Origin of the sequence: Sneathiella aquimaris, assembly GCF_026409565.1 — a bacterium.
Taxonomy (GTDB): domain Bacteria; phylum Pseudomonadota; class Alphaproteobacteria; order Sneathiellales; family Sneathiellaceae; genus Sneathiella; species Sneathiella aquimaris.
In genome coordinates, this window is record NZ_CP112881.1 from 2,487,501 (window position 1) to 2,602,843 (window position 115,343).

Annotated in this window: 110 protein-coding genes (2 of these 110 cut by a window edge); 37 read left to right on the top strand and 73 right to left on the bottom strand. The window is 47.7% G+C overall.

All coding sequences use genetic code 11. The annotated features are described in order from the left end of the window. The 10 genes from OIR97_RS11690 to OIR97_RS11735 form a co-directional block, all read right to left on the bottom strand. On the bottom strand, positions 1–48 hold the beginning of the coding sequence (locus tag OIR97_RS11690; RefSeq protein ID WP_169545894.1) for an acyl-CoA dehydrogenase family protein. 1,110 nt of this gene lie to the left of the window's left edge; only the first 48 of its 1,158 coding nucleotides appear in the window; it begins with the start codon at positions 46–48; the stop codon falls past the left edge of the window. 10 nt (positions 49–58) lie between these two features. After that, positions 59–727, bottom strand: a complete 669-nt coding sequence (locus tag OIR97_RS11695) for a nitroreductase (protein WP_169545895.1) — start codon at positions 725–727, stop codon at positions 59–61. Between the two features lie 55 nt (positions 728–782). Then, entirely contained in the window at positions 783–1,640 is an 858-nt protein-coding gene (locus OIR97_RS11700; protein ID WP_169545896.1) for a MaoC/PaaZ C-terminal domain-containing protein, read from the bottom strand. 18 nt (positions 1,641–1,658) lie between these two features. Continuing rightward, a complete protein-coding gene (locus OIR97_RS11705) occupies positions 1,659–2,579 on the bottom strand; it encodes an SDR family oxidoreductase (RefSeq protein WP_219821753.1) in 921 nt (306 codons plus the stop codon). 209 nt (positions 2,580–2,788) lie between these two features. Beyond that, entirely contained in the window at positions 2,789–3,733 is a 945-nt protein-coding gene (locus OIR97_RS11710) for a 2-hydroxyacid dehydrogenase (protein WP_169545897.1), read from the bottom strand. Between the two features lie 51 nt (positions 3,734–3,784). Beyond that, entirely contained in the window at positions 3,785–4,198 is a 414-nt protein-coding gene (locus OIR97_RS11715) for a VOC family protein (RefSeq protein ID WP_169546183.1), read from the bottom strand. A gap of 118 nt (positions 4,199–4,316) precedes the next feature. Further along, the gene (locus OIR97_RS11720) at positions 4,317–5,633 is read right to left on the bottom strand and encodes a malonyl-CoA decarboxylase (protein ID WP_169545898.1); all 1,317 of its coding nucleotides are present in this window, start codon (positions 5,631–5,633) and stop codon (positions 4,317–4,319) included. Then, positions 5,634–6,947, bottom strand: coding sequence for a TRAP transporter large permease (locus OIR97_RS11725; protein ID WP_169545899.1), 1,314 nt, complete (start codon positions 6,945–6,947; stop codon positions 5,634–5,636). It abuts the gene before it with no gap. Beyond that, entirely contained in the window at positions 6,947–7,450 is a 504-nt protein-coding gene (locus OIR97_RS11730) for a TRAP transporter small permease subunit (RefSeq protein ID WP_169545900.1), read from the bottom strand. The genes OIR97_RS11725 and OIR97_RS11730 overlap by 1 nt, the downstream gene beginning before the upstream one ends. 79 nt (positions 7,451–7,529) lie before the next feature. Continuing rightward, a complete protein-coding gene (locus OIR97_RS11735) occupies positions 7,530–8,531 on the bottom strand; it encodes a TRAP transporter substrate-binding protein (RefSeq protein WP_169545901.1) in 1,002 nt (333 codons plus the stop codon). 181 nt (positions 8,532–8,712) lie between these two features. On the opposite strand from OIR97_RS11735, the gene OIR97_RS11740 reads away from it, so the two are divergent. Both OIR97_RS11740 and OIR97_RS11745 read left to right on the top strand, forming a co-directional pair. Beyond that, the gene (locus OIR97_RS11740; RefSeq protein WP_219821754.1) at positions 8,713–9,381 is read left to right on the top strand and encodes a GntR family transcriptional regulator; all 669 of its coding nucleotides are present in this window, start codon (positions 8,713–8,715) and stop codon (positions 9,379–9,381) included. 23 nt (positions 9,382–9,404) lie between these two features. After that, positions 9,405–10,910 carry a malonate--CoA ligase gene (locus tag OIR97_RS11745; protein WP_169545903.1) on the top strand — a complete coding sequence of 502 codons (1,506 nt, stop codon included), beginning with the start codon at positions 9,405–9,407 and terminating at the stop codon, positions 10,908–10,910. On the opposite strand, the gene OIR97_RS11750 is transcribed toward OIR97_RS11745, so the two are convergent. After that, positions 10,907–11,491 (bottom strand): DUF2867 domain-containing protein, encoded by a 585-nt coding sequence (locus OIR97_RS11750; protein WP_169545904.1) that lies wholly within the window; start codon positions 11,489–11,491, stop codon positions 10,907–10,909. The genes OIR97_RS11745 and OIR97_RS11750 overlap by 4 nt on opposite strands. A 65-nt stretch (positions 11,492–11,556) precedes the next feature. On the opposite strand from OIR97_RS11750, the gene OIR97_RS11755 reads away from it, so the two are divergent. Further along, the gene (locus OIR97_RS11755; RefSeq protein WP_169545905.1) at positions 11,557–11,976 is read left to right on the top strand and encodes a MarR family winged helix-turn-helix transcriptional regulator; all 420 of its coding nucleotides are present in this window, start codon (positions 11,557–11,559) and stop codon (positions 11,974–11,976) included. A 48-nt stretch (positions 11,977–12,024) separates the two neighbouring features. After that, entirely contained in the window at positions 12,025–13,317 is a 1,293-nt protein-coding gene (locus tag OIR97_RS11760) for a 4Fe-4S binding protein (RefSeq protein ID WP_169545906.1), read from the top strand. Between the two features lie 10 nt (positions 13,318–13,327). On the opposite strand, the gene OIR97_RS11765 is transcribed toward OIR97_RS11760, so the two are convergent. The 3 genes from OIR97_RS11765 to OIR97_RS11775 all read right to left on the bottom strand — a co-directional run bounded on the left by OIR97_RS11765 (position 13,328) and on the right by OIR97_RS11775 (position 16,332). Further along, complete coding sequence (locus tag OIR97_RS11765) at positions 13,328–13,963, bottom strand: CGNR zinc finger domain-containing protein (RefSeq protein WP_169545907.1); 636 nt, start codon at positions 13,961–13,963, stop codon at positions 13,328–13,330. A gap of 288 nt (positions 13,964–14,251) precedes the next feature. Continuing rightward, positions 14,252–15,148, bottom strand: coding sequence for a 5'-nucleotidase, lipoprotein e(P4) family (locus OIR97_RS11770; protein WP_169545908.1), 897 nt, complete (start codon positions 15,146–15,148; stop codon positions 14,252–14,254). A gap of 155 nt (positions 15,149–15,303) precedes the next feature. Further along, positions 15,304–16,332, bottom strand: a complete 1,029-nt coding sequence (locus OIR97_RS11775) for a YeiH family protein (RefSeq protein WP_169545909.1) — start codon at positions 16,330–16,332, stop codon at positions 15,304–15,306. Positions 16,333–16,577: 245 nt separating this feature from the next. Between OIR97_RS11775 and OIR97_RS11780 the strand changes: the two genes are divergently transcribed. Next, positions 16,578–18,785 carry a PAS domain S-box protein gene (locus tag OIR97_RS11780; protein WP_169545910.1) on the top strand — a complete coding sequence of 736 codons (2,208 nt, stop codon included), beginning with the start codon at positions 16,578–16,580 and terminating at the stop codon, positions 18,783–18,785. Positions 18,786–18,791: 6 nt separating this feature from the next. Here the strand turns inward: OIR97_RS11780 and OIR97_RS11785 are convergent, their stop codons facing one another. Continuing rightward, on the bottom strand, positions 18,792–19,826 hold the full coding sequence (locus OIR97_RS11785; protein ID WP_267177717.1) for a glutathione S-transferase family protein: 1,035 nt from the start codon (positions 19,824–19,826) through the stop codon (positions 18,792–18,794). 114 nt (positions 19,827–19,940) lie between these two features. On the opposite strand from OIR97_RS11785, the gene OIR97_RS11790 reads away from it, so the two are divergent. Further along, complete coding sequence (locus tag OIR97_RS11790; protein ID WP_169545912.1) at positions 19,941–21,023, top strand: M14 family metallopeptidase; 1,083 nt, start codon at positions 19,941–19,943, stop codon at positions 21,021–21,023. An 85-nt stretch (positions 21,024–21,108) separates the two neighbouring features. Here the strand turns inward: OIR97_RS11790 and OIR97_RS11795 are convergent, their stop codons facing one another. The 12 genes from OIR97_RS11795 to tdh all read right to left on the bottom strand — a co-directional run bounded on the left by OIR97_RS11795 (position 21,109) and on the right by tdh (position 37,701). Continuing rightward, positions 21,109–22,836 (bottom strand): ABC transporter ATP-binding protein, encoded by a 1,728-nt coding sequence (locus tag OIR97_RS11795; RefSeq protein WP_169545913.1) that lies wholly within the window; start codon positions 22,834–22,836, stop codon positions 21,109–21,111. A 12-nt stretch (positions 22,837–22,848) separates the two neighbouring features. Beyond that, complete coding sequence (locus tag OIR97_RS11800) at positions 22,849–23,778, bottom strand: ABC transporter permease (RefSeq protein ID WP_169545914.1); 930 nt, start codon at positions 23,776–23,778, stop codon at positions 22,849–22,851. 5 nt (positions 23,779–23,783) lie between these two features. Next, complete coding sequence (locus OIR97_RS11805; protein ID WP_169545915.1) at positions 23,784–24,755, bottom strand: ABC transporter permease; 972 nt, start codon at positions 24,753–24,755, stop codon at positions 23,784–23,786. A 73-nt stretch (positions 24,756–24,828) separates the two neighbouring features. Next, complete coding sequence (locus tag OIR97_RS11810; protein ID WP_169545916.1) at positions 24,829–26,424, bottom strand: ABC transporter substrate-binding protein; 1,596 nt, start codon at positions 26,422–26,424, stop codon at positions 24,829–24,831. Between the two features lie 144 nt (positions 26,425–26,568). After that, complete coding sequence (gene argE, locus OIR97_RS11815; protein ID WP_169545917.1) at positions 26,569–27,735, bottom strand: acetylornithine deacetylase; 1,167 nt, start codon at positions 27,733–27,735, stop codon at positions 26,569–26,571. 139 nt (positions 27,736–27,874) lie between these two features. After that, complete coding sequence (locus OIR97_RS11820; RefSeq protein ID WP_169545918.1) at positions 27,875–28,777, bottom strand: DMT family transporter; 903 nt, start codon at positions 28,775–28,777, stop codon at positions 27,875–27,877. 117 nt (positions 28,778–28,894) lie between these two features. Further along, positions 28,895–30,361 (bottom strand): betaine-aldehyde dehydrogenase, encoded by a 1,467-nt coding sequence (gene betB, locus OIR97_RS11825; RefSeq protein ID WP_181017952.1) that lies wholly within the window; start codon positions 30,359–30,361, stop codon positions 28,895–28,897. Positions 30,362–30,535: 174 nt separating this feature from the next. Next, complete coding sequence (locus OIR97_RS11830) at positions 30,536–31,969, bottom strand: SpoVR family protein (protein ID WP_169545920.1); 1,434 nt, start codon at positions 31,967–31,969, stop codon at positions 30,536–30,538. Between the two features lie 15 nt (positions 31,970–31,984). After that, the gene (locus OIR97_RS11835) at positions 31,985–33,223 is read right to left on the bottom strand and encodes a YeaH/YhbH family protein (protein WP_169545921.1); all 1,239 of its coding nucleotides are present in this window, start codon (positions 33,221–33,223) and stop codon (positions 31,985–31,987) included. Between the two features lie 10 nt (positions 33,224–33,233). Beyond that, positions 33,234–35,168, bottom strand: coding sequence for a serine protein kinase (locus tag OIR97_RS11840; protein WP_169545922.1), 1,935 nt, complete (start codon positions 35,166–35,168; stop codon positions 33,234–33,236). A gap of 303 nt (positions 35,169–35,471) precedes the next feature. Beyond that, on the bottom strand, positions 35,472–36,647 hold the full coding sequence (locus OIR97_RS11845) for a glycine C-acetyltransferase (RefSeq protein WP_169545923.1): 1,176 nt from the start codon (positions 36,645–36,647) through the stop codon (positions 35,472–35,474). A gap of 1 nt (position 36,648) precedes the next feature. Then, entirely contained in the window at positions 36,649–37,701 is a 1,053-nt protein-coding gene (gene tdh / locus OIR97_RS11850; protein WP_169545924.1) for an L-threonine 3-dehydrogenase, read from the bottom strand. Between the two features lie 104 nt (positions 37,702–37,805). On the opposite strand from tdh, the gene OIR97_RS11855 reads away from it, so the two are divergent. Beyond that, complete coding sequence (locus OIR97_RS11855) at positions 37,806–38,363, top strand: helix-turn-helix domain-containing protein (protein WP_219821755.1); 558 nt, start codon at positions 37,806–37,808, stop codon at positions 38,361–38,363. A 6-nt stretch (positions 38,364–38,369) separates the two neighbouring features. Here the strand turns inward: OIR97_RS11855 and OIR97_RS11860 are convergent, their stop codons facing one another. The 4 genes from OIR97_RS11860 to OIR97_RS11875 all read right to left on the bottom strand — a co-directional run bounded on the left by OIR97_RS11860 (position 38,370) and on the right by OIR97_RS11875 (position 43,429). Beyond that, positions 38,370–39,656: a glycerate kinase type-2 family protein gene (locus OIR97_RS11860; protein WP_169545926.1), complete on the bottom strand. Its 1,287-nt coding sequence runs from the start codon at positions 39,654–39,656 to the stop codon at positions 38,370–38,372. Then, entirely contained in the window at positions 39,640–40,032 is a 393-nt protein-coding gene (locus OIR97_RS11865; protein WP_169545927.1) for a GFA family protein, read from the bottom strand. Before OIR97_RS11865 ends, OIR97_RS11860 begins: the two co-directional genes overlap by 17 nt. Before the next feature lie 16 nt (positions 40,033–40,048). Further along, positions 40,049–42,085 carry a molybdopterin-dependent oxidoreductase gene (locus OIR97_RS11870; RefSeq protein ID WP_169545928.1) on the bottom strand — a complete coding sequence of 679 codons (2,037 nt, stop codon included), beginning with the start codon at positions 42,083–42,085 and terminating at the stop codon, positions 40,049–40,051. 90 nt (positions 42,086–42,175) lie between these two features. Continuing rightward, the gene (locus OIR97_RS11875; RefSeq protein WP_169545929.1) at positions 42,176–43,429 is read right to left on the bottom strand and encodes an NAD(P)/FAD-dependent oxidoreductase; all 1,254 of its coding nucleotides are present in this window, start codon (positions 43,427–43,429) and stop codon (positions 42,176–42,178) included. A 102-nt stretch (positions 43,430–43,531) separates the two neighbouring features. Between OIR97_RS11875 and OIR97_RS11880 the strand changes: the two genes are divergently transcribed. The 3 genes from OIR97_RS11880 to OIR97_RS11890 all read left to right on the top strand — a co-directional run bounded on the left by OIR97_RS11880 (position 43,532) and on the right by OIR97_RS11890 (position 46,550). Further along, a complete protein-coding gene (locus OIR97_RS11880) occupies positions 43,532–44,326 on the top strand; it encodes an AraC family transcriptional regulator (RefSeq protein WP_169545930.1) in 795 nt (264 codons plus the stop codon). Positions 44,327–44,367: 41 nt separating this feature from the next. Then, positions 44,368–45,972: a GMC family oxidoreductase gene (locus OIR97_RS11885; RefSeq protein ID WP_169545931.1), complete on the top strand. Its 1,605-nt coding sequence runs from the start codon at positions 44,368–44,370 to the stop codon at positions 45,970–45,972. Positions 45,973–46,100: 128 nt separating this feature from the next. Then, positions 46,101–46,550 (top strand): potassium channel family protein, encoded by a 450-nt coding sequence (locus tag OIR97_RS11890; RefSeq protein WP_219821756.1) that lies wholly within the window; start codon positions 46,101–46,103, stop codon positions 46,548–46,550. A gap of 52 nt (positions 46,551–46,602) precedes the next feature. On the opposite strand, the gene OIR97_RS11895 is transcribed toward OIR97_RS11890, so the two are convergent. Both OIR97_RS11895 and OIR97_RS11900 read right to left on the bottom strand, forming a co-directional pair. Continuing rightward, positions 46,603–47,427 (bottom strand): mechanosensitive ion channel family protein, encoded by an 825-nt coding sequence (locus tag OIR97_RS11895; protein ID WP_219821757.1) that lies wholly within the window; start codon positions 47,425–47,427, stop codon positions 46,603–46,605. Positions 47,428–47,525: 98 nt separating this feature from the next. Further along, complete coding sequence (locus tag OIR97_RS11900) at positions 47,526–49,085, bottom strand: SulP family inorganic anion transporter (RefSeq protein ID WP_343052846.1); 1,560 nt, start codon at positions 49,083–49,085, stop codon at positions 47,526–47,528. 500 nt (positions 49,086–49,585) lie between these two features. Between OIR97_RS11900 and OIR97_RS11905 the strand changes: the two genes are divergently transcribed. Both OIR97_RS11905 and OIR97_RS11910 read left to right on the top strand, forming a co-directional pair. After that, the gene (locus tag OIR97_RS11905; RefSeq protein ID WP_169545932.1) at positions 49,586–50,914 is read left to right on the top strand and encodes a DEAD/DEAH box helicase; all 1,329 of its coding nucleotides are present in this window, start codon (positions 49,586–49,588) and stop codon (positions 50,912–50,914) included. Positions 50,915–51,004: 90 nt separating this feature from the next. After that, the gene (locus OIR97_RS11910; RefSeq protein WP_169545933.1) at positions 51,005–51,433 is read left to right on the top strand and encodes a hypothetical protein; all 429 of its coding nucleotides are present in this window, start codon (positions 51,005–51,007) and stop codon (positions 51,431–51,433) included. Here the strand turns inward: OIR97_RS11910 and OIR97_RS11915 are convergent. Then, positions 51,415–52,125 (bottom strand): RNA polymerase sigma factor, encoded by a 711-nt coding sequence (locus OIR97_RS11915; protein WP_169545934.1) that lies wholly within the window; start codon positions 52,123–52,125, stop codon positions 51,415–51,417. The two genes, OIR97_RS11910 and OIR97_RS11915, sit on opposite strands and share 19 nt — an antisense overlap. A 265-nt stretch (positions 52,126–52,390) precedes the next feature. On the opposite strand from OIR97_RS11915, the gene OIR97_RS11920 reads away from it, so the two are divergent. Both OIR97_RS11920 and OIR97_RS11925 read left to right on the top strand, forming a co-directional pair. Then, positions 52,391–52,792, top strand: a complete 402-nt coding sequence (locus tag OIR97_RS11920) for a RebB family R body protein (protein WP_169545935.1) — start codon at positions 52,391–52,393, stop codon at positions 52,790–52,792. Positions 52,793–52,852: 60 nt separating this feature from the next. Beyond that, positions 52,853–53,311, top strand: coding sequence for a RebB family R body protein (locus OIR97_RS11925; RefSeq protein ID WP_219821758.1), 459 nt, complete (start codon positions 52,853–52,855; stop codon positions 53,309–53,311). 6 nt (positions 53,312–53,317) lie between these two features. Here the strand turns inward: OIR97_RS11925 and map are convergent, their stop codons facing one another. After that, positions 53,318–54,055, bottom strand: coding sequence for a type I methionyl aminopeptidase (map, locus tag OIR97_RS11930; protein WP_169545936.1), 738 nt, complete (start codon positions 54,053–54,055; stop codon positions 53,318–53,320). A 213-nt stretch (positions 54,056–54,268) separates the two neighbouring features. On the opposite strand from map, the gene OIR97_RS11935 reads away from it, so the two are divergent. The 7 genes from OIR97_RS11935 to recQ all read left to right on the top strand — a co-directional run bounded on the left by OIR97_RS11935 (position 54,269) and on the right by recQ (position 58,385). Beyond that, positions 54,269–54,616 carry a RebB family R body protein gene (locus tag OIR97_RS11935; RefSeq protein WP_169545937.1) on the top strand — a complete coding sequence of 116 codons (348 nt, stop codon included), beginning with the start codon at positions 54,269–54,271 and terminating at the stop codon, positions 54,614–54,616. A 51-nt stretch (positions 54,617–54,667) separates the two neighbouring features. Then, positions 54,668–54,988 carry a RebB family R body protein gene (locus OIR97_RS11940; protein WP_169545938.1) on the top strand — a complete coding sequence of 107 codons (321 nt, stop codon included), beginning with the start codon at positions 54,668–54,670 and terminating at the stop codon, positions 54,986–54,988. 44 nt (positions 54,989–55,032) lie between these two features. Continuing rightward, positions 55,033–55,389, top strand: a complete 357-nt coding sequence (locus OIR97_RS11945) for a RebB family R body protein (protein WP_169545939.1) — start codon at positions 55,033–55,035, stop codon at positions 55,387–55,389. A 115-nt stretch (positions 55,390–55,504) separates the two neighbouring features. Continuing rightward, positions 55,505–55,822 (top strand): RebB family R body protein, encoded by a 318-nt coding sequence (locus tag OIR97_RS11950; protein WP_169545940.1) that lies wholly within the window; start codon positions 55,505–55,507, stop codon positions 55,820–55,822. Positions 55,823–55,876: 54 nt separating this feature from the next. Then, a complete protein-coding gene (locus OIR97_RS11955) occupies positions 55,877–56,203 on the top strand; it encodes a RebB family R body protein (RefSeq protein WP_169545941.1) in 327 nt (108 codons plus the stop codon). Between the two features lie 75 nt (positions 56,204–56,278). After that, the gene (locus OIR97_RS11960; protein ID WP_169545942.1) at positions 56,279–56,545 is read left to right on the top strand and encodes a transposase; all 267 of its coding nucleotides are present in this window, start codon (positions 56,279–56,281) and stop codon (positions 56,543–56,545) included. Positions 56,546–56,594: 49 nt separating this feature from the next. Then, on the top strand, positions 56,595–58,385 hold the full coding sequence (recQ, locus tag OIR97_RS11965; RefSeq protein WP_169545943.1) for a DNA helicase RecQ: 1,791 nt from the start codon (positions 56,595–56,597) through the stop codon (positions 58,383–58,385). Positions 58,386–58,440: 55 nt separating this feature from the next. On the opposite strand, the gene OIR97_RS11970 is transcribed toward recQ, so the two are convergent. Both OIR97_RS11970 and OIR97_RS11975 read right to left on the bottom strand, forming a co-directional pair. Then, positions 58,441–59,241, bottom strand: a complete 801-nt coding sequence (locus tag OIR97_RS11970; protein WP_267177719.1) for a methyl-accepting chemotaxis protein — start codon at positions 59,239–59,241, stop codon at positions 58,441–58,443. Between the two features lie 134 nt (positions 59,242–59,375). After that, entirely contained in the window at positions 59,376–60,050 is a 675-nt protein-coding gene (locus OIR97_RS11975; protein ID WP_169545944.1) for a TetR/AcrR family transcriptional regulator, read from the bottom strand. Between the two features lie 149 nt (positions 60,051–60,199). On the opposite strand from OIR97_RS11975, the gene OIR97_RS11980 reads away from it, so the two are divergent. Continuing rightward, positions 60,200–60,658 (top strand): (2Fe-2S)-binding protein, encoded by a 459-nt coding sequence (locus OIR97_RS11980; RefSeq protein WP_169545945.1) that lies wholly within the window; start codon positions 60,200–60,202, stop codon positions 60,656–60,658. A gap of 3 nt (positions 60,659–60,661) precedes the next feature. Further along, on the top strand, positions 60,662–62,923 hold the full coding sequence (locus OIR97_RS11985; RefSeq protein ID WP_169545946.1) for a xanthine dehydrogenase family protein molybdopterin-binding subunit: 2,262 nt from the start codon (positions 60,662–60,664) through the stop codon (positions 62,921–62,923). Positions 62,924–62,948: 25 nt separating this feature from the next. Here OIR97_RS11985 and OIR97_RS11990 read toward each other — a convergent pair whose 3' ends face one another. Together OIR97_RS11990 and OIR97_RS11995 are read right to left on the bottom strand one after the other, a co-directional pair. Continuing rightward, positions 62,949–65,561 carry an ATP-binding protein gene (locus OIR97_RS11990; protein ID WP_169545947.1) on the bottom strand — a complete coding sequence of 871 codons (2,613 nt, stop codon included), beginning with the start codon at positions 65,559–65,561 and terminating at the stop codon, positions 62,949–62,951. After that, the gene (locus tag OIR97_RS11995; RefSeq protein ID WP_169545948.1) at positions 65,539–66,660 is read right to left on the bottom strand and encodes a substrate-binding domain-containing protein; all 1,122 of its coding nucleotides are present in this window, start codon (positions 66,658–66,660) and stop codon (positions 65,539–65,541) included. The genes OIR97_RS11990 and OIR97_RS11995 overlap by 23 nt, the downstream gene beginning before the upstream one ends. Before the next feature lie 209 nt (positions 66,661–66,869). Here OIR97_RS11995 and OIR97_RS12000 point away from each other — a divergent pair, with 209 nt between their 5' ends. Both OIR97_RS12000 and OIR97_RS12005 read left to right on the top strand, forming a co-directional pair. After that, positions 66,870–67,997, top strand: coding sequence for a CaiB/BaiF CoA transferase family protein (locus OIR97_RS12000; protein WP_169545949.1), 1,128 nt, complete (start codon positions 66,870–66,872; stop codon positions 67,995–67,997). Continuing rightward, positions 67,994–69,457, top strand: coding sequence for a DHA2 family efflux MFS transporter permease subunit (locus OIR97_RS12005; RefSeq protein ID WP_169545950.1), 1,464 nt, complete (start codon positions 67,994–67,996; stop codon positions 69,455–69,457). Before OIR97_RS12000 ends, OIR97_RS12005 begins: the two co-directional genes overlap by 4 nt. A 51-nt stretch (positions 69,458–69,508) precedes the next feature. Here OIR97_RS12005 and OIR97_RS12010 read toward each other — a convergent pair whose 3' ends face one another. The 3 genes from OIR97_RS12010 to OIR97_RS12020 are packed head-to-tail and all read right to left on the bottom strand — an operon-like array spanning position 69,509 to position 74,526. Then, entirely contained in the window at positions 69,509–71,587 is a 2,079-nt protein-coding gene (locus OIR97_RS12010) for a 3-hydroxyacyl-CoA dehydrogenase NAD-binding domain-containing protein (protein WP_169545951.1), read from the bottom strand. A gap of 41 nt (positions 71,588–71,628) precedes the next feature. Then, positions 71,629–72,663: an NADP-dependent oxidoreductase gene (locus tag OIR97_RS12015; protein ID WP_181017953.1), complete on the bottom strand. Its 1,035-nt coding sequence runs from the start codon at positions 72,661–72,663 to the stop codon at positions 71,629–71,631. Between the two features lie 12 nt (positions 72,664–72,675). Then, complete coding sequence (locus OIR97_RS12020) at positions 72,676–74,526, bottom strand: AMP-binding protein (protein WP_169545952.1); 1,851 nt, start codon at positions 74,524–74,526, stop codon at positions 72,676–72,678. Positions 74,527–74,659: 133 nt separating this feature from the next. On the opposite strand from OIR97_RS12020, the gene OIR97_RS12025 reads away from it, so the two are divergent. After that, positions 74,660–75,292, top strand: a complete 633-nt coding sequence (locus OIR97_RS12025) for a TetR/AcrR family transcriptional regulator (RefSeq protein ID WP_169545953.1) — start codon at positions 74,660–74,662, stop codon at positions 75,290–75,292. On the opposite strand, the gene htpX is transcribed toward OIR97_RS12025, so the two are convergent. Beyond that, a complete protein-coding gene (htpX, locus tag OIR97_RS12030) occupies positions 75,289–76,263 on the bottom strand; it encodes a zinc metalloprotease HtpX (RefSeq protein WP_169545954.1) in 975 nt (324 codons plus the stop codon). The two genes, OIR97_RS12025 and htpX, sit on opposite strands and share 4 nt — an antisense overlap. A gap of 345 nt (positions 76,264–76,608) precedes the next feature. After that, complete coding sequence (gene alaS / locus OIR97_RS12035; RefSeq protein ID WP_169545955.1) at positions 76,609–79,257, bottom strand: alanine--tRNA ligase; 2,649 nt, start codon at positions 79,255–79,257, stop codon at positions 76,609–76,611. A gap of 245 nt (positions 79,258–79,502) precedes the next feature. On the opposite strand from alaS, the gene OIR97_RS12040 reads away from it, so the two are divergent. The 4 genes from OIR97_RS12040 to OIR97_RS12055 all read left to right on the top strand — a co-directional run bounded on the left by OIR97_RS12040 (position 79,503) and on the right by OIR97_RS12055 (position 84,100). Further along, entirely contained in the window at positions 79,503–80,441 is a 939-nt protein-coding gene (locus OIR97_RS12040; protein WP_407696681.1) for an AAA family ATPase, read from the top strand. Then, positions 80,441–81,907: a VWA domain-containing protein gene (locus OIR97_RS12045; RefSeq protein WP_267177721.1), complete on the top strand. Its 1,467-nt coding sequence runs from the start codon at positions 80,441–80,443 to the stop codon at positions 81,905–81,907. The genes OIR97_RS12040 and OIR97_RS12045 overlap by 1 nt, the downstream gene beginning before the upstream one ends. 443 nt (positions 81,908–82,350) lie before the next feature. Beyond that, positions 82,351–83,178: a sulfite exporter TauE/SafE family protein gene (locus OIR97_RS12050; RefSeq protein ID WP_169545956.1), complete on the top strand. Its 828-nt coding sequence runs from the start codon at positions 82,351–82,353 to the stop codon at positions 83,176–83,178. Between the two features lie 25 nt (positions 83,179–83,203). Continuing rightward, on the top strand, positions 83,204–84,100 hold the full coding sequence (locus OIR97_RS12055; RefSeq protein WP_169545957.1) for a DUF1853 family protein: 897 nt from the start codon (positions 83,204–83,206) through the stop codon (positions 84,098–84,100). A 49-nt stretch (positions 84,101–84,149) separates the two neighbouring features. Here OIR97_RS12055 and OIR97_RS12060 read toward each other — a convergent pair whose 3' ends face one another. Both OIR97_RS12060 and OIR97_RS12065 read right to left on the bottom strand, forming a co-directional pair. Next, entirely contained in the window at positions 84,150–84,500 is a 351-nt protein-coding gene (locus OIR97_RS12060) for an antibiotic biosynthesis monooxygenase family protein (protein ID WP_169545958.1), read from the bottom strand. 2 nt (positions 84,501–84,502) lie between these two features. Further along, positions 84,503–84,826 carry an NIPSNAP family protein gene (locus OIR97_RS12065; protein WP_169545959.1) on the bottom strand — a complete coding sequence of 108 codons (324 nt, stop codon included), beginning with the start codon at positions 84,824–84,826 and terminating at the stop codon, positions 84,503–84,505. A 155-nt stretch (positions 84,827–84,981) separates the two neighbouring features. Between OIR97_RS12065 and OIR97_RS12070 the strand changes: the two genes are divergently transcribed. After that, on the top strand, positions 84,982–85,665 hold the full coding sequence (locus tag OIR97_RS12070; protein ID WP_169545960.1) for an ArsR/SmtB family transcription factor: 684 nt from the start codon (positions 84,982–84,984) through the stop codon (positions 85,663–85,665). On the opposite strand, the gene OIR97_RS12075 is transcribed toward OIR97_RS12070, so the two are convergent. From OIR97_RS12075 to OIR97_RS12135, 13 genes are read right to left on the bottom strand one after another with little or no spacing between them, the layout of a single operon-like run. Continuing rightward, a complete protein-coding gene (locus OIR97_RS12075) occupies positions 85,662–86,981 on the bottom strand; it encodes a TadE/TadG family type IV pilus assembly protein (RefSeq protein WP_169545961.1) in 1,320 nt (439 codons plus the stop codon). The two genes, OIR97_RS12070 and OIR97_RS12075, sit on opposite strands and share 4 nt — an antisense overlap. Before the next feature lie 6 nt (positions 86,982–86,987). After that, a complete protein-coding gene (locus OIR97_RS12080) occupies positions 86,988–87,536 on the bottom strand; it encodes a TadE/TadG family type IV pilus assembly protein (RefSeq protein WP_169545962.1) in 549 nt (182 codons plus the stop codon). Beyond that, on the bottom strand, positions 87,533–87,991 hold the full coding sequence (locus OIR97_RS12085; RefSeq protein ID WP_169545963.1) for a TadE/TadG family type IV pilus assembly protein: 459 nt from the start codon (positions 87,989–87,991) through the stop codon (positions 87,533–87,535). Before OIR97_RS12085 ends, OIR97_RS12080 begins: the two co-directional genes overlap by 4 nt. Then, positions 87,988–88,791, bottom strand: coding sequence for a tetratricopeptide repeat protein (locus OIR97_RS12090; protein ID WP_169545964.1), 804 nt, complete (start codon positions 88,789–88,791; stop codon positions 87,988–87,990). The genes OIR97_RS12085 and OIR97_RS12090 overlap by 4 nt, the downstream gene beginning before the upstream one ends. Beyond that, complete coding sequence (locus OIR97_RS12095; protein ID WP_169545965.1) at positions 88,791–89,795, bottom strand: type II secretion system F family protein; 1,005 nt, start codon at positions 89,793–89,795, stop codon at positions 88,791–88,793. Before OIR97_RS12095 ends, OIR97_RS12090 begins: the two co-directional genes overlap by 1 nt. Further along, entirely contained in the window at positions 89,792–90,667 is an 876-nt protein-coding gene (locus OIR97_RS12100) for a type II secretion system F family protein (protein WP_169545966.1), read from the bottom strand. Before OIR97_RS12100 ends, OIR97_RS12095 begins: the two co-directional genes overlap by 4 nt. Positions 90,668–90,702: 35 nt before the next feature. Next, positions 90,703–92,088 (bottom strand): CpaF family protein, encoded by a 1,386-nt coding sequence (locus tag OIR97_RS12105; protein ID WP_169545967.1) that lies wholly within the window; start codon positions 92,086–92,088, stop codon positions 90,703–90,705. Then, entirely contained in the window at positions 92,069–93,301 is a 1,233-nt protein-coding gene (locus tag OIR97_RS12110; protein WP_169545968.1) for an AAA family ATPase, read from the bottom strand. Before OIR97_RS12110 ends, OIR97_RS12105 begins: the two co-directional genes overlap by 20 nt. Then, positions 93,298–93,924 carry a hypothetical protein gene (locus OIR97_RS12115; RefSeq protein WP_169545969.1) on the bottom strand — a complete coding sequence of 209 codons (627 nt, stop codon included), beginning with the start codon at positions 93,922–93,924 and terminating at the stop codon, positions 93,298–93,300. The genes OIR97_RS12110 and OIR97_RS12115 overlap by 4 nt, the downstream gene beginning before the upstream one ends. Before the next feature lie 19 nt (positions 93,925–93,943). Next, entirely contained in the window at positions 93,944–95,311 is a 1,368-nt protein-coding gene (locus OIR97_RS12120) for a type II and III secretion system protein family protein (RefSeq protein ID WP_169545970.1), read from the bottom strand. Beyond that, positions 95,308–96,150, bottom strand: coding sequence for an RcpC/CpaB family pilus assembly protein (locus OIR97_RS12125; protein ID WP_169545971.1), 843 nt, complete (start codon positions 96,148–96,150; stop codon positions 95,308–95,310). The genes OIR97_RS12120 and OIR97_RS12125 overlap by 4 nt, the downstream gene beginning before the upstream one ends. A 6-nt stretch (positions 96,151–96,156) precedes the next feature. Further along, a complete protein-coding gene (locus OIR97_RS12130) occupies positions 96,157–96,678 on the bottom strand; it encodes an A24 family peptidase (protein ID WP_169545972.1) in 522 nt (173 codons plus the stop codon). 22 nt (positions 96,679–96,700) lie between these two features. Next, the gene (locus OIR97_RS12135) at positions 96,701–96,889 is read right to left on the bottom strand and encodes a Flp family type IVb pilin (RefSeq protein WP_181017954.1); all 189 of its coding nucleotides are present in this window, start codon (positions 96,887–96,889) and stop codon (positions 96,701–96,703) included. Positions 96,890–97,475: 586 nt separating this feature from the next. On the opposite strand from OIR97_RS12135, the gene OIR97_RS12140 reads away from it, so the two are divergent. Continuing rightward, positions 97,476–98,705 (top strand): glycosyltransferase family protein, encoded by a 1,230-nt coding sequence (locus tag OIR97_RS12140; protein WP_169545973.1) that lies wholly within the window; start codon positions 97,476–97,478, stop codon positions 98,703–98,705. Positions 98,706–98,707: 2 nt separating this feature from the next. Here the strand turns inward: OIR97_RS12140 and OIR97_RS12145 are convergent, their stop codons facing one another. Next, a complete protein-coding gene (locus OIR97_RS12145) occupies positions 98,708–99,643 on the bottom strand; it encodes a glucosaminidase domain-containing protein (protein WP_169545974.1) in 936 nt (311 codons plus the stop codon). A 120-nt stretch (positions 99,644–99,763) separates the two neighbouring features. Here OIR97_RS12145 and OIR97_RS12150 point away from each other — a divergent pair, with 120 nt between their 5' ends. Then, a complete protein-coding gene (locus OIR97_RS12150; RefSeq protein WP_169545975.1) occupies positions 99,764–100,102 on the top strand; it encodes a hypothetical protein in 339 nt (112 codons plus the stop codon). Between the two features lie 5 nt (positions 100,103–100,107). Here OIR97_RS12150 and OIR97_RS12155 read toward each other — a convergent pair whose 3' ends face one another. The 6 genes from OIR97_RS12155 to paaA form a co-directional block, all read right to left on the bottom strand. Continuing rightward, positions 100,108–101,772 carry a glycosyltransferase family 4 protein gene (locus OIR97_RS12155; RefSeq protein ID WP_169545976.1) on the bottom strand — a complete coding sequence of 555 codons (1,665 nt, stop codon included), beginning with the start codon at positions 101,770–101,772 and terminating at the stop codon, positions 100,108–100,110. A gap of 108 nt (positions 101,773–101,880) precedes the next feature. After that, on the bottom strand, positions 101,881–102,960 hold the full coding sequence (gene paaE / locus OIR97_RS12160; protein WP_169545977.1) for a 1,2-phenylacetyl-CoA epoxidase subunit PaaE: 1,080 nt from the start codon (positions 102,958–102,960) through the stop codon (positions 101,881–101,883). Positions 102,961–102,969: 9 nt separating this feature from the next. Further along, complete coding sequence (paaD, locus tag OIR97_RS12165) at positions 102,970–103,464, bottom strand: 1,2-phenylacetyl-CoA epoxidase subunit PaaD (RefSeq protein WP_169545978.1); 495 nt, start codon at positions 103,462–103,464, stop codon at positions 102,970–102,972. 7 nt (positions 103,465–103,471) lie between these two features. Further along, a complete protein-coding gene (gene paaC, locus OIR97_RS12170) occupies positions 103,472–104,230 on the bottom strand; it encodes a 1,2-phenylacetyl-CoA epoxidase subunit PaaC (RefSeq protein WP_169545979.1) in 759 nt (252 codons plus the stop codon). 25 nt (positions 104,231–104,255) lie between these two features. Beyond that, complete coding sequence (paaB, locus tag OIR97_RS12175; RefSeq protein ID WP_169545980.1) at positions 104,256–104,555, bottom strand: 1,2-phenylacetyl-CoA epoxidase subunit PaaB; 300 nt, start codon at positions 104,553–104,555, stop codon at positions 104,256–104,258. A gap of 14 nt (positions 104,556–104,569) precedes the next feature. Beyond that, positions 104,570–105,529, bottom strand: a complete 960-nt coding sequence (gene paaA / locus OIR97_RS12180; RefSeq protein ID WP_169545981.1) for a 1,2-phenylacetyl-CoA epoxidase subunit PaaA — start codon at positions 105,527–105,529, stop codon at positions 104,570–104,572. A gap of 168 nt (positions 105,530–105,697) precedes the next feature. On the opposite strand from paaA, the gene can reads away from it, so the two are divergent. Further along, positions 105,698–106,339 carry a carbonate dehydratase gene (gene can / locus OIR97_RS12185; protein ID WP_267177722.1) on the top strand — a complete coding sequence of 214 codons (642 nt, stop codon included), beginning with the start codon at positions 105,698–105,700 and terminating at the stop codon, positions 106,337–106,339. Between the two features lie 29 nt (positions 106,340–106,368). Here the strand turns inward: can and OIR97_RS12190 are convergent, their stop codons facing one another. Then, positions 106,369–107,124 (bottom strand): FadR/GntR family transcriptional regulator, encoded by a 756-nt coding sequence (locus OIR97_RS12190; RefSeq protein WP_169545982.1) that lies wholly within the window; start codon positions 107,122–107,124, stop codon positions 106,369–106,371. Positions 107,125–107,363: 239 nt separating this feature from the next. On the opposite strand from OIR97_RS12190, the gene OIR97_RS12195 reads away from it, so the two are divergent. Then, positions 107,364–108,476 (top strand): S-(hydroxymethyl)glutathione dehydrogenase/class III alcohol dehydrogenase, encoded by a 1,113-nt coding sequence (locus OIR97_RS12195; RefSeq protein WP_169545983.1) that lies wholly within the window; start codon positions 107,364–107,366, stop codon positions 108,474–108,476. 3 nt (positions 108,477–108,479) lie between these two features. After that, on the top strand, positions 108,480–109,319 hold the full coding sequence (fghA, locus tag OIR97_RS12200) for an S-formylglutathione hydrolase (protein ID WP_169545984.1): 840 nt from the start codon (positions 108,480–108,482) through the stop codon (positions 109,317–109,319). Here the strand turns inward: fghA and OIR97_RS12205 are convergent. Genes OIR97_RS12205 through OIR97_RS12225 form a run of 5 tightly spaced genes read right to left on the bottom strand, consistent with a single transcriptional unit; the run spans position 109,314 to position 114,419 of the window. Then, positions 109,314–110,216 (bottom strand): ribokinase, encoded by a 903-nt coding sequence (locus OIR97_RS12205; RefSeq protein WP_169545985.1) that lies wholly within the window; start codon positions 110,214–110,216, stop codon positions 109,314–109,316. The genes fghA and OIR97_RS12205 overlap by 6 nt on opposite strands. 58 nt (positions 110,217–110,274) lie before the next feature. Further along, on the bottom strand, positions 110,275–111,117 hold the full coding sequence (locus OIR97_RS12210) for an ABC transporter permease (protein WP_169545986.1): 843 nt from the start codon (positions 111,115–111,117) through the stop codon (positions 110,275–110,277). Continuing rightward, positions 111,114–112,001, bottom strand: a complete 888-nt coding sequence (locus tag OIR97_RS12215; RefSeq protein ID WP_169545987.1) for an ABC transporter permease — start codon at positions 111,999–112,001, stop codon at positions 111,114–111,116. The genes OIR97_RS12210 and OIR97_RS12215 overlap by 4 nt, the downstream gene beginning before the upstream one ends. A gap of 9 nt (positions 112,002–112,010) precedes the next feature. After that, the gene (locus OIR97_RS12220) at positions 112,011–113,351 is read right to left on the bottom strand and encodes an ABC transporter substrate-binding protein (protein WP_169545988.1); all 1,341 of its coding nucleotides are present in this window, start codon (positions 113,349–113,351) and stop codon (positions 112,011–112,013) included. Positions 113,352–113,366: 15 nt separating this feature from the next. Beyond that, positions 113,367–114,419 (bottom strand): ABC transporter ATP-binding protein, encoded by a 1,053-nt coding sequence (locus tag OIR97_RS12225; RefSeq protein WP_169545989.1) that lies wholly within the window; start codon positions 114,417–114,419, stop codon positions 113,367–113,369. A gap of 201 nt (positions 114,420–114,620) precedes the next feature. Here OIR97_RS12225 and OIR97_RS12230 point away from each other — a divergent pair, with 201 nt between their 5' ends. Continuing rightward, the gene (locus OIR97_RS12230; RefSeq protein WP_169545990.1) at positions 114,621–115,034 is read left to right on the top strand and encodes a PaaI family thioesterase; all 414 of its coding nucleotides are present in this window, start codon (positions 114,621–114,623) and stop codon (positions 115,032–115,034) included. 186 nt (positions 115,035–115,220) lie between these two features. Here the strand turns inward: OIR97_RS12230 and phnY are convergent, their stop codons facing one another. Next, positions 115,221–115,343: the 3' end of a phosphonoacetaldehyde dehydrogenase gene (gene phnY / locus OIR97_RS12235; protein WP_169545991.1), read on the bottom strand. It continues 1,314 nt past the right edge of the window; the window shows 123 of its 1,437 coding nt (coding positions 1,315–1,437); its start codon lies beyond the right edge, outside the window; the stop codon is at positions 115,221–115,223.

Here is a 115,343-nt window from a genome sequence, read left to right on the forward strand (position 1 = left end):
CTGCTTCACAGTCTGCCGGATCTGAACCAGAATCTCATTTTCCATCATAATGGTGTCCTTAAAACCCACGCATGGTTACAAACTCATCCAACCCCGCCCGTTCGGAATGCAGCTTATTGATAACAGCGTCTTCATCTTCATATCCCAGAGCCAGACCACAGAATAAAATCTCATGATCTGCCAGCCCCAGATACTCAGACACTGTTTTGGGCCAGCGAGCCCAAGCTTCCTGCGGGCAGGTATGCAGACCTTTTTCTCTGGCAAGCAGCATCAAAGACTGCATAAACATCCCTACATCCGCATACTGCCCGATCTCCATCTGACGATCGAGAACAAAGAACATGCCAACAGGTGCCCCAAAGAAACTGAAATTTTTGGCCAGTTGTCGCAACTTGCCCGGCGTATCTTCACGCGGCACACCGATCAGTTCATACAGCTGTTGTCCGACAATCCGGCGTCGGGTTTTGTAGGGGTCCTTTAAATCAGGCGGATAAACGTTATATTCAGGCTCTTCCTGTACACCCGCCATCAGCTTCTTATTTACATCCGCGACAAATTCTTTTAGCGGCTCCCCCGTCAGGACGTGGACGGTCCAGGGTTGAAGGTTGCCTCCAGAAGGAGAACGCTTGGATATTTCCAACAGTTCTCTTACGGTGGCTTCGTCTACCGGTTTGTCAGAAAACTGCCGCACCGTCTTGCGGCTCAAAATGGCATCTGAGACTTTCAAAGAAAATTCCTACTCTAATATGAAGGCCCCGACCCGCTTGGGTCAGGGCAAATCGTTAGCCAATTGTAGCATGCCCGTTATTGAGTACGACAATATCCCGCTCTTTCACGCGACATCGGAAAGAAACGTCCGATCCATCTTTCCAAATCTCCGTTACAATTGTTTCGCCCGGATAAACCGGCGCAGTAAATCGCAACCGCATGGATTTGAACCGCGCAGGATCGTATGTGCAGGCATCCTTCAAAACGGCATGTCCTGCGGCTCCAAGTGTGGCAAGTCCATGCAAAATGGGTGCCTTGAAGCCAGCCGCTGCTGCAACTCTGGGGTCTGCATGCAATGGGTTAAAGTCGCCACTCAACCGATAGATCAATGCGGCCTGAGGCAAGGTTGGCAGCTCGACTATTGAATCGCAATCCCGATCAGGAAGTTTGTGCGGAAGCGGTGCGCCTTCTGTTGGCCCGCCAAAACCACCATCGCCCCGGGCGAAAGTCGTAGAGGTAAGTGTCGCCAGCAAATCACCGCTGGCTTTCTCATAAACTTTACGCTCTGAGAAAATCAGCGCTCCGCGTCCTTCACCTTTATCGATGATTTCGGTGATACGCGTCTCTCCCACCACGTTTCCAGCAGCAGGCAAGGTTTTATGGATCTCAATTCCCTGCTCGCCATGCAACACTTTCACCCAGTCCACGCCAAATTCCGGCTTTTTCAGGAAAAATCCCGGATAGGCCAGCACCACTGCCATTGAAGGGAGCGCCAACTGGTCTTCTTCGTAGGTAAACCGTAACTGATCCATATCCAAAGGATCGGCAGACACACCAACCCCCAGGGCATATAGAATACTGTCTTTCGATGTATAGTTTTGCTCAATCGGATCAAATTTCCAATTAATCAACTTTTCATAATCGATTGCCATGATTGTGACCCTTCCCGATTAAACCGGATCCCAGCAGAAAACATCTCCAGACCGCTCCAACGGAACAAGTGACGATTTGATGGCTGGTCCAACGCGGGCAGCAACCGTTTCAGGTGTCCAGCCATCCGAATTGTGCAGATTACGGATAGGCCGAGGCTGGCTCATCAAGCAAATTTCATTATTTCGAACCACAAAAATCTGACCCGTAACATCTGCTGCCTGCTCACTGAGCAGATAAACTGCCATCGGAGCAATTTTTTCAGGGGTCATAGCCTGAATTTTCTTAACCCGTTCTCTTTCAGCATCTGTTCCTTGCGGAATTGTGCCGATCAAACGAGACCACGCAAACGGAGAAATACAATTGGATCTGACATTAAAACGGGACATATCCAATGCAATGGATCGGGACAAACCTGCAATCCCCAATTTGGCGGCCGCATAGTTGGCTTGTCCAAAGTTACCGATCAAACCGGATGTCGATGTCATATGGACGAATGACCCGCTTTGCTGTTCACGGAAATAAGGGGCAGCGGCCCGACTGACGTTGAAACTTCCCTTCAAATGCACCGCTATAACAGCGTCAAACTCTTCTTCGCTCATTTTATGAAAGATGACATCGCGCAGAATACCGGCATTATTGACCACACAATCAATCCCGCCAAAGTTGCTCCGCGCGTCTTCAATCATTTGTGCGGCATCGTCTGAATTGGCAACGTTACCGAAATTGGCAACCGCTTCCCCGCCCGCATCCGAAATCGTTTTGACCACTTCCATGGCCGGGATCTGATCACCGCCTTCGCCAGTTTCCGTTCCGCCAAAATCATTCACGACAACCTTTGCGCCGTGTTCCGCCGCCATAATGGCAATACCGCGACCAATACCACGGCCCGCCCCAGTAACAACGACAACTTTACCTTCAAGCATTTTTTGTTCAGACATGTTGCTTCCATTTCTTATTGTTTATTAATTGCCCGCATCTCGGGTCAGCGGTGCCAGTATAGACATAGAAATGTATGGTCGGCAAAAGCAAATGGGCCTTCTTCGAAAATTTAATAAGCTAGCGTACTAATTTCGTCACCTGTTGGTGGGGCATACTGATTATTTTTAGAATTTACGTCCCCCGAACCGGATCAAAGAGGAATCAGCGGTCAATATCCCCGCTTTTTATTGACGACAGGCGGCAAGACACCGGATTGACGATAGGTCTGGATATTTTCGGCAACGATTGTACTGGCCGTATCAATATCAGTGGGCGCCGAAATATGAGGAAGAACAGTCACTTTCTCGTGCCCCCACCACTCACTTTCAGGGGGAAGCGGTTCCTGCTCAAAAACATCGAGAACCGCGTGTGAGATATACTGTTTATCCAGAGCGGTCAGGAGATCCGCATTTTTGACCACCGCACCACGTCCGAAGTTTATAAACCCTTTCCCCTTGGCCCCACATGCGAAAAAACGCCCATCCAGAAGTCCTGTCGTTTCGTTTGTTAATGGAAGAAGACACACCAGAATATCCGATCTTTCTGCAAGGGCGTATAAACCATCGGGCCCCGAATAACACTGAACGCCATCCATGTCTTTTTGGCTCCTGCTCCATCCTGCGACCCGGAAGCCAAAATCACCCAAAATCTTTGCCGATGCCTGCCCCAACGCGCCAAGGCCGATAATGCCAACCGTTTTGTCCGCGGCTTTTATATAAGGAAGTTCAACCCATTCCCGTTGCTTCTGGAATTTTGCGTAAGACGGCATATCCCTGTGCAGATACAGGGTCCAAGCAAGAACAGCCTCAGCCATCGTGCGCCCAAGTTCGGGATCGACCAGCCGGACAATATCAAAAGGACGGTCCCCTAAATCAGCCAGCAGGCGTTCTACCCCCGCCCAGACACTATGGACCCATTTCAGATTGGGGAGCATTGCTACCTCTTCCGGCTTGGGATTGGCAACAATAGCAATTTCCACCGCCTCCTTTTGCTGATCCGTCAGCGCCGCAAACGGGACAATAACCTCTCCCGGGAGCTTCTCGGCCAGCGTTTTGATCCAGTCCTGCTCTTCTTCTTTAGAACACTGACTGACGAAAGGAATAGTTTTCATCATACCATCAACCTGATTTTGGGCGTTATGAACGTCAAAAGGCGTTCACTTCATTTAGGCGGCGAACACGCCGTCAAAATCTTTAAAGCCTTTGACTTCGATCGGATTTCCGGAGGGGTCTCTGAAAAACATTGTCCACTGTTCTCCCGGCTCGCCCGCAAATCTCACCGACGGCTCCAGAACAAATGTCAGATTTTTCTGCTTGAGTCGATCGGCCAAATCCTGCCATTCCGAGAGGGGCAAAACGAGCCCCAAATGAGGCATCGGCACCAGATGCTCGCCGACCTTGCCGGTATTTCGGGTCGCGAAAGGTTCACCAATATGCAACGACAATTGATGGCCATAAAAACTGAAATCAACCCATGTTTCCGTGCTGCGCCCCTCTTTGCAGCCCAAAAAGTCAGTGTAAAAATTTCGGGCTTCGTCTAGGTCCCGCACATTGTAGGCTAGGTGAAACAGGGATTTCATCGAGAACTCTCCAGAAACAATCGGATATCCCGTTACTATAGAAACCAATGGCGGTCCGTCAATCACCTGACACCATTTCTGTTGTTCTGTCAGGTGACCCACGGGTTAGACAGACGTATCAGCCGACTTTGGCCAACGATTGAATGGCAGACGATGCCACCACTTTTTTCTCGTTTATATACGCTTCGTGGTTCTTTTCTATATCTTTCAGGCTGTAATAATAATTGACCAGTAACCCGGCAGATTGCTTGAGACCGTTTGTCGAAACATCGCCAAGCCAGTTAATACGTTCCAACCGGGCCCCATTACCCAAATGAAACCGTGAAACCGGATCAAGCGGTCTTTCTCTTGATTTCTCATGCATCAAATAATGCGCAACCAACTGTTCCATTGGCTCTTTGATTTTATTGGCAACGGCCTCATCCTGATACCATTTCTTATCAAGAAGTGCTTTTTTCACCTCTTTGACTTTATCTTCAGACAAAGAACCAATCTGACCTTCGGTTTTTGCAAACCACTTCATAAAGCCCGGTATTGGAGAGAGGGTTGAAAAATGCTTGAGGTTCGGGAGCTGCAAAGACAATTCTGCCACGACCTGCTTGATCAGAAAATTACCAAAACTGATCCCCTTCAGGCCATCCTGACAATTACTGATCGAGTAGAAGATCGCAGTATCTGCTTTTTGAGCATCCAGGCGGCCGTCCTCCAGCGACAATAAGGGCTGAACAGCGGAAGCCAGTCCCTTAACCAAGGCCACTTCTACAAAAATCAAGGGCTCATCGGGCAACGCGGGATGAAAAAAGGCAAAGCAACGACGATCCTGATCCAAGCGGCGGCGCAAATCGTCCCAGCCTTCTATTTCGTGAACCGCCTCATATTCAATCAGCTTTTCAAGAACAACCGCGGGCGTTCGCCAGTTGATTTCAGCCAACTCAAGGAAACCGCGATTAAACCAACTGGACAATAAATGTTTGATATCCTGATCGACACCGATCAGGTCAGGATGTTCGCGCAATTTGGACACCAGAAATTTTCTGATGTCGATGATGGCTGCGGTGCCGCCCGGCGCAAAATTGATACGCCGCATCAATTCTTGACGCGGCGCTTCCAAAACAGACGCCAGCTTGCGCCTGTTCTCTTCACTTTTGTCCGTCTGATAAAGTGAAACCGCATCATCTACCTTTGTAGCATCGGCACTCACTTCTTCAGCTAGAAAATAAAGAAAATCGAGCTTTTCCTGATCTTCTAATTCTCCCCACAAGTCGACAACTTCACGGGCAAGTGCCATTCCAGACGCTTCGCCGCGCTGCGTTAGCAAATCCCGGCACACTCCGGCAATGGAATGACTTCTCGATTTGCCAGCCCCGCGATCCAGAAGATCCCGGCCAGCATCAGCAATGGAATTAAAAAGGTTGGATACAAAAGTTTGTCTCATCTAGCGATTTCCCATAACTTCGTTTGGTAGCCAAGTGGCTATTTCCGGAAACACACACAAAATAACAATACCGACAATCATACAGATCATAAAAGGCAACGCGCCTTTCAAGATTGTCGGCAGTGAAATTTCAGGCGCTATGCCATTTATCACATACAGGTTCAATCCAACGGGTGGCGTAATCAGCCCGATCTCCATATTTATCGTCAAAATGACGGCAAACCAGTATGGATCAAAACCGGCATTAACAATTATGGGTAACAATATTGGCGCTGTCATGACAATGACCGCGACAGGAGGCAGAAAAAAGCCCGCGACCAGAAGAAAGAGGTTGATCATCAACATCAACACCCAGCGATTAACGTCCAGTGCGGCAATATATTCAGCAACGGACTGCGTCACAAAAAGACTCGAAAGCGTATAGGCGAACAAAGCCGAAGACCCGATAATCATCAGGATCATCACACTTTCGCGCGTTGAATCGCTGACAATCGCCCAAATTTTCTTTGGCTGGATAATTTTATAGATCACCGCAACCAGAATGAGGCAGAATAAAGCCCCAACGCCCGCTGCTTCCGATGGCGTCGCAACCCCACCATAAAGGACAAACAAAATTCCGATAATGATTGCCAGAAAAGGTAATACTCTGGGTAGGATTTCAAATTTCTCGCGCCAGGAAAAAGCCCCGATTTTTTCAGTAAAATCGAACCCCCGACGCCACGCATAATATAGAGACCACATCATAAACAGGGTCGTCAACAGCAGTCCCGGAAACACGCCGGCCAGAAACAGGCGTCCGATAGATGTTTCCGTGGAGATTCCGTAGACAATCATCGTAACAGAGGGCGGAATTAAGATCCCCAGCGTCCCGCCGGCAGCAATCGATCCCGTTGCCAGACTGTCAGGGTATCCCCGCTTCTGCATTTCCGGAATACCCATTTTACCGATCGCGGCACATGTTGCTGGAGAAGAGCCACTGAGGGCCGCAAAAACCGAGCAGGCTCCGATGTTTGAAATAATCAGTCCCCCGGGAACACGGGTCAACCAGCGATCCAACGCCTCGAACAGGTCTTTTCCCGCAGGGGACGACGCAACGGCCGCGCCCATCACAATAAACATGGGAATAGAGACCAGCGAAAATTCTCCAATACCGGCAAAAAACGTCTCGGCGACAACTGAAAGGCTATCCACACCTTCAAAAAATACCAAAAAAGCAATAGACACCAGACCCAGTCCAAAGGCGACGGGCATTCCCGTGGCAAGCAGAAGGATGACAACAACGGCGGCGAGCACACCAATCAAAAGCGGTTCCATCAGTTTGCTCTCCGCTCTATCTGAAGATCAAACGCGGTCACCAGTATTTCTGATATATATTGAACACACAGCAAAAACATTCCGCAAAACATCGGCAGGTAAGCAATCCATAACGGCAATTCCCAGACCGTATCCGTGACCCATCCCCCTTCGAAAGCCTCTTTTAACAGCTCATATGACTGCCAAGCCAAAACGACACAAAAGGTCATTGCCAGCAGGGACGCAATTAACGCCATCGCTTTCCGAGGGCCAGATGGTAAATAGTGCGGCAGTAAATCGACATTGACGTGACCTTTGACGAAAAGCACGTATGGACTGCCAACGAATGTCGCAGCTACAATCGAATAAGTAACAAATTCTGTCTGCCACACAGTTGAAGCGTTTAGGAAATATCGCATTATAACCATTTGACAAACAACGATAATTGCTGCGCCAACTAGAATGGCTGCAAAAATCCCAAATAAGCGGGACAAAGAATTGATCAGTGTAATAAATTGCGTCATGAGAGGCCCAAAATTCGAATAAGAAAGAAAAAGCTTCCGGCCTGAAAGACACAGAACCGGAAGCTTCCGACAGGTTTTCTTATTTTACAGCGAGAGCTTTTTTAATAAGCATATCGCCGCCCTTAACCTTTTCAGCGAAGGTTTTATAGGATGTTTCGTTCGCAATATCCCGCCATGCTTTCGCTTGCTCTGACGTCATTTCAACGACCTCAACACCTGCATCCTTGTAGGCTTTGACAAGTTTGTCATCGAGGCCCTTTGCCGCATCAAAAAAGAAGTCTTCTGCTTTTTGACCGGCGGCCATAAGCGCAGCCTGCTGGTCTTTATTTAACTTGTCGAAGCTTTTCTTCGACATCAACAATGGCTCATACATAAACCAAAGGGCATTGGCACCCGGCGCAGTCAAACATTTTGCCTGTTCGTAAATACGATAGGACACAAAACTGCCGGAACTTGTATTTGCCGCATCGAGAACGCCGGTTTGCAACGCGTTATAAATTTCAGAACTTGGCATGGACGCAATCGACGCACCAGCACCAACCAACATCTGTTCAAATGCCTTACCCGCGGCGCGCGTAACCTGACCTTTCATTGTTTCCGGACCCAGAATGCACTGCTTTTTGGACGCAAAACCACCTGCGAGCCACGCATCTGCCAACACAACAACACCAGCATCATTAATGATCTTTTTGATATCGTCCATAAATGGAGAACTATTAAGACGCTTCGCGTGGTCATGGTTTTTGACCAGACCGGGCATTAGAGTAGAATCAAATTCCGGATGACGTCCGGCCGCATAGGCGAGCGGAAAAGCAGAGATATCAAGCTGCCCCTTAACCATAGCGCCCCATTGCTCTTTGGGCTTGTACAGGCTTTTTCCCGGATACACTTTAACATCGATCCCGACATTCGCCTTTCCCACTTCGCGGGCGATAATCTGAACCATTTCATCACGCACATCCCCTTTTCCGCCGGGCCATTGGTGCGATGCTTTCAGGGTCTTGGCTTCTGCCAGCCCCGATACTGCTCCGGTAACACCAACAACGACAGCAAGTGCTGTGCTCATCAATAATTTTTTCATCGTTTCTCTCCCTGTTTTGCGCTCTCTTTATTTATTTGACCGCTTTTTACGCAGCGTTCGAGCGGATCTGAACCTACGTTTGGGTGAATTGTATGGCAGATTATTTAAATTGTATACAATAAATCATTTTACGCACACATGAAAGCTGGTAAAGTGAAAAGACAGAATGCAGGAGGCAAGTTTGAAACTATCTCGCGCAAGCGAACTCGTACCTATACTCGAGCAGGAAATAGTCACCGGTGAATTGAAACCGGGAATGAGATTGGATGAAACCCTGCTCGCTGATCGCTTTGGTGTTTCCAGAACCCCTGTGAGGGAAGCCCTGACGCGCCTGGCAGCAGCGGGACTGGTTGAAATCAGGCCGCGACGCGGGGCCGTTGTCGCGACCATCACCTTGCGCGACTTGATGAATATGTTTGAGGTTATGGCCAATCTTGAAGGCGTCTGTGCACGACTGGCGGCCCGGCGTATCACACCAGAAGAGAAAATTGAACTGAAAGACGCCCAAATCGCCTGTGCAGCGTTAAGCGAGACAGATCAGTTTGATGAATATTACAGGCTAAATCTGCGGTTGCATGAACTCATCTATAAAGCCAGCCATAACGAATATCTTGAAAAACAGACAATGGAATTGCGGGCCCGTTTATCACCTCACCGACGGTTACAGGTAAGAATACCCGGGCGTATCCGTTCCTCCTCTGATGAACATGGAGAACTGGTTCGCGCAATTCTGGATGGCGAGGATGCCTTGGCTGAAAAGTTGACCCGCGATCACGTTACCATTCAGGGCGAACGGTTTACTGACTTCCTCTCCACCCTTCCCCCTCATTACGTCCAGGCCACAGCCTGATCATTAAAAAGACAAAGAACGATATGCAAAATAATAACCTCTACGCTCTATTTGAAAGCCACTTCAAAAAAGATCTCTCGAAAACAGCGTTTGAGTCTCCAGATGGCAAAAGCTGGAGCTTTAATGACGTGATCAAAACAAGTGCGCAACTTGCAAACCTCCTTGCCCAAACCGGTGCCAAACCCGGGGACCGGGTTGCCGTACAGGTTACTAAATCGGTTGAAGCTGTGCTTTTGTATCTTGCGTGTCTGCGTTCGGGCTTGGTCTACCTTCCCTTAAACACGGCCTACAAATCAGCCGAAGTTGATTATTTTCTGACAGATGCCCGCCCGGTTGTTCTGGTTTGTGATCCGGCTGATAAAGAAGCCTTATCTCCGATTGCTGACAAAGCAAATGTCACGTCTATTTTCACGTTGGATGAAAATGGAGATGGGCAATTAATGGCCGATGCAGCCCCCCTTTCAACAGACTTCCCAACGGTTGAACGGGCGAAAGACGATCTCGCGGCAATATTATATACCTCCGGCACAACGGGGCGATCGAAAGGTGCTATGCTGACCCATAACAACCTCTCAAGCAACGCCCAAACACTCAGCAAGGCTTGGGCGTTCAACGAAACTGACATTCTGCTTCACGCCTTGCCTATATTTCATGTGCATGGCCTATTTGTTGCCCTTCACTGCGCCTTTTTAAATGCAAATAAGGTTATCTTCCTGTCCAAATTCGACGCGGAACAGGTCATTAAACATCTTCCGAACGCCACCGTCTTCATGGGGGTCCCCACCTTTTACGTCCGTCTCCTTGCAAATGATGCGTTCAACAAGGACGTCTGCCAGAACATGCGCCTGTTTACAGCGGGCTCCGCACCACTCCTAGAAGAGACCTTCAACACATTCACGCAACGAACCGGGCATGTGATTTTGGAACGTTATGGTATGTCAGAAGCAGGCATGATCACGTCAAATCCGTATGATGGCGAAAGAATAGCGGGCTCGGTTGGCTTTCCGTTGGATAACGACGTTCGTGTGGCGGATGAAGAAGGCAATATTCTGCCGGACGGTGAGATCGGAATTTTGGAAATAAAAGGCCCCAACGTATTCAAAGGGTATTGGCAAATGCCCGAAAAAACAGCGGCTGAGTTCCGGCCTGATGGATATTTCATCACTGGGGACATGTGCCGTAAAGACGAAAACGGGTATTACAGAATTGTCGGTCGGTCAAAAGACCTGATAATTTCGGGTGGCTATAATGTTTACCCCAAAGAAATTGAAAGTTATCTCGACGATATGCCCGGCATATTGGAAAGCGCCGTTGTGGGACGCCCCCATCCGGACTTTGGCGAAGCAGTCGTCGCTTTCGTTATTAAAGACGGATCTTCCGAGGTTACACCGACAACAGTTATCGACTATATTCGTGACAAGCTTGCAAATTTCAAGGTTCCCAAAGACGTCTTCATTCTGGACGAGCTGCCGCGAAACACCATGGGGAAAGTACAGAAAAATGAACTGCGGAAACTGGCCGCTGGCTAATCGCGTTTTCGCAAGCGTTTAAACATTCTCCCGACAATAAAACGATGAAAGGGAGCGATGACAAACATGTAGGCATCGCCCAATTTCTCTTTTGTTTTGACCACGGATGTAAAATATGCCCGGCGCCCATCAGCAGTATCAATCAGCATCGAAAATGACGCGTCGAGATGGCGGTCGTTGGTCGTAAAAACAACTTCATTTTGATCCAGATAGGCGATCTCAAAGAAACCGACGTAATCCCCGACCTTATAGCGGCTTTCATCCTGCTTAATCTTTGTATTGCCCGAATCCGTTCTAAGGCCGAATAAACGTACCACGGTATTGCGGACAGTCATCAACCCCCGCACCCAGATCGGCATTGGATGCATGACACTTATAAAAAGCCCCACTGGCCCTCGTTTGTCGGTTTCCGGCAAGACTTCACAAAAACAGTCTCGATAGGTTGAAGATGCATACCGATCCTTAAGGACACTCTGTTCGGGAAACGAATAAACACGCGCCATTTTATCGGCCCTCCAGCCACATTCCTCTTCAAATCCTCCCGCACTATACCCCACATTTGTTGTCCCTTCATGCGGCATATTGTCAATGCCTCTTGAAACCTGGCCCAATTAGTTGTATATACACCAAACAAAAGGAGAGATTGATGTCCGTAAAGAGTGAAGCTGAAAATATTTCACACCAATGTTTTGCCGTCCGGCTTAGAAAACTGAACCGTATGGTCAGCCGACTTTATGATGACAGCTTTCGCCCTTACGGTATTACGATTGCCCAGTTTAATCTCTTGGTTGCTGTCGCAACAGAGCGGGTTACCAGCCCCAGCCAAATGGTTCAGGTGTTATCACTGGAAAAATCAACGGTAAGCAGAAATATTGAAAAAATGATCCAAAAAGGTTGGCTCAAACGCACTCCCTGCACAGATAAACGGTCCCATCTTCTAATGCTGACAAAAGCCGGCAGCCAATTGCTATCCGACGTTACACCGGCTTGGAGAAAAGCCCAAAAAGAGGCCAACGAAGCCCTTGGCAATATGTCTGCTATCCTTACAAATGTCCCGCTCCTCTAATTTTTTTTCAATTTAGTTGTATATACATCAAAATAAAAGAGAGTTATAATGAACAAAGTCGTAAAACTGGAAACCGAAAAAACACTTGATCAGGAGTGGCTCAGAACTCTCTGTCTGGATGCTGGCGTTGATGATGTGGGCTTTGTTGAAATTTCCCGCGCAGGACTGGATGATCAACGCGCAGACATCCTGACCGCCTTCCCCAAAACCAAAACCCTTATTTCATTCGTTATCAAAATGACGAGAGAAAATATTAGAACCCCGAAAAGGTCTGCTTCCAATATCGAGTTTCACAGCACCGGCGATGATATTCTTCATACGGCGCGAAAAATTGTAAAAGAGTTGGACAAATATGGTGTTCGGGGGCTTTATCCAGCAATGGGTTTTCCCATGGAAATGGATGATTATCCGGGCAAGACGTGGATCGTTTCCCATAAACCCGTCGCCATTGAGGCGGGCCTTGGACAGATGGGGATCCACCGAAACATCATTCACCCGAAATTCGGTAACTTTGTACTTTTAGGAACCATTTTGATTGATGCAACGGTTGAACGTTATGCCGAGCAGATTGACTATAACCCGTGCATGGAATGCAAACTGTGCGTTGCCGCCTGCCCCGTTGGTGCCATTGGTGCGGATGGATATTTCGATTTTGCAGCCTGCTTCAATCACAACTATTATGAATTTATGGGCGGCTTTACAGCCTATACTGAGCAAATCGCCGATTCCAAAGACGCGAAGGACTTGCGAAGCAAAGTCACGGATTCTGAAAGCGCCTCCTGGTGGCAAAGCCTCTCTTTTGGCGCAAATTACAAGGCTGCCTATTGTCTGGCTGTGTGCCCGGCTGGCGATGACGTCATCAGCCCTTATCTTGAGAGTAAATCAGGCTTTAAGAAAGAAATTCTAAAGCCACTGGTGGACAAACAGGAAAATGTATATGTCGTTCCGGGAACCGATGCGCACACTCATCTGCGCAAGCGATTTAAACATAAAACGCCACGGTTAATGAAATCCCATTTGCGACCAACGTCAGTTGCTGGCTTTCTGCGCTCCATGCCGCTTGTGTTTAATCGCCACAAATCACAGGGGTTAAACCTTACCTATCATTTCATGTTTACAGGCCAGGAAAAAATAGAAGCAACCGTTATCATTAAAGACAAGACAGTCACGGTCCAGGAGGGGTTGAACGGAAAGGCTGATTTCTCTTTAAAAGCCGATAGCGCCGCATGGCTCAGCTTTTTAAGAAAAGACAAAGCCCTGCCGATTTTGCTTCTGACACGAAAAATAAAGCCAATAGGTCCACTTAAATATCTAAAAGCCTTTAGTCGCTGTTTCCGATGAGAAACGGGCTTTAGGTTTCCTGCCGCTTCAGATAGGCATTTACTTTGGCCCTGTTTCCGCATGTAGACATTGAACACCATCGGCGCCGGCCGTTCCTGGACTGGTTAACGAAGAACAGGTCACAGGAATCGCTGGCACACTGCCGAACTTTTTCCAGTTGATCGGAAACGATGAACTCGGCAATGTCTTTAAAAATGGGATATAAAAGCTGTTCTGGCCCCTGTTCTGACAGTTGCGCAGTCAAAACATACCCATCCACAGATGGTTCAAGCGTCAGATGGGTTTTAAAGTTGAGCAAATGATCATTCAACTCTGCAATAAATGAGGGGTCAATGGGCCAGCCGTTGGACGCCTGCCCTAGCATCGCAAGAAAGCGGGCCCTCATGTGACGGAGCGTATTCATTGTTTCTGCACAACGGTCCGGATTTTGAAAAAGATACATATGATAACTGGAGGCTTCTTCTTCGTGCAGATGGCCCATGGATTTCAGAAATGTCAGAAGCTCCTCAAGCTTTTCAAGGCCGTCCCCGTCCTTGCCAAACCGACGGGAGGAATTCGCAAAATCCACTGCGGTCCGTCCTCCGACAGTGTAAAATCCTTCTGCATTTACAACCCCGGCCTTAGCAAGAGCATTTAACTTGGCCACTTTTATCTCCGTCTCAAACCCGTTAGTATTGATCATCAAAATCAGCATGCGCCGAATCAATTGCCGCAATCTGCAATAAATAATCTGTTTCGACTACTGTTAAATTCAGCATTATTCCAGTTTATTTTCCATTAACCGGTTCATTAATCAAAATATGGTCAATTTAATTATACTGTGACAACTCTTTATGGCGAAAGTAAGCCATCTCAAGCTTTTGAATTTGCTACAAAAAGAAAAAACCCCTGACCTTTAATGTCAGGGGTTTTCGGTCTTCAAATAAAGGCAGGCTTACATCTTTGGTTCCCAATATTTCATGGCATCCATTTTCATCTGACGTTTTTCTTCTGCGGTAGCGCGCCATTTATACTGAATGGCAGCCCCTTCCCAAGAGCCATACATTGGATTGGCAATGGTTATCCATTTGCTGCTCCAGTTATCCATGTATTTGGCAAAGGTGGCATCGCGATCAGCCAGCGTCGCGCCTTTTTCGGCGTCCACAAAATCACCAAGATTGTCACCAAGAAGTAATAGAACCCGATAGTCTTTGGCAACATGGGCACGGCGGGTACTTTTTGCACTTCCCCACTCTTCTTTTTCATTCCGGAGTAAAACTGTATCGATCTTTTCGTTCACAGGATAACCAAGGGCTTTCAGATTTTTCACTGTCCCCTCTTCTCCCGGAGCCTTCCTGTTCGACACATAGAAAATCTCGACGCCCTTTGAATGGGCATAATCGATAAATTTCTTAGAGCCAGGAATAGGCTTCGAAATGGCAGCATCCACGTATGGACCCCAGGTTTTCGAGCTATAATTTTTACCTGCTTTGATCAACCAGGCTTCATACTCTGAATTGTCGAGCACCGTTTCATCGACATCGAGAATAACTGCCGGTGGTTTGTTTTCATATCCCTCGCCTTGCTCAAGAGCCGCGGTCCAGGTTTTGTCAGCCAAAGCCCGGTCCAGCATGATTTCTGCCAGCTTGTAGGCTGCGACGGCAGTCGCGTTAAATTCAACGGAAGTCTGTGTCCAGACTGTCGCGTTCATCAAATCATTAGCAGGTACTCCCATGGCCGCGTTCGCCATATCCTTCGCTGGTACTTTATGAGAATCTGCGTTCGCAAAAGTAGCAACAGACGCCATCGTCAGCACTAAGGCTGAACTCCTTAAAAGTGCACCCAATGTCATAGTTAGTCTCCCTATCTTCTTTGGCTGTTTTCTGGTGTCCGCATATTCTTTTCGTCAAACACCCGTCTTTTATTTCGTCAGAAATATGCGAGATATACAACCTTTAAATTCATCTGCCCAAAACACGAAGAGCGTTTTATGAACCTTTGCTTAGGTCAGGAAAACTGAACCAACGCGAAAATGAACAGGGCAATGAAAATTGTCTCGGAAATGACAAGAATGACAATCGGCCATCCGACTTTGGCAATTTCCCGCAAAGAGGTTTTCATCCCCAAACCGGCGATTGCGGTTACCAGACAGGCACTGGACAAAGTTTTCAGGCCATCCGTGACGGTGGGCGGAATCAAATTAAAACTATTAAAGACCACAAACACAACGAACCCCACCAAAAATATAGGAGGCAGCAGACCCGCTTTGCTCATTGTTTTTTCGGATCGGTTTTTTTGCGCGAAAAGAAGACTGAAGATCAAAACGACAGGGACCAGGGTCGCCACTCGAAGAAGCTTCACAATTGTACTGACATCCCCTGTTTCGGTCGAAACACTGTATCCGGCCCCAACAACCTGCGCTACATCATGAATGGTGCCGCCTAAAAACACGCCAGCCTCGACACTGTCGAGCCCCGCTTTTTGGGCGATCAACGGATACAGCACCATTGCAATCGTGCTTAGTGTTGTAACGGCAACAACGGTCACAATTGTATTATTTTCTGAATATTTGTTTTTCGGCATCACGGCTGATAACGCCAGTGCGGCAGAGGCACCACAAATAGCCACGGCCCCACCGGAGAGCAAACCCTGGGTTTTTTTCAATCCAAGAATTTGAGCCATGCCCCATCCAAAGATTATTGTTGCAGCAATGGCCAGAATAACGCCAATGATCGTGTATTCACCTAATCCAACAATCTGATCGAAGGTAATTCGCGCGCCCAAAAGGGCAACCCCGAGACGGAGTATGGATTTAGAGGCAACCTCAATCCCGCGAACGCAGACCCCTTCTTCGGACAGAAAATGAAACGCCATTCCCAAAAGGAGCGCAAAAAGCATGACGGGGCCGCCATAATGGTCGTTTAAAAAAGACGCCGCCATTCCAATTGTGATGCATACCAGAACGCCAGGAAAAGCGTCCTTACTCCAGGAAACGGCTTCGTTTACAGCCCCTTTTTTCACAAGCTGGGATTTCATGCGCCCACACCCCTCCCTGATTTCATTTGTACTGCTATAACTTCTGCGGTCTTAACATAGCTATTGGCTAGGGCCAATTTATTTGATTGGACGCCGCGCATTTAAACATTTATCTAATATTAAGATATGAAAACAATATTGGCATTTGAACAACTACTCAATAAGGATTAGTATTCAAAACAAGAACACTTGATTAAGTTATTCAAATCATAAATGTAAAACTCTTTGATTATAGGTTTTTTCGGATGACGGTTGCAAAGAAGCTCATACTCTCGATCGTCGGTTTCAGCTTAATTGTCACTTTGTTGAGTACTGGTGTCCAACTCTATGTCGACTACCTGAACAATATTGAGGAAATCAATGCCGATTTTGAGGATATTCAGGAAACCCGCCTCCCTAATCTAACTCACAACGTCTGGGTTTTAGACGAAGAACAAATCATTTTGCATCTAAAAAGTCTGGTCAACACTGACAATATAGAGTTCGCCACAATATCAGATGATGGCACTGCCCGCTGGAATGATGGTGTTGTTCGCTCTGAACGAACCATAAAAAAATCCTTCCCACTTGTTTTGGAAAATAATGGCCAATCCTTTAATCTGGGAACCCTGACGGTTGTTGCGGGCCTAAATCAGGTTTTCGCAAATCTACAAAGCCGCGCTGTCGTTATTCTGGGCAGCAATGCGGTCGTGATTTTTTTGTTTGCCAGTTTTCTGTTGATTATCTTTCAGTATCAGATTTCCCGGCATCTTCTGACTTTGTCAAATTTTGCTCAAAATTTGAAATTTGACGCCAATCAGCCAGCACTGAAACTACAACGAAAAAACAACCCGGAAAACCCGGATGAACTGGACGATGTTGTCTCCGCCCTGAACCTTATGCAGCGCAACATTGAAAAGTCCTACCTCGCCCTGCGAGAAAGTGAAGAATATAACCGCATGCTGTTCGAAAAGTCTCCGATTGGTCTGGCGCTAAAGCACACGAACGGAGAATTTGTGGACGTCAATCCGGCCTTCGCGCGTATCTTAGGATATAGCAGTGAAGAGCTGACAAAAATGAGCCTTTGGGACGTTACACCCAAAGACTTTTATGAACAGGAAAGCCTTCAAATCCACCTTTTGGAACGAAACAAAAGACTGCACCCCTTTGAAAAAGAAGTTATCCATAAAGATGGCAGTCTCATCCCTGTTCAGGTTTGGTACTTTTATCTGGAAAGGCATTCACAGAAATACATCGCCGCGACTATGGAAGATATTTCTGAACGTAAAAAATCTGAACTCGCCCTTGCAAAAAGTGAAGAACAGCTCAGGCAATCAGAAAAAATGCGAGCCGTTGGTGAACTCACGGGTGGGGTCGCCCATGACTTTAACAACCTTCTCGCAGTTGTCCTGGGCAATGCTGAACTTCTTGAAGAAAAGCTTCCCGATGATGCGGATGAACAATCCTATTTGCGCACGTTGATGTCGGCCGCCGCGCGCGGAGCAGAACTCACCAGACGGTTATTGGCGTTTTCCAGAAAGCAGATGCTTAATCCGACCGTCACCGACATCCCGGCACTGGTGGACAATATGGCAGGCATGCTCAAACGTGTTTTGGGCGAAAATATTCTTGTTGAAACCCAGTATGATAACGACTTGTGGAAGTGTAAAGTTGACCAAGGGCAACTTGAGAACGCTATCCTTAACCTGGCAATTAATTCTAGAGATTCCCTGCAACATGTCAAAGGTAGAGCCGGCCGTCTAACAATTGTTATTTCGAACACATTGGTGGATGAGTTTACCTTTGAAAAAGAACATGACGTTGCCCCTGGCGAATATCTCCTAATTTCTGTGTCTGATAATGGACAAGGTATGCCACGGGACATTCTTGACCGTGTGTTCGAGCCATTTTTCACGACGAAACCTGTTGGCGAAGGCACCGGTTTGGGCTTAAGTATGATTTATGGTTTCGTAAAACAATCGGGTGGCCATGTTTCTATCTATAGTGAAGAGAATATAGGGACGAGCGTCAAACTATTTCTACCCCGAGCGAACGAAGATATTGTGGAGAAGATAGACGAAATGGAAGAACAGCAACCACAAACCGGAAATGAAACAATTCTTGTCCTTGAGGACGATCCTGACGTTCGAGAACTGACAGTCCTGCAACTAAAAAGCTTGGGATACAATGTCAAGCAAGCCCATGACGGACATTCCGCTTTGGAAGTAATCAATTCTGAAAGCAAAATTGACCTTCTTCTTTCAGATGTCGTTCTTCCCGGTGGGTTGCGCGGACCCGAAGTCGCGCAAAAAGCTCGGGAAATTAAACCAAATCTGAGCGTTCTCTTTATGTCCGGATATACTCAAAACGCGCTGGACGCCCACCCCGAAATCGGAGAGTCATCACTTCTGCTGAACAAACCATTTCGCAAAAGAGAATTGGCTGAAAAAATCAGAGAAGCGATCGAGATCTGATCAGGCCTACCAACTCTCCGCCACAATAAAAGCCAGACAATCGGTTTCCAGAAGGATTTGTTCCAACCGCGAACGCTGTTCAAGTCTGGCAAACTTTCCTTTCAACGCGTGCAATGATCGCGCCGTATATTTCATTGGGTCCTGTGTGAAGCGACTCCCCTTTAAGGTGACCGAGAAGCTGTGTTCTTCTGCTTTCAGGGCCTGTGCATTTGCTGTCGCCCACGGCAGGTATAATTCTCTAACCTGAGAGACAATAAACGGTTGCAACGTGGATTGGAGGCGCTCCCACGGCTCCAACTCTCCCTCCGCTTTGGGGTCCAACATACGATTTATCCAGTCAAGTATGTTAGGGAATGCCGTCATTATTTCTAAAGTGGTCGGTTGCTGTGTACAGCCATACAGCTGGCAGAACAGGCCAAAATCTGCCAGCGTTGGATGTCCTCCCAGAACAAATGCCCGGCCATCCAGATGCTTTTCCAACAAGAGCAGCGCCTCTTTCAGCGAGCGTTCGATCAGGTCTTTGTTCTGTTCTGAAGATCCGACAAAACTTAATCGTGGTACCATTCTTTTTCGCAACTGATCTGCCAGCTTTTGCCGGTCTTCTTCCACGGCGTTCGGCGCAATATTGTCAGCCAGTCCCTTTGAGACTGCAATCTGATCTTCATCCCGCCACCAGCGATAATGGAACATCGGCTTGTTGCCCCATTCATCTGCATATTCTTCAAGCATTGACGAAATAAACGCCATTTCAGGCGAGTCTGGAATAATCGGTTTGTCGGGATGTCTTTCTTCCAGTTTTTCAATTATTGGCGTACTGTCTTGCAGCACTGTACCATCGGGACATTGCACGAGCGGGATTAATGGCAGCTTTGCCAAAGCCTGAAATTCATCAAAATTATCCTGTGTTCGTGGACGCCATTCATGATCAATGTTCTTATAGCGAAGATAGGATCTTACCTTCACTGAAAAAGGCGAATACTCGGATCCATAGATGATGTATTTATCCTGTTGCATTTGTTTTTCCTTGTTTTTTTCAGGCATCCCCATTTTCCAATAGCTTATTAGAATAGTTTTCGGTCTGAAAGTGCAAATTTAATGCAGGATATCGGATTGTTTGATATAAACCGAAAACACCAATTAAAGGAGCCGCCAAGAATGCCAGTATCCGATTATTTTTCAGCGACCTACACCCAAGCTCGCCAAGCATTTATCGATGCCTGCAATGCACGTGGACTTGAAGTCACAAGCCATCTGAATGACCAAGCGAAAGGTGCTGAAGGAGAGGATCTTTACATGGATGTTGCCCGGTTTGGTAGTCCGTCCGCTTCGAAAATACTGTTTTTAAGTTGCGCAACCCATGGCGGCGAAGGATTTTGTGGTTCGGGTATTCAAGTCGGCCTCCTGCAAGAAGGATTTTTTGCAGACCTTCCAGAGGACACCGCTGTTGTCCTGATACATGCCATCAATCCGTATGGGTTTTCACATGTCCGCCGCGTAAATGAACATAATATTGACCTGAACAGGAATTTCCGGGATTACTCCAAGCCCCTGCCGGATAATCAGGCCTACAAAGCCGTGCATGATATGGTTCTGCCACTGGATTGGGATGGACCTGCCCGTGCAAATTCAGAAAAGGCCATTGAGGCCTATATAGCTGAAAACGATCTGTTTACTTATCAGTCTGCTGTTTCCGGCGGTCAGCATGTGAATGAACAAGGCATTTTCTACGGCGGAAAGGCCGCTGCCTGGAGCAATGTTACCCTTCGTTCTGTGGTGAGTGAGCACGCAAAACAATGTGAACATGTTGCTATCATTGATTTTCACACGGGCCTCGGACCAAACGGGTATGGTGAACTGATTTATATTGGCGACCCAAGTGGGATTGATCGGGCAAAGACCTGGTATGATAACGAAATCACTTCCCCTGCGGATGGATCCTCAAGTTCCGCAATTGTCGAAGGAACCATCGACATAGGGTATGCGCAAAGCGCACCAGACGCCGTCCATACGTGTATTGCACTGGAATATGGCACAGTGCCAGTACTGGATGTTCTGGATGCCCTTCGCGCGGATAACTGGCTTTATATCCACGGCGACATCAATTCTGATCTGGGAAAGAAAATCAAAAAGCAGGTCCGGGACGCGTTTTACTGCGATACTGATGAGTGGAAAGCCAAAATCTGGCAACGGGGCCACGAAACTGTTTCGAAGGCGCTCAAAGGTCTGGCCAGTTCATAGACTCGCAGGCGGGCAACACCGCCGATCCGAATTTTCGACAAAAAAAGGGGCCGTTGGCCCCTTTTTTCATGCTTCATTTTTCAGCTCAAGTGCTTTCAACTTCAAGCCCTTTATGGGAAAGCTTATCCAGCTTCGGCATCAACGACAGCAATTCCTGTGAATAAGGGGCCTGTGGGTTCTTAAAGAGAGCTTCAGTCTCTGCAATCTCCACAAGTTGTCCCGTCTTCATCACGCCAACCCGATCACACATTTGGCGAATGACAGGCAAATCATGACTGATGAACAGCATTGTCAATCCCAGCTCTTCCTGAAGATCTTTCAGCAGGTTAAGGATCTGGGCCTGAATGGACACGTCCAATGCAGATGTTGGCTCGTCACAGATCAGGAAACGAGGCCGCGTGGCCAGAGCCCGGGCAATTGAAATCCGTTGACGCTGACCGCCTGAAAACTCATGTGGAAAACGAACGGCCGCCTGAGCGCCCAACCCGACATGGTCAAGCAAATCCATAACAATCTGCTCTACTTCCCGATTGGACGAGGCGAGCTTATGAAAACGGATTGGTTCGGCAACAATATCCAGAACCCGCATTCTGCCATTAAGTGAAGAAAATGGGTCCTGGAAAATCATCTGCATCTGACGGCGATAGTAATCCAGTTCTTTTTCCGACTTGATCTTTGTCAGGTCCGTTCCGCCGAACTCGATAGCGCCCGCCGCAGGCTTATATAAACCCGAAATCATGCGGGCAACGGTCGATTTACCACTACCGCTTTCGCCAACAAGTCCGAAAACCTCGCCTTGCTTGATGTCAAAAGACACACCGTCAACAGCATTGAAAGTTTGCCGGTTTTTCTTCAACATCGCCTGTTTGGTCACAAATGTCATGACCAGATCTTTCACCTCGACAAGTGATCCTGAAACAGCATCAAAGTCACGTGTCTGACCCAACCAGTGAGTGGAAATGTCCAGCAGCTTTTTACGATCTTCTTCCTTCTCGATGTAATCCACCATCGGGAAACGCTTCAGACGGATGTCTGGGCGCGGAACCGCACTAATCAGACTTTTCGTATAAGGATGGTCTGGATCACCGAGGATCTTCTCGGTCGTTCCCTCTTCCACCAGGTTACCGCGATACATCACAGCAACCCTGTCTGTAATATCTGCAATAACACCCATGTCATGGGTAATGATCAGCATGCCAACCTGTTTTTCCTGACAAAGCTTACGCATTAATTCAAGAATCTGGGCCTGAATGGACACGTCCAACGCAGTGGTCGGCTCGTCTGCAATAATGACTTCTGGTTCAGCGCATAGTGCCAAAGCAATCACAACGCGCTGGCGCATCCCCCCTGAAAACTGATGCGGATAATGTTTGATCCGCTGTTCAGGATTGGGAATACCAACCTGACGTAACAAATCAACAGCCCGTTCTTTTGATTTTTCGTTGCCCAACTGCAAGTGAAGCTCAATAGTTTCCACGAGCTGCTGCTCGACCGTCTGCAGCGGATCCAGCGATGTGAGGGGATCCTGAAAAATCATGCCGATACGGCGACCACGGATCTTACGCTTCGCTTCTTCCGACAGGTTGTTAATCTGTTCACCTTTAAGGTAAACATTCCCGCCTGACATTCTGCCAGGTGCTTCCAGAAGACCGATAACCGCATTACCAATCGTTGACTTTCCGGCACCTGACTCGCCGACAACACCAAGGACTTCACCCGGGCGGACCAGAAGACTGACGCCTTTTACAGCCTCAACAGTTCCCCGGCGGCTTGGAAATTCGATGTGGAGGTCTTCAATGTTTAACAAATCCATATTACTGCCTCCTTAGCGCAATTTCGGGTTCAGGGCGTCACGAAGCCAGTCACCCAGCAAATTCACCGCCAAAACCAAAATAACCAATGCTGCCCCTGGGAAAATAGTGATCCACCATTCGCCAGAAAACAGATACTCATTCCCGATCCGGATCATCGTCCCCAAGGAAGGTGTCGTTGGCGGTACGCCCACGCCCAGAAATGAAAGTGTTGCTTCCGTAATAATCGCAACAGCCAGATGGATGGTTGCAATCACCATAACCGGCCCCATTACATTCGGCAAAATATGCCGCCGCAAGATCGTGCCGGGACGAATACCAATGACGCGGGCCGCCTGCACATATTCCTTGCCTTTTTCGACAAGAGTTGATCCACGGACCGTCCGGGCGTATTGCACCCAGCCAGAAATCCCGATCGCAAAGACCAGAACATACACAGCAACATCCTCGTGCATCTCACTCGGCACGATGCCCCGTGCAACACCGTCAATCAACAGTGCAATGAGAATGGCAGGAAATGAAAGCTGGATATCAGCTATACGCATAATAAAAGCGTCCGTTCGTCCGCCGACATATCCACTTACCAAACCGGCTGTAATACCAATGATCATCGAGAAAACAACAGAGGCAAAGCCAACGAATAAAGAAATCCGGGCACCATGCATGATGGTGGAAAGAATATCGCGTCCCTGATCGTCAGTACCAAGAAGAAACCGTGGGTCCCCTTCTTCGGACCATGACGGGGGAAGGCTGGAATCCATAATATCGATAACAGCAAGGTCAAACGGATCATGCGGCGCCAGAAAAGGGGCAAAAGTTGCACCCAGAATAATAACGAGCGTTACGATCGACGAACAGACAGCAACAGGGCTGGATTTAAAACTATGCCAGACATCGCTGTCCAGGAATCGCTCAAAGCGAGATTTTTCGACTGATTTTTCCATCACACTTACTCGTCGTCAGAACGCAGACGTGGGTCTACGGCATAATAAAGAACATCGACGATCATATTGATCAGAACGAAGAAGAAGGCAATCAACACCAGATAGGCTGCCATGATGGGAATATCCACATCTGCAATAGCCTGAATGAATAGAAGCCCCATGCCCGGCCATTGAAACACGCTTTCTGTAATAATAGCGAACGCGATCAGTGAACCCAGCTGCAAACCAGTGATGGTAATAACGGGGACCAGTGTATTTTTAAGCGCATGCTTGAAATTCACCAGACGATCGGGCAGTCCGCGTGCGCGGGCAAACTTCACAAAATCCGTCCGCAAAACTTCCAGCATTTCGGCCCGGACCAAACGCATAATCAATGTCATCTGGAACAGGGCAAGCGTGATCGACGGCAAAATAAGTGATTTCAGTCCAGAGGCTGTCAGGAAACCGGTACTCCAGGTTGTGAATTCAATGACATCACCGCGACCAAATGTCGGCAGCCACCGAAAAATCACACCGAATACCAGGATCAAAAGAATACCAATAAGGAAAGGCGGCAAAGACACACCAACCAAGGAAAGGGTCATAATAAACTTTGAAAGGATCCCGTTTCGCTTAAGCGCAGTATACACACCCATTGGAATACCAATCGCAAGGGCGAGAATAGCTGAAACGAATGCTAACTCCAGCGTTGCGGGCATACGGGCGAAAATCAGGTCGCTGACAGGCACCTGATATTTGTAAGACCGACCAAAATCACCTTGAACTGCGTTCAAAATGAAATTGCCAAACTGAATAGGCACAGGGTCATTAAGACCGAGCCGTTCGCGAAGTTCGATACGTTCCTGTTCAGAAGTATCCTGACCCACCATGTTGTTGATTGGGTCACCGACAAACCGAAACATGGAAAAGGCGATGAGTGCCACTGTAAACATTACAATGACAGACTGCATCAATCGCTTAAAAAGGAATGAGACCATGGTTTCTAAAGATTAAATTTACAAATAAATAAAAGGGCCTGCAGAATTATTGCAGGCCCTCAACGATACCGTCTTAGTTGACGAGGACATAACGGAAGTCAAGTCCGTTATCAGCGCGCTGATTTACCATCACACGATCGCTCACACCCCAAGATAGAGGCTGCTGATGAAGAGGCAGGTAGCCGACTTCATCTTTAACGATCTGGAACGCTTCCTTGATCATGGCATTCCGTTTTGCCTGATCCGTTTCAGAACCTACTTTTACAGTTAGCTCGTCCACTTTTGCGTTACAGTAGTTACCAAGATTAAAGAGACCTGTTTTGGTTTCTTTATTCTGACAGGAAAGCAATGAAGACAGAACGTTTTCACTGTCCATTGTACCCGGTGTCCAACCCAGCAGGTAGAAGCTTGTATCGAAGCCACCTGTTGCCAGAACTTTACCAAAATACTTGGATTTTGGCTGAGCCAGAAGGTTCACTTTAACACCAACTTTTGCCAGCATGGAAACAGCTGCCTGACAAATTTTCTCGTCATTGACATAGCGGTTGTTCGGGCAATCCATTGTCACTTCAAAACCATCTGGGTAACCCGCTTCAGCAAGCAACGCTTTTGATTTCGCAGGATCATATGCATAAGGTGTGTTCAGTTCAGGAACATGACCATTGATCTGTGGGGCAACCATCAGACCAGAAGGCGTCGCTGCACCGCGCATCACTTTTTTCTTGATCGCGTCAAGGTTCAATGCATGGGCAAATGCCTGACGGACACGAATATCCTTGAACGGGTTTTTGCCTTTGATGTTTGAATACAGAAGCTCATCACGGCCCTGATCCATACCCAGGAAGATTGTGCGGGCTTCTGGACCAGCAAGCGCTTTCACGCCTTTTGCTTCGTCAAGACGTTTCCAATCCTGTACTGGAATTGGGTAAACCAGATCCAACTCACCAGAAATCAGAGCAGCAACACGAGTAGCAGCTTCTTTAATTGGTGTGAATTCAACTTTGGTTACGTTGGAAGGAATGTCCTGCCAATAAGCATCGTTGCGTTCAAATGTCGTTTTGATATCAGCTTTGTGGTCAACAACTTTGAAAGGACCTGTACCATTGGCATTCAGGTTTGCAAAATTGCTGGTGTTATCCGCTGAAGCACTTGTTGCTTCCAAAGCGTTATTGGCTTCGGCCCATTCTTTGTCCATGATCATGATATAAACCAGATCAGCAGTCAGAATTGGGTTTGGCGCAGGCGTTTCAATGATTACTGTATAATCATCAACGATCTCAATGTTTTTGATTTTAGACGCACGGACTTTCTGGTCAGAACCTTCAGTCAGCGCACGTTTCCATGTGAAAACAACGTCCTGTGCAGTGAAATCGTTACCGTTATGGAATTTCACGCCTTTGCGAAGGTTGAATTTCCATTTTGTTGGCTCGATTGTTTCCCATGACTCAGCCAATCCTGGCACAACGCCCAGATTGTCATCATATAGGACAAGGCCTTCATAGATGTTTGTCAGTGTGACAAGCAAAAATGTTTCGTTCAAAGATTGCGGGTCGAGCGAGCTCAGGTTCCCCTGAAATGCATATTTGAATGTTTCGGCTTTAGCAACTGGTGCAGCAAGCGCAATCGCTGCTGCAGCTGCCGCTGCCATTAATCCATGACGCAATTTCATAAAAAGTCTCCCTTTTGACTTTAGTTACATAATTTCTTACCCGATTGTGGGTGTTCCCTGCCTTATTTCCCAAGATGTAAGACAAGATTGCTAGCGACAGTAAACAATACGAACCAGCCTGTCTATCCTGACAGGCAATCTTCGTTACTTCGCCAACTCGTCAATCAGCTTATGAATAAACTGTTCAGAGGCTTTTACCTGCGATAGTTCAATATATTCATTTGGCTGATGAGCGATGCCGATCGAACCCGGTCCACAAATAACAGTGGAGAATCCGGCTTCCTGGAATTGTCCGGCTTCAGCAGCATAAGAAACTGCCAAAGTATCATTTTTTCCTGTAATGGATTTACACAGCATCTCGGCTTCCCCTTCTTTTTCAGGTGCCAAGGCTGGTGTTGAGGAAATGACCTCGGTGGAAATAGAACATTCCGGATCCACCGCTTTCATCGCAGGCAACAATTCGTTCTCACAATAAGCATTGAACCGGTCAATGAAATCCTGAGGATTGTCTTCCGAAACATAGCGAATATCCCAGACGAATTCACACTCGCGGGAAATAATGTTCATTGCGGTTCCGCCGTTCATAACACCAACATGCAACGTCGTATAACCCGGAGATGGCGCGTAAGCGCTGTTCTGATCGGCTTTTTCTTTATTTTCAGCCATCATATCGGCAATGAAGCTGACAAGGCGCGCGCCTGTCATCACCGCACTCACACCATCTTCGACAAGACTGGAATGCGCTTCTTTGCCAACGATCTTGGTTTTCAGCCCAACGATCCCTTTGTGCGCTGTCACAATATCCATCATGGTGGGCTCGCCAACAACCACGGCCCGTGGTTTCTTGTCCTGCTTCACAAACTCTTCAATCATGCGAGGTGAACCGAGGCAGCCGATTTCTTCGTCATATGACAGTGCGAAGTGAATCGGCTTTTTAATCCCTTTTTCCAGCATTTCAGGCACCAAAGACAACGCAATGGCAGAAAAGCTTTTCATATCAGACGTGCCGCGCCCGTATAATTTTCCGTCTTTTTCGACAACCGTGAACGGATCAGTATCCCAAGGCTGGCCGTCGACAGGTACAACATCCGTGTGCCCGGATAAAACGATACCGCCCTCAACGTCCGGCCCGACAGTCGCTAAAAGGTTGGCTTTTGTTCCTTCATCGTTGAAAATCTTCTGGGATTTAACGCCATATTCCGCCAGATAATCTGCGACATAATCTATGAGATCGAGGTTTGAATTGCGGGAAACCGTATCAAAGCTAATGAGCTTTTCAATCATCTCAATTGGCGTTACTTGGGTAGCCACAGGAGCTCTCCTTTAGAATGTTTGATATCCACTGAAGTTGGGAACTCTATACATGCCAGAGGGGCTGTAAAGACAAAATGACATTCTGATCCCGAAAATATGACATTAATTTTACAAAATATATCAGCATTATTTTCGGTTATTTGAGAACGAAGATCAAAATACCAAATACGATCAAAAGGATACCCGCCGCCTCGACTTTATTCGTTTTTTCTTTAAAATAAAAATAGGAAATAATAAATGTGAACACCAACTCAATTTGACCAACGGCACGCACATAAGCTGCATTTTGCATGGCCATTGCCGTGAACCAGCCAACCGATCCGGCCATGCCGGTAACCCCGACCCAAATTGCAACTTTCCAGGCTTTCATGACAGCCTGCAATTGCCCTTTTTCAAAGAAGACCAGATACACTGTCATGACAACCGTTTGAAATCCCAGAACACAGACCAGCGTCATCGCAGCGCTGATAAACGCATCCTCGCCGGACAATGCCAGGGCACCGGCCCGATAGGCCACTGCAGAGACACCGAAGAAACCACCGGACAAAAGGCCATATAAAGCGGGTTTACCCGTCCAGCCCAGCAACACCTCCTTCGCTGTCAGATGGGCACCCGACGCAGAGATCAGTATTATTCCAACAAAACTAATGGTGATTGCGATTACAGCCGCGGTGCTGAGTGCATCGCCCAGCAGAACCAGTCCGAAAATAGCCGCCTGTACGGTTTCTGTTTTTGAATATGTCGTTCCAACAGCAAAATTCTTCAAACTGAACAGGGCAACAAGCAAGGCGGTTGCAATGATCTGTGCCAAGCCGCCAATGATCACATATGCGGTGAATTCTACATTAACAGTTGGCAGCGTATATCCGCTGCCTTTAACAAGAAAAACAATATAAACAAGTGCAAAGGGAAAACCGAAAATAAAGCGGACATAAGTTGCGCCACCTGTACTCAACCGGCCTTTAAGATATTTCTGTAAGGCCGTCCGAATGTTTTGAAAAAACGCGGCACAAACCGTTATCAGTATCCAAGCTTCCATTTGTCCTCACTCACCATAGTTGAACAGGAAGTGAGAACCATTTTGGTGGCATCTGTCAAATGCCACCAATGCATACCCCCTATGCAGAGTTTCCAAAGAGGGTGTCATCAAGCAGAATCAGTAATCGCATTCCACATCGCCAAGTTCGACATAGACGCTTTTCAATTCTGTAAAATGGTCTAGTGCGGCGGCACAGTTTTCCCGACCAATGCCGGATTGTTTACTGCCACCAAATGGGACACCCACCGGTGTCAGGTTATAATTATTAATCCAGCAACTTCCGGCTTTCAACTTCCGCACAACCCTGTGCGCCAAAGACAGGTTTTGGGTAAAAACACCGGCTGCCAGACCAAATTCGGTTTCATTGGCCCGCGCGATCACCTCGTCTTCATCCCTAAACGATAGAACTGACATGACCGGACCAAAAATCTCTTCCCGGCAAATCCGCATATCGTCCTGGGTGGCTGAAAAAACAGCCGGCGAAATGAAGGCGCCCTCTTCGCAACCGGGAACAGTCACCTTTTCACCGCCGGTGACCAGATACGCCCCTTCCTCGATACCCAATCGGATATATTCCATAACCTTCGCCGCATGGTCAGGATTGATCATTGCCCCCACCTGCGTTGATGACTCGCGCGGATCACCGATCACCATGGCTTCGGTTCGAATCTTAAGCAATGCGATAAATTCTTCATAGACAGCCTCGTGAACAAACACGCGGGTTCCGTTGGAGCACACTTCGCCCTGACTGTAAAAGTTGGCATTCATAGCCGCTGAAACTGCGTTGTAAAGCTGTGCATCATCAAAAATGATCAAGGGCGATTTACCGCCCAATTCCATTGTAACATGCTTTACTGTTCCGGCCGCATCTTCAAGTACTTTGCGTCCAGTGGGCACCGACCCAGTGAAGGAAACCTTGGCAATACCCGGATGGCAAGCCAAATGATGACCGGTTTTCCCAAAGCCATGTACCACATTAAACACGCCGTCGGGCACTCCTGCCTCAGAATAAATTTCGGCCAGGCGCATCGCATTTGTTGGGGTTAGCTCGGACGGTTTGAATATCATTGAATTGCCCGCGGCAAGCGCAGGCGCAGATTTCCAGGTCGCAATCTGTAAAGGATAATTCCATGCGCCGATGCCTGCGCAAACCCCCAGTGGTTCGCGAATTGTATAAGCAAATGCACCTTCCCCCAGATCCAAATGCTCGCCTTTTATATCGGCGGCAAGACCGCCGAAATATTCCAGCGCATCGATGGCACTATCTACATCGGCATAAGGCGTTTCTGAAATTGGTTTTCCCGTATCCAGTACTTCCAGCATGGCAAGTTCATCGCGATTTTTGCGCATAATATCTGCGGCCCGAAGCAGCACGCGCCCCCGCTCAATGCCGGGCATCCGGGACCAGGTTTCAAAGGCTGCCTGAGCCGCTGCGACTGCAATATCGACGTCCTGTTTACCGCCCCGATGTACCCGGGCAAGAACCTCACCCGTCGCGGGGTTGATATTTTCAAAAGTTTCTTCTGTCAGCGCTGCAACACCCTGACCGTTGATATAAAGCGGAATTTCCGCTGGGTTACCCATATCATTTCCTTTTTGGGTTGCCGTCATTTCAATTTGATTTGCCGTATATAAAACAGACTTGAACCAGTGGCACAAGTTTACCCAGAGAATTTATCCTAGTTGGGATTTGCCCAATATGCGGCCAGCGACCCAAAATTGACGCATTGCGCCATCAAAGAAGCGCATGTTTTATATTCAGAAGGTGGGATACATCGCCGTGATCAGATTTGGCGTAACTGAGAAGGCCATTCCATCATACGAATAAACAGCGGGATTATCGTTGAGAACGGTTTCAAGGCTGACTTTGCGTCCCCAAAGCTCATATAGATGGTTTAAAGTCTTTTCTGCATAAGTTGCTTCCAGTTCGCGGCCGTCAAACATATGTTGCAGCTTTAGCGTTCGCGCACCATCACCATCGCAATCAACAATGGTAATATCGGGTATGGCGCCCAATCCAACACTTTTCACCAACAGATCCCGCACAGGCTTCCAATCCTCGTCAGTCGAAATCTTGGAAACGACCCAATCCGACCCTTCGGTCTTTGCCTCGAACAAATCGAGCTTCTCCATTGTCTGACGGTCCATAAACCGCCGGATGAAAGAAGTATCCCGATCAGTTTCCCGAATTTCGAACATCTTATGGCGGACATCTGTTGCCTGAGGGTCATCAAAATGGTTGCGCGCCTCTCCCAAAATAGTCTCTTCGATCCGGTCCCACAGCGTAAGACCTATATTATAAGGGTTTAGATCACCTGGAATGGGCCGAACGACTTGATTGTGACGTACCAGAAACTCCATATGAATTTCTGCTGGCAGGTCCAGACTATTCATAATCTCCCTGTGCCAGTAACAGGCCCAGCCTTCATTGATAATTTTCGTTTCCATTTGAGGCTGAAAATAAAGGGCTTCTTCGTGAACAATTGTAAGCAGGTCTTTTTCCCATTCAGCAAGGCGCGGATTATTGTCCCGCACGAACAGCAGAATATTTTCCTCAGGCTCTAACGGGTTTTTATGCAGAACAGCGTCGCTGGAGAAGGCGGCGGCTGTCGGGTCGTCTTTTTGTTCCGCAAGCGCTTTCTCGATTTGGTCCTGGGGCGTCCGCCGTTTAATGGCCTGATTGCGCCGACATTGAAAGGAGAGCGCATGGGCGGCATCCAGAATACGTTCAACCGCCCCCTGCCCGATCGATGGATCTTCAACATATCCACGGATGCGATCTGCATGGGATTTAAACCGGGCGACAACCCGATTTGCCTCTGTATGACGAAAGGTGAAATTATTTTTGAAAAAGTCATTATGCCCATAGACATGCGCCATCGTCAGAACCTGCAGACATTCAGAATTATCCCGCATAAGTCCCGCGATACATGGGTCGCTGTTAATGACCATTTCATACGGGATGCCCTGAACGCCATAGTCATAGAGCGTCTTGGTTCTTTCAAATGATTTACCAAATGACCAGTGCGGGTAATGGGAGGGCATACCATGATAGGTCATCATGCCAAGCATCTGCATATGGTCGCAGATTTCAAACTCCTGAGGATAGCAGTCCAGTCCGAATTCCTCGACCTTTTCAGCTATTCTCTCTTCCCATTCCTGTAAATTTTTCAATGTATACTGACGTGACATCTTAAACCATCCAGCTTAGATATGGGGATTGAAGTTTGACTCGAAATCCTGCGCGCGTTCTCGATCACGGGATAGAAAGGCTTTGAATTTCGGCCAGACATCTGACTTCGCGGTAATGCCGATGGTGGTGAAATTCTCTTCTGTCAATTCATCAAAATGCTGTAGCATTGGTGTTCCCCATGCAATGCCTCCCACCGGCTTTATCTCACCGTAGCCAAATAGGTTGCAGCAGGCGCACAGCTCTCTTGCCAAAGCCAGCGTTCGCGGAACATCTTCTTGAAAATTATCGCCATCAGAACAATGAAAAGCGTATATATTCCATATAGATGGATCAAATCTATCATGTATGATATCAAGTGCTTTTCGATATCCGGATGAGATCATTGTTCCCCCGGATTCGCCCTTATGAAAAAAATCATCTTCACTGACTTCCTTTGCCTTTGTGTCATGCGCAATGAAGACAAGTTCGGTTTGGCGATATTTTAGGCGGACAAACTGATACAGAAGGAAAAAGAAGCTTCTGGCCAGATACTTTTTCATGACATTCATCGAACCGGATGTATCCATGAGGCAGATGACAACGGCATTCGATTCGTATCTGATATCGGGTTTATGTCGGTGAAACCGAAAATCTTTTGCGCTGAAAGGAAATCGTTTTTCCTCAGCTTCGTCGATTTCCAAGGGTTGCCCCTCTTCTTCTGCATTCATCATCTTCTGATGGGCAAATCGGCGTCTTATCCTATTTTTTACTGTGCGTTTTTTGTCAAGATGAGCCCGAATTCCAACGCGCTTCGTGCCACTCCGCTTGTGGGTATATTCACTTTCGATCGCGCGGAGCGGTTTGCTTTCAAGATCTGGCAGTTCCAGATCCTCAAACATGATTTCAACCAATTCGTCCAGTGTGACATCGGTTTCGTAATAGTCTTCTCCCGGCTGGTCACCGGCTTCACCCTCCTCAGCGCCCCCTTCCTGTTGCACTTTACCAACCTTGTCGCCCGGCTCAGTTCCACCATTACCTTGGGCCACACGCGGGTTATTCGGCCCATAAACAAACCGGTACTCCTTTATACCTTTGATAGGGATTTTTATAATATTATTCCCATCACGCCCGATTATGGACTGTTCAGAGATAACATCTGCAATATTCTCCTTCAGCACATCACGTAGTTTTTCGCGATGCCTCTGCCGGTCGCCAGAAGACCGGTCAGATTGCAGGCTGTCCGTCGGAGAATATGGACGAAAAACGGCGCCCATCTTACCCTCCTTAATCTTTCCATAGATGATTCGATGCGTATTTCAGAACAACATTGGCCGAAAACTCGTTGTAGCCGCGCTCCAGCATATTCTCGACCAGCGCACTAAACTTCTCTTGCTGTTCCTCATCTCTGGTGCGCGCCTTGGTAATAATTCGGCTAATGTCGCGGACCGATTCCATGAGTTTCTTCTCGATGGCTTCTTTCAAAGGTTCATAACTTTTGTAATTTACCTTTTTACCCCGACGACCGACGGCCCATAAATAAGAAATAACCTCCTGACGGAACCCATCAACGGACGATCCAATGATGGCGATCTGCTCCTCTATGTTTTTAAGGAACCCTTCATCGGGCTGCATTTCCTCTTTGGAACTGTTTTCCTTCAACGTCGTCTTGTTCACATAGGCTTCTGCATGATCAAGATAGTTTTGGAAAAGGGTTTCAGCCTGCTCTTCATAGGCATATACAAACGCCTTGGTGATCTCTTTTTCGAGGATTTCAAGATAGGCCTTATTGATCGTATCCTGTAACAAATCCAGATAATGTTTTCTGACATCATCCGCAAATTCCATATCCTTGACCATGCGGATCATAACTTCCCGTATGTGGATCGGCGTAATACCTTCAACTGTATCGGTTAAGGCCGTATCGATGGCTTTCATGATAAAACGCGGTGAAATTCCGCTCATGCCTTCGAATTTGGCATCCTCTTTCAACTCTTCTATGTCGATTTTCTTGGTTCGGCCTTTTTCAATGACTTCTTCACCATTATACAAATGCATCTTTGTCACCAGGTCGCATTTTGGTGATTTTTCAAGACGACTGAGGATGGCGAACATCGCCGCAATCTTGAGAGTATGCGGGGCAATATGAGATTTAAAGCCAGACCGACCCAACATTTTTTCGTAAATTTTCACCTCTTCATCAAGACGTAGATTGTAGGGAACCTTGACCGTCACGATCCGGTCCAATATGGCTTCGTTGGTGTGATCAGCCTTAAAGCGGCGCCATTCCGCTTCGTTGGAGTGGGCTAGAATCACACTATCAACATAGATCGTTCCGTGACGGCCGGGTGCCGGCACAAACTTTTCCTGTGTTGCGGTAATAATGGAATGAAGATATTCGGTTTCATTCTTGAAGACCTCGATAAACTCCACAATCCCACGATTGCCCGCATTAAACGCGCCGTTCAGATCCAGAACCCTTGGATCGCCCTCAGAATACTGGTCGAGTTTGGAAATGTCTTCAGATCCAATTAGAACGGATGTGTCCTGATTATTAGGATCAACAGGTGGAACAACGGCGATACCCCGCCGATGCATGCGCGAGAACGTACTCGTTGTTACAGGAAAATTCTCATATTTGCCGTCAAATTCATGCTCCAGACGGTACCGGCAAACCGGGCAAAGTTCACCCTCAATCTGTACTTCCAGCATTTCATTGAATTTATCCCGAAGCGGTCTGGGGATCAGATGCAACGGCTCTTCGCGGATCGGACAACCGTCAATCACGTAAATCGGATCTGCATCCGTCAGGCGCTTTTTCAATAATTCTGAAATTGAGCTTTTACCTGCGCCAACGGGACCCATCAGATACAGAACCTGACGGCTTTCCTCCCCTTTCATGGCTGCGGCATGAAAATAACGAACGATTTTCTCAAGTGGCTGTTCGACACCAAAGAATTCATCCTTAAAGAAATTATACATTTTTGGGGGATGATCTCCCCATAGTTTCAAGCTGCGTGCACTGTCATCCAGTGCGGCGTCTTCAACCATCCCGGCATCACAAATCACTTTGTATAAGTGCTTATGTGCGAGGGAATATATTTCAGGGTTTTTACGGACGAGTTCCAAATATTCAAGAAAAGTTCCGTTCCAGTTTTTACTTTTTCGTGTCGCTTGGTCTTTTCGAATTATCTCCTTAAAATCATTTTTGGTTTTGTCCATCTATTTCACTCCAACTTGAAAATAGCCGGGCCTAGAGCATCATACTTAAAAGGGAAAAATTCATTCGGCCCTTATATTAAAGGTGGTTAATGTAATGGAAAAATCAAGAAAGGAGCGATCAGATATTTCAGCGCACATGAAGCTTAACGTGTTATTCCACAATCGTTATTTTTATAATACCGAAACAAATAAAAAAAAGATTTTCCGCTTCAGAAGCGTTTTCTTCAAGAGCCGTAAAACCACAAAGAGCAGGCTGAAATTACGCCTGCCCCCTGTATTCCGCTGCCAGATTTTATGTGTTTCTTACAAGCTATCCCGCAACAGCTGAGCGGCATTTTCCAACTGTTCGTCTGTATGGGAAGCGGATACCTGAAACCGCAACCGGGCTTCGCCTTCCGGTACCACTGGAAAACCAAAGCCTGTTACAAAAACGTCTTTTTCCAACATTATTCCTGCAACTTTAATGGCAGTTGCCGTCTGCCCTACGATAACCGGGACTACCGCACTTTCACCTTCAAGCGGTGAAAGACCCAGTGTCTTAAGCCGTTCCCGAAAGGATGCGGCCTTATGCTGCAATAACGCGACCTTTTCAGGATGCTGATCGAGTAGCTCTAACGATTTACAGCCCGCGGCTGCAACGCTCGCAGGTAAAGCGTTTGAAAAGAGGTGTGGGCGAGACTTCTGGATCAGGCTCTCAGTCACAGATTTTGGCCCTGCAACAAAACCGCCGGTTCCAGCACCCAGAGCTTTCCCAAGGGTCCCGGTGAAAATATCAATTTTGTCCAAGACGCCAAAATGTTCCGCAACGCCACGCCCTGTTTTTCCCAGCACTCCTAAACCATGGGAGTCGTCCAGTACAATTAAAGCATCAAACTCCTGCGCGAGCTCAACAATTTTATCCAACTTGGCGATATCCCCCTCCATTGAGAACACACCGTCCGTCACGATAAGTCGCGACGGTGCATCTTTATGCTCAATAAGTTTTTGCTTTAGATCCGCAAGATCGCTGTGCTTGTAAACAGCTTTTACAACCCCTTTTGCTGTGGCACGAATACCATCGATCAGGCTTGCATGATTGAGTTCGTCTGACAGAATAACATCTCCGGGAACCGTAATTGCGGAAAACAACCCCGTATTAGCTGCCCAGCAGGACGAATAACTAAGGGACGCTTCGGTACCGTGAAAATTAGCAATGGCCTCTTCCAACTGGCGGTGAATGTCCTGTGTCCCGCAAATAAATCTTACAGACGCGGTGCTGGCCCCATATTTATCAAGTGCATCCTTAGCGGCCTGAACCACCTCGGGGTTATTTGCCAACCCCAGATAATCGTTGGAGGATAGAAGAGTTACTTCCCCAAAATTTTCCAACTCAATCTTTGAGCCAATGGCCCCTTTAATGTATTTGAGATGTTTATAGGTCCCGCTCTCTTCTTCCTGATGAAGGTTGGCTGATAACCTGTCGAGTAACGCTTTGCTCATCTTACGCCCCTTTAACCGTCCGTTTGAAGTCCAGAACGACTTTTCCACATGCCCCATCATCCATAAGCTGAAAACCTTTTTCATATTCATAAGCCGGCAAAACATGGGTGACCACTTTTTCAATCAAATCCGGATTTTTCAGCATGAAAGCTTCAACCTGAAACCAGGTTTCGTACATTCTGCGCCCCGTTACACCGATGAGACTGATCCCCTTCATTACAACCTTGCCCCCTAGATCCAGCTCCACCGGTCCGCCGGGTATCCCAAGCAGGGCAACCGTTGCACCCGGTGCGGCAATATCCAGCGCTGAATTCAAGGCGCGCCCATTCCCACTGACTTCCAAAACAACATCAGGACCCCGTCCTTCCGTAATATCCAATATCCTGGACGTACAATCCAGATCTCTGGGATTAACCACCAGATCAGGCTTCAAAGACGCTGCGATAGCGGCGCGGGCCTGATTGGGCTCCTGTACAGACACGGTTCGCGCGCCGTGGGCTTTTGAAATGGCGGCTGCAAACAGACCAATCGGACCGCCACCAACAATCAGAACGTCCTTTGACGTGACTTTGGCGGTTGTCACCATATGCATTGCATTTCCGACAGGGTCAAAAACAGCAGCATGTTTATTAGGGATCGCATCGGGCACTTTCCAAAGATTTGTCGCAGGAATTTCAACCTGTTCGGCAAAAGCGCCCGGACGATCGACGCCAATAATCTGGGTTTTTTCGCAAATATGGGCGTTTCCGGTACGGCAAAGTGCACATAGGCCACAAGCGATATGACATTCCGCTGAAACCCGTTCACCAAGAGAAAAACCGGTCACGTCAGCGCCGATAGCACTGATGAGACCAACAAATTCATGGCCAATCGTCATGGGGGTTCGAATGCGTCCGGAAGACCACTGATCCCATCGGTAGATATGATAGTCCGTGCCGCAAATACCGGTTGCGATAACATCGACCATCACCATGCCACGACCAGGTGCTGGTAAGGGTGGCTGGTCCGAAGACCAGATGCCGGGCTCCGGTTTGGCTTTTGATATCGCAAACATTTCATCTACTCTCTAGTAATTGGATAAAAATCCAGTATAATGGAATTACAGTTTGTACAATATAATGGATTTTTATCCTGTCAATAGGAATTATGACTCAAAAAATGCTTACTCCCCCAGCCGTCGGCAAAACGATAAACCGGCTTCGCAAAGAGAAACAATTAACACTCGACCAACTTGCCTCTCTCTGTGGTGTGTCGAAATCCATGTTATCTCAAATAGAGCGCAACGAGACTAATCCTACCCTCGCCATAGTTTGGCGTTTGGCGGAAGCATTAGATCAAACCATTGATGACTTGATCAGGGGGGAAGAAGGATCGGGCAGCCTTTCCATCGTCGCGGGCTCTTCGGTTCCTGTTCTGCACGACCCTGACGGTCAGTATAGCCTGACGATCTTAAGCCCGGCCGATCTGGTAAACGATATCGAATGGTACGAACTGAGGCTGGCGCCATCAGGGGCACTGGTTTCAGACCCCCACGCCCCACGGACCATGGAGCATCTGACAGTTCTGGAAGGAGAAATTTCACTGACAACCGGCGAAGAAACTGGTCTTGTCAAGACGGGTGAAACGGCACGCTATCGAGCGGACCGGCCCCATGCGATCCAAAATGCCAGTGACAAGGAAACCCGCGCACTGCTTGTTATGATGATCGGTAAATAGGACATACTATTCTGGAAGGATCAGGATCGCGCGGAAATCATTGACATTCGTTCGGGTCGGCCCGGTGAAAATCAAATCATTTAACGACTGAAAGAAACCATAGGCATTATGCTGTTTCAGGTATTCGTCAGTCTTTAAACCCAAACGGGCCGCCCGCACTATCGTATCCGGGCGGCAAATGGCCCCCGCATTGTCTTCCGTACCATCGATACCATCCGTGTCGGCCGCCAACGCATACACCGGATGTTCTGATCCAATAGCCTGACAAAAGGCCAGCAGAAACTCTGCGTTTCGACCACCACGTCCCAAGGGACCGCTATCATTTGAAACCGTTACCGTTGTTTCGCCGCCAGACAAAATGACGCAAGGCTTCTTAACCGGTTCATCATAAGCGACAATTTGTCGGACGATCCCCGCCATAAAAAGCGCGGCATCCCGGGCCTCCCCTTCAATACTATCGCCCAAGATCAGAGGCTCAATACCGTGTTCCCGCGCTTCCTGTGCTGCCGCTTGCAAGGATACTTGCGGGGTCGCAATCATTTTCAGACACTCTGGATCAAAAACCGGATGGGATACGTCCGGAGGCGCGCCTTTTTCAGCTTCCAAAAATGCACGGAGCCTTTGGGACACAGATATCTGATATCCATCAAGGATCCGCAGCGCCTCTACACAGGATGTCGTATCAGGAACCGTTGGCCCTGATGCGATAACCGACGGGTCATCTTGCGGTACGTCCGAAATCATGTAGGTCATCACTTTTGCAGGCCAAGCCGCAACCGCAAGACGTCCGCCTTTAATCGCGGACAGCTTTTTTCGGACCGTATTTATTTCTGATATCGTCGCCCCTGACTTGAGCAACGCCTTGTTTATTTTCTTCTTTTCAGCGAAATCAATTCCACCGGCAGGCAGCGACAGAAGCGCTGAACCACCGCCAGAAATCAGGCAGATCAATAAATCATTTTCTGTCAGGGAATGAGCCAGAGCCAAAATCTCGCGCGCCGCCTTCTCTCCCTGCTCGTCAGGGACAGGATGGCCCGCTTCAATGACGCGAATTTTTTTTAGTGGCAAGCCATGCTCATACCGCGTCAAAGCAATACCAGAAACTTTGTCCGGCCAATGCTTTTCAACTTCAGCCGCCATGGAAGCGCCCGCCTTCCCCGCAGCAATAACCACGACTTTACCTTTTGGTTTCTCTACATGCGTTAGATCAATTTTTCCTGATGGCAACGCTGCGTCCACCGCTCTGTCAAATAACGAGCGAAGGAAGAGGTCTGGATCAATCACTTTTGTCATATTTTGGCAATTCGTCGTTCAATTGGTAATAGTCCCCGGCAGAGCCCACAAATATATGGCTCTCAGACCGTAAATGGGTTGGCTCCTGCAAACACCCTGCGGTGAAATTAATAGTATCAGAACCCTTTTCCTGCCAGAACATATTGCTTCCGCATTCCGAACAAAAGCCACGAGTTGCGAATTTTGACGACGCATACCATTTCAACGTTGCATCAGAAACAAAGTGAAAACCGTCTAATTGGCTTTGAGTATAACCAATGAAATTCCCATGCGCTGTGCGGCATTGTTTGCAATGACAAAAAACAACATTACGAACCGGCGTCTTCACCTCAAACGAAACGCCCCCGCACAGACATCCCCCGCGCGCTTTAATCATGACCGATCTTCCTCACCTATGGTTGCTTGCTACCTTCAACTTCGACACGGCAATCATTGTAGCAGGCACCAAAGGAAAGGTCAGCCTTGGACGTGGGCGCCAAAGCAGAAACAGTTTGATTATTCGGTGTGGTTTTGAACCAGGATCCCTTGGGTGAATAAATCACACCTGGACGAACAGCATCTGTTATTTTCAGCGGCAAAAATACTTCACCCAAATCATTGAACACACGGACAGTGTGCCCCGATGTCAAATTCCGGGCTGTGGCATCTTCAGGATGCATTTCAACAAACGGAACATCCGCATTCTGGTCAATACCGCCGAAGGTCGAATTCGTCAACTTATTGGATGAAGGCGTTACAAGGCTGAGCGGATATGTCGTTTCCAGTGGGTTGTAAACAGGCACTGGTTGCCCAAACTGCTCTTCCAGATAAGGGGATCTGAATTCAATTTTTCCAGAAGGTGTTTGCGGGAATGTATTTTTAAAAACAATCACCTGCCCAACATCAGATTCCATCGATAACGCTTTTCCTACGGGAATTTCACTTGGTTTACATCCGCCAAGTCGAGGATCTTCAGGATCCAGCGCATCATCCATCAGTTGTTTATCAGACGCTTTAAAAAGATCGTCGGTAAATCCAAACCGCGCAGCAAGCCGCCTGAAAATTTCCGTATTCGGGAGAGACTGTCCCACAGGTTTAATCGCAGGTTCTGCCCGTTGGACATAAGGTTGGCCATATGCGCAAAAAATATCATCATGTTCAAAATGGGTCGCCGCAGGTAAAATAATATCTGCATATTGCATACTGTCTGTCATCGCCACATCACAACCAACGACAAAAATATCCTCGCGAGACAGCCCTTTTTTCATGGCATTCTGATCCGGTGAAACAATCACAGGATTATGGTTGTAGATAAAAACCCCTTTCAGCGGAATGTCGAGATCGTCCTCGGCCAGATGCCGTCCGATATCGATAATATTCAAGCTCCGTGTCCCCTCAGGAACAAGGTCGGGACGCACCAATTTAGCCGACGTTTTAGGAAACAGATTTCCAGCACCGCCGATAACCCCACCGCCAAGCAGACCAAACTTGTTACAAAAAGAGGGCAGCGCATATATCGCACGGATGCTGTTCCCGCCGTTCTGGTTTCTCTCAATGCCATTACCGACGGAAATCGCAGCAGGACTAGCATCTTTATAAAGCCGTGCCAGCAGTTTAATATCCTCTTCGGCCACCCCGCATAACGCACTTGCTTCGTGCAAATCACGCTTGCGCGCCTCGGCCATAACATCTTCAAAGCCCTGAACATGTTCTTCGATGAACCGGTGATCAAAGGCTCCCAGTTTTTCCAGCTCCAGTAACAAGGCAAACGCAAGAATAATGTCCATACCCGGTTTGACAGGCAAATAAAGATCCGCCTGTTCGGCAATCTTGATTTTCTTTGGATCGATAACAACCAGCTTCGCGCCTTGTGCTTTTGCTTTCTTGATAAGCGGTGCCAAATGAAGGTTGGAAAAAGTTACATTATTTCCCCAGACAATGATCAGTTTTGAATGCACGATTTGCTCAGGCTGCATAGACGCCATGGCGCCGAATGTTCCCTTGAATGCCGAACTTTTCACGCCTCCGCAAAGCGGGCTTCTCATTAGCAGGCTTGCACCCAACTTGTGAAAGAAACGCAAGTCCATTGAACCACCCGCGAGCATGCCGTGGGGTCCCGCATAATTTAGCGGAGTGATAGCTTGCGGGCCGTATTCGTCAATAATACGCGAGAAACCCTCAAAAACCCCATCCAACGCCTGATCCCATGAAATAGGCTCAAACGCACCCGTACCTTTCGGTCCGGTCCGCCGCAACGGGGTCGTCAACCGATTGCCCCCATGCACAAAGTCCGGATATGAACTGGACACCTTGTTGCAGATCACTCCATTGGTAAGCGGGTTGGCTTTCGATCCGCGAACTTTCGCTATTTTACCGTCAGACACAGTCACCGTTAAACTACAGGTATCGGGACAGTCCAGGGGGCATACGCTCGCAACTTCAGCAGACATGGTTTCGCTCCATCAAAAATCTGAGATCAATAATGTCGCAAAACCAGTCCCCTCAAAAGAGCCAATAAGCAAAGTTTCGAGGTACCAATACTAAGAAAAACGATTCGCACGATAGGGCCACAGGGGCAGACTATCGCGGTTCCCAAGCACGATGTCCCGAACCAACCTGCCCGTGGTCGGTCCCAGGGTCATTCCATAATGTTGATGCCCAAACGCGAAAGTCACCCGGTTGCTTCTTGGGGACGGACCGATAACCGGCAAACTATCTGGGAGCGAGGGTCGGTATCCAAGCCACACATCCTGTTCTTTACCATCCAGTGACGGCAGCATTTTCTGGGCTAAGGGGACCAATTTCCGAATGCGCCGATAATCAGGGCCAGCCTCAAGTCCAGCAAACTCCACCTGACTTGTCATCCGAACGCCCATTTCCATAGGGGCCAGAACAAACGATTTTTCGCCATAAACGATAGGCCGCTGGATCGTCGGACCGTTCGGGGTCTGGAACATCAGGTGATATCCGCGCTCTGTATCCAATGGAATATCCGCTCCGAATTGTCCAGCCAGATTTTTTGACCACGCACCCGTGCACAGAACAAGCCGACCGGCCTCGATTTTGTGGCTTTGGCCAGTTGCAACCAGCCCCTGTTCGTTTTCAGTAATCTGCTGAATTTCCGAGATCACAATATTCCCGCCGATTTTGGTAAAGGCATCCGCAATCCCTTTGACCATCTTCTCAGGGTTGAGCAGAAAGCGCGCACTGCGTTGAAAAAGGCCATGTTTGAAAATGCGATTTAATCCCGGTTCCAGATCATACAGGTCTGATTGAGAAAGAATTTCATAGTCAGTATCATGCGCATCCATAATGGCGCGGGCATCACTGGTGCCTTCAAATCCTTCCTCGCTGTCATAAACTTTCAACCAACCCACTTCCTTCACCAGATCAGAAAGTCCGGCAGCCTCGCTGATCCATTGCCAGTCTGCTGCGGCTGTCTCGCTTAACCGTCGCAAAGCGGCTGCGTTATGTGTCACACGTTCAGAACGGCCCTCGGCCAAAAAGCGCACCAACCAAGGCATGATTTTATGAAGGTAAGACCAGCGCAACGTCAACGGACCAGTGGTGTCCAGTAACATGGACGGCACAGATTTCCACAAACCCGGAAGGGAATTGGGTACACTGCATTTATCAACGATCGCCCCCGCATTCCCATATGACGTGCCTGCGCAAGGCCCTTTTTTATCAACCAGTGTTACATGCAGGCCTGCATGTTGCAGCAGATAGGCAGTACTGACCCCAACAATTCCGGCCCCGACAACGAGAACATCACATTTAGAAGAACTTGACACCTGCGCCCCCTGAATAAGCACTCAAACACATTCATAACCGAGGCCGATCCACGGTCATTTTTTTCTTGGCCCGCTCATTTTTCGAGAGTAGCCTGTTCGATTATGCACCATAAACGAACCTTGGCGAGCTATACAAAGAATGATTTCATAAAACGCCCTGTCGCGCTTCGGGTTTATGATCTCTTGGAAACGGGTATCGATTTTGAAGCCCATCATCACAAATGGGGACAGCTGGCCTATACGGCAAAAGGGGTGGCCCTTGTTCAGACCGAGCAAGGCAGATGGCTTGTGCCGCCGGGACACGCTGTTTGGATCCCCGCGGAAAAAACGCACAGCATTAACATAAATGCCGCCGCCAAATTTTTTGTGCTTCATATTGATGCAGACAAAACGGGAAAAATGCCGCCCGACTGCTGCGTTTTAGAGGTTTCTCCCCTACTTGCGTCTCTTATCTCTCACGCAGAGAGCTTCCCGGCAAAATATGAACCTGAAACGCCGGAAAGCAGAATTATGGCTGTCATTCTGGATCAAATGCAAAGCGCTAAAACAGCGCCGTTGCTTCTGCCCTTACCGACGGATGATCGTTTGGTGAAACTTGTTTCCATTTTGATGAACGATCCAGCAGACACACGCGATTTACAAGATCTGTCCAGATCGATCGGAACCAGCGCCCGAAATCTGACCCGCCTATTTAAAAAAGAGACCGGCATGACGTTTGGAAAATGGCGCCAACAACGCCGGATCATGGCTGCGATCGAACTGCTCGCGGAAGAAAAAACAGTAACCGAAGTTGCCCTCGACATGGGCTATGAAAGTGTCAGCGCGTTTATTTCCGTATTCAAGCAGATTATTGGCGTAACCCCTTCGCGGTATTTCAAAAATGTAACCAGCGAATAGAGCGGAAAAATAAGAGAATAACAAAAGCAGGGAGATAAAAAATGTACGATTATATTGTCGTCGGAAGTGGATCAGGAGGATCCGTTGTTGCAAGCCGACTGTCAGAGGATCCATCCGTAAAAGTCTGTCTTTTGGAGGCCGGCGGCCCAGACAAAAGCATTTTGATCCATGCGCCGATTGGGACCGCCGTCATGTTACCAAGAAAAATCAACAACTGGGCCTTTGAAACCATACCCCAGCCTGGACTGAATAACCGAAAAGGGTACCAGCCGCGCGGGAAAACGCTGGGAGGCTCCAGTTCCATTAATGCCATGCTCTATGTGCGCGGCCATAAATGGGATTATGATCATTGGGCCAGCCTAGGAAATAACGGATGGTCCTATAAAGAGGTTCTTCCCTATTTTAAAAAGGCTGAGAATAATGAACGGGGTGAGGATGAGTATCATGGGATCGGCGGCCCTCTCAACGTTGCCAATTTAACCTCTCCCATGAAAATTGGAAATGTCTTCATGGATGCAGCAAAAGAACTGCAACTCCCAATCAATAACGATTTTAATGGGAACATACAGGAAGGGGTCGGCCCTTATCAAACCACCCAGAAAAATGGAGAAAGATGGAGTGCGGCCAAAGGGTATCTGACCCCCAATCTGAACCGCCCCAATTTGGACGTTATCCCCCATGCGACGGCGTCAAAAATTCTCTTTGAAGGGAAAAAAGCTGTCGGCATTCAATATCTTCAGGATGGTCAGACCAAAGAAATAAACGCTGGAAAGGAAGTGATCCTGTGCGGCGGCGCTTTTGCAACACCGCAACTACTGCTTCTATCTGGTGTCGGGCCTGAAAAGGCGATTAAACCGTTCGGCATTGACATGGTTCACGAACTACCGGGGGTAGGCGAAAACCTTCAGGATCATATTGACTATGTCAGCTCCTATCGATCCAACTCAGAAGATGTTCTTGGTATTAATCTGAAAGGTGCGAGCAAAGTCATTAAAGCAATCTTCGAATGGCGCAAACAACGAACAGGTCTTATAACAACACCCTTTGCGGAAATAGGTGCTTTTTTGAAAACCAGCCCCGAAAAAGAAATCCCGGACTACCAGTTACACCTGGTTATTGGTATGCTGGATGATCACGCCCGCAAAACAAATCTCGGCGGTGGTTTCAGTTGCCACTGTTGTGTTTTACGTCCCAAGAGCCGTGGAACAGTTGGCCTCAATAATACCAATCCGCTTTCCGCACCTCGTATTGATCCAAAGTTTTTGGATCACGAAGACGATGTCAAAACGCTTCTGGAGGGGGTTAAGGGAATGGAACGAATCCTGCACGCCCCTGCCTTTGATGCGTATCGCGGGGAGCCTCTGTACCCGGTAGATCTCGACGATGATGAATCCATTATAGATGCAATTCGAAATAAAGCGGATACAGTTTATCACCCGGTTGGTACCTGCAAGATGGGAACTGACGACATGGCTGTCGTCGATGCAGGATTAAAAGTCCGTGGACTTGAGGGATTAAGAATTGCCGACGCGTCAATTATGCCAACCCTTATTGGCGGCAATACCAACGCACCAACCATCATGATCGGCGAAAAAGCGTCTGATATGATAAAAGCAGACGCAGGCAAAGCAACAATAGCCGCCTGACAAATGGGCGATAAAGAAGACCAACAGATGGGCATTATTGCTCGTCTGTTACCAATCGAGCCTTGACCCCGGACAGGCAAGTCCTTCTAATAAGACTGAAATTCAGGCTCTACAAGGCACGCAATCGTATGTTCTTACAACTTTTTTCCGGAACTGTTTTAATCATTCTTTGTGTCATCAATCATGCCTTATGTCTTGAGCTATTACTCAGAAGAGTAAAAAGCCGCGGCCCCAGATGGGACTTGAAATATCCGGTTTTTGGTCATGTTGTGATCATGATCGTTGTGGTATTGGGGCTGTTCATGGCCCATACAATCGAAGCCTGGATCTGGGCTGGTTTCTATCGTCTGGTCGGCGAGACAACCTCCATGTCAGAAGCAGTTTATTTCTCCACCGTGACTTTCACAACGCTTGGTTATGGGGATGTTATTCTGTCTGAAGCCTGGCAATTAACGGCCTCTTTGCAAGCTGTTAGCGGCATCCTTCTTTTTGGGTGGAGTACGGCGTTTCTGGTGAATGTGAGAGGGTTCTTCTGGCGCAAGCATGGCATGATGCAGCCGTTGTCTCGCGACGATTAAAAAACCCTGCAAGAATTGCTCTTGCAGGGTTTGTCTTTCAAAAGAAAAAAGGTTAGCCATCCACGCGGTGAACAACCTGTTGAGGGAAAGGAATTGTAATTCCCTCTTTGTCGAAACCTTCTTTAAATGCTTTTGTCAGATCAAACTTCAAAGGCCAGTAGTCGCCCCCTTTACACCAGACACGCACTGTAAAGTTTACAGATGAATCCGCAAGCTCTGCCACAGCAATCATCGGCGCAGGATCTTTCATGCTCCGGGCGTCGGCAGCGATGATCGCGTGCATGACACTCATTGCCTTGTCCATATCGTCCTCATAAGCAATACCCATGATCAGATCGACGCGGCGTGTATCGTGGAAACTGAAGTTCTTGATCGCGCTTCCCCAGACACTGGCGTTGGGCAGGATAATCTGAACATTGTCCGGTGTGGAGAGCTCTGTCACAAAAAGGCCGACAGCTTTAACCGTCCCGCCATGGCCCGCGGCTTCAACATAATCGCCAACCCTTAATGGACGAAAGAACAGGAGCATGACGCCGCCAGCCACATTGGAAAGCGTACCCTGCAATGCCAAACCAATTGCAAGGCCCGCAGCACCCAAAACAGCGATCAAACTTGCTGTCTGAACACCAAACTGAGCCAGAACAAGCAGGATTGTCACGATCAGAATGGACATCCGAACAAGGCTGCACAGAAAATTAATGACAGTCGGGTCAACACCGCGCTTGGTCAACACGTTCAGAAGGGTTTTAGGTACCCTCTTCGATACGATATTGCCAATGATCAGGATGACAATCGCACCCAGGACTTCCAATCCATACGTCGTGACAATTGCCAGAACGTCTTGCATGAGCTCTTCCAGGTTCAGATTTTCCATCATATTACCCCTCTCCCCTATCTGGTCGTAAATTATCTCTTCTCTTATATTCTTTCAGCGTCTCATTTGACTGTCTACGAGATTTTGAAAAAACTGATGATCTAGTCTGCATAATTTTTGTCGTAATCGGCAGCGACCCCGTAATACGGATCTTCTAACACAGATATTTCGACAAGATTTCGCGCTTTATGGAGAAGTGCCTGACAGTCTTTGCTCAAATGGCGAAGATGCAGTTTCTTGCCTGCATTTGTGTATTTTTCAGCAAGCGAGTCAATGGACTGCAAACCTGAATGATCAACTACTCGAGAGTTTTTAAAATCGATGATAACGTCGTCTGGATCATTTTTCGGATCAAAAAGTTCTTGAAAACTGGCGACAGAACCAAAAAACAATGGCCCTTCCAGTTCATAGACTTTACTGCCCTCTTTATTGATACTGGTCCGGACATGTATCTTTTTTGCGCTTTCCCAAGCATAGACCAAGGCAGACACGATAACACCGGCGACAACAGCAACAGCAAGATCACTAACCACAGTAATCGCGGACACCAAAACAAGGACGAAGGCGTCTGACAACGGGATTTTATTGATAATTCTGAAACTGGACCAGGCAAACGTACCGATCACAACCATGAACATCACACCGACCAGCGCGGCCAATGGAATGCGTTCAATCAGCGGGGACGCAAATAGAATAAAGCACAACAGGAACAACGCTGCAGAAATACCGGATAACCGTTTCCGTCCGCCTGACGTCACATTGATCATACTTTGACCAATCATCGCACAACCACCCATGCCACCAAAAAAACCGGTTACTGTGTTGGCAACACCCTGGGCCACACATTCCTTACTGGCGCCGCCATGGGTTTCCGTAATCTCTGCAACCAGATTCAAGGTCAAAAGACTTTCAATCAGCCCAATTGCCGCCAGGATCAAAGAATATGGCAGAATGATCCAAAGTGTTTCCAATGTCAGCGGGATCATTGGAATGTGAAAATCAGGTAAACCACCGGCAATCGAAGCCAGATCACCAACAGTACTCACGTCAAGGTTCAAACCGATAACAAGAAAGGAAACCGCGCCAATGCCGATCAGGGGTGCCGGAATGGCCTTGGTCAGTTTAGGCATAAAGAATATGATCGCCATTGTAAGGGCAACGAGACCCAGCATTGTATAAAGGGGTGTCCCGGACAACCATTCCAATGCACCGTCTTCACCAACCACTTTGAATTGACCAAGCTGAGCAAGAAAAATAACAATCGCAAGGCCGTTCACAAAACCAAGCATCACAGGATGCGGCACCATACGGATAAACTTTCCAAGCCGGAAAATGCCCGCAAGGATCTGAAGAATGCCCATTAATACAACCGCACCAAACAGATATTCGACACCGTGCTGTGCGACAAGGCTCACCATGACAACCGCCAACGCGCCGGTTGCACCGGAAATCATGCCAGGACGGCCACCGATCAAGGCTGTAATTAACCCGACTATAAAGGCAGCATACAAACCCACAAGTGGATGAACACCCGCTACGAAGGCGAATGCCACGGCTTCCGGAACCAAAGCCAGTGCCACAGTCAAACCAGACAAAAGTTCAGTTTTAGTTCGGCCAAAAATTGTTTCGCCGCCCCCTGCTTTTAATCCTGTCGTTTTCACGTCCACGTCGTTCACCTCGGCTGACACAATAAAAAAGCGCACAGAAAATATGTGCGCTGCAACATAAAGATCGTTGTTCTATAGGAATATGAGATTTTTAGCCAGTATTTTAATGAATATCAGCCACGCGTAATTCGCATAATTCCAATCACATCACCTTCAAAACTGATTAAAAACGGCAGAAACCCTACATTGTGGAGGTATACTGCATTTTTTCAGTAGATCGGGCGACACAAATGACTGCTTGACTTTACATCTAAAAACCATCATACGGCTGGTGCGCTTGGATAAGGCGTCTTTTTCGCGGTTCTAAATTTAAGAGCCCGATCACATTATCAGGTTTAGTGAACAGTATTTCCGCGGCATTATTCAAGCCGCTGCTGGTTTGATCGTCCTTTTTCAAGACTGTCAGGGCCAGGCTGGGAAACACGGTTCCCGCCTTTTTGGCTTTAAAAATGCTTGGCTTTTGCCAGGCATCGTCTGTTAAAAGGACAGAATTGATGACAGTATTTTCGGATCTCAACTTAGTTGGGCCCCTTCTTCGTGCCGTGGAAAAACAGGGCTTCGAAACACCAACCCCTATTCAAAGTTCAGCAATCCCCCACCTGCTTGACAAGAAAGACCTGATGGGCATTGCTCAGACAGGCGGCGGAAAGACAGCGGCCTTTGTATTACCACTCCTGCAAAACCTGTCTCACGAACGCGTTCGTCCAAAGCCGAACAAACCGTCAGCCATTATTCTTGCGCCAACGCGTGAGTTAGCCGGTCAGATTGCAAAAAGCATTCAGCTTTTCACACGCGGCATCAAATTATTCCATACTGTTGTCTATGGCGGCGCCCCATATGGCCCTCAATTACAACAGCTTAGCCGGGGCGTGGACATTCTTGTCGCGACACCAGGGCGTCTTATGGATCATATGAAGCGCGGAACAGTACAACTGGACAATGTTCAGACCTTCATCCTGGATGAAGCCGACAGAATGCTGGATATGGGCTTTATTGATGACGTCACAGAAATTGCCGGGAAGCTTCCCGAAAATCATCAAACCGTAATGTTCTCGGCCACCATGAGCCCACAAATCAAGCATTTATCCAAAGAACTGCTTAATGATCCGGTTTATGTTGAAGCGCCACGCGAAACCGTCGTTGCCGGAACGATTGACCATTCAGTCCTGATGGTCAGCTATCAGCACAAAAAAGACCTGCTGATGCACCTTCTTGCCCAGGAAGGGAAAGAGCGGGTAATCGTTTTCGTGCGGACTAAAGCAACAACCGAAGCCCTGGCTGCTGATATTGAAGCTGAACTGGAAGGGGTTAAAGCCTCCGCCATTCACGGTGACATGCAGCAACGTGCCAGAGAGCGTACATTACGCGCATTTAAAAATGGTCGTTTCTCAATTTTGGTTGCAACGGATGTTGCAGCACGCGGTATCGATGTCAATGGCATTACCCATGTCATCAACTACGATCTACCAATGGAACCAGAGAATTACGTCCACCGCGTTGGCAGAACAGGTCGTGCCGGCGCGAAAGGAATTGCAATTTCATTGTGCGAACAGAGGGAAAGAAACCTCCTGCGCAATGTGGAGAAAGCTATTGAGCAACAAGTCAGAGTTGACAACGATCATCCCTTCCCAATGCCGGAACAAAAAAAGAAAAAGCATCGTCCAGGAGGACCTACCAAAAAAACGTTCGGAAAGGGGCCGAAAGCCTTCTCAAAGAACAAGGGTAAGCCAGGATTTAAGAATGCCAAACGGACCGGTGGAAAACCGAATGGAGCTCCTGGAAGAGCAGATGCTCGGCGTGCGAAACTTAAACGCGCCAGTTAAGCATTAGTTTCAGAAGCATTTATGAAATACCATTGACGCTTCTGTCCAATAAAGTCATCCTGTCTTTTCGACGTCAGGATGACTTTTTTTATGCCTCAACACCAAATCGAAAATTTAGAAATCGCGGCGCTTTATCAATCTTACCCGCAGAATGTACGCCACCAGCTTTTGTCCATCAGACATACGATTTTTGAGCTTTCGAATAGCTCGGACGAAATCGGGGAAATTTTTGAAACACTAAAATGGGGCTATCCCAGTTACGAAACGAAGCGACCTAGAACGGGAACGCCCATTCGCCTGCAATGGCTACCAAAAAAATCACAATATGGTATTTTTGTTCATTGCCAAACAGATCTTATCGCACGCTTTCGACAAGACCATGTGGAACAGGAATTTGATAAAAACCGGGGGATCCTGTTTTCTGAAAAGGCAGCCTTTCCAAAGGAAACAATTCGGAATTTCCTGTATCAGGCACTGACCTATCACAAAAACAAAGACAATTACTTGTCCCTTAAATAACCCAGATTTTGGCGGAGAATTGAACGGGCCTGCTGCACCCGTTTACGGGCATTGTCATTAGAAATATTAAGGGCTGCGGCAATATCATCATATTCTTCACCTTTGACCAGTCGCATGACCAAAGGAACCTTCAGTTTTTCCGGTAACTCCTTAATCGCACCGACAAGGCATCGTCCCAGCTCTGAATTTAACAATTCAGCCTCGGGTGTCAGTTCCACATTTTCAACAGTACTGGTATCGATTTCGACAATCTCTTTTATTTTATCGCCCAGCCGCGATCTTCTTTTGTTGGCGCGATGGATGTCGATACAGATATTATGTAAAAGCCTTGCGAACCACGCCCTTTCGTTCGTAATCTGAGCCGCATTCTCCTTATATTTCTCAAATGCTCTCAATGTTGCGACACTAAGGGCATCCTCAGCGTCCGATGCACTGACATTCATCCAGATCAGACTAAGGCGCCTTAGATATTCACGGTGATTGTTCCAAGCCGTCCAGAAACAGGGGCCGTCTTCAACATTTGATCCTGCGTCCAACCCGGTTTGGATTTCCACAACCAAGGCAACCGCAGGTATCGCAGCCCCTGGCAAGTTTATATTTTCGCCTTCAAACGTACCGAATTTTCGAACCGATGATTGAGAGTGGCTCTTGGAAGGATTGACTGAAGCAGATTGACCGAGATTACAGGACACAACTAGGATCTCCTCAACAAAATTATATCCTTAAAGTTGAACAACTTTCTTTAAAGATGCGTATAAGTTTCGTTTAGTAGACTTAAGTTGTGAAATGCACTTTTAAAGTGTTTTTTTACATTTATTTACACTCATAAATTATTTGCGAATAAAGATAAGTAACTTATAAATAAAAAGAACACGTTCTATAAAATACCCGTGTATTTTTTCCATTGATTAAGTAAAAAATGCCAATAAATATTTTTTATTTTGAGGCGTATAAATAATGGTTGAGTCAAATACATCAAATATTGATCTGAATAGAAACTTTTCTTCTATACGAACAAATGAAGTTACAGAATCTGTTATTGCTCTAAACCAGATTGTATTAGGCAGTGCAGCACCAACGGCAATGGCCGGCATTCAAATTGCCATGGCCCACGCGAACGGGGTTGGCGCACAAAATCTGGTGGCCTGCCAGCAGCATCTTAACATAATGGGGGCAGCGGCGGTTGCCGCAGGAACAGGCACCATGTTGTGGGAAGGACTGACCCGCAACGTTGATAATATCACCATCAATGACCGCCTGAAATACTGGCAGGAACTGATGACAATTGCGACCGGCGCCGCGGCTCCTGCAGCAAAAGAAGACCCGGATAAAAACACAGGGACAACGGAAGAAGCTTAACCGGGCGATCAAAGCCTGAATAATTTTTCTTATTCCATTTAACGACTGGAAATTAGTATTATGTCCGATGACAACGATAAGAAGTCAAAAACAAAACCCATGCCTTTTTCCCTCGGAAACACAGAAGAATCCCCTTCTTTTGCGATGGGCCTTTTATATCAGTTTGCAGCTCACTCCTCTGGCCTAGCCCTGGAAAATGCGACAATCAACGCAAATGTGCTGAATAGTGTGAGCACCGCAAACGGAGCCGCACTTTCAGCGCTTAAAAACGCTGAAGCGGCTGTGTTAAGCTCACAGAAAACAACAATTGGGGAATCCTATAACGCCCAAACGGCTGCCATCACACAGGCGCTGAATTCCCAGACGAATACCGCCGTGACAGGTTTGAACGCTGTCTCCAATGCAGGAGCGACGGCCCTTGCTGCGCAAACAAGTCAGGAAATCGCGGGCATTACAGCTGATGCCATCGCCGCAACGGCTGTTGCGATGGATAGCATCGTCAAGAAAATGGGGGGTTAAAGGTCCCTAAGTCAGGATGATCGGGGCACCTTTGGTAATGATCAGTGTATGTTCATATTGTGCTGACGGTGCCCCATCGATTGTCAGAAGCGTCCAACCATCCTCGCCCTCCCGATATTCACCAATACCAGGGGTCAAAAAGGGCTCGATTGTGATAACCAACCCTTCCTGAAGCGATTTTCTGGAACTGGTTTGAAACCGGTTATGAACTTCCGGGGGTTCGTGAATATTGCGCCCCACACCATGCCCGACAAGACCGTCAATAATCTCAAACCCGCCTTTTATCGCCGTTTGCTCGACCGCTCGGCCGATAGCATTAATTGGCTGGCCTGCTTTTGCGGCACCGATCCCCGCGTTCAGGGCCTTCTTGGTTGTGTCACATAATTTTTGCAAATGGGTGTCAATTTTCCCAACGGCGATGGATCTACCAGAATCTGCCCAATATCCTTTTCTTTCTGCAGAAACGTCAATATTCACCAATTCCCCTTCTTGCAGAATTCGAGGCCCAGGAATGCCATGAGCCGCTTCATCAGCAACACTTATGCAACTGTAACCGGGAAAATTATAGGCAAGCTTGGGGGCAGAACGCGCGCCATGCAGGGATAACAGCTCTCCGACTTTATGGTCAAGTTCCAGGGTACTGACACCGGGCCGGACCAGTGTTTCCATTTCATCCAGAATAATTCGGATTATACTTCCGACTTCCTTCAAACCTTTAAAGTCCTGATCTGTCCGCGCAATCATTTTATTATTTGCCACATCTCTTTGTATGTCATTCAACACATTGATATTTTTGAGAATTTTCTAAAATCATCGTAACATCTGAATGCGATTTTTCGCATAAAAAAAAAGAAAATGCCTCATTTCTTTCACATTTTCTCAAAAATAACCGTCTTTCCGCTGTCGAATGAGAAACATTTCGCATTCAGTTTAATCTGAATAACAAAGGAAACCGGCATGGCGAAGGATACACCCGTAAACAGTCAAATTACTGATGCAGTGAGCCAAAGTAATCTGACTGTCCTAGGATCGGCTCCCGCACAATCTATGGCGACCGCATATCAGGTTCTTGCCCAATCGATTGGCGTGGCCATGCAAAATGCCGTTTCCAACCAGCAGAATATGAACACGATTGATTCTGCCATTGTTTCTCAGGGCATCAGCCTTTTGTTCAATCTGGACGGAGCGGCTGACGCCAGTTCTGTAAAGAATGTCATCGTCAGCAACTCCGATGATGAAGTTCTTTCTACCCTGCAGGCGCTTCTCAGTGAACTGAAGGCTGCCAAAACACCGCCATCGGAATAACCCGCGACAGGTCATCCTGATTTTCAATTTTTAGTTTAAGGAGTTACGAGAATGCCCGGCGATACACCAGTAAACAGCCAAATCACGGATTCAATTACCCAAGCAAACGTTACCAACCTTGCCGAGGCCCCTGCGGTTTCCATGGCCAATACCTACCAGGTCTTTGGTCAGGTCGTCGGTGCCAGCATGCAAAACGCGGTAGCCAACCAACAGGGCGCTGCAACCATTGACCTTGCTGTCACAACCCAGGGCACAAGTGTTCTTTATAACCTTGGTGCGTCCACTGCGGCGAAAGCAACCTCAGAGGTTCTGTCAGGTAACCCGGTTGCAGAATCAATCACGGCTCTACAGGCCGCCGCAGCTGGCTTTTAAGGGTAGCAACCAAGTTTAGATTATTTATTTAAAGGAGTGCCAACATGGCGGAGAATACGTGGATGAACAGCCAAGTCACAGATGCGGTCACGCAGTCCAATGTTAAAGTTCTGGGTGATGCCCCAGCGGAATCAATGGGCATGCTTTACCAGATGCTTGCACAAAGCACGGGTATGTCCATGCAGAACATGGTTGCAAACCAGCAGCATAAGAACTCTATCGATTCTGCTGTTGTAACAGGTGCCGTAACGGTTCTGTACACCCTGGATACGGCAACAACAGGCAAGGCAACACAGGAAATCCTGAGTGGCAGCCCGGTTGCCGAATCCATGGCATCCCTGAAAGGTGTAATGGCAGCTTTCAACAAACCTAACCCGAACTCACCAGCATTTGGTTCTTAGATCGGTCTCCAACGGAGGTGGCCGCATGGCCACCTCCCTCTGAATCTCACAAATCGGGCGATAACGACGTCTCGTTACTGTAATTCGGAAATCAATCGTCAAGGATGGACTTAAGATGACAACAAAAACTAGTGATGGCTCTGTAAAATCGGTGAACAGCCAGATAACCGATGCTGTGACCCAATCCAACATGATTGCCACGGGCATGTCTGCGGCTCACTCTATGGGCACGTTATATCAGACGATCGCACAATCAATTGGAACATCTGCCCAAAACGCGGTGTCAAACCAGCAAAACGCCAACAGCGTCAATCTGGCGGCCTTGTCGCAGAACATCCAGTTGATCCTGCAAAATGCGCAACCAAAAACAATCGTGCAGCCCATTATCGTTCAGGCTCCGCCTGTTGAAACCAAATCAGCGACAAAGAGCTGAACCACTCTTTAAGAGACGCGCTCTCCTTCAGTATCCGGCAACAGGAGTAAGGGAATGACAGAAGAAAATTATGTAAACAGCCAAGTTACAGATGCTATTTCCCAAACAAGTATGAAAGTTGTCGGCGAAGCCCCCGCTGAAGCAGTTGGAATGCTCTATCAGCAGATGGCACATAGTATCGGTCTGGCCTTACAAAATGTCATTGCACAGCAGCAACATAGTTATTCCATTCATAACGCTATTACGCTGGCTGCATCCCGTCAATTGTTGACAACAGACCCTATGGCGGCGGCAAAAGCATCACAGGATCTAATCTCTGGTAGCGCCGTGACGGACAATCTTGCTGCCCTGCAGGCCGTCGTGAGCGAAATGAGTAAATAAGCGCCGGGCAACGCATCTGAAACGATGCCGGTTTGGCTCTTGAATAGTAATTTGTAACCGCGGAACACCTGGCTCATGGAACGAAAGCATCACTCCCTGACAGAAATTTACGAAATTCTTCAACAAATAGAGGATGGCTTGCCAATTGATGTGGCGGCAGAGCAATTTGGCATCTCGAAGGCCACGCTGTATCGCTGGAAAAAGAAAGCTTTGGCCTCTGATAACACGGAGTTAAAAAAGCTGGCCCGGATCACGGACGAAAATAACCGCCTGAAAAATCTTCTCGCCGATGCCGCGCTTGAAATTCACGCTCTTAAAGAAAAATTGCAACAGACACTTTAAGGCAGCCTAAAAACATTGCCTTCTTTCAGACCCCCTCTATAAAGGGGGTATGTCGAGTAAACCTACCCAGATATTGCAATCCGTTTTTGGTTATCCAGAATTTCGCGGCCAGCAAGAAGCCGTAATCGAGCACGCCCTCGCCCGACGGGATGCCTTGGTTTTAATGCCGACAGGGGGTGGTAAATCCCTGTGCTATCAAATTCCAGCCTTATGTATGGACGGTGTAACGATTGTTATCTCTCCCCTTATTGCACTTATGCAAAATCAGGTGGAAGCCCTTAAACAATTGGGTGTTGCGGCGGCAGCATTGAACTCGTCTCATGCCATGCAAGAACAACGTGCAGTTCTGAATGCCCTGACAAACGGCGAATTGAAACTCCTTTACATTGCGCCTGAAAGGCTTTTCGCCAACGGATTTCTAGACTTTCTGGAAAGTTTGAACATTGCCCTTTTTGCTATTGATGAGGCCCATTGTGTTTCCCAGTGGGGTCACGATTTCAGACCAGAATATCTTAGGCTGTCCGTGTTGCACGACCGTTTTCCAAACGTTCCCAGACTAGCACTGACAGCGACCGCAGACAGCCCGACACAAAAAGACATCATTGAACGATTAAATCTGCACTACGGAACCGTTTACAAATCTGGTTTTGACCGGCCGAACATTCAGTACCACCTGATTGAAAAAAAGAACGGTTTCTCGCAATTTCTGGACTTCATCCAGAACAATCATCCAGACGATGCCGGGATCATATATTGCCTGTCGCGCAAGAAAGTCGAGACCGTCGCAGCCAAACTGCAAGAAAAAGGCTTTCGGGCTCTCCCCTATCATGCGGGCCTCTCCAACGAAGTGCGGGCGAAAAACCAGGAACGCTTCATTAAAGAAGAAGGGATCATCGTTGTCGCAACAGTTGCCTTTGGCATGGGGATTGATAAGCCGGATGTCCGCTATGTAGCGCATCTTGATCTGCCCAAAAATCTTGAAGCCTATTATCAGGAAACGGGCCGGGCAGGCAGGGATGGATTGGCTGCGACGGCGTGGCTTGCATTTGGTCATCAGGACATTATTAAAATTCAACAGCTGTTAGGCGGAAACTCAACGCCCGAACAACAGAAGATTGAGCAACAAAAATTCTCCTCACTTCTTTATTATTGTGAAACGCTGGATTGTCGGCGACGGATTCTGCTGGACTATTTCGGCGAAACGCTTGAGGAAGATTGCGGAAATTGCGACAACTGCCTATCGCCCCCGGAAATTCAGGATGGCACTGAAGCCGCCCAAATGGCGTTATCATGCATCTATCGAACCGGGCAGATATTTGGAAGCGGCCATATCATTGATGTTTTAATGGGTGCAGATACTGACAAAATCAAACGGGCCAACCATGACAACCTGCCTGTATATGGCAAAGGAACCTTTTATACCCGCCCAGAATGGCAAACCCTAATTCGGCAATTGCTCTCTTTGGCTTATATTTCTGCAGATACAGAAGGATATGGCAGTCTCTCTCTTAATGAGAAATGTAGAGCCCTTCTAAAGGGACAGGAAGTCTTCTCGGTGCGGAAATTTAGCCGGAACCGTAAAAAGCAGAAAGTTAAATCCGAAATTACGTTATCAACCGACGCAGACACCGCCCTTTTTCATCGCCTCAAAGCCCTCAGGCTGGATCTTGCAAAAAGTCAGAATATCCCGCCATACGTTATCTTTCATGATCGAACACTGATTGAAATTACAACCAACAAACCGGCAAACCTAACCGAATTTGGCGAGCTTGCCGGGGTCGGCGCGGTAAAAAAGGAAAAATACGGACCTGTTTTTTTGGAACTTCTGAACAGCGAATAAAAAAACGTTTCCCAAACAACGGAAACGTTTTTTTCAATAGTCTGGGTGGAAACGATTAACTGGCCAGTTTTGACAGGGCTGCTTCCACCGTTTTCCGGCTGTTACTATTTTCACTCTCAATCGAAGACAATCCATCAAGAATAGAACTGATCTCTTCATTTTGCTGATCACTGATCGAGTTATTTGTAACCAGCGAATTGGCCGTCCGCCCAATATATTCGATCAACTCATCCATTGAACTTACCGTTTCCTGCATGGTTTCCCGGCCTTTTTCCACGGCACTCGTCCCACTATCCATTGACGCGATAATCACACCGATTTCTTCAGTTAATCGGTTAATCCGCTGGCGGATATCATCTGTCGCTTTTGCTGTCTGCGTTGAAAGGCTTTTCACTTCTCCCGCAACAACGGCAAAGCCTTTGCCTGCTTCACCCGCACGCGCCGCTTCAATCGTTGCGTTTAGAGCCAGCAAGTTGGTTTGCGACGCAATATCTTCAATTGACTGAACCATACCCGCTATTTGCTTGGATGCTTCTGTAAGTGCACCAATGCTATCCGTGGCTCGTCCAACGGCAGAGGCGATTTCTTCCATATTCTGAGCAGTTTGATTAACGATCTGACGGCTGCGCGCAGCTGAGCCTTGCGCATCTTCAGCGCTTTTCTTGGCTTCATTCCGGTTCTCGCGGACCTGCCCAATCGAGGTGCGCACCATTTCGACAGACTGTTGGATAGTACGGGTCTGCTCGGCAATACCCTCTGAATTAACGACAACATTCTTCAAATTGTTAACGGTATTCAGAAGTTCCCCCTTATTAGTATTTTCCCCTGATGTTTCATTTACTGTAAAATCGTTCACGATGATCCCCCACTCCGATCCTGACGACCCTATGAATGCATAGCGAGGGCCGCCGTGTTATTTTGAGGGATTAACGTAAGTCGGAGTGGTTAACAATCCGTAACGATAGAGAATAACGAAATCAAAAATTCTCTTTATGGTTTTGCATCGTTGAGTGAACTTTTCATTCCGTTCAGAATATGGGAAAAAATCGTCAACAAGTTCTGCTTCAGATCAACTCTAAACGGGGCCAGTTCCGGGTGTTCCAATACTTTTGCAAGAACCGGCGAAGGATCAGACATCTGCCCCAATCCAACGACAAGGCAGTGCAGGGTAGACAAAACTTCAAGCCCCTGCCCCGCCATCAAAAATGGTAAGGCCCGCTCGATCAGTTGGGCGGTTTGCTCTGATCTGGCTTTTAAATACATCTTGAAAGCAAAAGCTTCCTCATATGAAATATTTTTTTCAAGCACCAAATGAAGCAGCGTAATGAGACGGAGCATTACTTGCCTGTCGTCAAGCGTCTCGAGGATCACCGACACAAAACGGTCAATCGACATGTCCGACTGGCGTTCTGTCAATGAGACATCCACCCGGTCCAGCCAGACAGTTATTTCTTCTGTCGACAACGCTAGAAAGATCTCTTCCTTGGTTTTGAAGTAAAGATAGACTGTTCCCTTGGCCAATCCCGACCGTTTGGCAATCGTTGCCATACTAACATCGAAGAAACCCGCTTCCATAAACAAAGATCGAGCCGCGTGCAAAATCGCGTCCCGCCTTGCTTCCTTTTGGCGTTCGTTAGTCGCCCTTTTGACAGACATGTCACCCATACTCAATACCTTGAATTTTTCACGGCACTATCTCCTGAAATGCCAAGGAAATAAATACATAATCACGATTACCCTGCAATACTTGACAAAAGATAGCAGATATTATCATATTATGACCAGCGGTCATTTAAATTGATATTGGACAAAATATGCTGACTCTCTCAATCAATGGAACCATTCAGAATGTGGATGTCGAGGCCGACACCCCCCTGTTATGGGTTATTCGGGATACAGTTAAACTTACTGGCACTAAATTTGGTTGTGGTGTCGCCGCTTGCGGCGCTTGCACCGTCCATATTGACGGAGAACCGGTACGCTCCTGCTCCTATCCGGTAAGTGCCGCTGTAGGATCCGAGATTACAACAATTGAAGGCATTTCTGACGGTACCGTCACGGCCGTTCAGCAAGCCTGGATTGACGAACAGGTCCCACAATGCGGGTATTGCCAGTCAGGCATGGTCATGGCGGTAACCGCTTTGCTACGCGACAACCCGGAGCCAAGTGACGAAGATATCGATGACGCGGTGACAAATATATGCCGATGCGGCACCTATCCACGTATCCGAAAAGCTATTCATGCTGCGGCCAAACAACAGTCGGGATCATAAATCATGGCAAAATTGCTGACACGTAGAAAGTTTCTTATTGCTGGCGCTCTGGTCGGTGGCGGGATCGCAATCGGATACGGGCTGCGGGATGAAAAACCCGCAAATGCCGCGCTAAAAGCGACGACCGGCCAAGGCGAATTTGCCCTGAACGCCTATGTAAAAATTGACAAAGAGGGTCAAATTACCATTGCAATACCGCAGGCTGAAATGGGCCAAGGCATCTTTACGGCCCTTGCAATGCTAGTCGCTGAGGAACTGGAAGTATCGCTAGATCAAATCACAGCCGAACCCGCACCAATTGATCCGGTTTACGCCAATGTCGTCGCGCTGATGGACAGCCTTCCCTTTTCAGATGCCCATCATAAGGGCGAAGCCACTATCGGTGCTTGGGGGATGAAGAATGTGGGCGAAATGCTTGGCTTGCAAGCGACTGGTGGCAGCACAAGTGTTCGGAATTCATGGCAGCCGATGCAACAGGCTGGTGCGACTGCGCGCGAAATGCTGATCGCAGGTGCCGCCAGCAAGTGGGGCGTTTCTGCAAAAGAGTGCGAAGCAAAATCGGGAACCATTCGCCATGCCGCTTCCGGAAAATCAGCCCCCTATGCAGACATTGTTGAATTTGCGGCAAAGCAGCCTCTACCGTCGAATATCCCGCTAAAAAACAAAGGCAATCGCCGGGTTATTGGCACGTCTCAAAAACGGTTGGACATTCCCGGGAAGGTAGATGGCAGCGCCCTTTTTGGCGTGGATATTGAGCTTCCGGAAATGGCCTATAGTGCGGTGAAGCTTTCTCCTGTTTTTGGCGGAACTGTTGCATCTTGGGACCCTGAAGCTATAAAATCCATGCCCGGCTTCATCAAGGCCGTAAAATTTGAAACGGGCGTTGCAGTCATTGCAGACAGTTTCTGGCGCGCAAAAAAAGCGGTCGAGGCATTGCCTGTTGAATTTAACGACGGTGAACACCGGGCCCTATCCACGCAAATGGTCTTTGATGCGTATGAAAAAGGACTAAACAGTTCTGACGGACGTTCATACGCCGAAAGCGGCGATGTTCTTGCTGAAATCGGTTCGAATTCAAACGTTGTTTCCGCGCGCTATAAAGCACCTTTTCTTGCGCATGCCTGCATGGAGCCAATGAATTGTACGGCGCGGGTGGATGATAATTCTGTTGAGATATGGGCACCGAACCAATCCCCAACACTCGCCGCCTGGTTTGCTGAGAAAGTTGCAGATGTGCCCGCCGAAAATGTCAAAGTGAATTCAACATTTTTGGGGGGTGGTTTTGGACGTCGCATTGAAATTGATTATGTCGTTATGGCCGTTACGATTGCCAAAGAACTGCCCGGACGTCCTGTAAAACTCGTCTGGACCCGTGAAAACGACATCCAGCACGACATGTATCGTCCTGCTGCAATGGCCGACTTCAAGGCAACACTGAACAATGGTGGAACCATTAATGGCTGGCATACCCGGTTGGCAAGCCCTTCTGTTGCACGCTCCTTTACCGAAAGGCTTCTACCTTGGGCCGGGGCGGATATGCCTGACAACACAACAGCCGAAGGGGCAGCTGATATTGCCTATCAATTCCCGCATATGCTTGTCGAACATTTTCCGACCCAGATCCCCGTTCCCGTTGGCTTCTGGCGAAGTGTTGGCCATTCCTACAATGGTTTTTTCACTGAGAGCTTTATGGACGAAATGGCCGTTGCTGCTAAACAGGATCCCATTGATTTTCGGTTATCCCATCTTGGAAACCATCCCGATTATTCAGATGTCCTGAAAAAGCTGAAACAGGTCAGTGGATGGCAAAAACCCCTTGGAGAAAACCGGGGACGCGGCGTCGCCCTTCATGAATCCTTCGGCACAATCGTCGGGCAGGTCGTTGAAATAACAATGCTTGACGATCAGACGATCAAGATTGACAAGGTTTATTGTGTTGTTGACTGCGGTGAAGTTGTTAATCCTGATACTGTCGCCGCTCAAATGGAAAGTGCTATAATATTTGGCCTGACAGCCGCTTTATTTGGCGAGATTACCCTTAAAGATGGGCGCGTCGAGCAGAGTAACTTTCCAGATTACGAAATGATGCAGCTGGCTCATTGTCCGGATATTGAAGTTCATCTCGCGCCCTCTGGTCGTCCATTGGGGGGGATCGGAGAGCCGGGGACACCACCTATCGCGCCTGCCCTTACAAACGCAATTTTCAATGCATCGAAAACCAGAATACGGGAACTGCCGATCACTAAATCAGGTTTTTCTGTCTGAGTATTAAACCTTCACGTCAAACGGCTTATCGCTTGTTGACGTGAAGGGCTTTATGCAATGCTTCTGACAACCTGATCTTGGTGAACGGCTTATATAATATCTCGATACCATCCGGCAGTTTCTCTTTAGATGAAATAGCATTTCCGGTAAAACCTGACATCAAGACAGCCGGTAGATCAGGCCGGATTTCTTTTGCGGCTAAAATCAGCTCTAAACCATTTAATCCGTTCGGCAGGATTACGTCAGAGAGAAGAAGATCAACCGATTGGGTTTTCAATATTTCGATGGCCGCACCACTATCAGAACATTCCAGATGATCATATCCAATAGAGCCTATCTGCTTTGAGACAAGGTTCAGTACATCAGGATTATCTTCCACAATTAGTACCACCTCACCGTGACCTTCGTGCAAAAGCTGCTCTTTAGCATCTTTTTTGTTCTGTTTACCCATTTGAACACGCGGAAGATAAAGTTGGATTGAGGTTCCTTTTCCAACTTCACTATAAACAGTAATGTGGCCGCCTGACTGTTTTACAAATCCAAAAACCATACTTAATCCAAGCCCACTTCCCTTCCCGACCTCTTTGGTGGTGAAGAAAGGCTCCAGGATTTTTTCCTTAATGTCTTCAGCAATCCCCTCACCTGTGTCACTGACGACGATACAGACATATTCACCCGCCTTAAGCTCCGGTATATTGTCAGTATATTCTTCATCTAAAGATGTTGTGAAGCATTCGATTAGCAATTCGCCGCCATTTGGCATCGCGTCCCGCGCATTCACGGCAAGGTTCAAAAGAGCATTTTCGAGTTCGGCAGGATCAATCAGAACGTTGCAGTCATTCCTCAAATTTGTTTTCACGTGCACCAGCTCACCTAGTGCCCGCTCTAACAAACTGCGCATTTCAAGTATAACGGACCCGGCTTCGACGACGACTGGGTTCAATGTTTGTTGTCGCGAATAAGCCAGAAGCTGATGGGTCAGCAAGGCGCCGCGTTCGGCTCCTTTAATCGCATCCGCCAAATTCTTCGCAAATTCGCCCTCTAAAAGCTTGGTTTCCTCAATCAGTTCAAGATTACCCAGAACAACAGACAATAAATTATTGAAATCATGAGCAACACCGCCCGTTAATTGTCCAACAATTTCAAGCTTTTGCGACTGCCGCAGCTGATCCTGAATTTTATCTGCTTCCTTCTGAGCCTCTACTTCACTAGTGATATCTCTAGAAGTTCCGCGATAACCGATAAAGGTTCCGTCTTGATCGTATCTGGGTTTTCCACTGGCTGACCAGTATTTAATACTTCCGTTTGGATCAATCCGGCGGAACACATAGTTTCGGAAGGGCATTTGCCTGGCCAAAGTCTGTCGATGATCATCCCAATCACTATACTCTTGATCAACACCCTGTATTTCCCAGCGTTTTTTCCCAACGATATTATTCAGATCCATATTCTGGCTGGAATTGGCCTCTCTGGACACATAGACATATCGGTTTTCCGCATCCGTTTCCCATACAGAATCCGACGACACAGATACGAAATCCTGAAACCGCTTTTCACTTTCTTGAAACGCGGTAATTACATTTGCCAAATTCTGCCCGACGATATTAAAATCCTTAATTGGGGATTGCAGCAGTTGCGGTTTACTTTCCTGTCGTTCAGCCCGGCGTGCATAAACAACAAGATCCCCGATTGGCTTCAAAAAAAGCTTTCTTGCCAACGTAGCGATCACAATCGATAATGCCAATATGACAACGACCGCGACCCCAACCGATATCAAGTAGAATTGATCAACACTTGCCTCGTCAGAAATCTCGTATCCGTGAAGAATATGAAATTGAGAGTCTGATATTTTCTCCGTCAGTACCTGCGATCCAAAAAGATAATGGACGTCCGGACCATGCTCAGTTAAATCGACACCGCTTTGCGTCAGGTGTCTTCCGATATCGTCAGGCAGTTCACCTGAATGCGTTAAGATGGCACCGCGAAACACAACCGCAGAAAAATCTGAACCCACCTGATTCCTTATGGATTGAATAAGTTCCTGATCACTATTTATAAAGAAGCCGCCGACCAAATGCCCGGCAACCCGTCCTGTAAGATTATCCAGAACTTCGCGTTTGAAATATACAAGAACGATCGGATCGGTGCCACTGGCCACTTGTGACACCCAGGCCCATCTTCGTTCGTTCCCTCGCCTATTTTCAATTTTTGAAATTATTTCTTCTATCGGAAATAATTCATTATAAAATGACACTTGGACCTGATTGTCAGATGACAGTAACGCGAGAAATCCTAGATCTGTTTCTTTTTGCCCATAAAAGACACCGCGAAGATATGGCACAATGGCATTCTGATCGGCACGATCTCTGCTTCTTTGAAAGATCGCATCCTCAGCTGTTAAATTGACAATATTCTGGACACCCGTTAGTTGCGCATCGAAGACAAGGTCACTTACAACCTTCCCGAGATTTTTCTGATATTCCCGTTTCTGGTCCAAAAGAATGAGAGAACTTTGATACGTTAAACCAAGAACCCCGAGCGTCAGGGCAAGCATAATCAGGAAAAGCCCCACCGCCATTATAAAAGACAGCCGGTATTCCCGTTTTGGCATTTTTTTAGTTTGAGTATCTAAAGGCACGTTTTTTCAATTCCACAATCTGCTCTTTTGACATGCCTTTTTCAACAAGAATGATATCTCCTGAAAAAACAAGCGGGATCCTTTTATTCTTTCCAATTTGATCCAGATAGACAGCCTCTGCCATTGCGACACCATTATCATCATTCATCCGCATGACCGTGAAATCCAGGTCACCTCGATTAATGGCCTCAAGCTCACTATCTCCCCCACCCCATCCATTGGTCATAACCTGACCAAGCTTGTTCCTCTCCTTCAACCCGTCAATTACCCCAAGGGCAATGTCTGTGGAACTACTGAAAATAAAATCGATTTCCGGATTATTATCCAAAATATCCAATGTTGCTCTATGTGCTTTCAATCGGTCAAAACCAACATAATATGAATCCGCAAGAACCATCCGGCTATGCTGCTGCATTTCCAACAGAAATGTTCCGCCCCTCATATCGTTCACATATCCGCGCGGCCCAAAAAGAATTGCGTAGTTTGCCTGAAAATTGGTTCTCCGCAAATATTCCTGCGCCAGAATTTCTGTTCCTGACGCATGATCAAACCCAACATATTGAAACGGCTGTTGTTCGCCGAAAGATTTAAGCGGTGTTGTAATATTCTGTAAAATCAGTTTTGTCTTGTTTTGCGACAGGACGCTTCTGATCAGCTTTTTATGGCGTGATGCATTTAATGTAAAAACCAGATAATCGACATCGTTCGATAAGAAAGTCCCCAATTGCCGGGCCTGCTCTGCTATCGCCGTGTCTGGTGATGTGAATTGTGAGATAATTTCTACATTGGAGAACAATTCATCCAGTCGCGCCTTCATAGAAAGGACACTTCGGCGCCAATAATCAGATGCTTGAAGGCCGGGATAAATAACACCAATTTTTATGGGGGTTGTAATTTTTTTCCCCCGATTGACTACACCCTGTCGAACCCGTTCAATAAAGGCAGCACTTTTCTCTTTCTCAGAGGGATAAAGCGTCTGATATTCTTCGACAGTCCAATAGTCCGCAAACCGGGTTTCTGCGGAGGTGTATTTAAAGAAAGAAAGACAAACTACCATGGCTAACACCATCGACAACGTGACTTTATTCAGTAAATACATTTATGTACCCTTCCTCATCACCAAGACATATTATACAAAATTATCGAAAAAATGTCCGTTTTTATAAAAATATAATTAAAAGGTATAAACTTCGTTTACAGATGCAGTAATGATACTTTGAAAAATCTCGTTTTTCAGGCATATTTTCTAAAACTACCTCTCTCACCTTCTGTTCGTATAAAAACAGATTTTGCTAAGAAGAATTCCCAATGAACGGCCCACTTGACGGTATCCTTGTTGTTTCTCTTGAACAGGCTGTCGCAGCCCCCTACCTTTCTTCGCGTTTGGCCGACGGTGGCGCACGCGTCATAAAAATTGAACGCCCTGAGGGTGATTTTGCAAGACGCTACGATGACGTTGTCAACGGTGAAAGCGCGTATTTTGTCTGGCTGAACCGCGGAAAAGAATCCATTCAGTTAGACATAAAAAATGACACTGACCTTGCGTTGCTGAAACGGATGATCGCCAAAGCAGATGTTTTTATTCAAAATCTGGCACCCGGCGTTGTCAATCGCTTTGGATTAAACAGCGAGGCCTTACGCTCCGCCAACAAACGCCTGATTACGGTGGATATTTCAGGCTATGGAGACGAGGGCCCTTTTGCAGACATGAAAGCATATGACATGCTGGTCCAGTCAGAGACCGGCCTTGCAGAAGTAACAGGCTCCCCGCAAGAGCCCGGGAGGGTCGGTGTTTCAGTTTGTGATATTGCTGCGGGAATGCATGGTTTGGTGGGCGTGCTTCAAGCCCTGTATGAACGAACGATTACCGGCGAGGGCAAGTCGATAAAATCCACTTTGTTCGCGGGAATGGCGGATTGGATGACGGTCCCTCTTTTACATCAGGAGTATGGAAAAAAAGCACCCGGTAGAGGGGGTCTTAGTCACCCTTCAATAGCCCCATACGAAGCCTTTGAAACCGGCGATGGCGGAAAAGTCGTCATCTCAATCCAAAATCAGACCGAATGGCATAATTTATGTGAAAAGGTCCTACGAAACCCGACCATGGCGGATGATCCCAGATTTCATAACAATATTGAACGGGTAACGAACCGCAAATCACTGCATGCGGAAATCCACGCCATTTTCCAAACCATGGATCGGCCCGAAGCCGTCAAAAGACTGAAAGAAGCAAGAATTGCCTTTGGCTCTCTGAACACTGTTGCTGATTTAAGTGCCCACCCGCAATTGGAGCGAACAACCGTGCAATCGCCGTCGGGCCCCGTCAACCTGGTCTCTTCTCCCGTAAAGTTTGCGGGTGAAACAGATCAGTTTTCTGAAATCCCTGCCCTTGGCCAACATAACGATACTTTGCGCAACGAATTCGCAGACAAATGATTAATAACCGCCACGCCATTTTGCAAGAAAAGTATGGGACCTCTTACAAATGGCTGGCCGGGTTTGCCGTTGTCATCGGGCTGCTCACAACGATTTTTTCGTCAACGATGATCACAGTGGCGCTCACGGACATCATGTCTGCCTTTGACATCACCCAGGGTTCCGTACAATGGATGGCAACAGGTTTCTTGTGTGCGTCCAGCGTAGCGATGTTGACCACCTCATGGTTCATGCGCACCCTGGGTGCCCGCTTAACCTTTATGATTGCATCCAGCCTTTTCATCGTTGGCAGTTTTATGGGTTGGCTCTCCCCGAATTTTGAAACCCTTGTTGCTGCCCGCATCCTTCAAGGCGCGGGCGCCGGTATTATCCAACCTCTTTCGATGGCCCTGGTTTTTATCCTCTTCCCACCAGAGGTAAGAGGCCGTGCGATGGGTTGGTTTGGTATGGGGGTCGTCCTTGGGCCCGCTCTTGGTCCGTTGATCGGTGGGATCGTCACGGATGCTCTGGATTGGCATACAACTTTTCTTGTTGCGCTGCCTCTCTCTATTCTGTCGGTCATCCTCGGTTTTATTTTTCTGCCTGACCGCTCAAAAAAGGAAGACGTGGGTCAATTTAACTTTGTCAGCTTCTTTCTGATAATGCTCGGCGTGGGCGGTCTGCTGTCGGGACTATCCAATAGTCAGTTCCACAGCTTTTCTCATGTGACAGTTTTTCCAAACCTCTGCGTATCCCTGATCGCCTTTATTCTCTTTTTTAGACGTGAACTCCGCAGCAGCCAGCCGCTTGTCCAACTGGACTTGTTTAAAAGCCTGATTGTTGTGAGCACTGCTATGATTGGTGCCTTTACCAGCGCCGGCCTATTTTCCAGTGTCTATGCCCTGCCGTTATTTGCACGGTCTGTCCAACGCATGAACGCGACAGATGCCGGGCTTGTCCTTTTTCCGGCTGGTGTTGCTCTTGTTATTATTTTTCCAATTGTTGGACGGCTTGTCGACAAACTTCCAGCCTATAAGCTGATTGTCGTCGGACAGATTGTTTTCATCATCTCAATGATCATCCTGAGTTTCTCAACCCGTGACACCGGCTATCTTGCGCTTGCTGGCTGGTCGTTGGTAAGTCGGGTTGCCTTAGGGGCTATCATGCCCACCAACAGTACTTTTTCGCTCTCCAGTGTCCCACCAAGCCATGTTACACAGGCCTCCAGTGCTTTTAACTTCATCCGAATGCTCGGCGGTACTTTAGGGATCAATCTGACGGCCTTGCTGATCACCAACAGAATGGCCCAGCATACTACGGAATTAAAAGAAATGGGCCGCGATGTTCTGGCTGATGACTCTCAAATTCAGATTATGACATTGACGTTTCAAGACAGTTTTCTGTTTACTGGATTGGTTTTCTGCCTTGCGATCATTCCCACCCTGTATATCGCCTATCACACAAGAAGGGTGGGCGAATAAAAAAAACCCTGCCATTGCTGACAGGGTTTTATTTGCAATCTCAGTCAAAAATCAACTGAAGGATTTTCCTTCTTTTACAAGCCGCTCCAACAACGCTGCCGGCTTGAAATAATCACCGAATTTTTCTTGATAGGCGACAAGGCTGTTATAGACAGTTTCCAGTCCAACCGCTTCGGCATAGCGCATAGGGCCGCCGCGATAAACAGGCCAACCGTAACCATATACCCAAATCACATCAATATCGCTTGCACGGGTCGCAATTCCTTCTTCAAGGATTTTCGCCCCTTCATTGATCATTGGATAGATGCACCGTTCCAGAATTTCCTGATCCGAAATTTCCCGACGTTCAATGCCTGCATCGGCAGACGCTTTAAGGATAATTTCTTCGACAACAGGATCCGGTGTTGGTGTCCGGCTACCTTCTTTATAAAGGTAATAGCCCGAACCCGTTTTTTGGCCAAACCGTCCCAACTCGCAGATTGCATCAGCAATCGGGCTGGTTTCGCCTTTCCCCTGACGGATACGCCATCCCACATCATTTCCGGCTAAATCGGACATGGCAAATGGACCCATTGGCATACCAAAGTCAAACAGGACCCGATCCACATCCTGAGGGAGTGCCCCTTCCATGATCAGTTGGGTTGCCTGCTCGCTACGGCGGTGCAAAATACGGTTTCCAACAAATCCTTCACAGACACCAACCATGGCAGGAACTTTGCCAATCCTTTTTGCCAACGCCATACATGTTGCCATAACCGATTTACTGGTTTTTGTCGTCCGCACTTCTTCAAGCAGCTTCATAACATTGGCAGGGCTGAAGAAATGTAACCCGATCACATATTCAGGACGTTCAGTCACATCTCCAATTTCTTCAACATCCAGTGTCGATGTGTTGGTCGCCAAAATGGCACCGTCTTTACAGATACCGTCCAGTTTTGCGAACAGTTCTTTTTTAACATCCATATTCTCGAAGATTGCCTCGATGACGATATCGACATCTTTAACATCTTCAAGTTCAGTCGTCGGGCTCAGTAAAGACATACATTTGTCCATTGCTTCCCGAGACATCCGCCCCTTGGAAACAGTTGCCGCATAATTCTTTTCAATCAGTGCGACACCTTTGTCCAAAGCCTCCTGCGTTGTTTCAACAATCGTTACAGGAATTCCTGCCTGCAGGAAGTTCATTGCGATCCCGCCGCCCATGGTTCCTGCACCAATGATCCCAACTTTGTTGATATCAATCAGCGGAGTGTCCTTTGGAACATCTGGAATTTTTGCAGCCTGACGTTCAGCAAAGAAGAAATAGCGCTGACTGATAGACTGCTCCCCTTCCATCAACTCGATGAACAATTCGCGTTCGCGTTTAAGACCTTCTGGGAAAGGAAGCTCCGTGGATGCCTGAACCGCTTTGATGCAATTCTCTGGCGCTTCAAAATTCCGCGCTTTACGAGCGATTGACTTGCGGAAGTCGTCAAAGATACCCGGATTGTCTTTTGCTGCCTGTAGTTTTTCGTCACGATCACTGATCTTGATCAGCGGACGCCCTTCTGCGACTACTTTTTCGGCAAAGGCAATGGCTGTTGATTTCAAATCACCATCCGCAATCTCGTCAACAAGACCGACTTCCAAGGCTTTGTCTGCTTTAATCGGGTTCCCCGAAGTAATCATTTCCAATGCCATCGGAATGCCGACCACCCTTGGGAGCCGCTGGGTACCACCCGCTCCAGGAAGAATACCCAGTTTTACCTCAGGAAGGCCAACCTGTGCTTTTGGTGAGGCCACTCTGTAATGGCAGCCAAGGGCTGTTTCCAGTCCTCCGCCCAGTGCTGTCCCGTGAATTGCAGCAACAACAGGTTTGTTGGACATCTCAATTGAACCGATGACCTGATGCAGGCTTGGCTCTTGTGGTGGCTTGCCAAATTCGGTGATGTCAGCGCCAGCAATAAAGGTGCGGCCATCACATACAATCACGACGGAACTAACACTGTCGTCCTTATTGGCAGCCTCAATCCCGCCTTGTATGCCGGCACGCACACCAACACTTAATGCATTTACGGGTGGGTTGTTGATCGTAATAACACCAACATTTCCTTCTGCGTGATAATTTACCTTATCTGTAATCGCAGTCATTTTTTCTTATTCCTTTCTTCGTCTCTCGACTGAAACGGTTTTTATTTTCGTGTGGGATCTTCTGAAACCTGAACAAGCAGTTTACCGAAGTTTGCCCCCTTCAACAGACCGATGAAAGCTTCTGGAGCATTTTCGATACCTTTCACGATATCTTCCCGATATTTCACCTGACCAGAGCTCACCCAGCCGCCCATCTCGCGCAGGAATTCCGGTAACTTATGATAATGATCCGAAATAATGAACCCCCGCAATGTCATCCGCTTAACAAGCATTTGGCCCATGAAAGCCGGCAGCATGTCAGGGCCTTCAGGATGACCGGTCATGTTGTAATTGGCAATCCGTCCACAAAGTGGAATACGGGCAAAGTCATTGAGCAACGGCAAAACTGTTTCAAAAACCATGCCGCCAACATTTTCATAATATATGTCGATGCCGTCCGGGCAGGCTTCCTTCAGCTTGTCTGCAAAGTCAGCGTCTTTGTAATTGAGGCAGATATCAAAGCCAAGTTCCTGTTCCACATAATCACATTTTTCTTTGGAACCTGCGATCCCGACAGCGCGGCACCCTTTGATTTTTGCAATCTGTCCAACCACACTGCCAACAGCGCCCGAAGCGGCCGCAACAACAACAGTTTCCCCTTCTTTTGGCTGGCCAATGTCCAACAAGCCGAAATAGGCTGTCAAACTTGGCATACCAAGGACACCAACTGCGGTTGAAATGGGCGCAAGCGATGGGTCCAGTTTCATGATGCCGGTACCATCTGACACGCTATAAGCCTGCCATTTGGTCATGCCCATAACATAGTCGCCTTCTTTAAACCCGCTATTGTTGGATTTGGTAACCACAGCAACGCCGCTGCCCAGCATAACGTCTCCCAGCTCAGCACGGGCAGAATAACTTTTCCCTGCATCCATTCTGCCACGCATATACGGGTCAAGTGACATATAAATGGTTTTCATCAAAAACTCGCCCTCTCCCGGTTCTGGAACAGGGGTTTCAGCCAACTCGAAATTCTCGGGAGTGGGTTCTCCAACGGGGCGGGATTTCAGTAACCATTGCTTGTTCATTTCAGACATTTTTTTTCCTATTTATTTAAATGAAAGGACCCCGGGGGTTGGGGTATCCTGGTAAAGCTGTTTCACAATCTGAGATCGATTTTCCAAAACAGCTGACTGGTTAATATATTGCTTGTCTGTGATCTCGTTCCGATCAACGCTAAGGGGCGTTCCCAGAACGGCAACAGCCCCTACAAATCGGCTTTTTGCTGAATTCCTACTATTATGAACACGAACCTTCTGAGCGATCTCTTCTATCAGATCATCGTTTAGAATGAGCGGCGCACTCCCATCCGTGGGATGTCCAAAAGACTGCGCCCGTGCCATCACACCTTCTGACGGAACCACGAGTATAGACAGATATTCCTTATCATGACCAGCAATGACAATATCACGGGCAAGCGGATCCAGCGCATCGATCAAGGACAGACGGAGTGAACCCGTTTCAACCCAAGTTCCGTTTGCAAGTTTGAAGTCTTCAGATACCCGGCCACTGAAAACCAGTCCCTGCTCCAGATTTTCCGGATCCTCAAACTTAACCGCATCCCCAATGATATAAAACCCTTCTTCGTCAAAATACAGATCTGTCAAATCTGGCCGCTTATAATATTCGGTGTGGACATGTGGCCCTTTGATGCGAATTTCAAACTTGTCAGAAACCGGCACCAGTTTTATTTCTACACCAGAATACGGCACCCCAATAAGCCCAACCTTGTCAGTTTCCCAGAACACGGCCGTTCCTGTTCCTGTGGTTTCAGTCGAACCCCAGCCAGTGCCAAACGGCATTCTCATCCCAATATGCCGAATGGAAAGAACCTGCATTCTTTCAAATAATTCCTGTGATAGAGCCGCGCCTCCATAGCTGCAAATCCTGACCTGTTCCAAAAAGGTTTTTGCAAAGTCGTCATCTTGCTCCATAGCATCTAGAAGAAAACTGAAAGCTGTCGGAACACTGCTGAACCGTGTCGGTTTGACCCGCTTCAAATTCTCAATCGTTCTTTGAAACAGCCCCGGAATCGGCTTACCATCATCCAGATACATGGTTCCAACCTGTCGCATGATGCCAAAGAAATTGACATTTCCGCCATATGTGTGATGCCAAGGCAACCAATCAAGAACAATTGTCGGGTTGTTGATCGGGTCTTTTGGCTCTGAAATCAATTCGTGCATTTTTTGGGAGGAGCAGATCATCAGGTGTGTATTAGGGACCGCTTTTGGCATTCCCGTCGATCCTGATGTGAACAATATCTTAGCAAGAGTTTGCTCGTTGACACGGTTGAATGCCTTCTGAACAGTCTTTTCGTTTACCGCAATAAAAAGTGCTTCAAAATTGACGGCCCCGTCAGGGGTATCTTCAACGGTTACAATATCCAGACTATCCGCCCGGATCGCATCGATCGCCCCTTTAAAAACGGTGCCACTTTCCGCGAAGATCATCTTTGGATCGGTCAGCTCAATCGCATATTTTAACTTGGAATAATCTCCGGTCATCAGTGAATAAGACGGCGATACAGGTATAATCGGAACGCCAATTTGTAACGCCCCCATTGATAAAAGGGCATGTGCAAAACTATTTCCCGACAGGATCATAATGGGCGTCGTTGTGTCATATCCATTTTCAATGAGCCAAGTGCTGACCTGATCAGCTTTTACTTTTGCCTCACCATAGGTCAAACGGGGCCAATCTTCTGCTTCACTGCATTTGACCAGAAAATCACGATCCGGAAACTCTTCTGCGGCCTGCACCCAGTAAGCAGCTGCATTTTTTTCATAGTCGCCAATTGCAATATTGCTTTTTATCCTATAAGAGCCGTCCGTTGACTTAATTACGGAAATGTCTGGCAAAGGTCGATCAAGTTTCCTGAAAGGGATTGAATGAGTCATTCCGGACGTTTTCTCCATTATTTTTTTATTCAGTTTTTTTTAGCAGACTGTTAATCTGACGGATATTGACAAATTGTCACCAGAATTTCCAGCGTCAGCCGCAAAAAAATAATAATGCGAAGGAAAGCGAACGATGACGGATACAGCAGACAGTCCAATCACGACTGATCGTGCCAGTAAACGCAAGGCAGAAAAACGAGAGCGGCTACTGGCTGCGGCACGCAAATTGTTCATCCAGAGGGGTTACCATGAAACGCGCCCGCAAGACATTGCGCGTGAGGCGGATGTTGCGCATGGGACCTTCTATAGCCACTTCAATGACAAGCGGGAAATCTTCCTCGCCTTCGCGAGTGAGGCTCAGGAAGACCTTCACGTGTATGTTCAGGACCGAATTCCTGAGGTCAATAATTTTGAAGAATATTTACAATACGCGCTTACTGCCATTCAGGAATTTGCAGAACAAAATCCGGGTCTGCTCAGATCTGCACTCGTTGACACCAAGGTTTTTGATCCAACAGATTCCACCAGTAAGGTTGTCCGCAGCAAATTTGCCGCCGGCTTTATCAATGTACTGTCAAAGGCAAAAGAAAATAACGAGCTTTACGATGATGTTGACCCGGAATTGATGGGACACGCAATGATTGGGCTGATTCAATCCTCCGCCCCGCAATCCTATCGGATGGGAAAAAGCCGTGAAGAATTTGTCCGCTTAATGGCCTGTCTCCTTGCTCGTGGCATGATCAAGAACCCGAAAAACCTGGACTAATCCCAAGGTTTTTTCTTTCCCCTACCCGTCTTGGAAGGCGGGCTTTGCGTGTGCGGGACAGCCCCTGCCGACCGCCCGGTTGAACCGGGTGCGCCAGAACGTTTGGCCGTGGAAGATATTGGACCTTGCCTAAAAATATGAGCGGCCATTTCACGCAGTTTACGCACTCTATTTGCTGTGGCTGGATGGGTTGAGAATAAACTGTCCGCTCCTTTGCCGTGCAAAGGATTGATAATAAACAGACTGGCTGAGGCAGGATTCTGTTCTGCCACACGGTTTTCCACCCGGGCCGCTCCATTTTCCAGCTTTAAAAGCGCAGACGCCAACCATTCAGGATTACCGCAAATTTCTCCTCCGGCCTTATCGGCTGAATATTCGCGGGTTCGGCTTATTGCCATCTGCACCAGCATGGCGGCAAAAGGCGCAATGATCATCAAGGCCAGTGTCCCGATAATTCCCATATTATTGTTTCGGTTCCCACCAAAAAACAGGGCGAAATTTGCCAACATGCTGATCGCACCGGCAATCGTTGCCGTAATTGTCATGATTAAAGTATCGCGGTTTTTAATATGGGCCAGTTCATGTGCCATAACACCGGCCAGTTCCTCTTTAGTCATTATTTTCAGAAGGCCCGAGGTCGCCGCCACCGCTGCGTTTTGGGGGTTTCTGCCGGTGGCAAACGCATTAGGCTGCGGATTATCCATGATATAAACCCGCGGCATCGGCAAATCAGCTCGCTTGGCAAGCTGCGCGACAAGGCCCACAAATTCTGGAGCGGTGTTCCGATCAACTTCCCTTGCCCCATACATCCGCAAAACCATCTTGTCGGAATTCCAGTAAGCAAAACCGTTCATTCCGATTGCGATCATCAACGCAATTATCATACCCTGTTCGCCGCCGATCATAAAACCGACGCCCAAAAACAAGGCCGTAATCACCGCGATTAACATTCCTGTTTTGACGAAATTCATGTGCTAATCCATTCCCAAAACAAACATTTCCATTTTTTTGTATATGTTATTTTGTCGGCATGTATTCAATAAAGCGACGCACAAACCAGAATAAAAAAATCACTCGACAACATTCATCGCCCGGATACAGATCACCGGAAAGCGACATTTCTTTATAAGTGCCTTAAAAAATCCTTGTTCTTGCCATAACGCCGCCCTAGCTTGTCATTAAGCGTAAAGTATCTTCTGCAAGATATTGAAACTTAACTAATATCGCAGAAGTTCCGAGCAAGTCTCTCGGAGGCGTCTGTGTTCCTGCTACACAGCAAAGCGGCGGAATTTATTCCGCCGCTTCTTTTTTTATTCTCAGGCAACAAGAAACTGTTTGATGGCCTCGATGGCCTGATCCGCCTTTGAAGCATCCGGGCCGCCCGCTTGCGCCATGTCAGGGCGGCCACCACCGCCCTTACCCCCAAGAGCTTCAGACCCGACACGGACAAGATCAACCGCGTTAAACTGGCTTGTCAGGTCTTCTGTCACACTAACCACGATGGAGGCTTTGCCGTCATTAGCCGCAATCAAGACGATCACGCCACTTTTCAGGGTTTTCTTGATTTCATCCGCCATAGGTTTCAAGTCCTTAGGCGGGACATCTTCCAGCAAACGGGAGGCGAAAGAAACATCACCCACTTTTTCCGCAGCCTGGTCAGAACCGCCACCCGTTGCAAGTTTCTTGCGGGTTTCCTTGAGTTCTTTCTCCAGCCGTTTGCGTTCCTCAACCAAGCCGTTTACGCGACTTGCAAGTTCGGCGGGCGATGTTTTAAGAACGTCTGATGCGTCACTCAGGATCTGTTCGCGTTCGTTCACATAATCAAGAGCCGCGGCCCCTGCCACTGCCTCAATCCGCCGAACGCCCGCAGCCAGGCCTCCTTCACTGACAATCTTAACAAACCCAATGTCCCCGGTTCGTTTAACGTGGGTACCGCCGCAAAGTTCGGTAGAATAAGACTGTCCAGCCCCTTTATTTGCATCGGGCCCGCCCATTGAAACAACGCGAACTTCGTCCCCGTATTTTTCGCCAAATAAGGCCATTGCGCCGGCTTTTATCGCCTCTTCCGGTGTTGTTAGATGAACATCCACCTCGGCATTGATGCGGATATGATCATTCACATCTTTTTCGACCAGACGCAGCTGTTCCTCAGTCACAGGGCGTGGATGCGCAATATCAAAGCGCAGACGATCCTCTGCGACCAGTGAGCCTTTTTGTGTTACGTGATCACCAAGACGCTGACGCAAGGCTTCATGCAGCAAATGAGTAGCAGAATGATGGGCCCGCAAACGATCACGACGATCAGAATTTACCTGTGTTTCGACCACATCAGCAACTTTTACACTTCCCGTTTCCACGGTCCCAATATGGATGAACAGATTTTCTTTTTTCTGTGTATCCCTGATGATGACCTTGAGACCGCTCTCAGAAACCAGAACGCCAGTATCCCCTTCCTGACCACCAGATTCACCGTAAAAGGCTGTTTGGTTCAGAACAATCATAACATCGGTGCCTGCATCCGCGGCACTCACCTCTTTGCCGTCGACCAAAATCGCCTGCACCTGACCTTCAGCTGTGTTTGTCTGATAGCCTAAAAACTCGGTTGCGCCTTCCCGGTCATGAATATCAAACCAGATCCGATCCGTTGCGGCATCACCAGAGCCTGTCCAGGCGGCCCGGGCGGCGTCTTTCTGTTTTTGCATGGCGGCATCAAAACCAGCTTCGTCGAGATCCCGTTCCTGACCGCGCAGAATATCCTTGGTCAGATCAAGCGGGAAACCGAAGGTATCATAGAGTTTAAACGCCACATCTCCGGGCAACGCTTCATCTTCCTCCAGTTTGTCCGTGGCGTCACCCAACAATTTAAGGCCACGACCCAGAGTTTCCTTAAACCGCGTTTCTTCAAGCTTCAGTGTTTCAGTGATAAGTGATTGCGCGCGCTCCAACTCCGGAAAAGCAGATCCCATTTCATCTACCAGCGAAGGAACAAGTTTATAAACCAGTGGGTCTTTTGCACCCAGAATATGGGCATGGCGCATGGCCCGGCGCATGATCCGTCGCAAAACATATCCACGCCCCTCATTGGACGGGAGAACACCATCAGCGATCAAGAAAGAGGATGACCTTAAGTGATCAGCAATGACCCGATGCGAAACCGCAAACTCTCCATCTGAAGCAACATTCGACATCTCTGCAGATGCCTGAATGATTTTCTGCATCAGATCGATATCATAATTGTCATGCTTTCCCTGAAGAACAGCGGCGAGCCGCTCCAGTCCCATGCCAGTGTCAATTGACGGTCGCGGCAGGCTCAAGCGATCGCCATTGGCCTGCTGTTCGAACTGCATGAAAACAAGGTTCCAGATCTCGATAAAACGATCACCATCTTCATCCGGTGATCCGGGAGGTCCGCCGGGAATACCTTCACCATGATCAAAGAAAATTTCAGAACATGGACCACACGGCCCCGTATCGCCCATGGACCAAAAATTGTCCGATGTGGCAATTCGAATGATCCGATCGTCTTTAAGTCCGGCAATCTTCTTCCATAAATCAACCGCTTCCTCATCGTCGTGATAGACGGTAACCAGCAGTTTTTCTTGCGGTAGGCCATATTCACGGGTCAGCAAATTCCAAGCGAGCTCAATAGCATTTTCCTTGAAATAATCACCAAATGAGAAATTTCCCAGCATTTCAAAGAATGTATGGTGGCGCGCGGTATAACCGACATTTTCAAGGTCATTATGCTTACCGCCTGCACGAACACATTTCTGCGTTGTCACCGCGCGGTCATAGGGCCGTTTTTCCTGGCCAGTAAAAACATTTTTAAACTGCACCATGCCGGCGTTTGTAAACAACAACGTAGGGTCGTTCTGCGGCACAAGCGGCGAACTGGCGACGACTTCATGATCATTCCTGGCGAAATAGTCCAAAAAAGCCGAGCGAATTTCTTTTGCTGTTGTCATATCGTAAACTCCGTCGCCTTGGCGGCAGACCCATAAATCCATGCGAAAATTAATACAAACCTGATGAAGCAGGTAGCCTTGCCTTTTACCGCGCTGCAATCGTCATGTCCAGACGGCAGCCGCCTAAAAGCTGGCATTACCCCCTTATTCCTGATATGGAGTGTGTAACTCTAGACACAACAATAAACAAAAATACTGTCAGGGCGTATCGCCCCCAGACGAGATGGAAGAACTTCGTGACATTTATAGATAAAGACCCCGCTGCGGCCATTGATACGATTAAACAGGGTTTTGAAAAATCTGGTTACATCTGTGACACACATATCGCAACCTCCATATACCTTTCCCAGAAATTGGACAAACCAATCCTTGTAGAAGGCCCTCCGGGCGTGGGTAAGACTGAATTGGCAAAAGCCACATCCGAGTTATTTGATGCCGATCTCATCCGCCTTCAATGCTATGAAGGTCTGGACGAATCCAAGGCGCTATATGAATGGAAATACGGTAAGCAGCTTCTATACACACAGATCCTGAAAGAGAAACTGGGCGACCTGCTGGAAGACGCCCAAGGGCTGGACGCGTCGATGGACAAACTTCACCAGTTTGGCGACCATTTTTTCTCTGAACAGTTTTTAGAGGCACGGCCCTTACTGCAAGCTCTGAAATCGGAAAAACAATCTGTTTTGCTGATTGACGAAATCGATAAATCCGATCACGAATTTGAAGCCTATCTGCTTGAAATACTCTCAGATTATCAAATTACAGTCCCGGAAATCGGAACGATCAAAGCAAAAACAAAACCCATCGTATTCCTGACCAGTAACAACAGCCGGGAAATGGGGGATGCCCTTAAACGTCGCTGCCTGCATTTATATATTCCCTTTCCTGATAGTGCGCGAGAGCGCCAGATCATTCAGGCCCGAGTGCCAGAGTTGGACGAAAATTTGCGTCATCAGCTGGTCTCATTTGTGCAGCAGCTTCGGACTCAGGACTTGAAAAAGCTGCCTGCGGTAAGTGAAACGATCGATTGGGCCAGAACCCTATTGCTTTTACATGCCGAGCAACTTGACACGGAACTGGTTCGGAACACCCTGAACATGCTTCTCAAATTTGAGGACGATATCGACAATATCGATAGTGAAGTCCCCAAAATGGTTATCGAGGCTAAAAAGGCAAACCGCTAATGGACCGGCCACTTGCTGAATTCGTTGACATGCTGCGTTATTCTGACGTCCCGGTTTCCATAGGCGAAGCCCTCGATGCGGGTCGTACCATCCAGTTATTGGGCTATGAAGACAGAGATTTACTCAAGGCCGCACTGTCTCAAGTCATGGCCAAAACTGTCGATGAGATGGAAAGCTTTGATCGCTGTTTCGACCAGTTTTTTACAAGCAACGTCAATATCAACCTGACAGAGCAGACCGGCGAAGAAGACAGCGGGCAATCTGACGACCCGCAAAATGCTGCAGAAAACGAAGAAACTCAGTCAACGCTGGAAACCCTGAGTGATTTACCGCCCCCACCAGCAGGCGGAAGTGATGGTTCGGGAAGTGGCGGCGGAGAAAGCACTGAACCTGCCGATGGCAATGCAGGTGGCGTCCCTAGAAGCCTACTTGAAATGCTGGAACAAGGGGACCGCACGGAACTCAGCATGGCAATGACGGCCGCCGCTGAACGGGTCAACCTTTCAAGCATTGTCCTGATGACACAGCGTGGTCTTTTTTCGCGCCGTATCATGGAAGAAATGGGCCTCAATGATGTCAATCAGGAGATCAATGATCGCCGCCGGGATGGAGACGATGAACGGGCCGACGCATTGGCAACCCGCCTTGATCTTCTTTTTGATGCCGTCCGGGATATGGTCGAACGTCAATTGGCACTGACGGCTGATGGCAAAGGCAATCAGTTCCGACAGGATATCCTCAAGAAAGTAAAATTATCAAATATTGAAACCCGCGATTTCCGCCTCATGCGAGAAATGGTTCGGCGGATGGCCAAGCGCCTGACAGATATGAACTCGCGGGTAAAAAAGGTGAAAAACCGGGGCCATCTGGATATCCGGAAAACCATGCGGCGAAATGTTGCTTATGATGGTTTGTTGTTTGAAACCCATTGGAAGCAAAAAGAAAAAGATCGTCCGAAGGTCCTTGCTGTCTGTGATGTCAGCGGCTCTGTTGCCTCTGTCGCCCGTTTTTTATTGCTGTTTCTGTACAGCATGAACGAAGTCCTGCCCAACGTACGCTCTTTCGCCTTTTCTGGAACGTTGGGGGAAATAACGGATCTTTTCGATCGTTATGGTCCTGAAGAAGCCGTCCCGCATGCGATCGAGATGTTTGGTGGACGATCAACTGACTATGGGCGCGCCATGGAAGATTTCAAAGAGCTGGTCTTCAACGAAATTGACAACCGAACCACCGTTATCATTCTCGGTGATGGTCGTTCCAATGGCGCGGATCCCCGCACCGACATTCTGAAAGAAATCAAGGCCCGAGCGAAACGAGTGATCTGGCTCAATCCTGAAAGAAAAAGTGTTTGGGGAAGTGGGGACTCGGAAATGTTGAAAATTGCCCCATATTGTACAAAAGCAGATGTCTGCAACTCTTTGAACAAACTTGAACTGGTGATCCGGGATCTCCTGAAATCCAGTTAAGCGACAGGAACAGTGCAATATGTCCCTCTTACCTGTTTTAATTTCGTCGTCTTATTTACTGGCCCAGTCTGCCGTTCCAACGGAAGAATTTGGCATTCTACTAGATACCATGCCGATCACCTATCCTGCGCAAAAAATAACAAAAAGAGATTTTTATCAACGGCACAAAGGAGAAGGAACCCTCCCTCCCCTTAGCCAGTCAAACTCTTCAACACCAACATTCCGCCCCCAAAATCGTTTCGTGGACCGAACTTTCACCCGCGGCTCAACCCTACCACCAGTGCCAGACATGCCATTTCTGCACGCGCCTTCGCGCTTTTCAAGACCACGCTAGTTTTCCGCCTGACAGAAAAATTCTGGCGATTTCTCCTGTTCCTTTGATAGCGTCAATGGTAACAAACAACAGGCGCCCCTATGGTATCGTAATCAGGAACCGTTTTTAAATGTTCGAAAATATTGAACTCCCTCTTCTTATTGGTTTGGTTGTCGCCTTAATTTCCACCGGCGTCGTCGCTGGCGTTCTTGCGGGGCTATTGGGGGTTGGCGGCGGAATTGTGATTGTCCCGGTTCTGTTCCACATTCTTCCTTTTTTTGATGTTGATAATGATGTTCGTATTCATGTTGCCGTCGGGACTTCCCTTGCCACCATTATACTGACATCCATCTCTTCGGCCCGCTCCCATCACAAAAAAGGGGCAATCGACTGGCCACTCTTAAAACGATGGGGACCAGCCATCTTTATCGGTGTTCTGGGTGGCACCTGGGCCGCTAGCATTGCTGACGCCTTTGTCTTGACCCTGGTATTTGCTGTTCTTGCGTTGATTGTCGCTGCGAATATGGCGTTCAGGCCGGAAAACGCTCATTTGTCCGACACACTTCCCTCCTCCCCCATAAAGGAGCTTCTTGGGGTCTTTATTGGTTGGTTTTCTGCAATGATGGGCATTGGCGGCGGGACCTTTACCGTTCCGATTTTGACATTGTTTAAATATCCCATCCGTCAAGCTGTTGGAACGGCATCAGCCATTGGGTTAATCATTGCCATTCCGGGAACGACCGGATTTTTGATCTCAGGCTTTTCGGCTGACAATCTGCCGCCCGGTAATATTGGTTATGTCAATATTCTGGGCTTTCTGGCAATCGTCCCGATGACCATTCTGTTTGCGCCTCTTGGGGCCCATATCGCGCATTCCATCAACACAAACCGTCTCAAAAAACTGTTTGCGTTCTTCCTGTTCGTGACGTCAATCCGCATGTTCTACGATTTAATGTAGATCCATGCATTTTGGAGGCGATGTAATGGACGACAAACTCAAAGCCGCTCTTCCCTTTCTCGCTGGCGATCTTGAATGGGTGATAAAAACACCCTTCATTTTGAAAGACACCCCCCAACCGGATCTTGCATCACTTGCCGAAACTGACCGCCTTCTTGAAAAAATACGGCAGAACCCAATGCCACTTGCGTTATATCTACAAGATATTAAGCGTCATACGCTGGGCACCTATTTCGAGTTTTTAGTCTTTTTCTGGCTGACACATTTACCGAGCGTTTCCATCCTATCAAAGAACCTGCAAATACAGTCGGAAAAACAGACGGTTGGCGAACTGGATTTGATATTTTCTTTCGATGGTCAAATATATCATTGGGAACTTGCTGTTAAATTCTATGCGTCCATTGGCGACGCAAAGGAAGAAGCCAACTGGTTTGGACCGTTAAAAAAGGACACGCTGAAAAGAAAACTTGATCACTTGAGAAACCATCAGCTTCCACTCGCCAACACAGTGGCCGCAAAACAGAGCCTTATCCCAATGGAAGCAACCGAACTCATTTCCTATCCGTTCGTTAAAGGAATGCTGTTTAGCCCACATCATTCGGCTGAATTTATTCATCCCGTTTCTGTTTCGCACACCTGCCAAAAAGGACAGTGGATCGAGATATCTGATCTAAAAAATCTTCCAAAATTCAGAGATGTTTCATTTTCACACAGGGCTAAACCCCGTTGGTTCAGTCAAATTGAACAACGGGAATGGATCCACCCCACAAGGACCTTTTCCCTTGTTGAGGCCGCTGAAAACAGCCTGTCTCAATCAGATATCCCGGTGTTATATGCTTATCGTCCTCCCCACAATCCAAACACGAATGCTTATGCATCCCTATTTATTATGCCGGATGGTTGGCGGCAAAAATCTGACTAATGACGTTGTCGAACAGGCTATAATCGCTTAGAAGCCGCGTCCAAAAAAGTTACTTTTTATCGTGTTTTTCGCTGCTGTCCTTGGGTGCCTGATCGCGTTCGTTCATGCCATAATCTCTTATAACGCTTGCGATACGTAAACGGTAGTTGCTGAAAAATACATTCCGTCCAAGGGACTGGGCTTCACGATGTACTTCTGTTTTTCGCCACTGGTTTACAGCTTCCTCATCTGCGAAAAAAGACAATGACAAAATCTTGCCGGGATTTGTAAGGCTTTGAAAGCGTTCAACAGAAATAAAGCCCTTTATCTCTTTCAGCACAGGAAGCAGATCGGCCGCTGTATCCAGATACTGATCTTTAAATTCGTTCTTCGGTTCGACTTCAAATATAATTGCAATCATTCCTACTCTCCAATTCCATGCGGTCCCGAAGCAAGTTTCAAAAAGGTTCTATCTTCCTTGATTAAAAACTTTTCCCGTTGAGCAAATTCGTAGTTTTCTTTTCCTAATTTATCAGACATTAAACGGGCACGGTAGGCCTCATATTCCGCCAGATTTTCAATTGAATAGACACCATAGGCAAGACTACTCGACCCTTCATACGGCGAATAGTACCCAATTAGATTAGCACCACATCGGGGAATGGCTTGTCCCCAATTTCGGGCATATTGTTCAAATAATTCTTTTTTTGTGGGGTCAATCTGGTAGCGAATAAAGCAGGTAATCATAAAATCTCTCCTAAAAATATACCGTCACTTTTTGCCATATTGATCAGGGATAATGCTTCGATTATGATCGAACTATGTGATGTTTCCTTTCCTTTTCCCTTAAACGCCAAATAAATATATCAAACCCGTCAACCTTTGATTTCGGAGGAGGCATAATGAAAGAAGGACCTGATATTGCTCTCATTGGATCGCTGATCGGTGACCCGGCACGGGCAAATATGCTGACGGCATTAATGAGCGGAAAAGCTCTGACGGCAACCGAACTTGCCAACGTTGCCGGGATCACACCACAAACCGCAACCAGCCATCTGAAACAACTTCAAACGAACGGTATGCTGATCCCACGAAAACAGGGGCGGCACAAATATTTTGCCCTTGCGGATGATGACATTGCGCACTTACTGGAAACTCTCCTCGGATATGCAGACAAAAAAGGGTTTACCCGCGTTCGCACCGGTCCAAAAGACCCCGCGTTGCGACATGCCAGAGTTTGCTACAACCATTTGGCCGGTGAGCTTGGGGTTCAATTGATGGATGGCTTATCGTCCCGACAGCTGATCAAAGGGGATGTTGAAACGGTTTATCTGACAAAAAAAGGACGTCGTTTTTTAATAGATTTCGGGATTGACCCAGCCAACATCGAAAAACCCGGACGACCCATGTGCCTATCTTGTCTGGATTGGAGCGAAAGACGAAGCCATCTTGCCGGAAGTGTGGGGGATGCCTTGTTGCAGCAAATTCTATCAAAGGGCTGGGCGCGCCGGGAAACGGGGAGCAGAATTATTTCGTTTTCCGTATCTGGCGAAAAAAAATTCCTGCAAACCTTTGCAAATGCTTAGAAAACTGTATCCAATGAAGTAAGTCGCCCTTTTTGCAAGGACTGCAACACCGTCGCAAAGCGATGACCGAGTGCCCCTGCATCCGGTATTTCAAAATATCGTCCGCCGTGCGTCACACATTCTGACAGTAAGGGATCCTCAATCATCGACAGGCGATAATCCAGAATATATAGGTCAGTTCCCTGATTTTTCATCTCGCTACATTTCCGGCGAAAGACTTCCTGCGTCGTCTGCTCACCAAGACCGCTACCGACCATCAAAACAACTACTTTCCTAACCTTATCCAAAGACCCTGTGCGCTCTTCACTCCTCCAATGCAGTTGCCATTGGTCAGACAATAATCGATCAGCCCAAACTAACGATCGCCCAAAGTCCGTATTTCCATGCCCTGCTAACAGACTGATCTTATCGCGCACCATTGAGTACTGATACGATAATGGCGATACCGGCTCGGCAGGACAGGCTTCCGGGGTTGCAATAAAGTACTCCGGCAATCCAGTAATCTCATGCGCTCTCGTCTCGATTGATAGAACCAGGGGAAACGGCATCTCAGTCGGCACTTCATTATTTTCAGACGCCTCTCCGCCGCGCATCCCAACGCACCACCTCTGTTCTATTAAAGGTCCCGCCCAGGCAACAGTGCCCGGTACGGTGGGAGGCAGATTATCAGGCCAGCTGCCAGGAGGAACCCAGTCTTCATAGGGTCCCACATTTACCAATTGATCAACCGCAGGAAGCAAGGCTACTCTGATTCTCTCCTGCCTTTCCGGAACGGCGGCAATTTGACTGAGCCACATCATCGCGGCTGTTTTAAAAGGCGAAAGGTGTCCAGCATCTGCTGCTGCAAGGCTTCGGTCCATTACTAAGACAATGTCGGCCTTTAATGTTGACGCTTTGGATTGCGCACGTGCCTGAATGGACAAATCCGTCACATCGGTAAATCCACCCCCCAAAGACAAAGACAATGAAAATTCTGCTGAAACAATTACTTGCCGCGGGTCATTTGCCCGTTTAACGGAGACAGTCTCGATCTTTAATCCGGTCGGATCTGAAAGCAGGAACATACTATCGGTCAGACCTGTTCCGATAAATTCTTCAACAAATGACGAGAGATGGTCATCAGCGAGAATGTCCAAATTCTGAGCCGCAAGCAGGCTCGCATCTTTCACAATCCCCGTCAGCTTGGAATGGACGGAATAGTAACGCGTATATTCAAACGCAACCGACAAAACGCCGGCCAGCATTATAAAAAGCCCGACCCAGACGATTGTCAGTGCGCCCCGTTTATCTCTTGCAAATCTCTGAAAACTAATCACCAGTCGCTACACTCCGTGCTTAAAGGCAGGAGTGCCGGAATGTCTGGAAATACTCGCGTAGTTTTTCTGACCATGCGCCCGATAAGAAGACAGATAGAAATCATCCACAGGTGAAATGCAGGTCCGAATAACAAGAAAATCCTGTTGTGGCCAATAGACTCCCTGTCCATCAATCGCGGCATAGGAAGGAAACGTGCCGTCCTGATCACAGGAAACATTAGGCTCACCTACTGCTGTCGACCAGTTTTCGCCGCGACCATTCAGAGGATCAAGCGTGATTGACGAGACCCTTATCATGATGCGCACATCCCTTTTGTAATATCCCAATGAAGCCTGAATTTGAGGTACAAGATCGGCAATATCCTGGTCGTCCACTTCCTCGCGTATCGCAAGACTGCCTCCTAAACTTTTGGTTACAAGATCTACGCGGTGCATAAGCTGGATCGTTCGTAAAATATCCAGCCCTGTAAAAACAATAAGCACTAATATTGGTAGTAGCAGAGCCGTTTCCACAAGCGCGCTGCCCTGTTCATTGGAAAATAACCGACAGGTCAATGGACCTCACCTTTCTGGTGACCCTGCGGCGAGGCCAGCGGCAACATGAACTTGCGCTGAACAAGGGCATCCCCAAACAGATTTGTGACCAGTGGCGTTGAGAGATCGACCGTATATTTGACATATATCTGTTGAAAGCTTTGATCATCAGTGGGCGTGACAGTGAGGTCAATCTTTTGCGGATCGACCCAGAACTGGTGCAAGTCGTCAAATACAGACATGAACGTCTCCTGTAAGGACGACGTATCAGGTTCCTGATCAAGAGGTCCGATCCGTTGAACCAGCGTTCCAAGAGAAGATTGGAGAATGCCATCCACAATCATAATTCGCCCAATATCAACAAATAATAAACTGACGATCACCAGAAATGGGCATATGCCGGCAAGTTCCAAAGCAGAAATTCCAAGACGGTTCTGCCTGAATTTTGTAATGGACCTCGCGACAACCGCTGTCATGTCGAACTCTTCCCATAAGCAAAAAGAGCCCTCAACGTTGATGCATTTTTATGGAGGCTTGCCAGTTGATAGTATGAAATCATGGGTTTGATCTCGTCGGGGCTATAGTCCAGTGACGCCACATGAACCGCGGCCTCCTGATCCCCACTTAGAACATATGCAATGGTCAGGTTCTGACGAATGCGAACATTGGAATTAACCCCAAATGCAAGAGCGCTAAGAATGTCGATGGCAGGTTGAAAGTCGCCTGATTGAAGCAGAGACAAAGCGTAATTATTTTGCAAAGCGACATCTGTTGGATTTGCCTTCAGGGACCGTTCGTATAATGGCTTCGATCGGTCGTATTGCCCCATCAGATCAAAGCTGATCGCCAAAAGTTTCATCGCATTGCGGCTTTCAGCCTCCAGGCCCAAACATTTCTGTAATACGATCACTGCGGATGCAGGGCGCACCTGCCGTAAATACAACCGGGCCAGACCCAAATAAACAACGCAGTCACCCTTTTTTTGAGATAACAGCTTTTCATAAGTGGAAAGCGCCTCATTATAAGAGCCCAATTCATACAGCAACTCGGCAGAAGACTGCAGCGCATCCGCATTGTCAGGGTCTTTTTCCAGTAACTTCTGATATAAAAGGAGTGATGTGTATTTATCCCCATTCTGACGCAAGGCGTTGGCGACTTTCACCCCCTGAAGCTTATCTTCTTGGTGATTGGATTTAAGGGATGAACTGGTCGCCCCTAATCCTGAACATCCCCCTAGTAAAATGGAGAAACTGACAATCAAGAGCAACACACGCATTATCCGGCCCCTCCGATTGTTCGCAGCATATTCATAAAACCAGGGCCCGCGGAAATGGCTACGACCGGTGGCAAAATCAGCAGCATCAGAGGAACACTCAAAATCACAGGTAATCTTGCGGCTTTCCGATCCAGCCTATTAAACGTCTTCTTCCGACTATCCTTAGCAACAATTGCCAAGGAGGCTGCGATGGGCGTCCCGTATTTTTCGCCTTGGGAAAGCGCCACAGCAAGGTAACGAAAGGTGTCGGACCCCGTTCGCTTCACCAGCGCCGAAAACGCCTGGTTCCGATCCGGAAGAAGGGCAAGCTCAGCAGACAACAGCGCCAATGCCTCCGCCGTGTGTTTCGAATAGTGGACAATATGGGTTTTCACCTGTTTTAAAGCGCTATCAAATGACATGCCCGCTTCAACGGCGAGAACCAACAAGTCAATAACGTCTGGCGCACTTTGTTCAATGGATTGGCGTATGAGTTTTTGCCGGATGAGCCCAATACCTGCCGGTAAAAAATATCCGGCGATTGCGAAAGAAAGCAATCCAATAAACCAAGACTGGCCACCACTGAGCAAGGCTCCTGCCACTGTGTTGGTTAAAATATAAACAGCGGCGCTCACCATCCCCATACTAAGGCCCAGCACCACCGGGCGAATGACGACGTTGTTTTTTCCAGTTCGGTGATCCTGCAAGGACAAAGAATTGATATCAAGGCGCGTGGCATCCTGGTTTTGTGAACTCTGCCATAGAAAGCTGTTGATCTTAATGTCCAGCCTGCTACGCCACCCGCCGCCCATTGCCATTAAATAAGGCGGTGTATTTGGGAGCATATTTTGATAAGACGCGACCAACTGGCCAAAGTCTACCGATCCGTTCAATCGAGAGGCCCACCGTTCCCGGCGCTTGTTCTGCACGCCTTTCGCAAGAAAGAAGCCTGCCAGCGCAAGGCAGCCTCCGACTACCAAAAGGACAGGCAATCCTGCCTTTAATGACAGAAATACCTCGGTCATTTCACGCTCCTGACCAGTATGTATAAGCTGACCACACCAAGTAAAAGGCTAGTAAAACTATAAAACAGGATAGACTGCCCACTTGGGTCACGGAACAGAAACTCAAACTGGGAAGGGTTGGTCAAATACAGCATCAGGACAGATAATCCAACGATCCCCACAATCAGGCTGGAAGCAAGCCGGGGTTCAGCGGTTACTGATTTCACCTTTTCATCCAGCTCCTGCCGTTCACGTAGAACACGCGCCAAATTCTCTAGCGTATCGCCATATTGACCGCCACTTTTACGTTGTATGGAAAGTGTCGCAACAAGATATCGAAACTCCCGTATCTGGAACTTAACCGGAATTTCAACGAACAATCCTTCAAACGGAACGCCGATTTCAAGCAACTCGCTCACTCGTTTAAACAGGCCGGAAACGGGCTCTGGCATTTCATTGCCAACAGCACAAATATTCTGTTCAAGGGAAACGCCAACCCGCGCGCCGCGCACCAGAAGATCCAATGCCTCGGGGAATTGTTCCCCCAACTGTTTCGCTCTTTGGGCAGACTGGCGTTTTGTTACTAGCAAATATCCACCCCCAATGGTCCAGCAGATGACACTTAAGAACACCCAATGGGCCGAAGAAGGTGTAAAAAGAAGGGCGGCCGCCCCAATAGCACATAAGAGCCACGCATAGAAATTCAGAGAAACGAGCACGTCAAAGCCAGTGTTTTTTAGTGGCCCGGATACCAAGGCCAAATTTTCCTTTTTTTTCACAACACCCTGCCGATTAGCCGTCAAACGCTTATTGATCTTCTGATATCGGGCGTTTTTGTGACTTCGCAGGGCTGCAAACAAGAAGGCACCTCCCCCTAGTATAAAAAAACCCATCAGAAATATGGCTCCATATATGCTGAGAAATTGGGTCATCCGTTATTCAGGACCTTTTCCAGTGCGTCTCCTAAATGGTACCGCCGAACTTTGGCTTCACAGCAAGGCCGAATTTTGGAAAACACGAAATCACCTTCAAAAATCCCTTCATCTCCGCCGGTAGTTCGCTCAAAAGTAAACAGATCCTGAGTTGTGATCACATCCCCTTCAAGACCGCTGACTTCTGTAATTGAGTGAATATACCGGTGACCCGTATAATCTCTGGCAACATGGACGATCAGGTCCAGTGCAGAAGCGATCTGTCGTTTAACCGCGCCCGCATTGAAATTCTGTTGATAGGACAACAACAAATCTTCAACCCTCAAGAGGGCATCCCGCGCAGAGTTTGCATGAATTGTCGACATGGAACCATCATGCCCCGTATTCATCGCCTGAAGCATTTCATGCACTTCATTCCCTCTGACTTCCCCAATGATGATCCTGTCCGGCCGCATCCTTAAGGCATTTCTCAACAGGTCCCTTTGACAGACTTCACCTGCCCCTTCAGAGTTTTTCTGACGTGTTTCAAGACTGATTACATGAGGTTGCTGCAAATCGATCTCTGCCGCGTCTTCAATAGTGACAACCCGTTCTGTCACGCCAATCTCTCCGGAAAGGGCATTAAGAACTGTTGTTTTCCCGGCACCCGTTCCACCAGAAATCAGAATATTCAAATGAGCTTTTGCAGCAATTTTCAGAAAGTCCGCCATCAATTCCGTCAGGCTCGTTTTTTGAACCAAAGAAGACAGATTGATCTGCTTGGATGGAAATTTTCGAATTGAAATAACCGTTCCACAAACAGAAAGCGGTGGAATGATGATATTGACACGGCTTCCATCGACCAAACGGGCATCCACCATTGGGCTACTTTCGTCAATGCGGCGACCCGCCGAAATAGCGATCCGCCGAGCGACCTGCAAGAGATGAGCCTCGTCACGGAAAGATAAATCCGTCTGTTCCAACTGCCCGTTTTTCTCAATAAAGATGGTATCCGGGCCATTGACGAGGATGTCCGTGACACTCTCATTCTGTAACAGGGCTTCAATTGGCCCCAAACCAATCAGATCGTTCAGTAGTTCAGTCGCGATCTGACTTTGTTCTTGCCAATTCAAGGGAACTTTTTGCTGATCCACAATTTTTGCAACGGCTTCAATCACCTTGATTGATAAGCTTTCCTTTGGTAACGCGAGCGCTATTGCAGGATTGATTATCTTAAAAAACTGCTCCCGAACAAGGGCACTAAGCTCAGGGTCGACAATGGACTTCGCTGATGTGACCCTGTCTGAATTACCTTCCAGCGGGGCTCCAATCCAGTCTTGCGCTTCGTCCTGCAACCCCCGAAATCCTGTCTCCGGGTCAGTTTCATTTTTTCTTCCGAACATGCATCCCCTGCCTTCCTTTGAAAAATGAGAAAACAGAATGCTTCTCGTTCTTTAATTCCTGCCCACTCAATCGGCCTGCCAGAAGCATAACCTGGTGTGAAAATTTACCTTTTATCTGGCTCGGAGGAACTGCGTTCAGCTCTGCCTGTCCGACAGACGCGGCGTCAAACGGAATAATGTGATCAATCTGTCTTTCTAAATAAGCTTCGATTTGATCTAAAGCCGGCCCTGATTTTTTTAGAGGCCTGCTGTGATTTAAAATAACCGTCATCTGAAACGGGTGCCCCAAATCGTTAGAACAATAATCCATTATTTTTTTTGTATTTCGAATGGACTGTATGCTCGGTTCAACGATAAAAAGGCCATGATCACATAGCCTTACTGGCGTTAAACCGGTTTGCGCCAAATGGTATGGAACGTCCAAAATAACATAATGGTATTTTGGTTTTAAAACGCCCAGTAATGCCGCATATTCTTCCTCTGAAAAATTCGAAGAATTGACCGTTACTTCAGAGCTTCCCAAAAATTCCAGCCTTGGATTTATCTGCTGGGCCGCGCGCTGCACGAGTAAATCATCCATGCGTTCAGGATGTTTAAAAAGATCAGCCGCCCCTTTATTCCCATTGAGTCCGAAAAGCAGGCTTGCGCCTCCCGACCCGACATCCAAATCCAATAACATTATTCGCCGACCGAATTCCGCTGACAAAACATGCGATAACGAACACGCAATCGTTGTTGCCCCTGCCCCCCCGCTGGCATGAAATACGCCCAGAACTTTTCCGGCTTTGGGATCAGATGCAGAGGCGGGCGATCCCAGTGCAATTTTAGAGATCGTCGCCTGCAATAATTCCTGCGGCAAAGGCGTTACAAGATACTCAGAAACGCCGCGCATGATTAGATTTCGGTACAATCCCACTTTGTCTTCTACGCCAATCGCCAAGACTTTTACATAAGGAGCACAGACTTTTGCCAACTCTTCCATGCCTGACAAAGGCATATCGGAATGTGAAATATCAACAATCAATAGCGAAGGAGAGGGTTCCTCCCGAAACACCCTGATGGCATCTTCCAATCCACCCTGCATTATTTGATAATTTGTCAGGTCAAAAGCCTCAAAACAGGATTTGAGCTGCCCTTCCGCAGCGCTATCGTGAACAAAAGCCTGTATGGTCTCGATCTGGTTGTCCGGCGTTTTGAAATTCTCTGGCCTCATTGGTCGTTCACCGACATGTTCTGGCTTCCTAACGGACGCACTTTGTCCATTTTTGCATCCAGCACTGTTTTTTCTTCGAATACCCCCAATGGGTTCGCAAGGCGCCTCCCTCTAAGCAGTTCTGCAGGGTCCGCCAAAATCAAGGCGCGATTGGCGGCCACCGCACACCCTGATTGACCTGAACCAAAATGGACGTTGCATAAATCAGTGGAAAGCCCCAGCCGGGTTACCTGCATCTTGAAAGCATATAGCCCCTGCTGCCTGTCAATCATGCCAAGATATACAGGCTTCCTGAATTTCGTCGCCTCGATCGTTCCGACCATCCGTCTGGACATTTCCTGCTTATGCCAGTCTGATTGCGGAATAAGTATAATCTGATGGATATTTGTTTGATCAAGGTTGCCAAAATAATCAGTGAACGAGACAGACTGCGCGGTGACATACTCTTTATCGATACCACGAAAATAAAAAGCCTCCTCTGATATAGTCTGAACCAATGTCGGATATACTGTTGAACTTCGAAATATCTGTGAGGGTCTTTTGTCTGGTAAACATCCCGCTAATAATAGGGTCAGGACAAGGACATAGCCCGACGCCGTTTTCCTAGATCGTGTTAATCCCATAATCACCGTTCATATCCCTTCAATAAATATATCCGTGTGTCTTCGGTGGGGAATTTCCGGAAGGCGTATTAAGTTGTTTTAACGTCGCGGGAGATTGTTCATTCAGCAGTTTTCCAGTCTTTTGAATAACATCCGGTGACGATAGGTTCAGCCCTTCCAGCGGAGATCTGAAGTCATCTGTATCCCGAGGCCGAACGATATGGGCCGTTGCAATCATCACAAGCTCGGTTTCAGATTTCTGAAATTTCTGAGAGCGAAACAAGGCTCCCAACACATCGATATCGGCCAACCACGGGACCTCGCTCACCAGATTTCGTTGCTGGTTTTGCAACAAACCCGCTACTGAAAAGCTTTGTCCGCTTGCCAGCTCGATTGTTGCTTCGGTTCGTCGAATGGAAATTCCAGGAACCGTAATATCTTGAATGACAACTGCGCCCGCTGTCGACAATTCGCTTACCTCCGGGCGAATATGCAGGCGGATACGATTATTTGACAGCACCGTTGGGGTCATATCGAGAATGACGCCGAATTTTTTAAATTCGACAGTAATGCGATCGTTAGACGCCGCCACAGGAATTGGAAACTCGCCCCCCGCAAAGAAACTGGCCGTTTTTCCCGATCGTGAGGTCAGATTTGGCTCTGCCAGAACCGTCACGAGGTTATCTTCAACCATCGCATCAATCACCGCATTCAGACTTCCCGAACTTCCGTCCAGCCCAATTAGCCCACTACTACCCTGCCCGCTCAACCCCAGTTTCGGCAGAATCGAGTCGTTCAGCGTAAGCGGGTTGCGGCCAGCAACCAATCCAATCGCAAATGAACCAGGCTTTAGAAGAATATCCCAATTGATACCCAGATCCTTGGTTGCCCTTCGGTTCATTTCCATAATTCGAACCTTCAGGTTCACTTGCAATGCAGAGGCAAGCGTCATCTTGTTGATAAGTGTCTCCTCTTTGCCAAGATAACCTTTCACCACAGACAGCATTTGATCCATGATCTGAGGATCCGACACTTCCCCAGACATCATCAAACTCCCAGGCGAAACAGAGACCGCAATATTTTCATTGGGAAACTCCGCTTTCAGCACGGCTCTCAGGCGTCCCAAATCTCGCTGCACCTCGATTATTCGGTCAAACAAGATTTTGTCCCCGGCCCCCAACGCGACGATGTGGGTAACACCCGGGATCTTTCCATAAATAAAAAGTCCATTTCCCTGTGTAATCTGGACGTCCGCTATTTCCGGATTTGTGATTAAAATATCCTGTACTGGCTGGTTTGGTTTTTGAAGATGTCCCTCGTTCACATTCAGATAAAGGGTCGGACGCGCCTGAACCCCGACCATACAGGAAAAAAACAGAAATATTGTCAGAAGCAGGCGCATCCTCATTGGCTTATTCCTCGCTTCAGATCAGGCTGTCTTTCAAAAACAAACCGATCCTGACCCCGTTGGATAATAATAGGTCGAGCCGGGATATTTGCAGGCTGAACGAGGGCTTCCAATGATTTTTGCAACCGCTGAAGAGATGCCGAAATGATCTGCTGCTTGTTTGCGTGCCCCTGCGGTGTTTGACTATTCGGTAAAACCGACACTGACAGTTGCCCCCGTGTCTTCCAGTTCTGAAAGGTCGTGACTTGCCCGTCCGGTATTTCTACGGTTAAATCGGACAGGCGACCCACGTCCGCGGTGGTTTCAGGATAGGTTTTAAGAACGCGGATATTGGATGCGAGCAGGACAGTTTCTGTTTTCGGTGTCTGACCGTTCAACGCAACCGTAAGATAAAGATCCAGATAGTCTCCCGGATTAATATCAGCCCGGTTCAGCGCCACTTCACGGCCACTCAAAGAGAGCGCCTGATGCCCTGCTCGGAGGGTTTTTCGAAGAAACTCATTTTCGGAAATCCAGGTGATTGCGCCAACCGGTATTGGCTCCCCGCGGAAAAGGGCGGCATTAACAGAAAAATATCGATCCACGCGCGCTTCAACATCGCTCAACAGATAGAATTTATGGGTTGGGTCGGGCCGACGTGATCCAGATAAACTGTCAATGCCAAGAATGCTGCCGGGCGCCATATCTTCTGTCACCACCGCCAGCTTCTCTAACTGAGTGATCTGGTTGTTTGCCCGTGTCGGTGCAATTACATGCGACCAGCCGGGCAGCATAAACCCCAAATATATGGCGGCGCCCAAGAACAGGATGCAGCAAAAGAAAAAGATGAATGACTTCATTTTCGATTACACCACATAGGCTTGCCATATCCCGTATGAGGCGCCGACCGCGATGGCCAGACCGTAGGGTACCGAATATTGGTTCGGAAACAGGAACAGGCTTTCGGACAAATTGAACCGAATTTTTGCCCACTCCCATAACGCCTGAGACATTGGAAAAATGGCAACCAACGCCAGTACGCCACCGAACAAACTCGTCAGCAGTAAAAATTCTGGCCCCGCTATAGGCCCGCACCATAGGGCAGCGGATGCCAACAATTTTACATCGCCGCCGCCAAGCCTGTTGATGGCATATAACCCGAGCAAAAATAAAAAAGTAATACCGCCCCATAACAAATGAAGGGGCAGGTCAATTTTACGGGCTGACAGACCATAAAAACTGAAAAACAGAATAATCAGGAATACCGATACCCGGTTCGGTATAATCCGAAACCGCAAATCCATGACGCCAGCAAAGCAAAGGAGAAAGATTGCAATGATGGGTATCAAAAACGTCATGAATTTGAGAAAAGTTAGCGATTCCGGCATCGGCCCCGTCCGTCCTTAACCGTTAATCGCCACTCGATGCGCCGCCACCGGCACCACCACCAAACTGAATATTTCCCATGGCTTCGCTGACACGGCCATAAAAGGCACTTCCCGCAGTTCCGACAACAGCCGCCGCCGCTGCTGCGAGCAGTGCATATTCCACCGATGTAACGCCGCTTTCACATTTATAAAAACTCTTAATGAAATTCATATTAAATCACCTCTTGATTGCTTTTTATTATTATGCCCATGCCGCACACCTGTCTGTGCTGTTAAAAGGCAGAGCTGTATAGACAATTCATCGCATTCAGAAAAAAAGACCCGACGCCTTAGGCTAATAGAGGCCTGCATATTGGCAAAAACCCTGAAAAAGAACGCCATATAATCAACCAAACTAATGAATCATCAAATTTTATATAAAAAATTTATATTAAAGAGTCATCAATTTTTTTCTAAAAAAGAGAATTAAAATGTTATTTATTATCGGAAAGGTATTTAAAGGGTGAAAATAAAAGGCATATTAGATGGTCAAGTATACCCTTATATGGAAATAATAATTGAACCATTACAGCATTATTCTTCTCTATTTACGTGTGCATTTTCGATCACAGAATCGCCAAATAACAAGTCCCCCTAAAAACCCAATCGGAAAAATGGGGCAGACCAATTTGCCCGGTAACACCAAAAATCTGAAATCAGCGGCCAATTTCCGGGTGCATTCTGATGTTAAGGAGGCTATACCGGATTAAGATACTTGAGGTGGTTGCTTGACTCCGAATACGGAGAGGAAAGGCATAATGACGAAAGACAGCGCACGGCGCATCCTGATTTATAGCCACGACTCTTTTGGTCTGGGGCATCTGAGAAGATGCCGGACACTTGCCCATGCCCTTGTCGAACAGAACCAAAATCTGTCAGTCCTAATTTTATCAGGCTCTCCAATTATTGGGAGTTTTGATTTTAAAGCGCGGGTAGATTTCGTTAGAATTCCAGGCATCATTAAACTGAGAAACGGTGAATATACGTCTTTAAGCCTGCACATTGATACAGAGCAGACTTTGGCAATGCGTGCCTCCATCATTCGCCACACAGCAGAGACGTTCGATCCGGACATCCTTATTGTCGACAAGGAACCTTTTGGACTAAGAGGAGAGGTGGAAGAAACTCTCAGGTTCCTGAAAACAAAAGGAACACGGCTTGTTTTAGGTCTTCGGGACGTACTGGATGATCCCGCGCTGCTGGTGCCCGAATGGAAACGCAAAAACGTTCTGCCCGCCCTTCAGGATCTCTATGATGATATCTGGGTTTTTGGTATCGAGCAGTTATACAATCCGCTACAGGAAATCGCCCTGCCCGCAGATGTAAAACGTAAAATCACCTATACTGGATACTTGCCGCGAGCGGTATCGGTTGGCGCGGAACCTGCAATACTTGAGGAACTGGACGCACCTTATGCCCTGATTACTGTTGGCGGCGGCGGCGATGGTGAGGTCCTTGTGGACTGGGTCTTGAGAGCCTACGAATCTGGTGATCCGCCCCCTATCAACGCGCTCTTTGTATTCGGTCCGTTCATGCCGCCTGAAACGCAAAACTCTTTTCGAGACCGGATTTCAAAACTGGATATGGTAAGGGCTGTCACGTTTGACAATCATATGGAAAGCCTGATGTCCAAGGCTTCTGCTGTCGTCGCAATGGGAGGCTATAATACCTTTTGCGAAGTCCTTTCGATGGATAAAAGAGCGCTTATTATTCCGCGAACGGTCCCTCGTCTGGAACAGTATATTCGGGCGACTCGGGCGGCTGAACTGGGCTTGATTAGTGTCCTTATTGACGATGGCGTTCGATCAGCGTCGACGATGACCACCGCCCTTAAACATCTTTCGCAACAGAAAAAACCGTCCGAAACTGTAATTCCAGGACTTTTGGACGGCCTGACAAATGTAAACCGACTAGCACAATTGCGGTTTCAGGAAAGAGACAAAGCGAGAGAAAAAAATACACTTTCCTTTCGCAAAGCAGACGGATAGCCCTAGCCTGCAAAAACAGAGGGTATGAATTCCACAGTTGGGCCAGAAGATAACCTGGCCCGATCAAACGGTGCTAGTTTGTTGGAAGCGATAATCGAACGGATAGACGATATATATTCTTCACCCCGTTCCGAATAGGATTTGAGAAAAGCAATCATTGATGCCCCTTTTAGCGCCTCTCCCGCATTTAATCGTCGACTACGTTCTTTTCGAAAAGCGGCATATGCCTGATTTGTGTTCAGGTTCAGTATATATGCTCGGACAGAGTCTAACGGGGTCTTGAAAGAGCGAATGCGGTAATCCCCTTTTTCTGCTCGCTGCTCTTTGGGCTTCATACCTTTAGAAAAACTCCATTGGCCAAATAATGCATTGCCCTCAATGGCGAAACGTGAAGTTCCCCAACCGCTTTCTTCAATCATTTGGGCAACCCCCATAGACACAGGAATTGGGCCAACCCGGGTTTTAAGCTGAGCCAATAATTTCCGAAGGGGGATGTCCTCATCCAGCTTATATTTCTGCGCAAGACGCCTGACCCGTTTTTTGTCGCCGTCGTCCAACTCCGTTTTTGAAAGAAATCTCATTACTGTCTTGCGTTCCGCTTTAATTTCTTCGTTAGCGATCAGCACGAGAGGAATGGAAAACCTTAAAAACAGCGCCTTCTTTTTCTCAACCGTCACATTTTCCAAGGCATGTTCTGGCCATTTCGAAGGAATGTCCTGAATCAAAATTCTAGGGATCTGGACCTCCCCTGCTCGCCATTTCTCTACCGATATTTCATGAAGAGTGAAATACTTGTCCAAATCTTTAATCGTCGAAAAACGCACCGTTTCCCTAGGATGGGCATCCCCTTTGGAAGAGAAAAATCCGCCATAGTTATAATATCCGACCAGCCCGACAATCAAGATGCCAAGAATAAAAGTTACAAGAGCCTGCTTCAATATCTATTCCCTATTTTAAAGTGACCAGTGCACAATATTGTCGACTGCTCCTGTACTTCTTTAGGCAACCGCTCAATAATAAGCCTTATTCTCTTGTAGTTTAACGCAAATGGTGAGCAAATGAAGAAATTCTCAGTAATGGCAGCAATGATTGCCGTTTTGTCAGTGGGAATAACAACAACATCCTTAGCGCAAAACGCCCATGGAAACCTTCAATGTGACGCCAATTTACAAGAAGCTCAGTCAGGAATAGATCTGGCCGGCAAATCTGTTCGCGCCGTCTCAATTCTGGACCGTTTGGAAACCCATGCCAGTGGCAGCATCGTCAACGGAAAAGAATATTGGGTTTCTTTTCGTGAATGCAAAGGCAACCTTGTCGTTATTTTTGACCGCAACTGCGCTCTGGAAAATATGTACACGACAGGGAATTGCACGATTGAAACGCTGCCGTCCTATTAATCACTTTATTCAGCTTTCACCACCGATACCAGGTTCATTTTCGCGAGCCAACCTGCGATCCTGATCATTTTCCCAATGGGCATTTTAAAAGCTGTTGCCAGCTCCTGAAGCGACAGTGTTTCAGCATCTGCGATGGCTTTAACGAAGTCTTCGATGGTGGCAGCGTTTGGCATGATTATCGATGCCCCATTGCCCATTGTGTCCCCCAGATAGTTTTCGACCTTTCCTACAGCTTTTTCACAAATCCTTACTCTGGTCTGAGGTTTCATCAGTTCCGTCGGATAATGCGCAAAAAGTTTAAAGGGATCGTCCCGTAACGGAACAGGTGTTCGAAAAACATTTTTCTCCGCCTTTATGCGGCGGTCTGCAAGATCGGCCCATAAATCCTGATAGGTCGGAATTAGAACGTTCCAGTCGTACACCTCATTGGCCCGTGCTTTACCTGCTGCCCCCATCCTGTTTCGCAAAGCACTGTCTTCAATCAGAGTTAGGTAAGCGTTGGCGCAGTCCTGTGTGTCGACATTGGTAAACAGCCCGACCTGACCGACATACCGGTCATAGCTATCAATGCCAACCTGATATCGATAGGCCAAATCCAAACCGCACCCAGCGGCCGGCATGGTCGTTCTGACCAGCAATCCATCAATCCCGTGACGCACGGTTTCACGATACCCATCCCAATCGGTTGCAACAACAGGTAACCCTGCGGCCATCGCCTCGACCGGTGTTATACCAAACGTTTCCTGAATGTTATCCGACAAGGAAGTAAAGATGTCGGCAGCCTGCCAGATATTCGTACGGACATCCATATCCCGACCGTCCAGAAAGATACAATTCACAGACGGACAAAATTTTCGCGCACCACTTCTAAACTGATTTTCAATTGCCGCTGTTGCAAACCAGCCGGCTTGTACCAAATGCAATTTTTTGTTGGTTTTTGCAGCTGCAATTTCCAGAGCCTGATACATCGGAAGAGGATGCGCCTTTGCATGTGCGGCAAGTCTGCCAACATATAAGATAACAATATCATCCGCGCCAATCTTGTGACTTTCTCTGAACGTCTTACGCCATGCCAATTTTTCAGGCGTCTCAGCAAAATCGTCACAATTAATTCCAAGTGGAATGATCGGCAGCTGAACGGGTAATTTTACCTTTCCACCATTTCTCTGCTCCAGATACTCGGAATAGTTTGCGAGCACGTGTTCGACCGTTTTTTTCACCGAAACAGATGTGCAGATCAAGGCATCCCATTCTTCAAAGGGTGCAATAGCAAGATCGCCAAACGTATCCATGACTTCCATCGACGAAATGGTATGCGTCAATCCACAAAGGCTAAAACTATTGGTCCCGATATGTCGCCGTTGCCAGGCGAACGGACCGATTGAAGGTCCAGAATAAAACAGACACCCCGGCTCGCTCATACGCCCGAGCGTCATGGGGTTTATCCATGTTGACGGCGGAGCCTGATTAGACCAGGACGCGATCTGGCTTTCGAATGCCTTAAATTTTCCCGGGTGGTCCGTATAGCAATAAAGCTGATCCTGATCCCCAAACTTCAAATACCCTTTGAGAAAGCTTTCTCCAGCAGATTGCCGTCCCAGAAGACGTTCACCGCCAGTGCTAAATCCTTCTTGCTCGTAGAAAATAGCTGCATTTCGTTTATTGCTCACCCGTTCCCCCTATACCGGCCTTTATTCAAGGCCCGCTAAATAACTTGCGGTAGGGTAAGGGAATAACGGTCGAAAATAAATATATCCTGAAGAGAAGAGGATTATTTATTATGCATCAAAGTCTACAATGACATCATCACTTGTCGGGTGAGACTGACAGGTAAGGACAAACCCCTCCGCGACTTCGTCATCTTCAAGTGCATAGTTCAGATCCATCCGAACCTCTCCTTGAATAACTTTAGCGCGGCATGTACTGCATACCCCGCCTTTACAGGCAAAGGGCAGATCGACACCTTTTTCAAGAGCCGCGTCCAGTATGGACACACCTTCTTCTGGTATGCCGACTTCTGTTGTTTGTCCGTCGAGAATTACCGAAACAGTATGTTCGGGCCCTGCATCATTGGCATGTGGGTCCTGTTTCGGTTTATTGGCGGCAGCGATCGCAGCGTCTGTTATGAAAAGCTCAAAATGAATATGGTCTTTTGGCAGACCGTTATCGATTAGAAAGCCCTGAACATCCATGATCATACTTTCAGGGCCACAGATGAACGCATCATCGAATGACCGGACATCCAGGGCCCCGTCGAACAATGTTTCGCATTTCTCCCGATTTATCCGACCATTAAACAGGGCCGCGTCCTGTTCTTCTCTACTCAGTATATGAATCAGGTTCAGCCGATTTTGATACTGGTTTTTAAGGTCTTCAATCTGCTCAAGAAACAGGATACTCGACACTGTCCGGTTTCCGTATATCAGCGTCACTTTGCTTTTTTCTTCAGTTTTCAAGATCGTTTTAAGAATAGAAATAATCGGTGTTATTCCGCTTCCAGCAGCGACAAGCAGGTAGTTTTTCGAATGGTGCGGATCAAGTGGCGTGTTAAACCGTCCTTGCGGCACCATGACATCCATCACCTGTCCTGGTTTAAAATTTTCATTGGCGAATGTGGAAAAAACACCATCATCGATTTTTTTAATGGCCACTTTAAGTTCCGGATCCCCAACGGCACTGCAAATCGAGTAGGACCTTCTTACATCCTCCCCGTTTATTTCAGCTTTTAAGGTCAAATGCTGACCTTGCTCAAATCGATAGGCATCGCGCAGTTTTTCAGGAACATCAAATGATACAGAAATCGCATCTTTCGTTTCCCGCACAACATCTGAAATCGTTAAACTATGAAAAACACTCATATTCGTTCCCTAGACACATTTGAAATAATCGAACGGTTCAAGACAATCGACACATTTATAGAGCGCCTTACATGCCGTCGAACCAAATTCACTAACTTTTTCTGTATTTTCAGACTTGCATTGCGGGCACCGCACCGTTTCGTGCCCCAACAATGCCGCCTTTGCACTGGATGACGGCGGCGCAATGCCAAATTCTTCCAGTTTTTTCTTGCCGTTTTCTGAAATAAGGTCAGTCGACCAAGCGGGCGACAACACTGTTTTAATGTCAACGTCCTTATATCCATGCAATGTCAAGGCGACCCGAATATCCTCGGCAATCGTATCCATCGCCGGGCAGCCTGAATAGGTTGGCGTAATCGAGACCCGAACCCCGTCTCCCGGAAACTCGATCCCCTGCACAATGCCCATATCTTCTATTGTCAAAACGGGAATTTCCGGATCTTTCACCTGTTCCAGCACCTGCCTGACCGCCTCTATGTCCCCTTTTACATTATTCTGTTCCATCAGACGTCTACCATTTTGCGTCAGGATAAGCCCTAGGAAGAAATTGCATTTCCGCCAAAATATATCCAAGATGTTCAGAATGCTTGCCAACCTTACTACCGCGGACGGACCAGGTCACCTCTGGACGCACCAAGGTTGCTTCTTCCAAAACAGCGTCAACCATGGCATTCCATTTCTCCTGCAAGGAAGCCGTATCAACGCCAATACCAGCTTTGGCCATCGCATCGTCAACCGCATCCATATCAAACATTTCAGGTGTGAACCCCCAAAGTTCATTGATCGCGGTTTGCATGCGTTCATGGCTTTCTTCATTACCATCCCCTAACCGAATAACCCAGTCACTGCTGTGACGTCGGTGATAGGTGATTTCTTTCAACGATTTTACGGCAATTTCAGAGAGCGTTTGATCGGCAGAAGAACAAAGGGCTTCAAATTGCACATACTGAAAACAATCAAAGAAAAACTGACGGGCCATTGTTTTGGCGAAATCGCCATTCGGCTGTTCGACCAATAGAAGGTTTCGCCATGCTTGCGCATCCCGATGAAACGCCAAAGCGTCTTCGTCGCGACCTTTTCCTTCAACCTTCCCGGCATAATCAAGCAATAACCGAGCCTGTCCAACCAGATCCAGCCCGACATTCATCAAGGCCAGCTCCTCTTCCAGAACAGGTGCCTTACCGCACCATTCCGCAAGGCGTTGACCCAAAATCAGACTGTTATCCCCGAGCCGAACCAGATACTCGAATAAATCTTCGTTATTTGACATTATCATTTCCCAAATTCTGTTCTGATCACATATGGCCGACTTCATCGGGAATGTCGTAAAATGTTGGATGACGATACATTTTCTCGTCATTTGGATCATAAAAAGCCCCTTTATCTTCAGGGCTTGAGGTCACGATATCTTCTGTTTTCACAACCCAGATACTAACGCCTTCACTGCGGCGTGTATAAACATCACGGGCGTTGGTGAGGGCCATTTCAGCGTCGGGGGCGTGTAAACTACCGACATGTTTATGATGCAGCCCGTTTTTGCTTCGAATAAAGACTTCGAAAAGCGGGAATTCAGATTTACGTTGAGTTTCTGACATTATGATTTCCTTCGTTAAGCTGCTTTGGCAGCTTGCGCGCGTTTACGCTTTTTCTCTGCATGGGCAAGGGCTGCATCCCGAACCCACTGACCACCATCATGAGCATCTCTGCGGGTTTGCAAACGCTCTCGATTGCATAAACCATTGCCAGCAACAACATTTGCAAACTCGTCCCAATCGATTTCACCCCAATCGTAGGACTTTTTTTCTTCATTCCATGCAAGTTTTTCATCCGGTATACTCAGGCCCAGATAATCGGCCTGCGGAACAGTCGCATCAATAAACCGCTGACGGAGTTCATCATTGGATGTGCGTTTAATTTTCCATTTCATGGACTGGCCCGTCCTCGGGCTGTCTGCATCATGTGGCCCAAACATCATTAAAGCAGGCCACCACCAGCGATTAATCGCATCTTGGGCCATCTCTTTCTGTTCAGCTGTCCCTTGCGCCATCTTTATCATGATTTCGTATCCCTGACGCTGATGAAAGCTTTCTTCTTTACAGACTTTCACCATAGCGCGGGCATAAGGACCATAAGAACAACGGCAAAGGGCGATCTGATTGGTAATGGCGGCACCATCAACGAGCCAGCCAATCGCACCGATATCGGCCCAGTTCAATGTTGGGTAATTGAATATGCTGGAATATTTTGCTTTCCCGGTGTGAAGCTGCTCATACATTTCGTCGCGGGAGATCCCGAGTGTCTCGGCTGCACTGTATAGGTAAAGACCATGTCCGCCTTCATCCTGGATTTTTGCCATTAAAATAGCTTTGCGTTTCAAGGACGGCGCCCGTGTCAGCCAGTTTCCTTCTGGCAGCATGCCGACGACTTCCGAATGGGCATGCTGAGAAATTTGCCGGATCAGTGATTTACGATACCCCTCGGGCATCCAGTCTTTCGGCTCGATTTTTAACTCAGCGTCCACTTTCGCCTGAAAGGCCTCTTCAAGCGCGGCCAAATTCTGCTCATCCATCCCGGTTTTCCTCTCCAGCTCAATCCTGATTTCTAATATGATACATAATTTTTCCAAAATCAATAAATAATGTATCATTTAAATATACTGTGTTCAAAAGCCCGGAATTTTTGTTTTACTTGAAAATTTGAAAAGCTTGGGTATTTTCTGGCGAACAGGAGAACGCGAATGTGTGATAAGCCAACACCAGAAGATTTATTCGAGCGCAATAAAGAATGGGCGCAATCCAAACTGGAGCTCGATCAGGAATATTTTTCGCGCTTGCGCGATATTCAGCGACCAAACTATTTGTGGATTGGCTGCTCAGACAGCCGCGTGCCGGCTAATGAAATTGTCGGTATGGATCCTGGAGAACTTTTCGTACACCGGAATGTCGCGAATATCGTACCGCATAGTGACATGAATTGTCTGGCGGTTATTCAATACGCGGTCGAGATCCTAAAGGTTGAGCATATCATTGTCACCGGTCATTATAATTGCGGCGGCATACGGGCAGCAATCAGCGACAGTGATCATGGCCAGATCGACAATTGGCTCGCCAACATCAAAGATATCCTGAAGGCAAATTACGAAGAATTATCGGCCATTGAAGACGAACAGGCCAAGGTCGACAGGCTTTGTGAGTTGAACGTCATTCAACAGGTACGTAACGTTGGCAAAACATCGATTTTGCAAAAGGCATGGCGTAACAATCAAAAAGTGACCGTCCATGGATGGGTCTACGGCCTACATGATGGCCTTATCCGTGACATGAATGTCGACATTTCGAGCATCGATCAAATCCACGAAGCCTATCAGATCAGAAGCTAAAGACGCCTGGCGATTTGGCTTTTTGGCGGTCAGGCAACTTTGGTCTGAAAATGAGGCGTCGATTTTTTTGGACCAAGAAGGAGCGACCGCTCGTTTTCTATCAGGTTATGAAAAAGCCGTTCGGCCGAAACACCGTCCCTTGCCATTATCTTCTCGACGGCAAGACGATACCATCCTGCCATTCCAAATGCCTGACGCTCCAGACAGTTGTCTGTCGTTTGGTAAAGCGCCACCAATACAACATCCACCACATCGTTAAGGCGGCTTGCAAGGTCATTCTGGCAGCAATCAAACAGACATCCGTGGAAATTTCTTACCGCCTTAAAGAAAAGCACCTGATCCCTGACTTCTTCAGCATTCTCCATCTGGCGTTGAAATCCATCCAACAATGCCAGTTGATCAAGACTGCCCCTTTGGGCCGCAAGATTTGCAATACCGGGTTGAAAACATTGACGCAACTCCATCATTTGAATAACCGATCCGTGGTCCTGCTGAACTTCTGACTGCCACGCCAAAATATCCGGATCCAGAAGGTTCCAGCAGCTTCGCGGTCGAACACGTGTCCCCGCCCGCTGCTTTGCCTCCAGCAACCCCTTTGCCGTTAAAACCCTGAATGCTTCGCGGATCGCCGTTCGGCTGCCCTTGAACATTTCCAGAAATTCACCCTCTCCGGGTAACTTGTCTCCCGGTTTATAGCGACCACTGACAATATCCTGCCCCAATTCATGCACCACCCTTCCATGGATGCCCCCACGTGGATAGTGCCGATTACCTAGCTGTGTCATTTCCGCCCCCACTATAAATGACGCCTTTAAACTTTGCCCGCTTACACAGTAAGCAGCACACGTTGAAATAGCATAATATTAATAAAATATAAATCAATATACTAAGTTTTTTATTTTACTATAAATTTAATTTATAAATGATATATACCGGGACCTTCCCACATTTAAAGTCTTGCACTTCATCCTTGGAACTGCGAAGAATTAACCCAATAGACCAGTCTTCAGAAAGGCCAATTCCGATGGATGTAAAAGCAGCTGTTGCCGTAAAAGCCGGCGCCCCCCTTTCAATTGAAACAGTGACACTGGATGGCCCGAGAGCTGGAGAAGTTCTTGTTGAAATCAAAGCAAGCGGCATTTGCCATACGGATGCTTTCACACTTTCTGGCGACGATCCTGAAGGTATTTTTCCAGCTATTCTAGGCCACGAAGGTGCCGGTATCGTTGTCGATGTAGGGCCCGGTGTGACATCGCTTGAAAAAGGCGATCATGTTATTCCGCTCTACACACCGGAATGCCGTCAATGCAGTTATTGCACCAGTGGAAAAACCAATTTGTGTCAGGCAATTCGTGAAACGCAGGGTCAGGGATTGATGCCCGACGGTAGCAGTCGTTTCAAGATAAACGGTGAAAAAATTTACCACTATATGGGCTGTTCCACTTTCGCCAATTATACGGTCGTCCCGGAAATTGCGCTTGCCAAAATCCGCAAAGATGCCCCCTTTGAAAAGGTTTGTTATATCGGCTGCGGTGTGACCACGGGCATTGGCGCGGTGATCAATACAGCGCAAGTCAAACCAGGCGACAATGTTGTTATCTTTGGTCTGGGTGGAATTGGTCTGAACGTTATACAGGGCGCCCGGCTTGCAGGTGCCAACATGATCGTTGGTATCGACCTGAACAATAGTCGGAAGGACCTTGCCACACAATTTGGTATGACCCATTTTGTAAACCCGAACGAGGTTGAGGGAGATCTGGTCAGCTATCTTGTGGACCTTACAAAGGGTGGTGCCGACTATTCATTCGAATGTATTGGCAATGTCCACACCATGCGGCAGGCCCTTGAATGTTGTCATAAAGGCTGGGGTGAAAGTATCATTGTGGGCGTGGCAGGCGCTGGACAGGAGATTTCAACCCGCCCCTTCCAACTTGTCACAGGGCGCGTATGGAAAGGCACCGCTTTTGGCGGGGCCAAAGGCCGGACAGATGTGCCTAAAATCGTCGATTGGTATATGGATGGGAAAATCAACATCGACGAAATGATCACGCATGTCATGCCGATTGAGGATATCAACAAAGGATTTGACCTGATGCACGAAGGTAAATCTATTCGTAGCGTTGTAACGTTTGACTGACCCATGAAAACACGATCAGAACAAAGCTGCTTTGGCGGAACTCAGGGTTTTTACGAACACCGCTCACAAGAAACCGGTACAGACATGCAGTTTGCCGTTTATACACCACCGTCTGCCAAGAACGAACCTGTTCCGGTGGTATATTATCTGGCAGGGCTGACCTGTACAGACGAAACCGCAACTATCAAAGCCGGCGCACAGCGAGTAGCCGCGCAGCTTGGGTTAATGCTTGTGATGCCCGATACCAGTCCGCGCGGCGCAATGATCGATGGTGAGGATGAGAGCTGGGATTTTGGAACCGGGGCCGGGTTTTATCTGGATGCTACCCAAGCGCCCTGGTCAAAAAACTACCGAATGTATTCCTATATAACAAAGGAACTTCCTTCCCTTATTGCCGCGCATTTTCCATCGGATAATGGCCCCGCTGGCATCATGGGGCATTCCATGGGAGGCCACGGGGCCCTGACGATCGGGCTTAAAAATACAGAGCAATACGCTTCCATTACCGCATTTGCCCCGATTTGTGCGCCCAGCCAATGTCCGTGGGGCCAAAAAGCGTTTAACGGCTATCTGGGAGATAACAAAGCCGAGTGGGACGAGTATGATGCTGTTGCGTTGGTAAATAACATTCAGACGGCGCATCCAATTCTCATTGATCAAGGAAAGGCAGATCCGTTTCTTGAACAGGAACTGAACCCCCACCTATTTGAACAGGCATGCAAGGCAGCGGACCAACCACTTATCTATCGTAGCCATTCTGGCTATGATCACAGCTATTATTTTATCCAGTCTTTTATGGAAGACCATTTACTGCATCATTCAAAGATATTGAAAGCCCTATAGCTCTTTCAGGGCTTTCTCTATTTTTTCTTTGGTTGGAAGACTAGACTGCGCGCCCGCCACCGAACAGGTCAAGCCTGCGCCCGCAGTTGCGGCCTGCAACGCATCATGGAGATTTTTTCCATCAGACAAGGCGGCTGCGAAAACGCCAATAAAACAATCTCCGGCCGCAGTGGTATCAACGGGCGTGATCTTCATCGCTGGCACGCGCGTCAACCACCCCTCTTCCGCAGCAACAACACCGCGTGCACCCAATGTCAGGATGGCGCATAGATCATATCGCGATGCCAGCTCAATAACCAGTTCATCGCCGGAAAGAGTGTCCAGACCGTGTTGCCTGGCTATTGCCGCCGCTTCTCCTTCATTGACAACCAGATAATCCAGATCGTGCAATACTGATTCCGGTATTAAGCCCGCGGGTGCAAGGTTCAAAATACTTTTAACACCGACCTTCTTTGCCCGTGATATCAACGTCCAATTTTCTGAACTGGGGACCTCCATTTGCAACAAAAGATAGGCTGCACTTTCCAGCACATCATCACTAACCTGATCTGCCGTCGCATCATTATTGGCTCCAGAAACAACAACAATGGAGTTTTCCGCATTTTGATCAACCCAAATAGACGCACAGCCTGTGGGTCTAATCGTTTTTTTAAGAGATGATAATTCTACCCCGCCCTCAACCATTAATGAGACGGCTGCGCCCGCATTCACATCATCACCAACGGCACCGATCATAGTAACATCCGCACCAGCCCGCCGGGCTGCCAAAGCTTGATTAGCCCCTTTTCCCCCGGGAACTTGCATATACTGATCCCCAAGGATCGTCTCGCCCGGTGCCGGTAAGGACTGCATTTGATAGACTTGATCAATATTAATGGATCCGAAAACAACAATCATTTTTACTGTAAATCCTATCTTATTAATGAAGGGGCGCCCCGTCCTGTTTTGCCATCCGCTAGCTGCGGCTGACCCCACTTGCAAAGACTTCTTCTTTCAACACCCGTTGACTAAAGGCCAAAAACAACAACCCCGGTACCGTAATTATTAACGTAAAGGCAGCGGCGACAGGATCAAGAGCCCCGCCGCCACTTATTTTGGTAAACAGAAGTGTTGCCAGTGTATCCACCTGTCCTTGACCAATGTAAAAGGTAAGCAGAAAAATATTGGTCGAGATCAGCACTGAAAATAATGCAGCGGCCAAAATGCCCGGCAGCATTAAAGGCATTTCAATAAACCAGAAAACCTGTATTCGAGAAGCACCTAAAAGCTCGGCCTGTTCTAGCATCCCCTTATCCAACTCCGCGTATACAGAGGTCAAAACCCGGATCATATAAGGAAGCACGGGGATAAGGTGAGCCGCGGTGACAGCAAACAGATTCCCTTGAAGTCCAAATTGTAAAAAGATCAGTAACATCCCGATACCAAAAGCTATTTCCGGGACAATCAGTGGTGTACTGAGAAGAAGTTCGACGCCAGGTTTTCCCGCGAACCGGTGACGCGCCAGAACCCGGGCAGCTGGAATAGAAAAAAGCAAGGCCACCACGGTCACCAGCACAGCGATCAAGACCGTATTTTGCAGGGCTGGCAGCAACCTTGAAACCGGGTCAAAAACGTAATCCCAGGCGAGTGGGAGGCGTGCGCTTTCACGTTTTTCCCACCACCAGATAGACGGCAGCAAATCAGGCCAGCCCCACCGAAAGGAGACAGACGCCACCGCAAGGGGCACGAAAGGTCCTACAATCGCCCCGATAAAAAAAGCTAACGCGATCTTCTGCCAGGTTCTTAACCGCTGGATCATATCCGCCCCCTCTTTCTTTCAAGGCGACGGTAAAATGTCAAATACCCCAAAAGGCAAATCGCAGAAACAATTGTAATGACCGTCGTGACAGCCATCGCTGAAGGGCGGTTGGTATAATCAGCATCACTAAATAACCGCCATGCCTCAACGGTCAGTGTGTTCGGGTAACCAGCACCCAAAATAAACGGGACTTCAAAGCCGCCAAAATTAAACGCAAACACAATTAGCGTCGCCCCAACTAGTGACGGCGTTAAGCGCGGAAAGGTGACGTGCCAGAAAATCTGCCAGCCGGAAGCCCCCAGCAACATCGCGCTTTCCTCCTGCTCTCGCCCCAGCACAAGCAAATTGGAATACAGCATCAGGGTCATGAAGGGGACCTGTTTCCAAAGATAGACAACCATTATCCCAATGCCGCTTGAACTTTGTAAAAGACGCGGGAACTCAGACGGGCTTTCAATCACACCCACGGCATAAAACAGCCGTGCAAACAACCCTCCGTTTGTGAAAAGCAGCAAAACAAGGCTAACACCAACAAGATAAGGGACAACCATCGGAATTTTATACAAAAACAGGAACAGTCCACGCGCCTTGAACCGCCGCGCAAGGATCACGCTTAAAATCAGGCTTAGCACTGCCCCTACCAGGGTCGGAACAACAGAATAATAAAATGTCAGTCCAAGTGATTTCCAAAATCCGGTTCCTGCAAATAATTGCTGGTAATATTTAACGGTCGGAAATTCATTAACGCCATATTGGGGCGCATAGCCAAAACTTTGCACAATGCCCAGCGATAACGCTCCCAGAAAAAGAACGGCCAACAGTATGATCGCCGGTGCAAGCCCCGCGATAATCTTGACGGTCGAGGTTGGCGCTCGTTTTACCATGACAAATGACTATGTCTTCATTGCCTCACGGACAATCTGTTCAAAAGGTTTGCTTGACCGCCTTTCGATATACTCGATCCAGATTTTTTCAATGACCTTTACCAGCGACGCATTTGTGTCGGCCACGGCCCCTTGCCCCAATTCTTCAGTCGTAACACCGTAATGAGAGGGGGCCGCCGCTTTGACGGCTTTAAGATCAATGGGTGACAAAGTCTGCACGTCGATACCCAACGGGTATCCAATTGTTTTCAACTTGGACACCTGCAACGTGACAGAAGACATGATGTTCGCAAACACGAGAGCTGCAGCCGGATGCGGCGTGTTAGCGGGAATTGCCAGAAAGTTCTTATTCTTGATCATACCATTTTTCGGGAACGCCAAGGTTTCCGCTGTTTCCGGAAAGGATCCGTTTTCTCGCTTGTTAGCAACAAGATAAAGGCCAAACTCACAGCCCATATCGATTTCGCCGTTATTGAACATGGCCTGCAAGGCCGCTTGATTTTGAGGATAAATCGCTTTACCACTCCCCAGCAGGTTAGGTTCTATTCGTTTCAAATAATCGAAACCCGGGCGCACCAATTCAGTAAATGCCTCGGCTGTAAATTCATCAATCGATTTCTGGAAATCGACATATCCCTTACCTGAAGGATTAAACGCATATAAGGCCGTCTGAACAAAGGTGTTTCCAACATAGTGGGGCGGTTTAACATACGTAAAACGGCCCGGATTATTATTCAGCCACTTTTCAAGCCCGCCAAAGTCTGTGGGGGCGTCGGCCCGTTTCAATCGGGCAGTATCAATATAACAGACATACTGTTCCCCGGACCAGGGCATTTCGCGCGCCAAGGTCGGCGTTCCAAAATCAGAAAGATTTAATTGCGACGCCGGATTATTTGTATCAAAAATGAAATTCCTTGCATTGGGGACCTTATCCGCAAAAGATCCGAAAAGAGCATTTTGACTGGCCAGAGTATAAAAATTGTCACCGTTCAACCAAATCGCGTCAACGGTTCCCTCGCCAATCCCTTTACCGGCCTGCATTTCCGCCAGCACCAGATCAACGGCTTCACGGGTGCCGGAAATCCGGGTCGTTTTTAAGGTAATTCCTTTTTTCTTCAAACGAGGAACAACAGCCGATTCAATCCAGGCATTCAGTTCTTCGCTGCCACCCCAGTGAAACCAGTTGATCACGCCTTCTTTTTTGGCCCGGGTTTCAACCTTTCCCCAAGACATTTTCCCAGAATTAAACTGGTCTCGAAAATTCTCCAGCTCCTTCTCAGCGGCAATGACTGGTGAGAGTGCGGAGACGCCCATAACAAAGGCAAGACCCAAAGATTGAAGTAATTTCATGGAACCTTATTCCTGTTAAAATCGAATTGGTTTCTCCGGGATAACCCAAAGAAAATGAGTATTTAACTGGAGCCAAACCTGCGCTCCTACCGGGAAATGTTCGGCACTCTGATGTTGAACAGCGATCATTTCTTCTGCAATTTTTACGATATAAACAACATATCCGCCGTGATAGCGTGCCGACAACACCTCCCCGCAAAGAGACCCTGTTTGAGTTCCGGACAATGCAATATTTTCTGGCCGGATCATTACCGTGACCGCCTCACCCATCGCATAGGCAGAAGCTTCCCGACAGGTAAGCTCTCCCAATGGGCAGCGGACCGTTTCACGGCCAGAAATAGTTGCTGGTAAAAAATTGGTCGCCCCCATAAATTCTGCAACAGATCGATGCCGCGGCTTTTCGAAGACGTCTTTTGCAGTCCCTTGCTGTAAGGCCGATCCGTTTTCCATAACAACAACCTGATCGGCAAGCATCATTGCTTCATTCTGATCATGTGTCACGAAAACTGTTGTCAGCGACAAATCCTGTTGCAGTTCTTTAATAAACAGGGCGACTTCTTCTCTCAAATTTGCATCAAGATTTGAAAGTGGCTCATCCAGCAAAAGAATTTCCGGATCCATCACTAACGTTCGCGCAAGGGCCACCCGTTGTTTCTGCCCCCCTGAAAGTGTCGTTGAAAATCGGTTTTCCAATCCCTGAAGGTGTGTTTTTTCAACAATCCACTTTAGTTTTTCATTGTTTTTATCTTTACTCCCTCCCCCCATTCGCAATCCGAAGGTAATATTATCAGCCACATTGAGATGGGGAAACAGTCCGAAATTCTGAAACACCATACCGACTTTTCGTTGGCGAACAGACAGGTCTGTGACATCCCGACCACCAAAGAGTAAGGTACCGTCATTAATTGGGCTTAGTCCGGCAATCATACGAAGAGTCGTCGTTTTACCGGACCCTGATGCTCCCAGAAGAGCCAGCATCTGACCATTGGGCAGACTTAGATCAATCGGACCGATCGACCTTCCATCCTCAAACGCGGTGATACACCCAATCAAACGCAGTCCACTCATCAAACTCTCATAGTTTCTATATTATCGATTTGATTTAGTGTACTGAGTTTATTTAAGAAATCCTATCAAAACAGCGTGAAAGAAAAATTCAGGTTTATTCTCAAATCACTGCCACGCATTTATCAAATGACAGAGATTGCCAAGACCGTGTTTTCATTCTACAGTTTTCAAACAAACAATGAAAAGAAAACGGAAAGTTTCATGAAATCTATACCAGAAGGGTTTACGCCCCTTCCTCATACCACGGGGTTTATTGGTCATCTTGGCCCCTACTATTTACATCAACAGGAAGACGGCAACTTTTTGTTTGGCTTTCAGACCGATGATCGTCATTCCAATCCCAATAATGTCATTCACGGCGGCGCCCTCGTCGGTTTTGCCGATACAGCTATGGGCCATTGTGTTTTCAGATCCTGTGACAGGCTTTGCGCGACCATCACTCTCAATACAGAATTTGCGGCTGGCGCACCAGCGGGCAGCTGGATCACAGCCCATCCAGAACTTCGCAAAAAGACAAATAGTCTGGCCTTTGTAAGAACAGATCTATGGGCTGAGGAAGCGTTAATCATGAGCGCGACAGCCGTCTTCAAACTCTTTCCCGCAAGCCGGTCTTAAAGAGGGCCACCTCGGTAACGTTAGATCGGCAAACCAGAATGTCAGTGGCTGCATGGCAGGTTACTTTGACGGGTGACCGGTGCCTAACAAGAGCTCCTCTTCCTTGATAGAAGAAGTATCAGAAATAGCGCAGAAAACGATCCGTGAACCGGACCGTTTTCTTTTCCTTATCAATACTTGTCGGGATCAGGACCAGGGCAGCGAATAAGTTTTCACATTTGTGAAGCTCTTCATTGCTTCCAGAACACCTTCCTTATACCCCAATCCAGAATCCTTAATACCCCCGAACGGAGACATTTCAATACGATA

Bases quoted from the DNA above. Each gene is read 5' to 3' on its own strand.
- OIR97_RS11885 (WP_169545931.1), top strand. From the start codon at position 44,368: ATGTACGATTATATTGTCGTCGGAAGTGGATCAGGAGGATCCGTTGTT.
- OIR97_RS12120 (WP_169545970.1), bottom strand. From the start codon at position 95,311: ATGAGGATGCGCCTGCTTCTGACAATATTTCTGTTTTTTTCCTGTATG.
- OIR97_RS12095 (WP_169545965.1), bottom strand. From the start codon at position 89,795: ATGACCGAGGTATTTCTGTCATTAAAGGCAGGATTGCCTGTCCTTTTG.
- OIR97_RS11810 (WP_169545916.1), bottom strand. From the start codon at position 26,424: ATGAAATTGCGTCATGGATTAATGGCAGCGGCAGCTGCAGCAGCGATT.
- OIR97_RS11895 (WP_219821757.1), bottom strand. From the start codon at position 47,427: ATGATGGAAAATCTGAACCTGGAAGAGCTCATGCAAGACGTTCTGGCA.
- fghA (WP_169545984.1), top strand. From the start codon at position 108,480: ATGAAAACACGATCAGAACAAAGCTGCTTTGGCGGAACTCAGGGTTTT.
- OIR97_RS11830 (WP_169545920.1), bottom strand. From the start codon at position 31,969: ATGTCACGTCAGTATACATTGAAAAATTTACAGGAATGGGAAGAGAGA.
- OIR97_RS12085 (WP_169545963.1), bottom strand. From the start codon at position 87,991: ATGACAGCGGTTGTCGCGAGGTCCATTACAAAATTCAGGCAGAACCGT.
- OIR97_RS12025 (WP_169545953.1), top strand. From the start codon at position 74,660: ATGACGGATACAGCAGACAGTCCAATCACGACTGATCGTGCCAGTAAA.
- OIR97_RS11985 (WP_169545946.1), top strand. From the start codon at position 60,662: ATGGCAAAATTGCTGACACGTAGAAAGTTTCTTATTGCTGGCGCTCTG.
- OIR97_RS11735 (WP_169545901.1), bottom strand. From the start codon at position 8,531: ATGAAAAAATTATTGATGAGCACAGCACTTGCTGTCGTTGTTGGTGTT.
- OIR97_RS11890 (WP_219821756.1), top strand. From the start codon at position 46,101: ATGTTCTTACAACTTTTTTCCGGAACTGTTTTAATCATTCTTTGTGTC.
- OIR97_RS11945 (WP_169545939.1), top strand. From the start codon at position 55,033: ATGGCGGAGAATACGTGGATGAACAGCCAAGTCACAGATGCGGTCACG.
- OIR97_RS11805 (WP_169545915.1), bottom strand. From the start codon at position 24,755: ATGGTCTCATTCCTTTTTAAGCGATTGATGCAGTCTGTCATTGTAATG.
- OIR97_RS12110 (WP_169545968.1), bottom strand. From the start codon at position 93,301: ATGAGGCCAGAGAATTTCAAAACGCCGGACAACCAGATCGAGACCATA.
- alaS (WP_169545955.1), bottom strand. From the start codon at position 79,257: ATGACAACAGCAAAAGAAATTCGCTCGGCTTTTTTGGACTATTTCGCC.
- OIR97_RS12100 (WP_169545966.1), bottom strand. From the start codon at position 90,667: ATGGGTTTTTTTATACTAGGGGGAGGTGCCTTCTTGTTTGCAGCCCTG.
- OIR97_RS11955 (WP_169545941.1), top strand. From the start codon at position 55,877: ATGACAGAAGAAAATTATGTAAACAGCCAAGTTACAGATGCTATTTCC.
- htpX (WP_169545954.1), bottom strand. From the start codon at position 76,263: ATGAATTTCGTCAAAACAGGAATGTTAATCGCGGTGATTACGGCCTTG.
- OIR97_RS12230 (WP_169545990.1), top strand. From the start codon at position 114,621: ATGAAATCTATACCAGAAGGGTTTACGCCCCTTCCTCATACCACGGGG.
- OIR97_RS12125 (WP_169545971.1), bottom strand. From the start codon at position 96,150: ATGAAGTCATTCATCTTTTTCTTTTGCTGCATCCTGTTCTTGGGCGCC.
- OIR97_RS12055 (WP_169545957.1), top strand. From the start codon at position 83,204: ATGGACGACAAACTCAAAGCCGCTCTTCCCTTTCTCGCTGGCGATCTT.
- OIR97_RS11975 (WP_169545944.1), bottom strand. From the start codon at position 60,050: ATGGGTGACATGTCTGTCAAAAGGGCGACTAACGAACGCCAAAAGGAA.
- OIR97_RS12045 (WP_267177721.1), top strand. From the start codon at position 80,441: ATGGACCGGCCACTTGCTGAATTCGTTGACATGCTGCGTTATTCTGAC.
- OIR97_RS11880 (WP_169545930.1), top strand. From the start codon at position 43,532: ATGCACCATAAACGAACCTTGGCGAGCTATACAAAGAATGATTTCATA.
- OIR97_RS11770 (WP_169545908.1), bottom strand. From the start codon at position 15,148: ATGACATTGGGTGCACTTTTAAGGAGTTCAGCCTTAGTGCTGACGATG.
- OIR97_RS11845 (WP_169545923.1), bottom strand. From the start codon at position 36,647: ATGAGCAAAGCGTTACTCGACAGGTTATCAGCCAACCTTCATCAGGAA.
- OIR97_RS12115 (WP_169545969.1), bottom strand. From the start codon at position 93,924: ATGGGATTAACACGATCTAGGAAAACGGCGTCGGGCTATGTCCTTGTC.
- OIR97_RS12060 (WP_169545958.1), bottom strand. From the start codon at position 84,500: ATGATTGCAATTATATTTGAAGTCGAACCGAAGAACGAATTTAAAGAT.
- OIR97_RS11730 (WP_169545900.1), bottom strand. From the start codon at position 7,450: ATGACGCAATTTATTACACTGATCAATTCTTTGTCCCGCTTATTTGGG.
- OIR97_RS11775 (WP_169545909.1), bottom strand. From the start codon at position 16,332: ATGAAATCCCAGCTTGTGAAAAAAGGGGCTGTAAACGAAGCCGTTTCC.
- OIR97_RS12020 (WP_169545952.1), bottom strand. From the start codon at position 74,526: ATGACTCATTCAATCCCTTTCAGGAAACTTGATCGACCTTTGCCAGAC.
- OIR97_RS12005 (WP_169545950.1), top strand. From the start codon at position 67,994: ATGATTAATAACCGCCACGCCATTTTGCAAGAAAAGTATGGGACCTCT.
- OIR97_RS11710 (WP_169545897.1), bottom strand. From the start codon at position 3,733: ATGATGAAAACTATTCCTTTCGTCAGTCAGTGTTCTAAAGAAGAAGAG.
- OIR97_RS11780 (WP_169545910.1), top strand. From the start codon at position 16,578: ATGACGGTTGCAAAGAAGCTCATACTCTCGATCGTCGGTTTCAGCTTA.
- OIR97_RS11870 (WP_169545928.1), bottom strand. From the start codon at position 42,085: ATGTCTGCTGAAGTTGCGAGCGTATGCCCCCTGGACTGTCCCGATACC.
- OIR97_RS11865 (WP_169545927.1), bottom strand. From the start codon at position 40,032: ATGATTAAAGCGCGCGGGGGATGTCTGTGCGGGGGCGTTTCGTTTGAG.
- OIR97_RS11940 (WP_169545938.1), top strand. From the start codon at position 54,668: ATGCCCGGCGATACACCAGTAAACAGCCAAATCACGGATTCAATTACC.
- OIR97_RS11700 (WP_169545896.1), bottom strand. From the start codon at position 1,640: ATGGCAATCGATTATGAAAAGTTGATTAATTGGAAATTTGATCCGATT.
- OIR97_RS12210 (WP_169545986.1), bottom strand. From the start codon at position 111,117: ATGATCCAGCGGTTAAGAACCTGGCAGAAGATCGCGTTAGCTTTTTTT.
- paaC (WP_169545979.1), bottom strand. From the start codon at position 104,230: ATGTCAAATAACGAAGATTTATTCGAGTATCTGGTTCGGCTCGGGGAT.
- OIR97_RS11705 (WP_219821753.1), bottom strand. From the start codon at position 2,579: ATGTCTGAACAAAAAATGCTTGAAGGTAAAGTTGTCGTTGTTACTGGG.
- paaD (WP_169545978.1), bottom strand. From the start codon at position 103,464: ATGGAACAGAATAATGTAAAAGGGGACATAGAGGCGGTCAGGCAGGTG.
- OIR97_RS11920 (WP_169545935.1), top strand. From the start codon at position 52,391: ATGGTTGAGTCAAATACATCAAATATTGATCTGAATAGAAACTTTTCT.
- OIR97_RS11795 (WP_169545913.1), bottom strand. From the start codon at position 22,836: ATGGATTTGTTAAACATTGAAGACCTCCACATCGAATTTCCAAGCCGC.
- paaB (WP_169545980.1), bottom strand. From the start codon at position 104,555: ATGTCAGAAACTCAACGTAAATCTGAATTCCCGCTTTTCGAAGTCTTT.
- OIR97_RS12065 (WP_169545959.1), bottom strand. From the start codon at position 84,826: ATGATTACCTGCTTTATTCGCTACCAGATTGACCCCACAAAAAAAGAA.
- OIR97_RS12215 (WP_169545987.1), bottom strand. From the start codon at position 112,001: ATGGTAAAACGAGCGCCAACCTCGACCGTCAAGATTATCGCGGGGCTT.
- OIR97_RS12140 (WP_169545973.1), top strand. From the start codon at position 97,476: ATGACGAAAGACAGCGCACGGCGCATCCTGATTTATAGCCACGACTCT.
- OIR97_RS12190 (WP_169545982.1), bottom strand. From the start codon at position 107,124: ATGACACAGCTAGGTAATCGGCACTATCCACGTGGGGGCATCCATGGA.
- paaE (WP_169545977.1), bottom strand. From the start codon at position 102,960: ATGAGTGTTTTTCATAGTTTAACGATTTCAGATGTTGTGCGGGAAACG.
- OIR97_RS12220 (WP_169545988.1), bottom strand. From the start codon at position 113,351: ATGAAATTACTTCAATCTTTGGGTCTTGCCTTTGTTATGGGCGTCTCC.
- OIR97_RS11960 (WP_169545942.1), top strand. From the start codon at position 56,279: ATGGAACGAAAGCATCACTCCCTGACAGAAATTTACGAAATTCTTCAA.
- OIR97_RS11860 (WP_169545926.1), bottom strand. From the start codon at position 39,656: ATGACAAAAGTGATTGATCCAGACCTCTTCCTTCGCTCGTTATTTGAC.
- OIR97_RS12195 (WP_169545983.1), top strand. From the start codon at position 107,364: ATGGATGTAAAAGCAGCTGTTGCCGTAAAAGCCGGCGCCCCCCTTTCA.
- OIR97_RS11715 (WP_169546183.1), bottom strand. From the start codon at position 4,198: ATGAAATCCCTGTTTCACCTAGCCTACAATGTGCGGGACCTAGACGAA.
- OIR97_RS12010 (WP_169545951.1), bottom strand. From the start codon at position 71,587: ATGACTGCGATTACAGATAAGGTAAATTATCACGCAGAAGGAAATGTT.
- OIR97_RS11720 (WP_169545898.1), bottom strand. From the start codon at position 5,633: ATGAGACAAACTTTTGTATCCAACCTTTTTAATTCCATTGCTGATGCT.
- OIR97_RS12090 (WP_169545964.1), bottom strand. From the start codon at position 88,791: ATGCGTGTGTTGCTCTTGATTGTCAGTTTCTCCATTTTACTAGGGGGA.
- OIR97_RS11910 (WP_169545933.1), top strand. From the start codon at position 51,005: ATGCCTCAACACCAAATCGAAAATTTAGAAATCGCGGCGCTTTATCAA.
- OIR97_RS11820 (WP_169545918.1), bottom strand. From the start codon at position 28,777: ATGGAAGCTTGGATACTGATAACGGTTTGTGCCGCGTTTTTTCAAAAC.
- OIR97_RS12070 (WP_169545960.1), top strand. From the start codon at position 84,982: ATGAAAGAAGGACCTGATATTGCTCTCATTGGATCGCTGATCGGTGAC.
- OIR97_RS11840 (WP_169545922.1), bottom strand. From the start codon at position 35,168: ATGGACAAAACCAAAAATGATTTTAAGGAGATAATTCGAAAAGACCAA.
- OIR97_RS12000 (WP_169545949.1), top strand. From the start codon at position 66,870: ATGAACGGCCCACTTGACGGTATCCTTGTTGTTTCTCTTGAACAGGCT.
- OIR97_RS12135 (WP_181017954.1), bottom strand. From the start codon at position 96,889: ATGAATTTCATTAAGAGTTTTTATAAATGTGAAAGCGGCGTTACATCG.
- OIR97_RS11835 (WP_169545921.1), bottom strand. From the start codon at position 33,223: ATGGGCGCCGTTTTTCGTCCATATTCTCCGACGGACAGCCTGCAATCT.
- OIR97_RS11745 (WP_169545903.1), top strand. From the start codon at position 9,405: ATGCAAAATAATAACCTCTACGCTCTATTTGAAAGCCACTTCAAAAAA.
- OIR97_RS11980 (WP_169545945.1), top strand. From the start codon at position 60,200: ATGCTGACTCTCTCAATCAATGGAACCATTCAGAATGTGGATGTCGAG.
- OIR97_RS12225 (WP_169545989.1), bottom strand. From the start codon at position 114,419: ATGAGTGGACTGCGTTTGATTGGGTGTATCACCGCGTTTGAGGATGGA.
- OIR97_RS11935 (WP_169545937.1), top strand. From the start codon at position 54,269: ATGGCGAAGGATACACCCGTAAACAGTCAAATTACTGATGCAGTGAGC.
- recQ (WP_169545943.1), top strand. From the start codon at position 56,595: ATGTCGAGTAAACCTACCCAGATATTGCAATCCGTTTTTGGTTATCCA.
- OIR97_RS11800 (WP_169545914.1), bottom strand. From the start codon at position 23,778: ATGGAAAAATCAGTCGAAAAATCTCGCTTTGAGCGATTCCTGGACAGC.
- betB (WP_181017952.1), bottom strand. From the start codon at position 30,361: ATGGGTAACCCAGCGGAAATTCCGCTTTATATCAACGGTCAGGGTGTT.
- OIR97_RS11925 (WP_219821758.1), top strand. From the start codon at position 52,853: ATGTCCGATGACAACGATAAGAAGTCAAAAACAAAACCCATGCCTTTT.
- map (WP_169545936.1), bottom strand. From the start codon at position 54,055: ATGATTGCGCGGACAGATCAGGACTTTAAAGGTTTGAAGGAAGTCGGA.
- OIR97_RS11755 (WP_169545905.1), top strand. From the start codon at position 11,557: ATGTCCGTAAAGAGTGAAGCTGAAAATATTTCACACCAATGTTTTGCC.
- OIR97_RS12050 (WP_169545956.1), top strand. From the start codon at position 82,351: ATGTTCGAAAATATTGAACTCCCTCTTCTTATTGGTTTGGTTGTCGCC.
- OIR97_RS11750 (WP_169545904.1), bottom strand. From the start codon at position 11,491: ATGCCGCATGAAGGGACAACAAATGTGGGGTATAGTGCGGGAGGATTT.
- OIR97_RS11725 (WP_169545899.1), bottom strand. From the start codon at position 6,947: ATGGAACCGCTTTTGATTGGTGTGCTCGCCGCCGTTGTTGTCATCCTT.
- OIR97_RS11760 (WP_169545906.1), top strand. From the start codon at position 12,025: ATGAACAAAGTCGTAAAACTGGAAACCGAAAAAACACTTGATCAGGAG.
- tdh (WP_169545924.1), bottom strand. From the start codon at position 37,701: ATGTTTGCGATATCAAAAGCCAAACCGGAGCCCGGCATCTGGTCTTCG.
- paaA (WP_169545981.1), bottom strand. From the start codon at position 105,529: ATGGATGAGCAGAATTTGGCCGCGCTTGAAGAGGCCTTTCAGGCGAAA.
- OIR97_RS11855 (WP_219821755.1), top strand. From the start codon at position 37,806: ATGCTTACTCCCCCAGCCGTCGGCAAAACGATAAACCGGCTTCGCAAA.
- OIR97_RS11905 (WP_169545932.1), top strand. From the start codon at position 49,586: ATGACAGTATTTTCGGATCTCAACTTAGTTGGGCCCCTTCTTCGTGCC.
- OIR97_RS12015 (WP_181017953.1), bottom strand. From the start codon at position 72,663: ATGTCTGAAATGAACAAGCAATGGTTACTGAAATCCCGCCCCGTTGGA.
- OIR97_RS11785 (WP_267177717.1), bottom strand. From the start codon at position 19,826: ATGCCTGAAAAAAACAAGGAAAAACAAATGCAACAGGATAAATACATC.
- OIR97_RS12105 (WP_169545967.1), bottom strand. From the start codon at position 92,088: ATGTTCGGAAGAAAAAATGAAACTGACCCGGAGACAGGATTTCGGGGG.
- OIR97_RS11790 (WP_169545912.1), top strand. From the start codon at position 19,941: ATGCCAGTATCCGATTATTTTTCAGCGACCTACACCCAAGCTCGCCAA.
- can (WP_267177722.1), top strand. From the start codon at position 105,698: ATGTGTGATAAGCCAACACCAGAAGATTTATTCGAGCGCAATAAAGAA.
- OIR97_RS11995 (WP_169545948.1), bottom strand. From the start codon at position 66,660: ATGTATTTACTGAATAAAGTCACGTTGTCGATGGTGTTAGCCATGGTA.
- OIR97_RS12150 (WP_169545975.1), top strand. From the start codon at position 99,764: ATGAAGAAATTCTCAGTAATGGCAGCAATGATTGCCGTTTTGTCAGTG.
- OIR97_RS12130 (WP_169545972.1), bottom strand. From the start codon at position 96,678: ATGCCGGAATCGCTAACTTTTCTCAAATTCATGACGTTTTTGATACCC.
- OIR97_RS12205 (WP_169545985.1), bottom strand. From the start codon at position 110,216: ATGATTGTTGTTTTCGGATCCATTAATATTGATCAAGTCTATCAAATG.
- OIR97_RS11950 (WP_169545940.1), top strand. From the start codon at position 55,505: ATGACAACAAAAACTAGTGATGGCTCTGTAAAATCGGTGAACAGCCAG.